Source organism: Streptomyces sp. NPDC111628 (assembly GCF_055635195.1).
Genome location: NZ_JBVKBZ010000004.1, coordinates 566,219 through 679,356, shown reverse-complemented (window position 1 = coordinate 679,356; position 113,138 = coordinate 566,219). Strand labels below are relative to the sequence as shown.

The window sequence follows — 113,138 nt, the reverse complement described above, 5'->3', positions numbered from 1 at the left end:
CGGGGCACGCGTACGGCAAGTCGCTGCGCACGGTGAAGTCCTGCGTGGGCCAGACCTGGTGCCGCTACGGCGTCCAGGACTCGGTGCGGATGGCGATCGACCTGGAACTGCGCTACCGGGGCCTGCGCTCCCCGCACAAGCTGAAGTCGGCGGTCTCCGGGTGCGCCCGCGAGTGCGCCGAGGCCCAGTCGAAGGACTTCGGCGTGATCGCCACCTCCAACGGCTGGAACCTGTACGTCGGCGGCAACGGCGGGGCCACCCCGCGCCACGCGGACCTGCTCGCGCAGGACCTCTCGGACGCCGAACTGGTCCGCCTGATCGACCGGTTCCTGATGTTCTACATCCGCACCGCCGACAAGCTGGAGCGCACCTCCACCTGGCTGGAGCGCATCCCGGGCGGCCTGGACCACGTACGGGACGTCGTCGTGCACGACTCGCTCGGCATCTGCGACGAGCTGGAGTCCCTGATGCGGGCCCACGTCGCGCACTACCGCGACGAGTGGGCCGAGACGATCAACGACCCGGAGAAGCTGGCCCGGTTCGTGTCCTTCGTGAACGCCCCCGACACCCCCGATCCGGTCGTCGGCTTCGTGCCCGAACGCGACCAGATGAAGCCCGACCTGCCGCTGCTGGACATCGGCCGGCGGCCCACCTCCGCGGACGACCTCCTGGAAGGAAGCACCCGGCGATGACCCTGGCACCCGAGACCCTCGCCCCCGACACGACCGGCCTGAAGGTCCGGCTGCGGCTGACCGACGACTGGTTCACCGCCTGCGACCTCGGCGCCCTGCTCCCCGGCCGGGGGGTGGCGGCCCTGCTGCCCGACGGCGGCCAGGTGGCCCTGTTCCGGGACCGGGACGGCGCGCTGTACGCCATCGACAACCGGGACCCCTTCACCGGCGCGGCCGTCCTCTCCCGCGGTCTGACCGGCACCCACCGGGGCCGCCCGTTCGTGGCCTCCCCGCTGCTCAAGCAGCGCTTCGACCTCGCGACCGGGGAGTGCCTGGACGACGAGGCGATGCGGGTGGAGACCTATCAGGTGAAGGCCGTCAAGGCGGCCTGAGCCAGGTTTTCTTGACCGATCGTTTCAGATGGTTCTAGGCTGCGGATCGTGGCCAGGACCAAGGAGTTCGATCCGGACGCCGCGCTGCGGGCAGCCCTGGAGCTGTTCTGGCGGCGCGGCTACGAGGCGACGTCGATGACCGACCTCGTCGAGCACCTCGGCGTCGGGCGCGCCAGCATCTACGCGACCTTCGGCAACAAGCGCGAGCTGTACCTGAAGGCGCTGGCGCGCTACGAGCAGGGGCTGCTCCCGGACCTGTTGGCGGACCTGTCCCGGCCGGGCCCGGCCCTGCCGGGCGTGCGCGCCCTGGTGCGGCGCTATGCCGCCGAGGCGAGTGCCGACGACTCGCGCCTGCACGGCTGTTTCGTCACCAACACCGCCGCCGAGCTGGCCCCGCACGACGCGGTCGCCGCCCGGCGGGTCGAGCGCAACTGGGACCAGCTGGAGACCGTGCTGCACACCTCGCTGGCCCGGGCCCGCGCCGAGGGCGAACTGCCCGCCGGGCGCGATCCGCTGACGCTCGCCCGGATGCTGCTGGTGCTGCTCCAGGGCATGCGGGTGGTCGGCAAGGCGTCGCCGGACCCCGCCAGGGTGCGGGACGCGGCGGAACAGGCGCTCGCGCTGCTCGACTGAGACCGGCACGCCCCCTCTCCGGAGGGGTGTTCCCACGGCCACATACTGAACCGATCGGTCAAGAAAAAGGGGAGATTCATGACCAGCCAGCGCTTCACCGGCAGGACCGCCCTCGTCACCGGCGCGGGCTCCGGCATCGGACGGGCCGTCGCCCTGGCCCTGGCCGCCGAGGGCGCGCACGTCGTCGTCGCCGGGCGCGCACGGGGGCCGCTCGACGAGACGGCGGCCCTGATCGAGGGGGCGGGCGGCAAGGCGCTGGCCGTCGCCGCCGACGTCACCCGGCGCGAGGACGTGGACGCCCTGGTGGCCGCCACCGTGGACCATTTCGGCTCCCTCGACGTGGCCGTGAACAACGCGGGCGTCTTCCGCGGCGGGGTGCCCGTCGCGGACCTGTCCGAGGAGGACTGGCACACGCAGCTCGACATCAACGTCACCGGCGTGTTCCTCGCCCTGCGCGCCGAGGTCCGGCACATGCGCACCCAGCCGGGCGGCGGCACGATCGTGAACATCGCCTCCACCTTCGGGGCGCACAAGCGCAGTCCGGGCGCCACGGCCTACGCGGCGACCAAGGCGGCCGTCTCGGTCCTCACCCGGGGCGCCGCTCTGGACCACATCGGGGACGGTGTCCGCATCAATGCCGTCAGCCCGGGCGCCACGGCGACCTCGATGTCCCTGCGGCCGGGCGAGACGGAGGCGGGGCGGGCCGAGCGGATGCGCGAGGAGACGCCGCTGGGCCGGGTGTCGGCGGTGGCGGAGGTCGCGGCGGCCGTGCTGTACCTGGCCTCCGACGACGCGGCGTCGGTGGTGGGGACCGACCTGGTGGTGGACGGCGGCCAGACGGCCTGAGCGCCTGGGGCCGCCCCGGCGCCCCTCAGGGCAGCAGTGCCTCGTAGATGACGCCCGTCAGCCGTTCGGAGGCCGCCCACAGCCGCTCCCCCGCCGCGTCGTCGGTGGTCCAGGACGCCCGCCAGGACGGTGCGGGCGTCCCGCGCCACATCGCGAAGGACGGGCCGGTGAAGGAGTCGGAGGGGACGCCGGGCGCCGTCGCCGCGTACAGGACGGGCAGCGCGCCGTCCTCGGCGGACTGGGCGACGACCCGGCCCGCGAGCCGCACCATCCGCTCGGCGATCCGGCGCCCCTCGGCGCGCGGGCCGGCCATCGGCAGGCCGGTCTCGGCGTATCCGGGATGGGCGGCGACTGCGCGGACGTCCGAGGCGCCCTCCCGTGCCGCGAGCCGGCGCGCCAGCTCGTGGGTGAAGAGCAGGTTGGCGGACTTCGAGCGGGCGTACGCCGTCCAGCGCCCGTACCGCCGCACGCTGTTCAGGTCCCGCGGGTCGACCCTGGCCAGCGCGTGCAGGAAGCTGGAGACGGTCACGATCCGGGCGCCGGGCGCGGCCAGCAGGGAGGGCAGCAGCAGCCCGGTGAGCGCGAAGTGCCCCAGGTGGTTGACACCGAACTGGGTCTCGAAGCCGTCCGCCGTCGTGCCGTGCGGCAGCGCCATCACCCCGGCGTTGTTGACGAGGAGATCGACCCGCTCGTACGGCAGTCCGTAGGCGAACTCCCGGACCGAGGCCAGGTCCCCGAGGTCCAGCCGCGCCGGTTCCACGACGGCGGCGGGCACCTCGCCCAGGAGGCGCTCCACGGCCGCGCTCCCCCGCTCCTCGCTGCGGCAGGCGAGCACGACGGACGCGCCCTTGCGCGCCAGCTCCCGGGCGATCACGTAGCCGAGGCCGCCGTTGGCCCCGGTGACGACGGCGACGCGCCCGTCCAGGTCGGGGATGTCACCCGTGCTCCAGCCGGTCATCCGCGGCTCCTTCCCCGGTCCTGACCCGTCTCACCGTACGCGCCCGGCGGCCCTGAGCGGAGAGCTACCGTCCGGTCACGTCACGTTCTCATCACGAGTCCTTCATATCCCCACCACATCTTGGTCACCTCAATAGCTTCGTCACCTCATATCCGCTCTTCCACACCATTCCCGGGACTCTCGATGAAGCTGCTCCGCAAGCCCGCCGCCGTCACCGTCGCCGCCCTGGCCCTGGCCGCCCTGCCGGCCGCCGCCGCCCAGGCACACGACGGCACCCACCCGTTCAAGAACTGCTCCGAGGCGTACGAGAACGGCTACTCCAACATCAAGGAGGGTGACGAGCACTACGGCGAGCACCTGGACCGCGACAAGGACGGCGTCGGCTGCGACAAGCCGCCGGCCGGCTTCGTGCCCGCCGACGACAAGGACACCGGCGCCAAGGACACGGACGACGCGGCGGGCGCCGGGAGCGGGGAGAGCGGCGGCACCGAGGCCGCCGGGCAGCAGGGCACCGACCTGGCCGAGACCGGCGGCGACGACAGCACCCCGTACCTGGCGGCGGGCGGCGCGGTCGTCGTGCTCGCGGGCGGCGGACTGCTGCTGGCCGCGCGCCGCCGCCGGAGCGACGGCGCGGCCTGAACCGCCCCGCGCCCCCGGCCGGCCCCACGTCGTGCGCTCCTGGAGCCCCGTCCGTTCAGCGGCGGGGCTCCGGCGCCTTGAGGCTGAACGCGGCGCTGCGCAGCCAGCGCCGTGCGGCCCGGGCCACCGGGCGCTCGACGAACCGCTGCACCACGTAGGACAGCGCGACCAGGGCGGCGACGGTGACGCAGACCACGACCCACGGGTGGGCCCGGTCGCCGAAGTGGTGCATGACGTTGACACCGATGGCGTCGTGCAGCAGGTACAGCGGGAAGGTCAGCGTGCCCGCGACGGTCAGTCCGCGCCAGCGGATGCGGCTGGTCCAGCCGAGCGCCACGGCGGCGACCAGCAGGAAGAACACCGTGATGATCAGAACCAGCCAGCCGCGCCCGGGCTGCCACACGTCCCAGTCCAGACGGCCGCCGCCGGGCGTCAGCAGGTAGTGCAGCGCGAGCAGCCACGACATGGCGACGATGCCCCACAGCAGCGGGGTGGGGCGGTAGCGGTACATCAGGTAGAAGGCCATGCCCGCGATGAAGTAGGGCGCGGACGGCGGGTTCACCAGCAGGGTGAGCAGGTGGATGTCGGCGCCGGGGGCCAGCACGGCGGCGACCGTCCACAGGCCGCAGTAGATCACTACCCGCTGGTACGTCAGGCCCTTCCACACCACGACCGCGAAGGTGAGGTAGAAGCACAGCTCGGGCCAGAGCGTCCAGTAGACGGAGTCCAGGTTCTCCACGCCCAGCGGCGTCTGGAGCATCGTCAGGTTGGCGAAGATCACGCGCGGGTGCGGCTGCCCGAACGGGTCACCGGCGAAGTAGATCACGCAGGCCGTGATCGCGATGGCCACCCAGTACATGGGGTACAGCCGGGTGACGCGGGAGATGAAGAAGTCGCGCGGGGTGCGGCCCCACGCGCTCATGCAGATGACGAACCCGCTGATCAGGAAGAAGAGTTCGACGCCGAGCCGGCCGTAGGCGAAGTAGCTCTGGGCCTCGGGGAAGACGCTGTCGACGGGGCGGCCCCACATGGTCTGCATCGTGGAGGGCACCTGACCGACGAAGTGGAAGAAGACCACGGACAGGGCCGCCAGGAACCGCAGACCGTCCAGGGCGGCGAGCCGGTTCCGGGCCACGGGGGGCCCGGCCTCGGGGACTCTCTCCGCCGCGCCGGTCCGGGGGCTGGGCACCTTCCCCGCCGCTCTGTCCCCGCTCCCGTCCCGGTGGGCCGTACCGGCCGGTTCCCTGTGATCCGTCTGGGTCATCCAACCACCGTTCCGGGTGTCGGCCGCTGTCCGCTGCCAGGGCCCTCCGAGTCTGCTGACAGCTTGCTGCTGCTCAGCGGACAGGAATTCACACCGTTGCACGTGTCACAAAAGGCGGCACCCCCGCACGGGTGCCGCCTTTTCTCGTGGACCGGAGCCGCCGCCGATCGGTGAGGGTGGTCGGGTGACAGACGGCGGCTCCGGGGCCTTCGACCCCTTTCCGGGGTTACCGGTGGTCGCTGCCCTTCGACCGCGACGCCGCCCGGCCGGCCTCCAGGCGGGCCACCGGGATCCGGAACGGGGAGCAGGAGACGTAGTCCAGACCCACCTCGTGGAAGAAGTGGACGGACTCCGGGTCACCGCCGTGCTCGCCGCAGACGCCGAGCTTCAGGTCGGGACGCGTGGCGCGGCCGGCCTTCGCGGCGGCGGCGACCAGGGAGCCGACGCCGTCCCTGTCGATGGTCTCGAAGGGGGAGACGCCGAAGATGCCCTTCTCCAGGTAGGCCGTGAAGAAGCTGGCCTCGACGTCGTCGCGGCTGAAGCCCCACACGGTCTGGGTCAGGTCGTTGGTGCCGAAGGAGAAGAACTCCGCGGCCTCGGCGATCTGCCCGGCGGTCAGCGCGGCGCGCGGCAGCTCGATCATCGTGCCGATCGACAGCTTGAGCTTCGCGCCGGTGGCGGCCTCGACCTCGGCGATGACCTGGTCGGCCTCCTCGCGGACGATCTCCAGCTCCTGGACGGTGCCGACCAGCGGGATCATGATCTCGGCGCGCGGGTCGCCCTTGGCCGCCTTGCGTTCGGCCGCGGCCTCGGCGATGGCGCGGACCTGCATGGTGAACAGGCCGGGGATGACCAGGCCGAGGCGGACACCGCGCAGGCCAAGCATCGGGTTCTGCTCGTGCAGCCGGTGCACGGCCTGGAGCAGGCGCAGCTCGTTCTCGTGCGGCTCCTGCCGGGACTCGGCGAGCGCGACGCGCACCGACAGCTCGGTGATGTCGGGCAGGAACTCGTGCAGCGGCGGGTCCAGGAGGCGGACGGTGACCGGGAGGCCGTCCATCGACTCGAAGAGCTGGACGAAGTCCTGCTTCTGGAGCGGCAGCAGCTCCTTGAGGGACTCCTCGCGCACCGCCTCGGTGTCGGCGAGGATCAGCCGCTCCACCAGCTCGCGCCGGTCGCCGAGGAACATGTGCTCGGTGCGGCACAGGCCGATGCCCTGGGCGCCGAACCGGCGGGCGCGCAGCGCGTCCTCGGCGTTGTCGGCGTTGGCCCGCACCCGCAGCCGGCGCTTGCGGTCGGCGAAGGCCATGATCCGGTGCACGGCCTCGACCAGCTCGTCGGCGTCCTCGGCGCCCGCGTGCATGCGGCCCTCGAAGTACTCGACGACCGGGGAGGGCACGACCGGCACCTCACCGAGGTAGACCTTGCCGGAGGAGCCGTCGATGGAGATCACGTCGCCCTCCTCGACGACGTGCCCGCCCGGCACGGTCATCCGGCGGCGCTTGGTGTCGACCTCCAGCTCCTCCGCGCCGCAGACACAGGTCTTGCCCATGCCGCGCGCGACCACCGCCGCGTGGGAGGTCTTGCCGCCGCGCGAGGTCAGGATGCCCTCGGCGGCGATCATGCCGTCCAGGTCGTCGGGGTTGGTCTCGCGGCGGACCAGGATGACCTTCTCGCCGGACCGGGACCACTTGACGGCGGTGTACGAGTCGAAGACGGCCTTGCCGACCGCCGCGCCCGGCGAGGCGGCGATGCCCCGGCCGACCTTCTCGACCTTCGCCTCGTCGTCGAAGCGGGGGAACATCAGCTGGGCGAGCTGGGCGCCGTTGACCCGCTGGAGGGCCTCGGCCTCGTCGATCAGGCCCTGGTCGACGAGCTGGGTGGCGATGCGGAACGCGGCGCCCGCGGTGCGCTTGCCGACGCGGGTCTGGAGCATCCACAGCTGGCCGCGCTCGATGGTGAACTCGATGTCGCACAGGTCCAGGTAGTGGTTCTCCAGCGTCTCCATGATCTGCATCAGCTGGTCGTACGACTTCTTGTCGATCCGCTCCAGCTCCGCCAGCGCGACGGTGTTGCGGATGCCCGCGACGACATCCTCGCCCTGGGCGTTCTGGAGGTAGTCGCCGTAGACGCCCTGGTGGCCGCTCGCGGGGTCCCTCGTGAACGCGACACCCGTGCCGGAGTCGGGGCCGAGGTTGCCGAAGACCATGGAGCAGACGTTGACGGCGGTGCCGAGGTCGTGCGGGATGCGCTCCTGGCGGCGGTAGAGCTTGGCCCGCTCGCCGTTCCAGGACTCGAAGACCGCCTTGATGGCGAGGTCCATCTGCTCGCGCGGGTCCTGCGGGAAGTCCCGGCCGGCCTCGGTCTTGACGATCTTCTTGAACCTGGTGACGAGCTTCTTGAGGTCGGCGGCCTCCAGCTCGGTGTCGACCGCGACCTTCTTGGCCGCCTTCGCCGCCTCCAGCGCCTCCTCGAAGAGGTCGCCGTCGACGCCGAGGACGGTCTTGCCGAACATCTGGATCAGGCGGCGGTAGGAGTCCCACGCGAAGCGGTCGTCGCCGGCCTGCTTGGCCAGTCCCTGCACGGACTTGTCGGAGAGGCCGATGTTGAGGACGGTGTCCATCATGCCGGGCATGGAGAACTTGGCCCCGGAGCGGACCGACACGAGGAGGGGGTCGTCGGCCTGGCCGAGCTTCTTGCCCATCTTCGCTTCGAGGGCGTCGAGGTGCGCACTCACCTCGTCACGCAGTGCCGCGGGCTCCTCGCCGCTGTCGAGGTAGGTCTTGCAGGCCTCGGTGGTGATCGTGAAGCCGGGAGGAACCGGGAGACCCAGGTTGGTCATCTCGGCGAGGTTGGCGCCCTTGCCGCCGAGGAGGTCCTTGAGGTCCTTGTTGCCCTCGGTGAAGTCGTAAACGAACTTCGCTGCGTTCGCTACCTGGGGATCTTTGTTTTCCGACACGGGTCTCGACTCCTCGAGGACGCGGTGGCTGCCCTGACGGCGAGGAATGTACCCAGATCAAAGGCCTGTGGGTACGTCCACGTGTGCGTCATGCGCCTGTAACCACCCGTCCGCCAGCGGATCGAAAGTCAAGGCTTGGCAAGCGACCGACCGCTTGTGTTTTCACTTCTTGAACGCATGAACTCTCGTACGCCGAACTCTCCGCTCACCTGAGCGCCATTATCCACGTTTGAGTTCGCTCGATGAACGATCAACACATGGCACTCAGTGCCACACCTTGGAGAAGTGGAGCCGCCCAAGATCCGCTCATCTGAGCGCCACTCCTATCAGAGGTGGCGAGAATCACGCTCCCACACGCCGCCGGATTTCACCATGCGGACCCGTGAACGGACCGCCGGCGCCGGACGTACGAGAGTGCGGCGGGTCCCGGCCCCCTCGCCGGGGCCCGCCGTCCACCGGGTTTCGCACGGAAGGACCTTCGGGTGCCCGTCATCACGCCTTTTCGCCGGCTGCCACAGCCCCCCGACGACGCTCCCGACGACCCCGACACCCCTGGCACACCCGGGCCCGCCCCGCTGAAGGCGCTCACGGCCCTCCGGGCCCTCCTCGCCCACCGGCGTGCGTGGCGCACCCGGCACCCGCGCGCCGCCCTCGTCGTCCGCCGGGTCACCACGGCCCTTTCGGCCATTCTGATTCTCGGGGCGCTGCTGCTGCCCAACACCCTCGTCGCCGTGGAGCCCAACCGCTTCGCACGGATTCCGGTGGAGGCGGTCGTCGCGGCGGTGCTGCTGCTCTGCCTGCCCCGGGTGCCACGCCTGGTGGCGGCAGCGCTGTTCGGGACCGCCCTGGGCGCGCTGACCGTGCTGAACCTGCTCGACATGGGCTTCACCGAGTACCTGGGCCGGAACTTCAACCTCGTCCTGGACTGGGGCCTGCTCGACGACGCCCAGTCGTTCGTGGCGGACTCGATGGGCGGGGCGACGGCGGCCTGGGCCGCGGTGGGCGCCGCCGTGCTGGCGGGCTCGCTGCTGGTGCTCATGGCGCTGGCGGCGGTCCGGCTCGGCGAACTGCTCGCCGCGCACCGGGAGCGGGCGGCCCGGGGCGCGCTGATGGCGGCCACCGTGTGGATGACCTGCGCCTCACTGGGCCTGCAGACCTTCGGCGTGCCGGTGGCCACCACCAGTGCCTCCCGGGCGATGGAGGCGCAGGCGCACCGGGTCGTGGACACGCTGCGGGACGAGGCGGCCTTCGCGAAGGAGGCGAAGGCGGACCGCTTCGGCGCCACACCCGGCGCCGAGCTGGTGCCGGACCTGCGCGGCAAGGACATGGTCTTCACGTTCATCGAGAGCTACGGCCGCAGCGCGATCGAGGATCCCGTGATGGCACCGGGTGTCGACCGGACCCTGGACACGAGCACCGAGGCGCTGGCGAAGGCGGGCTTCCACGCCCGCAGCGGCTGGCTGACCTCGGCGACGTACGGCGGCAGCAGCTGGCTCGGCCACTCCACCTTCCTGTCCGGCCTGTGGGTGGACAACCAGCAGCGCTACCGCACCGTCACCGCCGGCGACCACCTCACCCTCACCAAGGCCTTCCGGAAGACCGGCGACTGGGACACGGTCGGGATCATGCCGGGGGTGCAGAAGGCCTGGCCGGAGGCGGACTGGCACGGGCTCGACAAGGTCTACGACGCGTTCGACATGGGCTACCGGGGGCCGAAGTTCAGCTGGTCGACGATGCCCGACCAGTACGCGCTCGAGGCCTTCCAGCGCCTGGAGCACGGCAGGAAGCGCGACAGGCCGCTGATGGCGGAGGTCATCCTCACCTCCAGCCACCAGCCCTGGGCGCCGATCCCGAGGATGGTCGGCTGGGACGAGGTCGGCGACGGGTCGGTGTACGACGGCATCGAGGCGGCGGGCGTGAAGGCGCCCGACATCATCACCGACTCCGCCCGCTCGAAGGAGGAGTACGGCAAGTCGATCCAGTACTCGGTCACCAGCCTCACCCAGTGGCTGGAGCGCTACGGCACCGACGACACCGTCCTCGTCTTCCTCGGCGACCACCAGCCGCTCGCCCGCGTCAGCGGGAACAGGGCCAGCCGGGACGTCCCGGTGTCGATCGTCGCCAAGGACCCGAAGGTGCTCGACGCGATCGACGGCTGGAACTGGACGGAGGGGCTGAAACCGGCGCACGACGCCCCGGTGTGGAAGATGAGTTCCTTCCGCGACCGCTTCCTGACGGCGTACGGCTCGACCCCGCACCCCACGAAGGGCTGACCGGGGCCGGGGGCCGTCAGCCGCCGGAGGTGTCCAGCTCGGCGTCCGCGCCGACGCCCGCGCAGTCGTACGGGTCCTTGAGCCAGCCGTCCGGCAGGACCACCCGGTTGTTGCCGGAGGTGCGGCCGCGGGGGCCGTCGGCTCCGGCGGGCCAGGGCTGGTCGAGGTCGAGTTCGTCGAGCCCGGCGCGCAGTGCCTCCAGGGAGGAGGTGATCGCGAGCCGCTTGCGCATCTCGGAGCCGACGGCGAAGCCCTTGAGGTACCAGGCGACGTGCTTGCGGAAGTCGATGACGCCGCGTGCCTCGTCGCCGATCCACTCCCCCAGCAGGGTCGCGTGCCGCACCATCACGTCGGCGACCTCGCGCAGGGTCGGCCGTACGAAGGCGTCGGTGCGGCCCTCGAAGGCCGCGACCAGGTCGGCGAAGAGCCACGGCCGTCCCAGGCAGCCGCGTCCGACCACCACGCCGTCGCAGCCGGTCTCCCGGACCATGCGCAGCGCGTCCTCGGCGGACCAGATGTCGCCGTTGCCGAGGACGGGGATCTCCGGGACGTGCTCCTTGAGGCGGGCGATGGCGTCCCAGTCGGCGGTGCCGCCGTAGTGCTGGGCGGTGGTGCGGCCGTGCAGGGCGATGGCGGTGACGCCCTCCTCGACGGCGATGCGGCCCGCATCGAGGTAGGTGAGGTGGTCGTCGTCGAGGCCCTTGCGCATCTTCATCGTGACGGGCAGGTCACCGGCGCCGGTGACGGCCTCACGGACGATGGCACGCAGCAGGTTCCGCTTGTACGGCAGCGCCGAGCCGCCGCCCTTGCGGGTCACCTTCGGCACCGGGCAGCCGAAGTTCAGGTCGATGTGGTCGGCGAGGCCCTCCTCCGCGATCATGCGGACGGCCTTGCCGACGGTCACCGGGTCGACGCCGTACAACTGGATCGAGCGCGGGGTCTCGGTCGCGTCGAAGTGGATCAGCTGCATGGTCTTCTCGTTGCGCTCGACCAGCGCCCGGGTGGTGATCATCTCGCTCACGAACAGGCCCTTGCCCCCGCTGAACTCACGGCACAGGGTGCGGAACGGCGCGTTGGTGATCCCGGCCATCGGCGCCAGCACCACGGGCGGCGCGACGGTGTGCGGGCCGATGCGCAACGGCGCGGCGGTGGCGTGGGGGGCGGACGTGGTGAGCGTGGGCATTCCCCCATTGTCACGCACGCGGGGCGGTGCCCGTCGCGCCCTGTGGACGAAGACCGTGCATCGGTCATTAGTTAGACGCACTATCGAAGTAGGCGTAGGCTGGAGTTCATGCCCGAGCTCACCCATCGCCGCCGCATGCTCGTGCTCGCCATCTGCTGCATGAGCCTGCTGATCGTGAGTATCGACAACACGATCCTCAACGTCGCCCTCCCCTCCATGCAGCGCGACCTGCACGCGAGCACGTCGGGCCTGCAGTGGGCCATCGACGCGTACACGCTGGTACTGGCCGCGCTGCTGATGCTGTCCGGCTCCACCGCCGACCGGATCGGCCGCAAGCGGGTCTTCATGACCGGCCTGGTGATCTTCACCCTCGGCTCGCTGCTGTGCTCGCTGGCCCCCGACCTGTCCTCGCTGATCGTCTTCCGGATGATGCAGGCGGTGGGCGGTTCGATGCTCAACCCGGTGGCGATGTCGATCATCACCAACACCTTCACCGACCCGCGCGAACGCGCCCGCGCGATCGGCGTCTGGGGTGCGGTGGTCGGCATCTCCATGGCCGCCGGTCCCCTGGTGGGCGGGGTGCTGGTGGAGTCGGTCGGCTGGCGCTCGATCTTCTGGGTCAATCTGCCGGTGGGCCTGGCTGCCCTCCTGCTCACCCTCCGCTTCGTCCCCGAGTCCCGCGCGCCGAAGGCCCGGCGCCCCGACCCGCTGGGCCAGCTGATGGTGATCGTGCTGTTCGCCTCCCTGACCTACGCGATCATCGAGGCGCCGAACGCCGGGTTCGTCACCGTGCTGCCCTTCGCGGTACTGGCGCTCGCCGCGCTGCTCGGTCTGCTTTTCCACGAGCCGCGTCGCGCCGACCCCCTCATCGAGCTGCGCTTCTTCCGGTCGGCGCCGTTCAGCGGGGCCACCGTCATAGCGATCAGTGCGTTCGCCGCACTGGGCGGCTTCCTGTTCCTGTCCACGCTGTATCTCCAGAACGTGCGCGGACTGAGCGCCCTGGAGGCCGGCCTGTGGATGCTGCCGATGGCCGTCCCGACCTTCCTGTGCGCCCCGCTCGCCGGCCGGCTGGTCGGCAGCCGGGGACCGCGCCTGCCCCTGCTGATCGCGGGCGGCGCGCTGACCGTGAGCGGGACGCTGTTCGCCGCCTTCGAGGCCGAGACCTCCGACGTCACGCTCTTCGTCGGCTACGTCCTGTTCGGCATCGGCTTCGGCTTCGTCAACGCGCCCATCACCAACACCGCGGTCTCCGGCATGCCCCGGGCCCAGGCCGGGGTCGCCGCGGCCGTCGCCTCCACCAGCCGCCAGCTGGGCCAGACCCTCGGCGTGGCGGTGGTCGGCGCGGTGCTGGCGGCGGGCGTGGGCGCGTCCTCGTACCGCGAGACCTTCGTCTCCGCCGCCCGCCCCGGCTGGTGGATCCTGGCCGCCTGCGGCCTCGCGGTCCTCGTCCTCGGCGCCGTCACGAGCGGCCGCTGGGCCCACCGCACGGCGGAGCGGACGGCGGAACGTCTGGAGTCGCCGGAGGTGCGGGAGGCGGTGCGGGCGGGGACGTGAGCGTCCCCCGCGGGCGGAGGCCGGTCTCGGCGCCCCGTCTCAGCGCACCGCCTGCGGCAGCCGTTCCGCCACCTTCGGCCAGTACTTCATCACCGCGTCCTCCATCCCCGGCAGCGCCCGCTGTCCTGCCAGCGCCAGCACGATGGCCGCGGCCACGCCCGTCCAGGCGACCGGGCCCAGCGGGGTGCAGCCGAAGAGGCGGCTGGCGCCCGGCGTCTGGACGAGAGCGACCAGGGCGGCGGCCGAGCCGAGGGACGTGACCTGGACCAGGCGGCTGTCGCGGCGGTCGGCGAGGGTCTGGGCGAGCTGGGTGCCGACGACCGCGCACAGGGCCATGGTCGTCGAGCGGCGCCGCGTACCCGGCGTGAAGCGGCCGAACAGCCAGGCCGCGGTCGCCCCGAGCGCCGTGGTCAGGGCCCGGTGCCGGATCTGCCGGAGCAGGGGCTCGCCCAGCACCGCCGTGCCCAGCGGCGCGCCCGCGTCGGCGGCCTCCTGCTCCGGGTCCCCGGTCTTCGTCACCGCCACGGCCATCGCCGGGAACAGGTCGGTGAACAGGTTGACCAGCAGCATCTGGCGGGTGGACAGCGGGGCGGCGCCGCCCAGCACCGTGCCGAGGATGCCGAAGCCGACCTCGCCCGCGTTGCCGCCGATCAGGATGGCGATGGCGTCGGCGACGCTGTGCCACAGGGCACGTCCCTCGCGCACGGCCTCCACCAGCACGAGCAGGTCGTCGCCCGTGACCACCAGGTCGGCGGCGTTGCGGGCGGCGGCCGAGCCGCGGGCGCTGATGCCGACGCCGATGTCGGCGGCCCGGATCGCGGCGGCGTCGTTGGCGCCGTCGCCGACCATGCCGACGACCCGCCCGGCGTCCCGCAGCGACTCGACGACCTGGAGCTTCTGCTCGGGCGCCACCCGGGCCACGACGTCCGCGTCGCGCAGCATCCGGGAGCGGGCGGTGCGGTCGGCGGCGGCGAGTTCGTCACCGGTGACCACGACCGCGTCCTCGGGCCAGCCCAGGTCGACGGCGATGGCGTGGGCGGTCTGCGGATGGTCGCCGGTCAGCACCACGGGCCGTACGCCCGCCTCGCGCAGCCCGCGCACCAGCGCCGGGGAGGTCTCGCGGGCCACGTCGGCGAGCGCCAGCAGTCCGGCGAACTCCAGCTTCGACGGCGGCTGTTCGAGCACGTCGGCGGCCTTCTCGCCCTGCGTCAGGGTCCGCCGCGCCACCGCGATGATGCGCAGTCCGTGTCCAGCCAGCCGCTGCGCCGTCTCCAGGGCGTGCGCGGGCAGGCCGGCGCAGGCGGGCAGCACCGTCTCCGGCGCGCCCTTGACCACCAGCACGGCGGGGCCGGTCCCGTCCTCACGTCCGACGGCGGCGGCGTAGCCGCGGGAGGTCTCGAAGGGCAGACCCTCCTCCTGCGTCCACCCGGGATCGTCCCCGGCCGCGTCCAGGACGGCCTCGTCGGTGGCGTGCGTGGGCCGGGCGCCGTCGCCGTCCAGCCGGGGGCAGGCGCGCGCGGCGGTCCGTACGGTGTCGGCGGTCTCCGGGTCGCCCGCCCGGCGGACCGTGCCGTCGGTGCCCGCGACCCGGGACAGCCGCAGCCGGTTCTCGGTGAGGGTACCCGTCTTGTCGAAGCAGACGGTGTCCATCCGGCCGAGCGCCTCCAGCGTGCGCGGGGTGCGCACCAGGACGCCCCGGCGGCTCAGCCGGCGGGCCGCCGCGAGCTGGGCCACGGTCGCCACCAGCGGCAGTCCCTCGGGCACGGCGGCCACCGCCACCGACACCCCACCGGCGACGGCCTGCCGGATCGGCGCCCCGCGCAGCAGCGAGAGCCCCGTCACCGCGGCGCCGCCCGCCAGGGTGAGCGGCAGCGCCTTGCGGGTCAGCTCCTGGAGCCTGGCCTGCACTCCGGCCGCCGACGGCGTGCGGGCCGCCAGCGCGACCGCGCGCGCCGCCTCGGTGTGGTCGCCGGTGTCGACGACGACGGCGCGGGCCCGCCCGGCCACCACGGTCGTGCCCTCGAAGACCATGCAGTACCGCTCCGCCACCGGGGCGCGGGGTGCCGGGTCCACGCACTTGTCCACCGGCAGCGACTCACCGGTCAGCGCGGACTCGTCCACCTCCAGACCGTCCTCCCACAGCAACCGCGCGTCGGCGGGCACCACGTCGTCCGCCTTCAGCTCGATCACGTGGCCCGGATGCAGCTTGGCCGCGTCCACGATCCGCGGCTCGCCCTCCGTCGCGAACTCCGCGGTGTCCGGGTCGAGTTGCTCCTCGGTGACCCGGGCCTTCTGCTTCTGCTCCGCCAGCAGCCCGGACAGCGCCCGCTCGGCGCGCAGCCGCTGGAAGCCGCCGACCAGCGCGTTCAGGTCGAGGGCGCCGACCACGAGCAGCGCGTCGACGACCGATCCGAGGATCGCGGAGGCGGCCGAACCGACCGCGAGAACCGGGGTGAGCGGGTCGTCCAGTTCGCCGCGTACGGCCCGGGCCAGCTGCCACGACCAGCGGACCGGGGCCAGCACGGGCACCCGGCCCGCCCGGTCGGCGGCCGCCCGCAGCCGGGCCGTGGCCTGCTCCACGGTCGGCTCGGGTTCGCGCTCCCGCTCCAGCCGGTCCCGTACGTCCTCCGGGTCCAGCGCGTGCCAGGCGACCCGGGCCCGGGGGTGCGGGGCGCGGGCCGTCGCCACGCCGATCGCCGCCCGGGTGCCGGACAGCAGGGCCAGCGCCGCGCTCGCGTCGACCGGCGCGTGCCGCATTCCCAGCAGCGACGACACGCCGCCCCGGCTCCTGCCGCGCGCCTCGCCGACCGCGACCAGCAGTCCGGACAGCGCGGCCCCGGACCGGGCCAGTGTCTGCGACCGGCGCCCGACCGCACGCGCGACCGGCACCGCCCGCAGCACCCGCCACACGTCGGCGAGCCCCTGCGGCGCGAGCACGTCCGCGCCCCACGCCACCGGGCAGTCCCCGTCGGCCAGCGCGACGGCCACGTCCCCGGCGAGCAGCCCGGCCGACACGGACCCGTCGTCGCCGGGCAGCGGCCGTACGACGGTGACGACGCCGCCCTCTTCGCGCAGTCCGGCCACGACGTCCGCGAGCGGGCGTCCGGCGCCGACGACCTGGTCGGCGAGGCCGGTGAAGTCGGCCAGTGCCGGGTCCTCGACCATGACCACCCGCAGCCCCGCGCGCCGCGCCGCGTCCAGCACGTCCTCGGTCCACGGGTCCGCGCCCGCGTCCGGCACCCGCAGCGCGCTGGGGTGCAGGACGACCGTGCGGGCCATCTCCAGCTGCCGCAGCCGCCCGGGATCGCGCACCAGCACACCCGTGCGGGACAGCGCGGCGCTCAGTACGGCGTGGAAGGCGGCGGGCCCGTAGCGGGCGGCCTTGGGCGAACCGGCGAGCACCGCCTCCGCCGCCTCCGCCAGGTCGTGCTTGACCAGCAGGGTCGCGGCGGCGCCCGCCACACTGCCCGCCGAGGCGTGGGCGGCGTAGTCCTGGGCCCGGGAGGTGCGCGGCGGCGGACGCAGGGCCGGGACGGCGGGCAGGCTGTCGCGGCCGGGGACGCACAACCGGTCGTGCACGACCTCGAAGGCGGCCCCCCGCGCCACCGCCTCCGTCAGCTGGCACACGCGCAGCGCCCCGTCGAGCACCAGTGAGGTGGGGCTCTGCCCGGCGCCGTGGACGGCGGCGTTGGCGGCGGCCAGCGCCACGTCCATGCGGTGGTCGCCGAGCCGCTCGCGCAGCCAGGCGCGGAAGGCCGGGTTCTCGCGCAGCAGCGTCGCTACGGCGGTGACCAGGCGGGGTGAGGGCGGCAGCCGCAGCCGCGCGCCGGTCACGGCGGCGGCGATGCCCAGCACGTCGGCGCCGAGCGCGGCCGCGGCGACGCGCACCGGGGCCGGGTCGCCTGGGTGGTCCGGCTCGTCCACCAGATCGTCCGGGACGTTCGAACCCGTGGCGGCGGACTGGTCCGCCCGGGTGAGTCCGTGGCGTTCGGCGAGTTCGGTGGCGTGGTCCACGACGCGGTCGGTGAGCGTGTCCCCGGTCGCGGTCACCACCAGTCTGGCGAGACCGGTGTCCCAGTAGGCGAGCAGCACGTCCGGGTGCTCGGCCAGTGCCGCCGCCACCCGCCGTCCCACCCGCTCCGTACCGCCCGCCCGGCGCACCTCGTCCCCCGCGACCGGCCGCAGCGCGAGGTGCGCCCGGGGTCCGGCCCGCCAGTCCCGCGATCCGCCGGGCAGCGCGGCGCGGGCCACCCGTGCCGCCCGTGCCGCGAAGTCGGCGCCGCGCACACCGGCCCGCGCGGTGCCCGCCGCCGCCCCGGCCGCGGCGCCCACCGCGGGCGCGGTGCCGCGCGCGAGCAGCCGGGGCCCGGCCAGCACGAAGCCCGTGACGGCGTCCTGGGAACGCGTGAGCAGTCCGCCGGCCATCGCTCTCCCTCAGCCGGACGTGCGGGTGCGCGACGCGGCGGCCGTCTTGCGGCTGCGGCTCCCGCTCCGGCTGCCGCCCGAGGAGGAGGGCCGGCTCGAGGACGCCTTGGTCCCCGACTGGCTCTTGGCCCGGGTGGGGGACGCGGTCTTCTTCGCGGCGGACTTCTTGGCGGGCGACTTCCTCGCGGCGGCGGACTTCGCCGCCGTGGACCTGGTGGCCGCGGACTTGGCGGCCGTGGACCTGGTGGTCGTGGACTTGGCGGCCTTCCTGGCGCCGGTGGTCCGCTTCGCCGCGGCCGACTTGGCGGGGGTGGCCGTCCCGGCCGTCTTCGCCGCAGCCGTCTTCCCCGTGGCGGCCTTCGTCGCAGCCGTCTTCGCCGTGGCGGCCTTCGTCGCAGCCGTCTTCGCCGTTGCGGACTTCGCCGTGGCCGCCCTGCTGGTGGTCTTCCTGGCCGACGTCCGGGCAGGCTTGGTGTCGGCGGCACCCCGGGCCCCGGCCGCTCCCGTGTCCCCGCCCTTCGCCGCGCTCCCGTCGCCGCCCCGCCCGTCCTGCCCGCGCGGCTGCGTCAGCCAGGCCACCGCCGCCCCGGTGACCGCGACCGGCCACTCCACCAGTCCGGCGACGCCCAGCGCCCCGGCGCCCGTGTAGACGAGCACGCGCCGCCCGCGCGGCGACACCGCCCCGATCCTGTCCAGCGCGCCCTCGGCGGCCCTGCCCACCGTCCCGGCACCCGGCACCTTCCGCACCGCCGAAGCGGCCGCGTGCAACGGCCGCGGGAGTGTCCGCGCCGACTTCTGCTCAGCCATGACTGTTCGTCCTCGCCCTGTCCGTGCTGTGGGAACCCCGGGCTGTGCAACCCTGGGAAACCCCGGGAACATCACCTTCCGCATTTCCCCGGGTTCCCGCACTTCGGGCGCTCATCCCGACGCGGTCGGCTCCCGCTCCAGGGCGATCGCGTGCAGCTTCTCCAGCCGCTCCCGGGACTTCTCGTCGGCCGGTGCGTAGGTCACCATCCGGGGCCCCGGTTCCGGTCCGAGCCACAGGTCGGTGTGGTCGACGCGGATCCGGCCGACGTGCCGGTTGAGGAACTCCTTGCGCTTGCCGCGGTGCGCGACCACCTCGTGCCGCTCCCAGGCCTCGCGGAAGGCGGGCGACTGGGTGCGCAGCCGCTTGAGCAGCATCTTCCAGGCGGGCTCGGCGAGATGACCGGCCATCGTGGCGCGGAACCGGGCCGCCATCAGCCGCTGGGTCTCCTCCAGATGGACGATGGAGGACCCCCAGTCCTCGTGGGTGAAGCAGAGGACCATGCAGTTGCGGTCCTCGGGCGGCACCGCGGCCAGGTCGCACAGCAGCAATCCGTACGTCCGGTTGTGGGCGAGGATGTCGTACCGGCTGTTCTGCACGCAGGCGGGGTACGGCTCGAACTGCTCCAGCAGGGCCCGCACCCCCGGCGTGATGGCCGGGCAGTCGGTCGCGGGCGTCGGGTCGACGGACCCCGCCAGCTGGAAGAGGTGGGCGCGCTCGGTGGGGTCGAGCAGCAGGGCGCGGGCGAGGGCGTCGAGAACCTGCACGGAGACCTGGATGTCCCGGGCCTGCTCCAGCCAGGTGTACCAGGTGACGCCGACGGCCGAGAGCTGGGCGACCTCCTCGCGCCGCAGCCCCGGGGTCCGGCGGCGGCGTCCGCGGGGCAGCCCGACCTGCTCGGGCGCGATGCGCTCGCGGCGGCTGCGCAGGAAGGCGGCGAGTTCGTGGCGCCGGATCTCCGAGCCGGTGTCCCGGGGCGGGACCTGCGCCACCGTCTCCTGACCCGTCATCATCGTCATGCCTCCAGGGTGCCGCGCCCGGAAGCCTGTTGCCAGGTACTCCTACTACCAGCATAAGAAGACTCTGGTACCACTCTGGAAAGAGTCGCAGCCTCGACCACGTGACCGAAACCATCACTTCACGTCCCGTCCGTCCGGGCACCCCAAAAGCGCCGCCCGCGCTCGGCGGCCTCGGGCTCTTCACGGTGCTGCTGGCCGCGGCACTCCCGCTCGTCGACTTCTTCATCGTCAACGTCGCCCTGCCCACCATCGGCGCGGACCTCTCCGCGAGTGAGGCGGTCCTGGAACTGGTCGTCGCCGGATACGGGGTGGCGTACGCCGTACTGCTGGTCCTCGGCGGCCGGCTCGGCGACCTCTTCGGCCGGCGCCGCCTGTTCCTGGGCGGCATGGCGGCCTTCGGGCTGACCTCACTGGCCTGCGGCCTGGCACCGGACGCCTGGTCGCTGGTGGCGGCACGGGTGGCGCAGGGCGCCTCGGCCGCCGCGATGCTGCCGCAGGTGCTGGCGACCATCCAGGCGACCACGTCCGGTCCCCGGCGCGCGAAGGCCATGGGCCTGTACGGGGCCACGGCCGGCCTGTCGATGGTGGCCGGCCAGATCCTCGGCGGCGTCCTCGTGGCCGCCGACATCGCGGGCACCGGCTGGCGTTCCGTCTTCCTGGTGAACGTCCCGGTCGTCCTCGTGGGCCTCCTCCTCGCCGCCCGCGCGGTCCCGGAGACCCGCTCCGCGCGCCCCGAGCCGGTGGACGTCCCCGGCACCTTCCTGCTGGCCGCCTCGATCCTGACCCTGCTGGTCCCGCTGACCGAGGGCCGGGCGGCGGGCTGGCCGCTGTGGACGTGGCTGTCGCTGGCGGCGTTCCCGTGCGCGGCGGCGGCGTTCTACGCGGTGGAGCGCCGGGCCGACCGGGCCGGCCGTACGCCCCTCGTCCCCCCGAGCCTGTTCGCGATCGTCTCGCTGCGCCGCGGCCTCCTGCTCATCGTGCCGTTCTCGATCGGCTTCAGCGGCTTCATGTTCGTCATCGCGGTGGCGTTGCAGCAGGGCGCGGGCCTGGGCCCGGTGGCCGCGGGCCTGGCCCTGGCACCGCTGGCGGTGGTGTTCTTCCTCTTCTCCCTCGCCGGTCCCCGGCTGGTCGCCCGCTACGGCACCCGCGTCGTGCCCACCGGCGCCGCCCTCCAGGGGGTGGGCCTGGCCCTGATGACGCTGGCCGCGTGGCGCTCCTGGCCCGACCTCGGCCTGGTGGAACTCCTGCCGGGCGCGGCGGTCGCGGGGGCGGGCCAGGCGCTCCAGCTCCCCGTCATCTTCCGGGTCGTCCTGTCGGAGGTCCCGGCGGTACGCGCGGGCGTCGGCAGCGGCGTCATGATCACCACCCAGCAGTCCTCGCTGGCCCTGGGCGTGGCCACCCTGGGCACCCTGTTCCTGTCGTTGACCCCGGACAAGGGCATGCGGGACGCCCTGGTGACGACGCTGCTGGTCCAGCTGGCGGCGGTGGCGCTGACCGGCCTGCTGGCCCTGCGCCTGCCCCGGACGATCGACTGACGCCCCGCTGAGCCGTACCCGCTTCTTGGTCCAGACCTCTTGACGAAAGGTCTGGACCACAGCACTGTCATGCCTACGACATTCGAGCGAGCTCCCTCACCGATCCCCCACCGGGAGGCCCGGCATGATCCGCCGCAAGATCCGTCTACTGGCCGCCGCACTGGCGGCCACCGTTCTGGTCCCGCTGGGAGTCGCCACCGCGTCGGCGGCCCCCGGGGAGGCCGCCCCGGCCGGCGCCGCCGCCGACACCTGCGCCGTGAAGTCGAAGCCCACCGGCAAGGTCCTCCAGGGCTACTGGGAGAACTGGGACGGCGCCGCCAACGGCGTCCACCCGCCCTTCGGCTGGACCCCGATCACCAACCCCCAGATCGGCGCCCACGGCTACAACGTCCTCAACGCGGCCTTCCCGGTGATCCTCTCCGACGGGACGGCCCTGTGGGAGGACGGCATGGACAGCGGCGTGAAGGTGGCGACGCCCGCCGAGATGTGCGCGGCCAAGGCGTCCGGGCAGACGCTCCTGCTCTCCATCGGCGGCGCGACGGCCGGTATCGACCTCAACTCGACCGCGGTCGCGGACCGTTTCGTCGACACGATCGTGCCGATCCTCAAGACGTACAACTTCGACGGCATAGACATCGACATCGAGACCGGCCTGACCGGCAGCGGCAACATCAACCAGCTCTCCGCGTCCCAGTCCAACCTGATCCGCATCATCGACGGCGTGCTGGCCCGCATGCCCTCGAACTTCGGCCTGACGATGGCCCCGGAGACGGCGTACGTCACCGGCGGCAGCATCGTCTACGGCTCGATCTGGGGCGCGTACCTGCCGATCATCAAGAAGTACGCGGACAACGGCCGCCTGTGGTGGCTGAACATGCAGTACTACAACGGCAGCATGTACGGCTGCTCCGGCGACTCCTACTCGGCCGGCACCGTGCAGGGCTTCACCGCCCAGACCGACTGCCTGGACAAGGGCCTGGTCATCCAGGGCACGACGATCCGGGTGCCCTACGACAAGCAGGTCCCGGGCCTGCCCGCCCAGCCCGGCGCGGGCGGCGGCTACATGGCACCGTCGCTGGTCTCCCAGGCCTGGAACCACTACAACGGCTCCCTCAAGGGCCTGATGACCTGGTCCCTGAACTGGGACGGCTCGAAGAACTGGACCTTCGGCAACAACGTGAAGTCCCTACAGGGCCGCTGAGCCGAGAAGACCGAGCGGAGAAGCCCGAACCGAGACCCCGGACCCCCGAAAACCCGGGCCCCCGAAAACCCGAAACGCCCACCCCCCTCCCGACCGAGTCGGGTGGTGGGTGGGCATAGGCCGGGGGTCCAGGGGGCGGAGCCCCCTGGTACCTCAACCGGAACGGACGTTCAGCAGCCAACCAGCCGAGAGGCGAGGTACCCCTCGATCTGGTCCAGCGACACGCGTTCCTGCTTCATCGTGTCCCGCTCCCGCACAGTCACCGCGTTGTCGTCGAGCGTGTCGAAGTCGACGGTCACGCAGAACGGCGTCCCGATCTCGTCCTGACGCCGGTACCGGCGACCAATCGCCCCCGCGTCGTCGAACTCGATGTTCCAGTTCTGCCGCAGCGCCTGCGCGAGCCCCTTCGCCTTCGGCGACAGCTCCGGGTTGCGGGACAGCGGCAGCACGGCGACCTTCACCGGGGACAGCCGCGGGTCGAGCCGCAGCACCGTGCGCTTCTCCAGCTTGCCCTTGGCGTTCGGCGCCTCGTCCTCGATGTACGCGTCGAGCAGGAACGCGAGCATCGCGCGCCCGACACCGGCAGCCGGCTCGATGACGTACGGCGTCCAGCGCTCCTGGGCCTCCTGGTCGTAGTAGGAGAGGTCCTGGCCGGAGGCCTTGGCGTGCGAGGAGAGGTCGTAGTCGGTCCGGTTGGCGACACCCTCCAGCTCGCCCCACTCGCTGCCGCCGAAGGAGAAGCGGTACTCGATGTCGGCGGTGCGCTTGGAGTAGTGGGAGAGCTTCTCGGCCGGGTGCTCGTACCAGCGCATGTTCTCCTCACGGAGACCAAGGCCCGTGTACCAGTTCCAGCGCTGCTCCATCCAGTATTCCTGCCACTTCTCGTCCTCGCCCGGCTTGACGAAGAACTCCATCTCCATCTGCTCGAACTCGCGGGTGCGGAAGATGAAGTTGCCGGGCGTGATCTCGTTGCGGAAGGACTTGCCCATCTGGGCGATGCCGAACGGCGGCTTGCGCCGCGAAGTGGTCTGCACCTGGGCGAAGTTGGTGAAGATGCCCTGGGCGGTCTCGGGCCGCAGGTAGGCGACGGAGCCGCTGTCCTGGGTCGGGCCGAGGTGGGTGGAGAGCAGACCGGAGAACTGCTTGGGCTCGGTGAAGGTGCCCTTGTTGCCGCAGTTGGGGCAGTTGAGGTCGGCGAGGCCGTTCTCCGGAGCCTTGCCCTTCTTCTCCTCGTACGCCTCCTCCAGGTGGTCCGCGCGGAAGCGCTTGTGGCAGGAGGTGCACTCGGTCAGCGGGTCCGTGAAGGTGGCGACGTGACCGGAGGCCACCCAGACCTCGGGGGCCAGGATCACGGAGGAGTCGAGACCGACGACGTCCTCGCGCGAGGTGACCATGTAGCGCCACCACTGGCGCTTGAGGTTCTCCTTGAGCTCGACACCCAGCGGTCCGTAGTCCCAGGCGGCCTTCTGACCGCCGTAGATCTCACTGCAGGGAAATACGAAGCCACGGCGCTTGCTCAGGCTGACGATGGTGTCGATCTTGTCGGCGGCCACGGTGCTCTCTTCATTACGACGACGGGCGACGAAGCGAGATGCTTCCAGAGAATGCTTCAGGTTACCGGCGTGGGCAGCCCCACGGCCAAATCGGGGCCTCCCAGCTGCGGAATCGCCCGCTTGTTGACAACGGTTTCCATATTTGTTGAAAATGGGTGTCATGAACGTACGACGACGCCGCATATCCGGCATAGCAGTCACCGCGGCCACCGCCCTCGGCCTCGGGACCCTCTCCGCCTGCTCCAGCGACAGCTCGGCAGCGGGCAATACCGACAAGTTCGACGTCGTCGCGTCGTTCTACCCCATGGAGTACCTCGCCGAGCAGATCGGCGGGGACCACGTGAACGTCACCACGCTCACCGAGCCCGGCCAGGAGCCGCACGACCTGGAGCTGAGCGCCAAGCAGACCGCGCAGATGGGCGAGGCGGACGCGGTGCTCTACCTCAAGTCCCTCCAGCCCGCCGTGGACGAGGCGATCGCCCAGTCCGACGTGAAGACCAAGATCGACGCGGCCACGCTGACGAAGCTCGAGGACCACGGCAACGTGGAGCACGACCACGGCGGCGAGGAGCACGCGGACGAGCACGCCGAGGAGGAGCACTCCGAGGGCGGCGAGCACGCGCTCGACCCGCACGTCTGGCTGGACCCGGTGAAGTACGCCGAGATCGCCCAGGGCGTCGCCGAGTCCTTCGAGAAGGCCGACCCGGACCACGCCGACGACTACCGCAAGAACGCCGAGGCGCTGGCGAAGAAGCTGAGCGGCCTGGACACGGCGTACAAGGACGGCCTGAAGAACACGGCCACCAAGGTCTTCTTCACCAACCACGCCGCCTTCGGCTACCTCGCCGAGCGCTACGGCCTCACCCAGGAGGCCATCAACGGCCTCGACCCGGAGAGCGAGCCCAGCCCCGCCCGGATCAAGGAGCTCCAGGAGGAGGCCAAGGCCGACGGCGTCACCACCGTCTTCTACGAGACACTGGTGTCCGACAAGACCGCGAAGACCCTCGCCAAGGACGCGGGCCTGAAGACGGACGTCCTCGATCCGCTGGAGGGCATCACCGACAAGTCCAAGGGCGAGGACTACGTCGGGGTCATGGAGGCCAACCTCAAGGCGCTGGAAACCGCCCTCGGCGCCAAGTAAGCAGCCCGGCCGGGCAGCCCGACCGGGCGGCCCGGCCCGTTCGATCGTTACGGAGGACATCGTGAGCGACGAGTCCGTCATATCCCTGCGTGGCGTCCGCGCCGAGCTGGGCTCACGCCCCGTCCTGCGCGGCATCGACCTCACCGTGCGGCGCGGCCAGGTGGTCGCGCTGCTCGGCGCCAACGGCTCGGGCAAGTCCACGGCCGTACGCACGATCATCGGCCAGGTGCCGGTGACGGCCGGCGAGATCGCACTGTTCGGCACCCCCAGGCGCCGCTTCCGCGACTGGGCGCGGGTCGGCTACGTCCCGCAGCGCACCACGGCCGCGGGCGGCGTCCCCGCCACGGTGACCGAGGTGGTCTCCTCGGGCCGGCTCTCCCGGGCCCGCTTCGGCGTCCTGCGCAAGGCCGACCACGAGGCCGTACGCCGCGCCCTCGACCTGGTCGGCATGGCGGACCGCGCCAAGGACTCGGTGAACGCCCTCTCCGGCGGCCAGCACCAGCGCGTGCTGATCGCCCGCGCGCTCGCCGCCGAACCCGAACTGCTGATCATGGACGAGCCGATGGCGGGCGTCGACCTGGCCAGCCAGGAAGTACTGGCCGAGACCCTGCGCGGGCAGGTCGCGGCCGGCACCACCGTCCTCCTCGTCCTGCACGAGCTGGGCCCGCTGGAGCCGCTGATCGACCGGGCCGTGGTGCTCCGCGACGGCTGCGTCCTGCACGACGGCCCGCCGCCCGAGGCGGTCGGCCAGCACGCGCTGCCCGGCCACGACCACGTCCACCCGCACGCACCGGCGGGCGCCGAACCGATCCGCACCGGCCTGCTGAGCTGAGAAGGCGACGACCATGGAAATCCTGAACTACGCCTTCATGCAGCGGGCGCTGCTCGCGGCCGTCCTGGTGGGCATCACCGCCCCGGCCATCGGCATCTACCTGGTCCAGCGCCGCCAGGCCCTCATGGGCGACGGCATCGGCCACGTGGCGATGACCGGCGTCGGTCTCGGCTTCCTGCTCTCCTGGTCCCCGGTGTGGATGGCGACCCTGGTCTCCGTCCTCGGCGCGGTCCTCATGGAGCTGATCCGCTGGTACGGCAAGACCCGCGGCGACATCGCCCTCGCCATGCTCTTCTACGGCGGCATGGCGGGCGGCGTGATGTTCATCAACCTCGCGCCGGGCGGCTCCAACGCCAACCTCACCTCGTACCTCTTCGGCTCCCTGTCGACGGTCTCCGAGTCCGACGTGACCGCGATCTGCCTCCTTGCCGCCTTCGTGGTCCTCGTCACCGTCGGGCTGCGCCGCCAGCTGTTCGCCGTCAGCCAGGACGAGGAGTTCGCCCGGGTCACCGGCCTGCCGGTGCGCGTACTGAACCTGCTGACGGCCGTCACGGCGGCGGTCACGGTGACGGTCGCGATGCGCGTCGTCGGCCTGCTGCTGGTCTCCGCGCTGATGGTGGTCCCGGTGGCCGCCGCGCAGCAGCTCACCCGCAGCTTCGCCGCCACCTTCGCGGTCTCCGTCGCGCTCGGCGTGTGCGTGACGATCGGCGGCACGGTCACGTCGTACTACCAGGACGTGCCGCCCGGCGCGACGATCGTGCTGCTCACCATCGGCGCGTTCATCGCGCTGAGCGTGCTGGCCGCCCCGCTGGCCAGGCGACGCGCGCGGGCACTGGCCGCCGCGCGGCCCGCCGCGGATCCGGCGGAGTGCAAGATTCCGGCCACCAGGGGGGCCGCCGACGAGGTCGGCGTCTGACCGCGGGCGAACCGGGCTGGCACAATGGCCCGGCAAGCCGCGAAGACGTGAGGAGGAATCCAGTGACCACCGCTGGACCGCCCGTGAAGGGCCGCGCCACCCGGCAGCGGGCTGCCGTGTCGGCCGCCCTTCAGGAGGTCGAGGAGTTCCGCAGCGCACAGGAGCTCCACGACATGCTCAAGCACAAGGGCGACGCGGTCGGGCTCACCACGGTCTACCGCACCCTGCAGTCCCTCGCCGACGCCGGCGAGGTCGACGTCCTGCGCACCGCCGAGGGCGAGTCCGTCTACCGGCGCTGCTCCACCGGCGACCATCACCACCACCTGGTCTGCCGCGCCTGCGGCAAGGCCGTCGAGGTGGAGGGCCCGGCGGTGGAGAAGTGGGCCGAGGCCATCGCCGCGGAACACGGCTACGTCAACGTCGCGCACACGGTGGAGATCTTCGGCACCTGCGCCGACTGCGCCGCGGCGGGCGCCTAGGGGGCCTCGGGCCCGGCCGGCTGCGTCCCGGCCGGCCCCGGCCGCTCCCCCCGCTTCCGCGACTCCCGCAGCTCCTTCAGTTCCTTCGGCGGTACGGCCAGGTGTGCCGCCGCGAGGAGCAGCGCCACGGCGGCAATGACGAACAGCGCCCGCCCGGTGCCCAGCGGCACCAGCAGCAGGGTGCCCAGCACACCGCCCGCGAAGATCCCCGCCACGGTGGCCGTCCACCGCGTCCTGGCCAGCCGCTGCCGGGGCGACATGCCGCGCAGCGCCGCGCGCGGCTCCTTCAGTACGTCACTGACCAGCCGGGCGATGGCGGTCTGGCTCAGCAGCGTCGGCATCCCCGGCACGTCCAGGCGCAGCGCGGTGGCGGCGCGCAGCCCCATCGCCAGCGCGACCGCCCCGACGACCAGCAGGTCGGACCCGCCCACCGCGGCGGCTCCGCCACCGTGCCGCACCACCGCCACGGCCCCGCCGAGCGCCAGCAGCAGGCCCTCGCCGGCCAGCCCGACGGCGAACCACGACCGCCCGCGCGCCGCGACCCGCATCAGCACCACGGCCCCCGCACCGGCCCCCACCAGGAACGCCCCGATGGCGGTGGCGGGCCGCGCCACCGGCACGTCGCCCTCGCCGGCCAGCGCGAACGCCAGGAACAGCACGTTGCCGGTGGCGAGCGCGCAGAAGACCTTGCCCATGGTCAGGAAACTGACGGCGTCCACGGCGCCCGCGAGCACCGTGAGCACCGTCATCACCGCGGTACGCCGGGGGTCGCGCGGGGCGGCGGAGGACTCGGACATGCGGTCAGCATGCCCCAGCGGAGGCCACTACGCCTGCTTGCCCTCCATGGCGAGCAGCTCCTCGTTGGGGATGGCCCCGCCGAAGCGGCGGTCCCGGGAGGCGAACTCCAGGCAGGCCCGCCACAGGTCCCGCCGGTCGAAGTCGGGCCACAGGACGTCCTGGAAGACCATCTCCGCGTACGCGCTCTGCCAGAGCAGGTAGTTGGACGTGCGCTGCTCCCCGCTCGGCCGCAGGAAGACGTCCACGTCCGGCATGTCCGGGTAGTACAGGTACTTCGCGAGCGTCTTCTCGTTCACCTTCGACGGGTCGAGCTTCCCGGCCCGCACGTCCTCCGCGAGGGCCTGCGCCGCGTCGGCGATCTCGGCCCGCCCGCCGTAGTTCATGCAGAAGTACAGCGTGAGCCGGTCGTTGTCCTTGGTCTGCTCCTGCGCGACCTGGAGCTCCTTGGCCACCGACTTCCACAGCCTGGGCATCCGCCCCGCCCAGCGCACCCGCACCCCCAGCTCGTCGAGGGTGTCGCGGGACTTGCGGATGAAGTCGCGGTTGAAGTTCATCAGGAAGCGCACCTCTTCCGGCGAGCGCTTCCAGTTCTCGGTGGAGAAGGCGTACAGGGAGATGTTCCCGACGCCCATCTCGATCGCGCCCTGGAGCACGTCCATGACCTGCTCGGCACCGACCTTGTGCCCCTCGGTGCGCGGCAGCCCGCGCTCCTTGGCCCAGCGCCCGTTGCCGTCCATGACGATCGCCACGTGCCCCGGAACCAGGTCACCGAGCTTCGGGGGCCGCGCGCCGGAGGGGTGCGGCTCCGGCGTCCTGTACTCCCGGCGCTGCCGCCCCAGAATCCCGCGTACGGCCATATCGGTTCTCTCCTACTTCTACTTCTCGACGTACCGCAGGGAGCGAAGTCCCCGCTCCAGGTGCCAGTGCAGGTAGGCGGAGACCAGTCCGCTCCCCTCCCGCACGTACCGCGGTTCGGCCGCGTCCGCCGTACCCCAGTCTCCCGCAAGCAGCGCCCCCAGCAGTTCCAGGGCCTGCGGCGAGGGTACGACGCTGCCGGGCACCCGGCAGTCGACGCAGACGGAGCCGCCCGAGCCGACCGAGAAGAACCGGTTGGGACCGGGCAGACCGCACTTCGCGCAGTCCCCGAAGGTCGGGGCGTACCCGTTCACGGCCAGCGAGCGCAGCAGGAACGCGTCCAGCACCAGCGTCGGCGCGTGCTCGCCCCGGGCGAGGGTCCTGAGCGCGCCCACGAGCAGCAGGTACTGCTGCACCGCCGACTCGCCCTCGTGGTCGGTGAACCGCTCGGCCGTCTCCAGCATGGCGGTCCCCGCGGTGTACCGCGCGTAGTCGGTGACGATCCCGCCGCCGTAGGGCGCGATCGTCTCACTCTGCGTGCACAGCGGCAGCCCGCGCCCGACCAGCTCGCTGCCCTTCGAGAAGAACTGCACGTCCACGTGCGAGAACGGCTCCAGCCGCGCGCCGAACTTCGACTTCGTGCGCCGCACCCCGCGCGCCACGGCGCGTACGCGCCCGTGACCGCGCGTGAGCAACGTGATGATCCGGTCCGCCTCACCCAGCTTCTGGGTGCGCAGCACGATGCCGTCGTCGCGGAACAGACTCATGCCGCCCATTCTCGCGCATCCTTCAAGGCACCTCGCCACGGCTTCGGGCGTTGGTGTACGCCGTCGCCGCGCTGAGCCGCTCGGACGCGGTGGCGTGGCGTACGTCACCCGGCTCGGCGTCCCACTCCCGACCTCCGCCGTACGGCCGCATCTGCACGTACGGCCCTTCGTGTCCCATGACGATCCCGACCCGGCCACTGCGGATGTCCACCGCGTAGACCCCGACGGGCGGCGTCGTAGTCACCGCAGCACCGCCGCGAGGCGCTGCGCGGTCTCCACGGAACACCGGCCCAATTCGACAAGCGGGCAGGGTGCCTCCCGCGCAAGACTCACCGGGTCGAGCCCGAGTGAGGGCAGAATAATTCCTGCCTCCGCGAGCGCCGCGCGCAATTCTTTCACCGTGTCCTCCGCTCCTTCGACGCAGAGCGCCGAGTGCCGTGCTTCCACCGCTTTCCCCTCCCTTTACGGTTTCACTCTTCGTGTCCCCAGAATGCCGCGACGTGCCTACACTCGGCAGGAGTACGTGCACTACAAGTGCGGGTCAGCGCATGGGGGTTGGTTATGGCCAATGGTTCACGGCAGGCCGCGTGGGAGTTCTTCGGAACGGAACTGAAACGGCGGCGGGAGGACGCCGGAATCACCCAAGTAGAGCTGGGCGCACGCGTATTCGTCTCCGGCGGCTACATCGGCCAGTTCGAACAGGCAATTCGCAAACCGCAGTTGGACGTGGCCCAACGGATCGACGAGACACTACAAACCGACGGTATTTTCGAGCGGCTGTGGAAGAAGCTCATCAAGGACCAGCCGTATACGGAGTACTTCGCGCACGCGGCGGAGCTGGAACGACTGGCGACGAGTATCTGCGAGTGGGCACCCGCAGTGGTTCCGGGGTTGTTGCAAGCCTCGGGGTACGCCCGAGCGCTCTACCTGGCCAGCAATCCGCTGTCGCCGGACGAATGGATCGAGGAGATGGTCAGCCTCCGCATGGACCGCACCCGGCTCCTCAAGGACGCCACACGCCCCCTGTATTGGGCTCTGCTGCATGAGGCCGTACTGCGCGTCCCGGTCGGCTCCCCCGTCGTGATGGCCCAGCAACTGGAGCATGTCACGGAGCTGGTGCGCGCTCGCAAGATCCTGGCCCAGGTACTGCCGTTCTCCGCCGGAGCCCATCCGCAGATGGGCAAGGCAATGAAGCTCATGGAGTTCGAGGACGCCCCGCCGACCGTCTATACAGAGGGCGTGCTGTCGGGCAGTCTGCTGGACGATCCGGCAGTAGTGAAGCGGGCACAGGCGGATTACGATCTTCTCAGGGTCACGGCTCTGCCACTGGAGGCGTCCCTGGACATGATCGAGGCGGCGGCGGAGGGCTACAGACGATGCGCGGGTACGACCTGACCAACGCTTGCTGGCGCAAGAGCAGCTACAGCGGAGGAAGCGGCGGCGAGGACTGCCTCGAAGTCACCGACACAGTCCCCGGCGTCATACCCGTCCGGGACAGCAAGGTGGCCGACGGCCCAGTCGTCGTCATCGGGTCGGCGGCCTGGACGGAGTTCGTACGCACCGTGGGGGCCGCCCGCTTCCTTGCCGGTGTCGTGCCTCCGCGACCCGAGTAAGCGGCGCCCTGCGGGCCCCCCTTGACCACGATGTTGGAGGCACACCATGTCGTACCCGGAGCCGCGCTACCTCGGTGAGAAGGGCGAAATCAACGCCGTGTTCAGGGCGGCCGACACCCCGCCGGACATCGTCTCCCCCGGCGGCACGACCACCCACTACCTCGCGAGTCACGCCTCCACCGGTGGTGAGTTCGGGCTGTACAAGGTGGACATGGGGCCCAAGGCGCCCGGCGCCAGGACGCACTTCCACCGGGGCATCTCCGAGTCCTTCTACGTCCTGTCGGGAGAGGTGGAGCTCTACAACGGGGAGCGCTGGGTCACCGGCCGCCAGGGCGACTTCCTCTACGTCCCCGTCGGCGGGCTGCACGCCTTCAAGAACGACAGCGACGACCCCCTGTCCATGCTGATGCTCTTCTCGCCGGGCGCCCCGCGCGAGGAGTACTTCGAGCACATCGCCGAGTTCGCGCAGCGGGGCGGCGAGGAACTGCGCGAGTTCCAGGTCCGGCACGACAGCTACTTTGTCGAGGACTGATGGGCGAGTACGCCGTTGTTCAGTCCCGTGGGCCGGGTGGCTGAACAACTCGTCCGGCGCTTGGGTCATGGGTGTAAGCACCCTCGCCGCACCGAGACGGGACCCCATGATCACGCGCCGAGTCGCCATCGCCCTGTCCGCAGCCGTCACGACGATCCTGACGCTGTCCGCCTGCGGCGGCGGTGACGGGAAGGCGGCCGACGACGGGAACCCGGCCCGGGCGTCCTCCGCCACCCCGTCGGACTCGGCACAGCCGTCGGCGGCCGCCTCCTCGGCCAAGCCCGCGACCCCCGCGGAGCTGCTGCCGCCCTTCCGCATCGCCTACGGCATGAGCAGCTCCCCGATGTGCAGCCACGTCGCCTGGGACGACCCGGGGTGCGGAGAGGACCTCACCGCCGCCGGGCAACTCGCCGCCGCCATGGCCAAGAGCATCAAGCGGGACTTCCCCGACGGTCAGTACACCGACGTCGAGGACTCCGCGGGACAGGTGGTGAAGGCGGTGAACACCGTCCGCAAGCTCGGTTGCTACGAGATGGGTTCCACGCCGCCCAAGACCGACGTGGCCAAGCTGCGGGAGCTGTGCCCCTCGCTCAGCACCGTCGCCTCCCTGAGCTGGCTCAACTTCGAGAGCAACGTCGGCTCCTTCTAGCGGCCGCCGCTGCCCGTGCCCGGCGTGACCAGGCCGGACTCGTAGGCCACGATGACCAGTTGGGCCCGGTCCCGGGCCCCCAGCTTGCCCATGATGCGGCTGACGTGGGTCTTCGCGGTGAGCGGGCTCAGGCCCAGGGTGTCCGCGATCTCCGTGTTGTTGAGGCCCCGGGCCACCAGGGCGAGGACCTGGCGTTCCCGGTCCGACAGGCAGTCGGGGCCCGGTCCGGCCGACTGGAGGGCCGACGGGCTGCGCAGGAAGCGTTCGATCAGGCGGGCCGTCGGACCGGGTGAGAGGAGGGCGTCGCCCGCCGTCACCGTGCGGATGGCGTCCAGGAGTTCGGCGGGCTTCGTGTCCTTGACCAGGAATCCGGAGGCGCCCGCGCGGAGCGCCTCCACGATGTTCTCGTCGGTGTCGTAGGTGGTGAGGACCAGTACGCGGACCCCGGCGAGGTCCTCGTCGGCGGCGATCAGCCGGGTCGCCTCGATGCCGTCCAGGTCGGGCATCCGTACGTCCATGACGACCAGGTCGGCGCGTTGGGCGCGGGCCAGCTCCACGGCCTGGCGGCCGGTACCGGCCTCGCCGACCACCTCCATGTCCGGGGCCGACGCCACCAGCAGGGCGAACGCCGCACGGACGAGGTTCTGGTCGTCCGCCAGCAGCACGCGTATCGTCATGCGGTTCTCTCCGAGGTCAAGGGGGCGGTACGGGTCGGGGCGGGGGTCGGCAGTACGGCCGTCACCTCGAAGCCGTCGGCGCCCCGGCGCGGTCCGGCGTCGAGTGTGCCACCCACGCTGCGGGCCCGCTCGCGCATGCCGACGAGGCCGAAGCCCGGGGTGCCCGCCGGGTCGGGTCCGGTGCCGTCGTCGGTGACGGACAGGCGCAGGGCGCCCCGCTCGGCGTGCACCGCGACGCGGACGGACGGTGTGGGCCCCGCGTGCCGTACGGCGTTGGTCAGCGCCTCCTGCGTGATGCGGTAGACGGCGGCTCCGACCGCGGGCGGGACGTCGTCGGCGCGCACCGACAGCTCCACGTCCGCTCCGGCGAGCCGGGCGCTCTCCGCCAGGTCGGGCAACCCGCTCAGGCCGGGCAGCGGGCCGCGGGCGTCGGGGACGCCGGCCGTGTCCTGCGCCCTGAGCACCTCGAGGGTGGTGCGCAGTTCGCCGCGCGCGGAGCGGCAGGTCTCGGCGATGTCGTCGAGGGCCTTGGCGACGGACTCCCGGTCCAGGCGTTCGGGGTCGGCGGTCAGGACGTGGGCGGCGACCGAGGTCTGCACGCCGATGAGGGTGATGCTGTGCGCCAGCAGGTCGTGCAGGTCCCGGGCGACGCGCAGGCGTTCCTCGGCGACGCGCCGCCGGGCCTCCTCCTCGCGGGTGCGTTCGGCGCGTTCGGCGCGCTCGACGATGGAGGCGACGTACTGGCGGTAGACACGGACGTCGATGCCGCAGAACAGGACGGCGACGGCCCAGCCGGTGATCCGGAGCAGCTCGATCATGCCCTCGGGGTTGGTGAGGGCGTTCATGGTCAGCCCGACGCCGATGACCAGGGAGCCGATGACCAGGGTGCGGCGCACGGTGCCGGTCGTCGCGATGCTGTAGAGGGCCACCATGGTCGCGGGCACGGGCGCGGAGTGGTTGTAGTCGAGGGCGTGGAACGCGGCGATCGGAGCGGCCACCAGGCAGAGCGTCAGCAGGGGCCGGTGCCTGCGGCCCACCAGCGGCACATGGCCGGCGAGCAGCAGCACCCAGCCGACCGCGCCCGGGCGGCGGCCGTCGTCGGTGAGCAGCGCCAGACAGGCGGCGCCGGTGAAGAGGGCCGCGGCGAGCACGGCGTCGTTGCGGGTGCCGTGCGGGGCGGCGCGCGGGTCGCGGTTGATCACGGCCATGATCCGCTCGCCGGCACCGGGCCGGGACGCGGTCGGAGTGGTTGCCTGCACGCGTCCATACTCCGCGACGGACGCGCCCCGCCGGGAGGGGAGGGGCGCGCTCCGGTCGCCGGGCACCTCAGACACCGACGGGCTCCCGCAGGTCGTCCGGTGCGGGCCGGCCGGGCTCCCGGGACAGCCGCCCCGGCCACCACACCCGGCGGCGCAGGGCGACGCTCGCGCTGGTGACCAGGTAGGTGCGGACGAGGAAGGTGTCGAGCAGGACGCCGACCGCGATGACGAAGCCCAGCTCGACCAGCTGCACCATCGGCATGCTGGTGAGCACGGCGAAGGTGGCCGCGAGGACCAGCCCGGCCGAGGCGATGACGCCGCCGGTGGTGCGCAGCGCGGACAGGGCGGCCTCGGTGGGTTCGGCGCCGTTCAGGGACTCCTCGCGCATCCGGTGCATCAGGAAGATGCCGTAGTCGACGCCGAGGGCGACCAGGAAGACGAAGGAGAGCAGGCCGAGTCCGGGGTCGGTGCCCTCGAAGCCGAAGAGGGGATCGAAGACGAGGCCGCCGATGCCGAGGGCCGCGCCCCACACGGCGACGACGGCGGCGACCAGGATCAGCGGCGCGACCAGCGAGCGCAGCAGCACCGTGAGGATCAGCAGGACCGACAGGAGCACGATCGGTACGACGATGGCGGTGTCCCGGGCGTTGGTGTCCTCCAGGTCGATCTGCTCGGCGCTGGGGCCGCCGACGTAGGAGCCGTCGAGCTTGTCGCGCAGGGTCTCGATGGTGGCGGTCTCGGCGGCCGACTGGGGCGGCGCGGAGGGCATTACGGTCAGCTCGGTCCAGCCGCCGCCGCTGCGGCCCGCCTCGGCGCTCTCGACGCCCTTGGTGGCGCGGATCTCGGTGAGCGCGGCCTCGGCGCGGTCGGTGGGGCTGATGACACTGATCGGCTGGGTGCCGGACTCCGGGTAGGCGTCGGCGAGGGTCTCCATCGCGGCGATCGCGTCGGGGCGGGTGGTGAAGGAGTCCTCCTGCTTGAGGTTGCCGGGCAGGGCGAAGGCGCCCAGCGCGAGCGCGCCGAGCAGCACGGCGCCGCCCACCAGGACGGTGCGGGGCCTGCGCTCGGCGGAGCTGCCCATCGCGGCGAACAGCGACCGGCGTGCCTTGGGGGTGCTGCCGTAGCGGGGCACCAGCGGCCAGAAGACGCGGCGGCCGAGCAGGACGAGGAGCGCGGGCAGCAGGGTCAGCATGGCGGCCAGCGCGCACAGCACGCCGACGGTGCCGAGGGGACCCATGCCCCGGCTGGAGTTGAGGTCGGCGGCGAGCAGGCACAGGAGTCCGGCGGCGACGGTGCCGGAGGAGGCCAGTACGGCGGGGCCGCAGCCGCGCAGGGCGGCGAGCATGGCGTCGTACGGCCGCTCGATGCGGCGCAGTTCCTCGCGGTAGCGGGAGACCAGCAGCAGCGCGTAGTCGGTGCCGACGCCGAAGACGAGGATGGTCATGATGCCGCTGCTCTGGCCCGAGACGGCGGTGCCGAAGGTCTGGTTGAGGCCGTAGGCGACGCCCATGGAGAGGTAGTCGGCGAGTCCGGCGACGGCGAGCGGGACGAGCCACAGGAAGGGGCTTCGGTAGATGAGGATCAGGAGGAGGGCGACCACCGCGGCGGTGGTGTAGAGCAGCGGGCCGTCGAGGGAGTTGTAGACCTCGGAGGCGTCGGTGGCGAGCGCGCCGGAGCCGCCGACCTCGACGCCGAGCCCGTCGGCCCCTTGGGCGATGTCCCGCACGTCGTTGACGAGGGCGTCGCGCGCCTCCTCGTCCGTGCCGGGCTCGGTGGAGGCGACCGGGTACATGAGGGTGGTGCCGTCCTTGGACGGGATGCCCGCCGGGCGGCCGGTGAGTTCGTGCGCGGCGGCGATCTCGGCGACCTGCCCGGCGGCGGTCTCCCGGTCGGCGGCGGTCAGTCCGGCGTCGCGGTGGTAGACGAGGACCATCTCGGTGGCCTCGCCGCCCGGCAGCCGCTCCTGGATCTTGGCGACCTGCGTCGAGTCGGCGCTCGCCGGCAGGTAGTCGACGGCCCGGTCGCGCTGCACGTCGCCGAGTTTCGCCGCGAACGGCGAGGCGATCGCCAGCACGGCGATCCACAGTCCTAGCACCAGCCAGGGCACGGCCCTTCGCCGCCCCGCGCCTGTCGTTGTGGCCCCCATCTGACGGGCCTCCCTCCGGTGGATGTCTGGGTGGGTCTCCAGACTTCCGGCGGCGGGGCGGCGACGCGTCGGGCGTGAGGGCGAGCCTTCGGCTACTGCCCGGGGAGACGCGGGGCCGTCGTTACTCCCCGGGGAGTACGGCGGCGGTCAAGCCTGGTCGACCACCCATTTCCCGTCCTCCTCGTCGTCGACGCGCACCTCCAGTTCGCGCAGGCCCATGCCCGCGTCCCAGAGTTCCCTGAAGCGTTTGAGCCGGTCCCGTACGTAGTCCTGGCGCGCGGTGAGCCGGGTGCGGATGTTGACGTCCCGCAGGTCCTGCTCGATCTCGAACGACACCTCCTCGTCGTAGAGGATGAAGTCGTTGGTGGTGCCGCGCTGGAGGTGCGGGGGCAGTTCCGGCAGGACCGCCGCGCGGACGTCGATGCGGCGCAGTTCCTGCTCCTCGCACAGTCGCAGCAGCCGGTCGTCGAGTTCGCGGGCGCTCTCCAGCAGGAACAGGCGGCGCACGGCGACGCCCTGTTCGTCGATGGCCGCCTGCTGGGCGTCGAGGTAGCGTCCGGCGGGCTCGCTGTTCCAGAACTGCCGGTCGACGGAGGTGCTGGTGGCGAGGATGGACTGCTCGGCGGCCTTGGTGAGGGTGAGCATCCAGTCGTGGTTCTCGCCGGGGCACTCGGCACTCAGGTTGGTGAGGTCCGCCATGTGGCCGACCACCCGGGACATCTCCATGTGCACGAAGGTGTGCAGGATGGAGGGGCTGGGCAGCAGGACGTCGGCGAAGCCCTTGGCCAGGTCGGGCACGCTGTCGATGCGGACCGTGTCCAGGGTGCGGGCGGCCTCGGCGGGGCCGTGGTCGACCTGGGCGACGTGCGTCTCGACCAGCTGTTTGACGTCCTCGGTGTGCCGGGTCAGGCCCGACTTCAGCTCGGTGTCGTAGCGGCTGAGGCCCTCGCGTACGGCGGTGGTGTTCTCGGCGAGCGCGTCCTCCACCCGCCGGGTGTGCTCCTCCAGCCGGGTGTGTTCCTGCTCCGCCGTCCGGTCCGGTCCCGGGCGTGGGGCCAGGCCGAGGACGTACTGGACGGCCAGTGCGGCGGCGGCGCAGAGCACGGCGGCCACGAACTGCCGCAGGGTGCCGTCGTCCGGGTCGAGGAGGGCCGCGACGCTCCAGAAGAGGCCGCCGACGACCACGGCGACCAGCAGCATGCGGGTCCAGGGGGACTCGCCCCTCGGGTCGATCGGGTTGGTCGTGCGGGGCGTGTCGTCGGGTCGGGGTGACTGTGCCGTGCTCATCTCGCTCTCTCCCCCCGTTGGGATACGCGTCGGATCGTGCGGGGATGTGTGTGCGGTGACGGGCGTGCGGTGGTGCGCGTGCCGGACGGCGGGATCGGTCAGGGTGCCGGTTCCACCTCCCGGTGGGCTGCGGGAATGGCGTGCAGGGTGAGCTGGTCGCGGATGCGCTGCACCAGGGCCTGCCACTGCCGGGTGAAGCCGGGACGTTCCTCCAGCGGGTCCCACAGCGCGGCCAGTTCGCGGCCGACCCGGGCGCCGGGCATCCACAGGTGCAGGAGGTGGTCGACGGCCGGACGCAGGGTCCGTACGACGGCGCCCGCGTCGTGGGCGGCCCCGGCGCCGAGGCGGAGGCCGTCGAGCATGCGGACGACGGTGGTGAGCAGCCAGTCGTGCAGGGCGAGGTCGTCGCAGAGCGCGGCGAGTTCGGCGCCGGTGACGGTCTCGGGCACGCGCAGGCGTACGGTGCGCAGTTCGTCCTCGGCGAGGGTGAACCGTTCCAGCGAGGGGCCTTCGCCGGGGGCCGCGGGCAGGGCCGCCCAGCGCAGCCGGGTGGGGCGGGAGCGGAAGGGCGGGCGCTGGTCGAGCAGGGGGTGGCGCAGCACCCGGGTGAGCAGGCCGTCGGCGATGAGTCCGACGTCGAGGTCGCCGTGGCGGGGGCCGCCGAGGACGCCCTGTGCGACCGCCTCGTGCGGGAGCTTGCCGAGCGGTTCGACGACGCCGGGCCGCACCAGGTACTCGCCCCAGGGCCGCCGCTGGTCGGGGCCGGTGCCGGGCAGGCGGCAGTGCGCGGAGGTCTGCAGGACGCGGCCCTCGGTGAGCGCGGCGTGCGCGGTGACGGTGCCGACGGCGCGGATGCGGGCGCCGTTGGCGCTGGGCAGCGGGCAGTCGACGCCGGTGAGGGTGTCGGGGGAACGCGCGTAGAGGCCGGGGCGTTCGGAGAGCAGCACGCGTTCGTCGGCGCGCAGGCCGAGGAGCTGGGCGGCGGAGCGGATGTCGAGGGCCTGCCGGGCGGGCAGCAGGCAGGTACGGATCTCGCCGCAGGCGAGGACGGCGGGCGGGGTGCTCTGCCGCGGCGCCATGTCAGGGCCCCGAGTAGTACACGTAGGAGATGCGGTCGGCGACCGAGTCGGGGACGGCCATGCGTTCCTTCCCGGAGCGGTCGGCGACCTGCGCCAGTGCTCCCGGGTCGACCTCGATCTGGTCGAGGATCACGCGGACGGCGTGTTCGACGGGGAGGAAGCGGGTGGGCAGGACGGAGCAGGTGCGGTAGGCGGCGAAGGGGTCCGCGCGCTCGTTGAGCTTCAGCAGGGTGGGCAGTTCGTCCCACTTGTCGGGGAAGCCGCCGGCGGTGTGCGGCTGGGGGGCGAGGACGGCCTCGCCCTCGTTGCGCAGGAGTCCGAGGCGGGCGAGCTGCCAGACGGCGGCGAGGAAGGGGCAGGACCACAGGCGCTGCCCGTCGGCGTCGTCGCTCCACAGCTCGACGTCGAGGAAGACGGAGTGGCGGCGGGCGGCGGTCTCGTGCGGGGGCTGCCAGGCCGCGGCGCGTTTCATGGCCTGCGGGGCGCGGGCGACGGGGCTGCGTTCGCCGTTGGCGAGCCAGCCGGTCTGCGCGGCGGGCGGGCGCAGGCCGTAGCTGCCGGGCGGCGGGGACTCGACGATGCGGGCGGCGACGGCTTCGGCGACGGGCACCTTGCCGGTGACGGCGCAGCCGGACTCGCGGGCCAGGTAGTCGACGTTCAGTCCGGCCCGCTCGGCCTCCGCGAGGAGCATGGGGACGACATCGGCGGGGGTGGAGAAGCGGGTGAAGTAGTCGTCGATGAGGAAGCAGGTGCTGATCCGGGCCCGCTTGCCGCCGGCCCGGGCGGTGGCGGCGGTGCGGGCCGCCTCCACCCAGGGCCGTACTTCGGCGAAGTGCGCGCGCAGCCGTTCGGGTCCGGCCTCGAAGTCCTCCATGTAGAGGTGGCCCAGCTCCACGGAGAGGTGGGCCAGCGGCACGGACTGGGTGCGCGGCTCGGCGGCGGTCTCGCGGAACACGGGCTCCGTCACAGCCGCCCCCAGTGGGTGTCGTCCGTCAGGCGCCGGGCGATCTCCTCCAGCGCCTCCAGGGTCTCCTTGTTCGCTATCTGGGTGGAGAGGACGTCTTCCTCGGTGATGAGCTGCTCCTGCCACTGGAGGATGGGTTCCAGCGGCACGATGCCGAGGACGACGCTGTCGCCGATGCGCTGTTCGGCGGCGAGCCGGCGCAGTGCCTCGTCGCAGGCCTGCATCCAGGTGGCCTGGGCGGTGGAGCCCTGGGACCACAGCGGCGACTCGGGGTCGGGCACGGCGGCCCGCACGAAGCGGATCGCGGCGCGCAGGGCGTCCTCGTCGTGACCGCGGTCGACGCCGCCGCCGATGATGCCGTGCTCGGCGTGGACGAGTCCGGAGGCGGCGATCACGTGCTGGCGGGTCCAGCGGTGGAAGACCAGCCAGCGGAAGGGGACGTTGCGCATCCGGGGGTGGGCGGTGGCGTCGAGGACCATGTCGACGGCGTAGCTGCGGCCGGCGCTGAGGTCGACGAAGGTGACGTCGAACTCGTTGTTGAGCTTGAGCAGCAGGTCGACGCAGCGCTCCAGGGCCTCCTCGCCGGTGGCGAACTCGCCGCCGCCGGCGTCGCCGGGGAACAGCACCAGGCGGCCGGACTGGTTGGGGCGGGCGCGCAGCAGGGGGTGCTCGGTCTCCCGCCAGACGTCGATGCGGACCGGTTCCGCGGTGTCGCCCTCCAGGTAGGAGTGCAGGCCGCGCTCCTCGGTGCCGCGCATGGCGCTGGGCACGTCGAAGACGGCGGCGGCGGTGGGCGAGCCGAAGTCGAAGTCGACGTAGGCCACGTGGTCACCGGTGAGGGCGCGCTGGTAGGCCAGGTTGGCGCTGGTCACCGAGCGTCCCGTGCCCCCCTTGTCGGAGGCGGCGAAGACCAGCACGCTCACACCTCCTGGGCGGCGGCGCCCCTGGCCTGGGCCAGGGTGTCGAGTTCCTGGAGCACGGGCAGGGCCAGTGCGAAGGCGGTCGCGGGCCGTTCGTCGACCAGGCCGCGGGCGTGGTCGAGGCGGCTCTCGATGCTCCGCATGGCCCTGGCTCTGGCTCCGTCGGCGGCGGCGGACGCCTCCAGCTGCTCCCGGCCGAACAGGTGGGTGGCCTCACTGAGCAGTTCCCGGGCCAGTTCGGCGAGTTCGGGGCTGCGGATGGGCTCCTGCTCGTACAGGATGCGGGCGGCGACGAGGCATTCGGTGACCCGCTCGGTGATGCTCCAGGACATGCGCAGTCCGGCGTCCTGGGCGTCGGGGTAGACGGCCTGGATGTTGTCCCAGAGGCCGGCGCCCTCCTCCTCGTCGATGCGCCGCTTCCACAGGTGTTCGAAGGACTGCTCGGCGAGGCGGAGCAGGCGGTCCTGGGCGCCGATGTTCCGGGAGAGTTCGGCGAGCTGGATGATCCGCTTGAGGAGCTGGGCGGAGAAGTCGGTCATCCGCCACAGGAGTTGGCCGCCGGCGCGCTCGGAGCCGGCGAGCGGCATGGTGACGCCGGGGGTGTGCAGCAGGAGGGTCGGGTCGTTCTTGGTCATGCGGCTGGTGACCCGGCCCCGGTCGGCGAGGCGCTCCATGATGGCGACGGTGCGGGTGAGGTCGTCGTCGGTCGCCTTGCGGCGGACCAGGTCGTGGACGAGGATCGCCGCGACGGTCAGGGAGAAGTACTCGGACTCCAGGCGCAGGCCGGTGGTCTGCCAGGGCAGGTCCTCCAGGGGCCAGCGCTCGCCGCCGAAGCGGGCGATCGCGGACCAGTACTGCTGGCTCAGCTCCCAGCGCAGGCGCAGCATCTCGGCGAGCTTCTGCTGGTCCTCGTCGAGCAGACCGAGGGTGAGGGTGCGGTCGGAGAACAGGTCCTGGATGCCGTCGAGGGCGACGACGGTGAAGTACACGTAGGGCAGCCGGTCGGCGATGCCGTCGGGCTGGCCGGGGACGTCGACGTTCAGGTCGGTGATCTGGGGGGCGTCCTTGACGATGCCCCAGGCCCAGCCGCACTCGAAGAGCTGGCTCTCGTCGCGGATGCCCTCGTCGACCTGGATGCCTCGGGAGAGGCTCTCGATGATGGTGGCGCGCAGCGGGCGTAACCGGCGGGAGAACTGCTGGAGGACGATCCGGTCGGACTGCCCGCCCTGGCCGATGACCTGGATCAGCCGCTTGCCCTGCTCCGACTCGGCGTCGAAGACGTTCACGGAGAAGGACCGCAGCAGGCTGACCATCGCGGAGGTCAGCCGGGCGTTGGTGGCCTCCCGCAGTTCGGCGATGGCCTTGAGGACCTCGGGCCGGGTGGTGGTGCCCTCGTAGACCTTGAGGAAGCCGAGGGTGGCCAGGCAGAGCGTGACGGACATGGAGTAGGAGTCGACCACGCCCAGCTGGCGCTGTTCGTGGCTGACCGTGCCGCCGGGCTCGGAGGGGCGGAAGTAGTGGCCGCCGGAGAAGACGGGACTGTCGTCCGTGCCGGTGTGGGTGCGCATGAACTGGGTCAGCGCGGCGATCAGGTTGGGCGGGATCTCCAGCCGGCTGCCGACCCGGTCGAGGGCGCGCAGGACGTCACGTTCGGTGGTGTCCGGCTGGTCGAGCCGGAAGGCCGGGACCTCGGTGGCCGGATACAGCAGGCAGAGCAGGCGTTCGGCGTCCGCGACGCTGCTCAGTCCGTCGGTGTCCCCCCGGACCAGCTTCCCGTCGTCGAACGAATGACGGGCCATGGCCTGCCAGATGTCCAGCAGGTGCTGGCGTGGCTTGATCTGCATCCCCGCACCCCTCGTACAGACCTCGTTGCCCTGTGTTCGGCATGTCCCCGTTGCGATGGTCCCCGTTGAGCATGTCCCCGTTCCTACGGGGCGGCAATCGCGGAATTGCGCCGTCCCAGGGCGAGGAGCATTCCCTCGTGCCCCGGCCGCACCGAGTGGTGCAGATCGTGGATCTCCAGCTCCTCGGTGAACGGCTCCAGGCTCTGCCCGACCGTTTCCTCGTTCACCCGGTAGGCCGGGTAGTCGTGGGCGCCGACGCGGTAGCCGACGGACTCCTTCATGAAGGCGGCGGCGAACGGCGCCCCCTCGCCGAGCGCGTTCATGAAGCAGCGCACGCCCCGGTGGAACTCCTCGGGCGCCTCGGACATGGAGTCGGCGACGAAGAACATGGTCCCCAGCGACCAGCGCCGGTCCCCGCCCTCCAGGTCGAACAGGTTGCCGCGCTCCACGTCGACGATCTCGCTGACCCGTGGTCTGGGCTCCACGGCGGCGTAGGCGTCGACCTCGCGCAGCACGTCCCAGAAGGGGTCCCAGGCGATGTCGTACCCGGCCGGGGCGACCTGCTTCTCCAGGTATTCGACGTTCGGGTGGGCGTACTCCAGCAGGAGCAGCTTCTCGCACCAGGGCAGCATGGACAGGGCGGGATACAGGTTCGCCCCGGCGCCGACGTCGATGCCGCGCGCGGAGCGCGGGGGGGCTCCCTCGAAGCAGCGGGTGAAGTAGTCGCGCATCAACCGGACGATCAGCAGGTCCACTTCGAGTGGTGTCCGGTAGTTGTTGTCGACGTACACCTCTGGATCGAACTTCGACCAAGGCGCGTCGGCGTTGCGATCCATAGTCACCCTGCCACGTTCCATTCGAATTTGGACAAATCCCCAGTACTGTTCACGGTAAGTGACAAGACCACTACGGACCAGTACGGGAATACGCCATCCTCATCCGCCCGGCGCACGTCGGGCGCATGGTCGCACACCCGAACTCGCCCTTGCATGAGGGAAGTTGGACGCTCACTCTAGCCAGAAGCAGACACTGGCCGCCACATGAGTCCTTCACTCGTCCGTGTGCGGCGCGGATGCCCAAGAGTTGACGCAGACCAGGGGGTTGCATGACCGCCGAACCGCTGGAACGTTCCCTCGACCACCACGACCCGCTCACCCGGCCCGGACTGCCACCGGACGACCTGCCACTGGACCTGCGCACGGCACGGGAGCCCGACCTGCCGGAACTGCGGCGACTGGACGAGGAGGTCTTCCAGGACTTCGCCTATCCCGGGTTCCTGCTGCGCCAGCTCTTCGACATGTACGAGGAGCACTTCCTGGTTCTGGACGACGGCACGGGCCGGCTGCGCGGTTACGTGCTGGCCGCCACCCGGACGCTGGGTGCGGACAGCTGGATACTCGGGCTGTGCGTGACCCCGGACCGGCGTCGCCACGGGCTGGGCCGGGAGCTGATGCGGGAGGTCCTCGACCGGTTGCGCCGGGACGGCATACAGGTCGTCCGCCTCACGGTGGAGCCCGCCAACCTCGCCGCCATCTTCCTCTACCGTTCGCTGGGCTTCCGCCCCGAGGAGCCCGACGGCGGCCTGCGTCCGGACTACTTCGGCCCGGGCGTGCACCGCCAGATCATGCGGCTGGATCTCGCACCCGGCTAGGAGGGCGTGCCCGCCGAGTCCAGGAGGCGGGTCACGTCGTCGGAGCAGAGGGTCAGGGCCGCGCCGACGGTGGCCAGGGCGTCGCGCTCGGCGGGGGTGTAGGGGCCGTCCGCCAGGGCGATGCGGGCACCCTGCAACAGGATCGACTCGCGGCCGACGGCGGCGAGGTGCGGGGCCAGCGGGTCCAGCGCCTCGTGCAGTTCTATCGCCAGGCCCGGCACGCAGGGTTCGCCGCGGACCCGGCCGGTGTCCGCCTCAAGCGCCTCGACGAGCGCGTTCAGCTGCTCCTCGGTGCAGTCCTCGAAACCGGCCGCGCGCACCGCGACGGTCGCGGTCTCCAGCGAGGTGCGGGAGCAGGTGCCGCCCGCGGTCAGGACCGCGAGGGCGACGGTGTGCACGGCGTCGCGGAGCATCGCGGAGAAGCGGGTGGTGGTCGGGTGGTCGAGGACGTCGGTGCCGTAGTGGCGGCGGCAGGCCGCGCACTCGACGGTCGGCGCGGACTCGCCGCGGGGCAGCACGGGCACGCCGAGCAGGGTGAAGCGGCGGCGGCCGGTGAGCCGCGTGTAGTTGCGGTCGCCGCCGCAGCCGGGGCAGAAGAACTCGCCGTCGCCGACGGACGTCCACGCGGTGCGGGTGCCCAGGATGCGTGGCAGCCGGGCAGCTCGGCTGTTTCGTCCCCGTCCAGGCAGCACGTCGCACCTCCGTAACGGCGCGACAGCATCGTCGCGCTGGCGTGATGTTAGCCACATCACCGACGTGGAGTCAGTACCCAGGACGAGACCTTTCCGTGACCATCACAGATATATGGCCGGTATATGACGGGGTCCCGCCCGCCGTTTTCCGGCGAGCGGGACCTCAAACCACCGATTCGGCTGGTCAGCGGGTTGCGCGGTTGACGGCGGAGACGATCGCCTTCAGCGAGGCGCGCGTGGTGTTCGCGTCGATTCCGATGCCCCACAGCACCTTGTCGCCGATCGCGCACTCGATGTAGGAGGCGGCCTGCGCGGAGGCGCCCTCGCTCATCGTGTGCTCCTGGTAGTCCAGCAGCCGTACGTCGATGCCGACGCCCTGCAGTGCGTGGAAGAACGCCGAGATCGGGCCGTTGCCGGTGCCGACCAGGGTGGTCTCCGCGCCGTCGACCGTGGCGTCGACGGTGAGGGTGTCGACGCCGTCGCGGTCGGTCGTGGTCTGCCCGTTGGCCACCTGGATGCGGCCCCAGGGGTTGTCCGGGTTGGGCAGGTACTCGTCCTGGAAGACGTCCCAGATGGCGGTCGGGGTGATCTCGCCGCCCTCGGCGTCGGTCTTGGCCTGGATCAGCTTCGAGAACTCGATCTGCATCCGGCGCGGCAGGTCCAGGCTGTGGTCGTTCTTCAGGACGTAGGCGATGCCGCCCTTGCCGGACTGCGAGTTGACCCGGATGACCGCCTCGTAGGAGCGGCCGACGTCCTTGGGGTCGATCGGCAGGTAGGGAACCGCCCACTCGATGTCGTCGACGGTGACGCCCTTGGCGGCCGCGTCGGCCTCCATGGCGTCGAAGCCCTTCTTGATGGCGTCCTGGTGGGAGCCGGAGAAGGACGTGTAGACCAGGTCGCCCACGTACGGGTGGCGCGGGTGGACCTCCATCTGGTTGCAGTACTCCCACGTGCGACGGATCTCGTCGATGTCGGAGAAGTCGATCTGCGGGTCGACGCCCTGGGAGAACAGGTTCATGCCCAGGGTGACCAGGTCGACGTTGCCGGTGCGCTCGCCCTGCCCGAACAGGCAGCCCTCGATACGGTCGGCGCCGGCCATCAGCGCCAGCTCGGCCGCGGCCACCGCCGTACCGCGGTCGTTGTGCGGGTGGACGGACAGGCAGACGTGCTCGCGGCGGGACAGGTTGCGGCCCATCCACTCGAAGCGGTCGGCGTGCGTGGACGGCGTCGAACGCTCCACCGTGGCGGGCAGGTTGAGGATGATCTCGCGGCCGGGTCCGGGCTGGTAGGTGTCCATCACCGCCTCGCAGACCTCCAGGGCGAAGTCCAGCTCGGTGTCGGTGAAGATCTCCGGGCTGTACTGGTAGCCGAACTCGGTCTCCGGGCCCAGCAGTTTCTCGGCGTACTCCATGACCAGGCGGGTGCCGTCGACCGCGATCTGCTTGATGTCGTCCTTCGAGCCCCGGAAGACGACCCGGCGGAAGACGGGGGCGGTCGCGTTGTACAGGTGGACGGTGGCCCGCCTGGCGCCCTTCAGGGACTCCACCGTGCGCTCGATCAGGTCCTCGCGGGCCTGGGTCAGTACGGAGATGGTGACGTCGTCCGGGATGGCTTGCGGGTCCTCGATGATGGACCGTACGAAATCGAAGTCGGTCTGGCCGGAGGCCGGGAAGCCGACCTCGATCTCCTTGTAGCCCATCTTGACCAGCAGGTCGAACATGGCGCGCTTGCGGACCGGCGACATGGGGTCGATCAGGGCCTGGTTGCCGTCGCGCAGGTCGGTGGAGAGCCAGCGGGGAGCGGTGGTGACCCGCTGGTTCGGCCAGGTGCGGTCGGCGATGTCGACCTGGTCGTAGCCGCGGTACTTGCCGGTCGGCATGGGGCTGGGCTGCTGGCGGTTGGCCATGATGGCGTGGGCTCCTCGTGATGTCCGCGGATCTCGGCGGTGTCCGCGTCGTCCGCGTGTCCGGAAGGACGGCCGACGGCACCACCAAGCTCCGCGGGGAGGGAGTCGGCCTCTACAGGCCCTCGCCGCGGCAGCTAAGGAGAAGCAGCCCGAATCGCATGATGCCCAGCACCCTAGCCGAGTCACGCGGGTCACGCGGGTCCGTATCAGTATGCGGGACCGGGGTGAGAAAGGGGACAAAAAGTGCCGTATACCACTTCCGATCGAGCCGCGGGGACCCCTTTCCACCCCTGTGCACCGATCGTGGTTGCGGGTAGTGACAGCACGGTCACTCAGTGCGAGAGTGCCGGACATGACGACACACGGGGGCTTCCAGCCCGTCTTCTGCACGATCGTCCCGCCCCACGTCCTCGACCGGCTCGCCCGGAACACGGACCCCGTGCTCGCCGGGCCCGCCCGCCGCACCATCCAGCGCGACGCCGTCGAACGCACCCGCCGCGGACTGACCACGGTCGTCGGCGCCCCCGCCGTGGCCCCGCGCGCGGACGCGGAGCCCGGGAAGCCGCAGCGCACGATCTACGACGCCGGGCACGGCACCGACCTGCCGGGCAGCGAGGTGCGCGCCGAGGGCGAGGAGCCCGGCCAGGACGCCACCGTGAACCGCGCCTACGCGGGCCTGGGCGCCACCTTCGAGCACTACCTCAAGGTCTACCGGCGCGACTCCATCGACGGCGCGGGTCTGCCGCTGGACGCGACCGTGCACTACGACCGCGAGTACAACAACGCCTTCTGGAACGGCGAGCAGATGGTCTTCGGCGACGGGGACGGGGAGATCTTCCTCGACTTCACCGTCGCCCTGGACGTGATCGGCCACGAGCTGACCCACGGCGTCACCCAGCACACCGCCAACCTGACCTACTACGGCCAGCCCGGCGCCCTCAACGAGTCGGTCTCCGACGTCTTCGGCTCCCTCATCAAGCAGTACGCGCAGGGCCAGACCGCCGCCGAGGCCGACTGGCTGATCGGCGCCGGGCTGCTGGCCCCGCGGGTGACGGGCGAGGCGCTGCGCTCCATGAAGGCGCCGGGCACGGCCTACGACGACGACGTGCTGGGCAAGGACCCGCAGCCCGCGACGATGGACGACTTCGTGCGCACCGGCCGCGACAACGGCGGCGTGCACATCAACTCCGGCATCCCCAACCACGCCTTCTACCTGCTCGCCACCGCGCTCGGCGGGCACGCCTGGGAGCGGGCCGGGCAGGTCTGGTACGACGTGCTGACCGGCGGCGAACTGGCCCAGGACGCGCTGTTCGCGGACTTCGCGACCCTGACGGTGAAGGCCGCCCGGGAGCGCTACGGCGACGGGGACGAGCTGGAGGCGGTCGGCAAGGCCTGGGAGCAGGTCGGGGTGCGGACGCCGTAGTTCCGTACTAGACACGGGTCCATGCGGATTCAGGTGAGGCGCACAGGAGGCTTCGCGGGCATCGAACGCCACGCGGAGGTCGAGACCGCGGGACGCCCCGACGCGGACGAGTGGCACGCGCTGGCCGAGCGGGCGGTCGCCGACGGCCGGCGCACCCCGCCGGTCGGGGTGCCGGACGGGTTCAGCTACCAGCTCACCGTGGACGGGCGGACGGTGTACGCCGCCGATCCCCGGCTCACCGACGAGCAGCGATCGCTGATCTCCCGGGTGCTGAAGGAGGGGGCGTAACCCCGCCCGCGTGCACGGGCGTTGACTTCCCTTACCGGGGGTACGGATGATCCGCGCATGGCGACTGACGCGATGCCGGCGATCCCGATGCCGCGGTTCCCTGACGGCTTCCTGTGGGGCGTGTCCACGTCCGCGCACCAGATCGAGGGCGCGGCCGGACTGCGGGGACCGTCCGTGTGGGACGCCTTCACGGCGGAACCGGGCCGGGTGAAGGACGGTTCGACGGCGGCGGTGGCCTGCGACCACTACCACCGCTACCGCGAGGACGTGGCGCTCCTCGCGGGCCTCGGCGTGGACTCGTACCGCTTCTCCGTCTCCTGGCCCCGGGTGGACTCCCCCGGCGGCCTGGACTTCTACGACCGCCTGGTGGACGAGCTGTGCGCGGCGGGCGTGCGGCCGGTGCCGACGCTCTTCCACTGGGACCTGCCCGCGGGCCTGGACTGGCTGGAGCGGGACACGGCGGCCCGGTTCGCCGAGTACGTGTCGGTCGTCGCGGAGCGCCTAGGCGACCGGGTCGGCAAGTGGATCACCCTCAACGAACCCGCCGAGCACACCCTGCTCGGCCACGCCCTGGGCGTCCACGCCCCCGGCCGGGAGCTGCTGTTCGACGCCCTCCCGGTCGCCCACCACCAGCTCCTGGCGCACGGCCTGGCGGTACGGGCCCTGCGCGCGTCCGGTGCCACGGACGTCGGCATCGCCAACTCGCACGGCCCGACGTGGGCCGCCTCCGACGACCCGGCCGACCGGGAGGCGGCGGACTTCTACGACCTCCTGCTGAACCGGATGTTCGCCGACCCGCTCCTGACCGGGCGGTACCCGGAGGGCATCGGCGACCTCATGCCCGGCTCCTCCGGGGAGGTCGAGGCCGACCTGGAGATCATCGCCGAGCCGCTGGACTGGTACGGGGTGAACTACTACGCGCCGACGCGGGTGGGTGCCCCGCAGGGCGCGGAGATCGAGTTCGGCGGGGTGACGCTCCCGGCCGAACTGCCCTTCTCGGTGCGCCGGATCGAGGGGCGTCCGGTGACGGACTTCGGCTGGCCCGTGGTCCCGGAGGGGCTGACGGAGCTGCTCACCGGCTTCCGCGACCGCTACGGCGACCGCCTCCCGCCGGTCGTGATCACGGAGAACGGCTGCTCCTACGAGGGCGTCGACGACCGGGACCGCATCGCCTACCTCGACGGGCACCTGCGCGCCCTGCACCGGGCGGTCACGGCGGGCGTGGACGTGCGCGGCTACTTCGTGTGGTCGCTCCTGGACAACTTCGAGTGGGCCGAGGGGTACGCCCGCCGCTTCGGACTGGTCCACGTGGACTTCACGACGCTCGCGCGCACGCCCAAGGCTTCGTACGGCTGGTTCCGGGATCTGCTCGACGGACAGCGGCGGGTACCGGTCGGATAAACCCCTCGGTGCTGTCGGCGGGGAGTCGTACGCTGGAGTCAGCAGACACACCCGTCACGCGGCGGACGCCGCAGAGGAGGACGAGCAGGCCTAGAGCGCCGGCCCATGACTCAGACACCCTCAGCCCACACCCCCGCACAGGGGCAGGCGAGCGCACGGATCACCGTCCCCGCCCAGCACCCGATGGTGACCGTACTGGGCTCCGGAGACTCCCTCCTGCGCGTGATCGAGAAGGCCTTCCCGGCGGCCGACATCCATGTCCGGGGCAATGAGATCAGCGCCGTCGGCGACACCCATGAGGTCGCCCTCGTACAGCGCGTGTTCGACGAGATGATGCTGGTGCTGCGCACGGGGCAGCCGATGACGGAGGATGCAGTGGAACGCTCGATCGCCATGCTCAAGGCGAGCGAGAACGGGGAGAGCGACGGCCAGGAGACCCCGGCCGAGGTGCTCACGCAGAACATCCTGTCCTCGCGCGGCCGCACGATCCGCCCCAAGACGCTGAACCAGAAGCGGTACGTCGACGCGATCGACAAGCACACCATCGTCTTCGGCATCGGCCCCGCGGGCACCGGCAAGACCTACCTGGCGATGGCCAAGGCGGTGCAGGCCCTGCAGTCCAAGCAGGTCAACCGCATCATCCTGACCCGCCCGGCGGTCGAGGCCGGCGAGCGGCTCGGCTTCCTGCCGGGCACGCTGTACGAGAAGATCGACCCGTATCTGCGCCCGCTGTACGACGCGCTGCACGACATGCTCGACCCGGACTCGATCCCGCGGCTGATGGCGGCGGGGACGATCGAGGTCGCGCCGCTGGCGTACATGCGCGGCCGTACGCTGAACGACGCGTTCATCATCCTGGACGAGGCGCAGAACACCAGCCCCGAGCAGATGAAGATGTTCCTCACCCGGCTCGGCTTCGAGTCGAAGATCGTGATCACGGGTGACGTGACACAGGTCGACCTGCCGGGCGGCACGAAGTCGGGTCTGCGGCAGGTGCAGGAGATCCTGGAGGGCGTCGAGGACGTCCACTTCTCCCGGCTCACGTCCCACGACGTCGTCCGGCACAAGCTGGTGGGCCGTATCGTCGACGCCTACGAGCAGTACGACAGCAGGAACGGCACCGAGAACGGCGGCCACAACGGCGGCCGGACACCGAGACACGGTGCCAAGGCCAAGGGGAAGTAGACCAGCACGACCATGTCGATCGACGTCAACAACGAGTCCGGAACCGAGGTCGACGAGCAGGCGATCCTCGACATCGCCCGCTACGCACTCGCGCGGATGCGCATCCACCCGCTCTCCGAGCTCTCGGTGATCGTCGTGGACGCCGGCGCCATGGAGCAGCTGCACATCCAGTGGATGGACCTGCCGGGTCCCACCGACGTGATGTCCTTCCCGATGGACGAGCTGCGTCCGCCGTCCAAGGACGAGGAGGAGGCGCCGCAGGGGCTGCTCGGCGACATCGTGCTCTGCCCGGAGGTCGCCGCCAAGCAGGGCACCGAGGCGCCGACGGAGCACTCCATGGACGAGGAGCTCCAGCTCCTGACCGTCCACGGGGTGCTGCACCTGCTCGGGTACGACCACGAGGAGCCCGACGAGAAGGCCGAGATGTTCGGTCTGCAGGCCGCGATCGTGGACGGCTGGCGTGCGGAGAGGGGCCTGACCGGCCCGTCCCCGGCCCCGACGGTCTCATGAGCCTCCCGCTCGTCGCCGGTGCCGTCGCCCTGGTGGTGGTCGCCTGGCTGGCCGCGTGCGCGGAGGCGGGGCTCGCGAGGGTCTCCAGCTTCCGCGCCGAGGAGGCGGTACGGTCCGGGCGCCGGGGCGGGGAGAAGCTCGCCCAGGTCGCCGCGGACCCGACGCGCTACCTGAACGTGGCGCTGCTGGTCCGCGTCGCCTGCGAGATGGCGGCCGCCGCGCTGGTCACGTACGGCTGCCTCAGGGAGTTCGACGGCACCGGCGAGGCGCTGATCATCGCCATCGCGGTGATGGTGCTGCTCTCCTACGTCGCCGTCGGGGTGTCCCCGCGCACCATCGGGCGCCAGCACCCGCTGAACACGGCGACCGCGGCGGCGTACGTGCTGCTGCCGCTGGCCCGGATCATGGGCCCGATCCCGTCGCTGCTGATCCTCATCGGCAACGCGCTCACCCCGGGCAAGGGCTTCCGCCGGGGTCCCTTCGCCTCGGAGGCCGAGCTGCGGGCGCTGGTGGACTACGCCGAGGCGGAGTCCCTGATCGAGGCCGAGGAGCGCCGCATGGTGCACTCGGTGTTCGAGCTGGGCGACACGCTCGTGCGGGAGGTCATGGTGCCGCGCACCGACCTCGTGGTCATCGAGCGCTACAAGACCATCCGGCAGGCCCTCACCCTCGCCCTGCGCTCCGGTTTCTCCCGGATACCGGTGACCGGCGACAGCGAGGACGACATCGTCGGCATCGTCTACCTGAAGGACCTGGTCCGCAGGACGCACATCAGCCGGGACGCGGAGAGCGACCTGGTCTCCACCGCGATGCGCCCGGCGTCCTTCGTGCCGGACACCAAGAACGCCGGTGACCTGCTGCGCGAGATGCAGAAGGAACGCAATCACGTCGCCGTCGTCATCGACGAGTACGGCGGCACGGCGGGCATCGTCACCATCGAGGACATCCTGGAGGAGATCGTCGGCGAGATCACCGACGAGTACGACCGGGAGCTGCCGCCGGTGGAGGAGCTGGGCGGGGACCGTTTCCGGGTCACCGCCCGCCTGGACATCGGCGACCTGGGCGAGCTGTACGGCCTGGACGAGTACGACGACGAGGACGTGGAGACGGTCGGCGGTCTGCTGGCGAAGGCGCTGGGCCGGGTCCCGATCGCCGGGGCTTCGTCGATCGTCGAGCTTCCGGACGGCCGTGAGCTGCGGCTGACGGCGGAGGCCGCCGCGGGCCGCCGGAACAAGATCGTGACGGTGCTGGTGGAGCCGGTGGGCGCGGCGAAGCCGGCCGAGGAGGCCAGGTCCGAATGACCCCCGGGGAACTGCGCGACTTCTGTCTGTCCTTCAACGCCGCGGTGGAGGACTTCCCCTTCAATCCGGAGACCTCCGTCTTCAAGGTGCTGGGGAAGATGTTCGCGCTGACCTCGCTGGACGGGCGCCCGCTCACCGTCAACCTCAAGTGCGACCCGGACGACGCGATCCGGCTGCGCGACGACCACCCGGGGCTGATCGTCCCCGGGTGGCACATGAACAAGCGGCACTGGAACACGGTGACGGTGGGCGGCGGACCGGAAGGCCGACCCGAAGGCGGCCCCGGCGGCGGACTCCCGGACCGCGTCGTCCGGGAGCTCGTCGAGGACTCGTACGACCTCGTCGTCGCCGGTCTACCGCGCGCGGAGCGGCTCCGCCTCGACCGTCCCTGAGCCCGCCGCCCGGTTGGCGCGCAGCCCCGCCGCGACCAGTACGGCCGCCGCCAGCACGATGACCGCGTCCAGGACCAGCACCGTGTGGACGCCGGACCCGAGGTCGGTGGCGGTGGTGGCCAGCACGCCGAGCAGCGGGATGCCGACGGTGATGCCGACCTGCTGGGTGGAGGTGACCAGGCCGGTCGCCAGGCCCTGCTCCTCGTCGGGGACGCCGGAGGTGACGGTCAGGCCGTAGGAGATGATCGCGCCCAGGTGGCACATGCTGGCCAGGGACACGGCGGCGGTGGCGAGCACCACCGACCAGCCGCCCTCGCCCAGCGCCAGCAGGGACAGGCCGATCGCGCCCTGTCCGGCGAGCGAGCCGACGAGGGTGCGGCGGGCGCCGAAGCGGCCGATGACGCGGGGGGCGAGGGAACCGGCCACCACCGACAGCACGCCCTGCACCCCGAAGACCAGACCGGTCTCGAAGGCGCTCAGGTGCAGGATCTCCTGGAGGTACAGGGTGAGCACGAAGACGACCGTCGACATCATCGAGAAGGTGACCAGCCCGCCCAGGTTGCCCCACGCCACCGTGCGGCGGCGCAGCATCGGCAGGGAGACCAGGGGCGCCGCGTTGCGGGACTCGACGGCCACGAAGGCGGCCAGGAGCAGCAGGCCCGCGGCGAGGGTGACGAGGACGTCGGTGCGGCCGAAGCCGTCCTCGGCGGCCGTGGTGAGGGCGTAGATCAGGGCGAGCAGGCCGCCGGTGACGGTGACGGCGCCGGGGACGTCGAGACGGGGCCGCTCCGGGGTCCGCGACTCGGGCAGCAGGCGGGGCGCGAGGGGCAGCACGATCAGGGCGAACAGGGCGAGCAGGCCCATCGTGGAGCGCCAGCTCAGCAGGTCGGTCAGGACGCCGCCGGCCACCATGCCGACGGTGAAGCCGAGCGAGAGCAGGGTGCCGGAGATGCCGAGGGCGCGGGCGCGGGCGGGGCCCTCCGGGAAGGTCGTCGTCAGCAGGGACATGCCGGTCGGGACGATGGCCGCGGCGCCGAGGCCCTGGAGGGCGCGTCCGGCGAGGAAGGAGGCCGGGTCCCAGGCGAGGGTGGCCAGCAGGGAGGCGGCGCCGAAGAGCGCGAGCCCGGCGAGGAAGAGCCGGCGGCGGCCGTAGAGGTCGCCCATGCGGCCGAAGAGCAGCAGGAACCCGCCGGACGGCAGCGCGAACGCGGTGACCGCCCACTGGAGGGCGGAGGTGCTCATGCCGAGGTCCGCGCCGAGCACGGGCAGGGCGACGTTCAGGACGGAGAAGTCGAGCGCGACCATGAACTGGGCCGCGCAGAGCACGAACAGGACCAGCCGGTCGCGGGGTGAGAGCCGGGGAGCGGACGGTCCCGCCGGCACGGGGGCCGGGGTGGAAGTCGGGGTGGTGGAGTCGATCGCCATGGACATGAGCCTCGGGCCCCCGGAATAGTTGTGGGGAGACGCCGATTGTTCTGGTGGTGCCACCACCAGGCACCGGCAGGCAGCACAGGCATGGCTACGGGGGGAGTGCGTTCGTGCCGGACGTGATCACGAGGACCGGGACCGCGGGCCGGGACCGGCGCCGCAGTGAGCTGCGGGAGTTCCTGATGAGCCGCCGGGCGCGGGTGTCCCCGGCCGAGGTCGGTCTGCCGGACGGCGGGGCGCGGCGCCGCACGCCGGGGCTGCGCCGCGAGGAGGTGGCCGTACTCGCCGGGGTGGGCGCGTCCTGGTACCAGTGGCTTGAGCAGGGCCGCGACATCTCGGTCTCCCCGCAGGTGCTGGACGCGGTCGGCCGGGTGCTGCGGCTCAGCAACACCGAGCGCCGCCACCTGTACGTCCTTGCGGGGCTGAACCCGCCCGCGGCCGAGGTGGAGCCGTCGAAGCGGGACATGTGCGAGGGGCTGCGGCGCCTGATCGACACGTGGATGCCGTATCCGGCGCACATCATGGACCGGTACTACAACTGCGTGATGTACAACGACGCGGCGGCGATGGTGCTGGGCATGCGGCCCGAGACGACGTGGAACTGCATCGTCGACTACTTCACCGACCCGCTGTACCGCTCCCGGGCCCGCAACTGGGAGCACAACGCGCGCACGGTCGTCGCCCAGTTCCGCGCCACCTGTGCGGCCAATCCGGACGACGAGGGCTTCCAGCAGGTGCTGGCGGACCTGAAGGGGGCCAGCGCCGAGTTCGCCGCGCTGTGGGAGGAGCGGGACATCGAGGACGCGGGGCAGATCCGCAAGGAGCTGGACCACCCGCTGGTCGGCCTCCTCAGCCTGGAGTCCACGGCGCTCCAGGTCCCCGCCCGCCCCGATCTGACCATCGTGCTGCACACGCCGCTGGAGGAGGCGAACACGGCGGCGAAGCTGGAGTGGCTGTCCTCGCCGGAGGGCCGGCGCGGGGCGATGTACCCGGTGGCGGGGTGAGCGGCCCGGCGCCCGGCGGGGCTCCGTATGCTCACTCCATGACCACCGACACCCCCGGCCTCGACCCCGAGGACCGCAAGATCGTCACCCTGGCCCGCTCGGCCCGCGCCCGCAACGGCGTCCCCGAGGGCGCGGCCGTACGCGACGAGACCGGCCGCACGTACGTCGCCGGGACCGTCGCGCTGGACTCCCTTCACCTCAGCGCGCTGCGTACGGCGGTGGCGATGGCGGTGGCCTCCGGCGCGAAGTCCCTGGAGGCGGCGGCCGTGGTGACCGAGTCGGAGGCGGCGTCGGACGAGGACCGGGCGGCGGTCCGGGACCTGGGCGGCCCGGAGACACCGGTGCTGGTGGCTTCGCCGGACGGGACGGTCCGGGCCACGGTGAGCGCGGGCTGACGAGGGCCGCGGGTCAGTCCGCGGTGTCGGGGTCGGTCACGGCCTCCGGCGTGACGAAATGCTGGTAGGTCAGAGCCCACACCCCGGTCTCGCGCCGAACCGCCCTCATGGTGGACAGCGGGTCGTCGTCCCAGCCTTCGATCAGCGAGTCGGTAGCCGCCTGGCACGACCGTTCGAAGGCCACCGCGCCCTCCGCACCGTCCACTCCCGCTTCCAGGAAACCCACCGTCTCGACGGCCCACGCTGACATCTCGTCCCGAGTCACGGCCTCGTGCCGGGCGAGACGGGCGAGCGCGGCGCCGGCAAGGTCCTGGTAGCCCCTGAGGAACTCCTCGGGGAGCCGCAGTGCCCGAGCCCGCGTGCCCAGCACGCGGTTCGCGTCCTCGGCCGCCCGCCCGACCCCGGGATGGATGTCGGAACCGCGCAGACGGCGCCACACGGCACTCAACCCGCCGTCCACGCGGTAGTAGAGGGACCGGAGACCGTCGTCAGGGCAGGCGGCGAAGACCGCGCCGCCGATCCGCAGGGCCACGGAGGCCTGGTGGGCCAGGGCGGCGTCGTGAACCGGACTCTGCACGTACGGCTCCTCTCGGACGCCCCCGGGATGGCGGCAGCGGAAGCATAGACATCGGCTCCGCACCGCCGTGCCACTGGGCTCGGTCACGTGGCCGGTACGGCGGGGCTCTGGGGATCAGGGACAATGGGCGCCATGAGCGTTCGTACCCAGTCATCCGAAGAACCGGCCGAGACTGTTCACCGGGCCGGCTTCGCCTGCTTCGTGGGCCGTCCCAACGCGGGCAAGTCCACCCTGACGAACGCTCTGGTCGGGCAGAAGGTGGCGATCACCTCCAACCGCCCGCAGACCACCCGGCACACCGTGCGCGGCATCGTGCACCGCGAGGACGCCCAGCTGATCCTGGTGGACACCCCGGGGCTGCACAAGCCGCGCACGCTGCTGGGCGAGCGGCTCAACGACGTGGTGCGCACCACGTGGGCCGAGGTGGACGTCATCGGCTTCTGCCTGCCGGCCAACGAGAAGCTGGGCCCGGGTGACCGCTTCATCGCCAAGGAGCTGGCGGGGATCAGGAAGACCCCGAAGGTCGCGATCGTCACCAAGACCGACCTGGTGGACTCCAAGACGCTGGCCGAGCAGCTGATCGCGGTCGACCAGCTGGGCAAGGAGCTGGGGATCACCTGGGCGGAGATCGTCCCGGTGTCCGCCACGGCGAACCAGCAGGTCGACCTGCTCGCCGACCTCCTCACCCCGTTGCTGCCCGAGGGTCCGGCGCTCTATCCCGAGGGCGACCTGACCGACGAGCCCGAGCAGGTCATGGTCGCCGAGCTGATCCGCGAGGCCGCGCTGGAGGGCGTACGGGACGAGCTGCCGCACTCCATCGCGGTGGTCGTCGAGGAAATGCTCCCGCGCGAGGACCGCCCGGCGGACAAGCCGCTCCTCGACATCCACGCCAACGTCTACATCGAGCGCCCCAGCCAGAAGGGCATCATCATCGGCCCCAAGGGCAAGCGTCTGAAAGACGTCGGCATCAAGTCCCGCACCCAGATCGAGGCCCTCCTCGGAACCCCGGTCTTCCTGGACCTGCACGTCAAGGTCGCCAAGGACTGGCAGCGGGACCCGAAGCAACTGCGGCGGCTCGGGTTCTGAGCGCGCCCGGGTCGGGGGCGGTCAGGGGGTCGGGGGGCGGAAGCCGATGGTGGGGACCGCGCGGCGCAGGGGCCACGGTGCGGGTGTCGCCAGGTCGTCGGGGAGCAGGCCGGCCAGGAACGCGTAGCGGCTGAGGGCGGCCGGGTCCTGGTCCTCCAGGGACTGGACCTTGCGCCACCAGGTGGCGATCTCGCACCAGCCCGGCGCCGACAGCGAGCCCCCGAACTCCTGGACGGAGAGGGCGGCGGTCAGCCCGGCGAAGGCCAGCCGGTCGGCGAGCGGCCAGCCGGCCAGGGTGCCGGTGACGAATCCGGCCACGAACACGTCCCCGGCGCCGGTCGGGTCCAGCGCCTCGACCTCGATGGCCGGGACCTCGGCGCTCTCCCCCGTACGCCGGTCCACCGCGTAGGCGCCGTCCGCGCCGAGGGTGACCACGGCGAGCGGCACGTGCTCGGTCAGGGCGTGCGCGGCGGCGCGGGGGCAGGTGGCGCCGGTGTAGCGCATGGCCTCCTCCGCGTTCGGCAGGAAGGCCTCGCAGTGCGCCAGGTCGGGCAGCGCGGCCAGGTCCCAGGCGCCGGTGTCGTCCCAGCCGACGTCGGCGAAGACGCGGGTGCCGCGGGCGGCGGCCCGGGCGATCCAGGGAGCGCTGACGCCGGGGGCGAGGGAGGCGACGGCGGCGCGGGCGCCGGGCGGGCAGTCGGGGGACGGTTCCTCGGGCGGCGGCTCGTGGCCGTGCGAGACCATCGTGCGCTCCCCCTCGTACGCCATGGAGACCGTCACCGGCGAGTGCCAGCCGGGCACGGTGCGCGAGGAGGCCAGGTCGATGCCCTCGCCCCGGGACAGGGCGTCCCAGCAGTAGTCGCCGTAGTGGTCGTCGCCGAACGCGGCGGCCAGCGAGGTGCGCAGGCCGAGGCGGGCCAGCGCGGTCGCCATGTTGGCGATGCCGCCCGGGCTCGACCCCATCCCCCGGGCCCAGGACTCGGTCCCGCGCACCGGGGCGGAGTCGAGCCCGGTGAAGATCACGTCGAGGAAGACGGTGCCGGTCAGGAACACGTCCCAGGGCGGGTCCTGCGGTGTGCGCAGGTCGGCGAGGGGATCGGCCTGGGGGTGGCGGTGCGAACCCTCGGGCGGGACGTGGCGGTGCGTTCTCTCGTCGGCCGGCATGACGGGCACGTCGGTCGCGTCGGGCACGTCGGTGGACACGGTGGACGCTGTCACGGTGCGCTCCCTGGCATGGTGCGGACCCCGCCAGTGTGCACCACGCCACCGACAGTGCGGTGGTGCCGGCCGCGTGGCGTCAGGCCGGGGCCGGTCCCGGGTGCGCGGTCCGGGCGGCGCCCGGAATGGTCTCCGGTGCCGGGGGCCGCCGCCGCCCTGGCCGACGGGCTCGGTTCACCAACGGGGGACGGACGGGGTGACCCATTCCGGGTCGGCGACCCGCATCGCCGCCGCGTCGTCGCGGTCGCGGAGCGTGCCGTCGTCGTCGAGCCAGCGCCGGTGCAGGAACGCCAGCCGCTCGCGGTCGAGTTCGACGCCGAGGCCGGGGGCGTCGGAGACGGCGACCCTTCCGCCGTCGAAGGTGAGCCGTTCGGTGAGCACGTCCTCGGACTGCCAGGGATAGTGGGAGTCGCAGGCGTGGTGGAGGTTCGGCACGGTGGCCGCGACGTGCGTCATGGCGGCGAGGCTGATGCCCAGATGGGTGTTGGAGTGCATGGAGACGCCGACGCCGAAGGTGCGGCAGACGGCGGCCAGTTGCTGGGTGTTGCGCAGCCCGCCCCAGTAGTGGTGGTCGGAGAGCACGACCTGCACGGCGCCCTTGGTGAAGGCCTCCTGGATCTCGGCGAACGTCGTCACGCACATGTTGGTCGCGAGCGGCACCCCGGTCCTCGCGGCGACCTCGGCCATCGCCGGGGTGCCGAGCGCGGGGTCCTCCAGGTACTCCAGGACGTCCCCGAGTTCCGCCGCGACCTTGACGGAGGTCTCCACGGACCAGGCGCCGTTGGGGTCCAGGCGCAGGGGGTGTCCGGGGAACGCCTCGGCGAGGGCCCTGATCGCGGCGATCTCCTCGTCGGGCGGGAAGACGCCGCCCTTGAGCTTGAAGGAGGTGAAGCCGTACCGCTCGGTGAAGGCGCGGGCCTGGGCGACGACTCCGGCCGGGTCGAGGGCGGCGCCCCAGTCGTCCTTCTCGCTCGCCACGCCCCCGGGGTGGTCGGCCCACTTGTAGAAGAGGTACGCGCTGTACTCCACGGCGTCGCGGACCTTGCCGCCGAGCAGGGCGTGCACGGGCAGGCCGAGCGCCTTGCCGAGGGCGTCGAGGCAGGCGACCTCGAAGCCGGAGACGACGGACAGGCGCAGCTTGTCGGCGGTCTGGACGCCGCGCAGCCCACCGACGTCCACCTGCCCAAAGACCCGGGAGGAGTCGACGGCGACCTCGTCGGCGAGGGTGAACAGGCCGTTGAGGTCAGAGACCTGACGGCCGATCAGCGTGTCGGCGAACGGGCGGGCCAGTTCCAGGTACTTGGCGTCGCCGTAGGTCTCGCCGACGCCGGTGACGCCGTCGGCGGTCTCCACCTCGACGATCAGGCGGGGGGTGTACGGCTGGTGCACACCCTGGGTGTTGAGCAGCGGCGGGTCGGCGACCAGGATCGGCGTCAGGTGGACGGCCGTGATGGTGAGGTCGCGGGTCACAGGGCGGCTCCTACGAGGTCGAGTCCGGTGGTGAGCAGGGTCTTGAGCGCGGCGAGGTCGGCGGGCGCGGGGTCGGTGAGGGGGGCGCGGACGGGGCCGACGGGGCAGCCGCGCAGCCGGGCCGCCGCCTTCACGAGGGACACGGCGTATCCGGGTACGCGGTCGCGCAGTTCGACGAGCGGGACGTAGAAGTCGCGCAGCAGCTTGTCGACCGTGCCGGTGTCGCCGCCGTGCAGGGCGGCGAGGAAGGCGTTCGCGATCTCGGGCGCGAAGGCGTGCACGGCCGAGGAGTAGGCGGGGACGCCGACGGCGGCGTAGGCACGGGCCTGGACCTCGGCGGTGGCGGCGCCGTTGAAGAACAGGAAGTCATCGGGGGCGGCGAGGACCGAGCGCTGGAGGCGGTCGAGGTCGCTGTGCCCGTCCTTGAGGCCGATCACGCCGGGGACGCGGGCGAGGCGCCGGACGGACTCGGCGGTGTAGGCGACCTGGCCGCGCTGGTAGGCGATGAGCGGGAGCCGGGTGCCGGCCGCGATCCGCTCCACCTGGGCGACCAGGCCGTCCTGCGGGGCGGCGGTGAGGTAGTGCGGCATGACGAGGAGGGCGTCGGCCCCGGCCTCCTCGGCGATGCGGGCGAACCGCAGGGCCTGCGCCCAGCCGTAGCCCGTCCCGGCGACGACCGGGACCCGGCCCGCGCTCTCCTCGACGGTGATGGCGACGACCTGGCGGTACTCGTCCTCGTCGAGCGAGAAGAACTCGCCGGTGCCGCAGGCGGGGAAGACGGCGCCGGGGGCGGTGGTGAGCCGTTCGGCGACGTAGGCGCGGTAGCCGCCGGGGTCGAGCGAACCGTCGTCGCGGAAGCTGGTCAGCGGGAAGGACAGCACGCTCGCCGCCATGCCTTGGCGCAGCCGCCGGACGACGGCTGCCCGACCGGTGTCGGGGTCGGGGCTCACACTCGTCATCTCCATCACTCCCACTGTCTCCCTATGTAGATGGTGTCTACGTATGGAGATGGAGGTTAGAGAGGTGACCGTTGGGCGTCAATGGGTCGTGGGCATCCGTTTACGATCGGCCCATGTCGGAGACTGGGGACGCGACGCCGGGCGGCGTCCGCGAGGTGAAGTCCGCGGCGCGCACGGTGGAACTGCTGGAGGTGCTGGCCGCCCGCGGGGACCGCCCGGCCCGGCTCCAGGAGCTGGCGGACGGGCTGGGCGTACCGCGCAGCTCCATGTACGCCCTGCTGCAGACGCTGATCTCGCGCGGCTGGGTCCGCACCGACGTCACCGGCTCGCTCTACGGCATCGGCATCCACGCCCTGCTCACCGGCACCGGCTACCTGGACTCCGACCCCCGGGTGCGGGCGGTGCGGCCGTATCTCGACGAGGCGTCCGAGGCGCTGGGCGAGACCATCCACCTGGGGCGGCTGGACGGGCGCGACGTGGCGTACCTGGCGACCCGGGAGTCGCACGAATACCTGCGCACCATCAGCCGGGTGGGGCGCCGGCTGCCGGCCCATGTGGGCGCGCTGGGGAAGGCGCTGCTGGCGGAGCGGCCGGACACGGAACTACCCGAGGGGCCGTACGAGGTCTTCACCCCGAACACCCACACCAGCAGAGAGGCCCTGGCCGCCGATCTCGCCCGGACCAGGGAGCGCGGGTACTCCGTCGACCGCGAGGAGGGCGTGACCGGCATCGTCGGTTTCGGCTTCGCGCTGCGCTACGACGCCCCGGCGCTGGACGCGGTCAGCTGCTCGGTGCCGGTGGCCCGGCTGACGCCGGATCACGAGGCGCGGATCGTGGCGGTGATGCGGGAGATCAGGGCCAAACTGGAGGCGACGGTTCCGGCCGGAGGCGGCTCGGTCCACTGGCGTTAGCGCTCGCTGCTACCCAGCCTCGAAACCCCCAAACAGACATGTGACCTAGATCACATCGACTCGCCTGTTTCGGGACTCCTTCCGCTTGATACAAATTGCCCGCGCGCCCCTCTCGGTCGACGGGTCGTCGCCCCCTCCCTCCCCATCGTCCCTTTCGCATGCCCTGGGAACGCCCGTGTTCGCCCCCCGCACCACCCCCTGGCCCCTCGTCGCCCTGTTCACGGCCGGGTACCTGCCTCCGTACCTGCTGCCCACCACCGTCGGCAGACTCGACACCAGCCTTCCGCTGTCCACCACCCAGGCGGGCGCCGTCGGCAGCGCGCTGCTGCTGAGTTCGGCGACCGCGGGCTTCCTGCTGGCCTCCCGGGTGCAGCGGTTCGGCGCCCGGGCAGCGGCCCGCCTCGGCCTCGTACTGGCCGTCCTCGGCTACGGCGCCGCCGCGCTCACCACCGCCGTCCCGGCCGTCGTCCTGGGCGCGGTCGTGGGCGGTTTCGGATCGGGGACGGCCATGACGGTCGCCGCCACCCGGATCGCCGCCGAGAAGGATCCCCACCGCGCCTCCACGATGGGCCTGCTGAGCGTGTCCGCGCTGGCCGGTGCGGTGTACCTGACGGTGCCCCACCTCGGCCGGGCGCACGGGCTGCCACTGGCCGCGATCGCCCTGACGGCGCTGGCGGTGTGGCCGCTGACCGGCCGCCTGCCGGGTCCGACGGCCGTCTCCCCGGCCGCACCCGGCACCGAAGCCACCGCCCCGCTCCCCCACCGCCGTTCGGGACTCGTCCTCGCCGTCACCGTGCTGTGCTGGTCCCTGGCGCAGAACTCCCTGTGGGGCGTCAGCGGCCGGATCGGGCTGACGCAGGCCGGCCTCGGTGACGCCACGCTCGGCGTCGTCTTCGCCGTCGCGCTGGGCGCCGGCCTGGTGGGCGTGCTGGTGGCGGGTGCGCTCGGGCCGCGGCTGGGGCGGGCGATGCCCGTCGGCGCCGGCACGGTGCTCATCGCGGGCTGCATCGCGGTGAGCGCGTCGGCGACGACCCCGACGGCCTTCGCCACCGGGGAGATCGCCTGGAACACCGTCTACCCGGTCGTCCTGTCGTACCTGATCGGCCTCGCCGCCTCGCTCGACGCGCGCGGCCGGTGGGCGGTGCTCGTCGGCTCGGCGTCCTCGCTGGGCACCGCGGCCGGGCCGCTGGCCGGCAGCGTCCTGTCGGCGCAGGCCGGTTACGCGGGGATGGGGATGATCCTGGCCGCCGGGCTGCTGCTGGTCGCCGCGCCGCTGACCGCCGTCGCGCTGCACACCGCGGGGCGCCCGCTGCTGCCCGGCGCGATCCGCCGCCGGGGCGGCACCCCGGCCGCGCTGGTCGCCGCCGCCACGGGAACGCCGAGCGGTGCGGTGCCCGAGGTCGGTGCCGTGGAGCAGCCGGTCGTGGAGATCGACGTGGAGGTCCCGGCGGTGGCCGTCCAGGGCGCCTACGAGACGGCGGGACCCCGGCAGGCGGCGGCCGCACCGGGGTCCGGGCCGGGCTGAGACCCGCGCGCGGGAACCGCTACGCGGCGGGGAACTCGTACGCGTCGACCTCCGCGAGGTACCGCGCCCGCAGTTCCTCGTCGTCCTCCAGGAAGGAGGCGAGGAACGAGTTGCGGGCCAGTTCCCGCAGCCGCTCCCCGGTCAGGCCGAGGGCCTGGCGCACGGCGTCGAAGTTGTCGCCCGCGTAGCCGCCGAAGTAGGCCGGGTCGTCGGAGTTCACCGTGCACATCAGGCCCGCGTCGAGCATCGCGGGCAGCGGGTGGTCGGCGAGGGTGTCGACCGTGCGCAGCCGCACGTTGGACAGCGGGCACAGGGTGAGCGGGACGCGCTCGCGCACCAGCCGCTCGACCAGCGCCGGGTCCTCCACCGAGCGCAGCCCGTGGTCGATCCGCTCGACGCCGAGGACGTCGAGGGCCTCGACGACGTACGCGGGCGGCCCCTCCTCGCCCGCGTGCGCGACCCGGCGCAGGCCGAGGGCGGCGGCGGCCTCGTACACCTCACGGAACTTGACCGGCGGGTGGCCGACCTCGGCCGAGTCCAGGCCGACCCCGGTGATGCGGTCCAGGTAGGGCTTGGCGGCGTCCAGCGTCCGCATCGCGGACTCGGCGGACTCGTCGCGCAGGAAGCACATGATCAGGCGGGTGGAGATCCCGTGGTTCTCCCGGCTGCTCGCCAGCGCCCGCCACAGCCCCTCCACGACCGTGCCCATCTCCACGCCCCGGGCGAGGTGGGCCTGCGGGTCGAAGAAGATCTCGGCGTGCCGGACGCCCTGAGCCGCGGCACGGGCGAGGTAGGCGTCGGCGAGGTCCTCGAAGTCCCGCTCGGTGCGCAGGACGGCCATCAGTTCGTAGTACAGGTTCAGGAACGACTGGAGGTCCTCGAAGCGGTACGCCTCGCGCAGCGCGTCCTCGTCCGCGTACGGCAGGGACACGCCGTTGCGGGCAGCGAGCGCGAAGGCCAGCTCGGGCTCCAGGGTGCCTTCGATGTGCAGGTGCAGTTCAGCTTTGGGCAGGGGCATCAGAGCATCGTACGACCGTTTTACCGGCGTTTCGGAACCGGTACGCGGGTGAGGTCCCGGGCCACGGTCAGCTCGCCCCCGTAACCGGCCGCGCGCGCCTGCCGCTCGAACTCCTCGGGTTCGGAGTAGCGCTGGCTGAAGTGGGTGAGGACGAGGTGCCGTACGCCCGCGTCCCGGGCGACCCGCGCGGCCTGACCGGCGGTGAGGTGGCCGTGGTCGGTGGCGAGGGTCTCGTCCTCGTCGAGGAAGGTGGACTCGATGACCAGCAGGTCCGAGCCCTCGGCGAGCGCGTACACGCCCGCGCACAGCCGGGTGTCCATGACGAACGCGAACCGCTGGCCGCGGCGGACCTCGCTGACCTCGTCGAGCGCGACGCCGCCCAGCGAGCCCTCGCGCTGGATGCGGCCCACGTCGGGCCCCGTGATGCCGTGCGCGGCCAGGCGTTCGGGCAGCATGCGGCGGCCGTCGGGCTCGGTGAGCCGATAGCCGTACGACTCGACGGGGTGCGACAGCTTGCGGGCGTCCAGGGTGTAGGTGGGGGTGACCGCGAGGGGGCCGTCGGCGGCGACCGGGGCCTCGGTGAGGGCGACGGTCTCGCGGTAGGCGGTGGCGTACCGCAGGCGCTCGAAGAACCGCTGCCCGGAGCGCGGGTAGTGGGCGGTGATCTCGTGCGGGACCCGGTCCAGGTTGATGCGCTGGATCACCCCGGCGAGGCCCAGACTGTGGTCGCCGTGGAAGTGGGTGACGCAGATCCGGTTCAGGTCGTGGGCGGCGACCCCGGCGCGCAGCATCTGGCGCTGGGTGCCCTCGCCGGGGTCGAACAGGATGCCCTCGCCGTCCCAGCGCAGCAGGTAGCCGTTGTGGTTGCGGTGCCGGGTCGGGACCTGGCTGGCGGTGCCGAGGACGACGAGTTCACGTACGGACATGGTGGGTGGTGGTCCGGTCCTGTCCGGGTTATCCGGGGGGCCATTCGAGGCCGCGGCCGCCGAGCACGTGGGCGTGCGCGTGCCAGACGGTCTGTCCGGCGCCGCTGCCGGTGTTGAAGACGGTGCGGTAGCTCTCCAGCTTCTCGTCGTCGGCGACGGCCTGGGTCTCGCGCAGCACGTCGGCGGCGAGCTGCGGGGCCTCGGCGGCGAGGGCGGCGGCGTCCTTGTGGTGGGCCTTGGGGATCACCAGGACGTGGGTGGGGGCCTGGGGGTTGATGTCCCGGAACGCGACGGTGGTGTCCGTCTCGCGCACGATCGTCGCGGGGATCTGCCCTGCGACGATCTTGCAGAACAGACAGTCGTCCTGTGGCTCGCCAGTCACTTGGCTCTCCTCACACCGGTGATCTTCCAAGGGGCATGGTATCCGCGCAGCTGCGGGCAGGCGCCGCAGGTCAGGGCAGCGCCGGCGGCGTCTTCGCCGGGGTTTCCTCCAACGCGGCCAGCGCCAGCGCGATCGCCTCGTCCAGTTGGGGGTCGCGGCCCGCCGCGTGGTCCTGGGGGCGTTGGGGGACCTCGACGTCGGGGTCGACGCCGTGGTTCTCCACGCCCCAGCCGTAGCCCTCCAGCCAGAACGCGTACTTCGGCTGCGTGATCAGCGTGCCGTCGACCAGCCGGTAGCGGCTGTCGATGCCGATGACGCCGCCCCAGGTGCGGACCCCGACGACGGGGCCGATGCCCAGCGCCTTGATCGCCGCGTTGACGATGTCGCCGTCGGAGCCGGAGAACTCGTTGGCGACCGCGACGACCGGCCCGCGGGGCGCGTCCTGCGGGTAGCTGGTCGGCCGCATCCCGCGCGGCAGGTCCCAGCCGACGATGCGCCGCGCCAGCTTCTCCACGACCAGCTGGGAGGTGTGGCCGCCGCGGTTCTCGCGGACGTCGACGACCAGGCCCTCCCGGGCCACCTCGACGCGCAGGTCGCGGTGGATCTGGGCCCAGCCGGGCGCCTGCATGTCGGGGACGTGCAGGTAGCCGAGCCGGCCGCCGGACTTCTCGTGGACGTAGGCGCGGCGGTCGGCGACCCAGGCGTGGTAGCGCAGCGGCTCCTCGTCGGCGAGCGGGACGACGACGGCGTGCCGCACCTCTCCGCCGCCGGACGGGGAGATGGTCAGCTCGACCGGCTTGCCGGCCGTGCCGACGAGCAGCGGGCCCGGACCGGTGACGGGGTCCACGGCCTGTCCCGCCACCGCGACGATCGCGTCCCCGGCGCGCACCGCGACCCCGGGCGCGGCGAGCGGGGAGCGGGCGTCGGGGTCGGAGGTCTCGGACGGCAGGACACGGTCGATGCGCCAGGCGCCGTCCTCGTGGCGGGAGAGGTCGGCGCCGAGCAGGCCCTGCCGGGCGCCGGAGCCGTGGCCGCCGCGCGGGGTGACGTAGGCGTGCGAGGTGCCCAGTTCGCCGTGCACCTCCCACAGGAGGTCGACCAGGTCGTCGTGGGTGGCGACGCGGTCCAGGACGGGCCGGTAGCGGTCCAGGACGCCGTCCCAGTCGACGCCGTTCATGTCGGCCCGCCAGTAGTGGTCGCGCATGATGCGGCCGGTCTCGTCGAACATCTGCCGCCACTCGGCGGCCGGTTCGACCCTCTGCCGGACCCGGCCCAGGTCGACGGTGATGTTGGTGTCGCTGTCCTCGTCGCCGGAGGCCCGCCGGTCGCTGGGTACGACCTTGAGCCGCCCGTCGGTCCACAGCAGCACCCGCTTGCCGTCGCCGCTGACCTCGAAGTGGTCGGCGTCGCCGCCGAGGTGCTCGACGCGCTGCTGGGCGAGGTCGTAGCGCTCCAGCTCGGTGTTCGGGTCGGGGTCCTCGGGGTTGGCGCGGGAGGCGCCGAGGACGCCGGTCAGCGGGTGGCGCAGCCACAGGACGCCGTCCTTGGCGGCGCGCAGCCGGGAGTAGCGGGCGGCCTCGACCGGGAAGGGCACGATGCGGTCGGCGAGGCCCTCGATGTCGATCCGGGTGGTCGGGGTGCCCTCGCTGTCGGGGGTCTCCTCGCGGTCCGGGGTCTCGAAGGGGCGGCCGTGGCGCTGCGGGCCGAACGGCGAGGGCGTGGTCGCGGCGAGGGTGATCAGGTACGGGCGGGCGCCCTCGACGAAGGCCAGGTCGAAGACGTGCTCGTCGTAGACCGGGTCGAAGGAGCGGGTGGAGAGGAAGGCGAGGTGCTTGCCGTCCAGGGTGAAGGCGGGCGAGTAGTCCTTGAAGCGCAGCGGGGTCGCCTCGCTCACCGACAGGTCGGTGGTGTTGGCGAGCTTGAGCTGGCGCAGCGGCTCCGGGCCGGGGTGGGACCAGGCGAGCCAGGAGGAGTCGGGCGAGAAGACCAGGCCGGAGGCGTCGCCGTCCTCGCTGCGGTCGACCTCGCGGACCTCGCCGCTCTCCCGCTCGACGAGCAGCACCCGCCCGTCGTGCGAGGCGACGGCGACGCGGCTGCCGTCGGGGGCCACGGCGAGGTGCAGCACCCGGCCGAGCTGCCCGGCGGCCAGGCGCCGTGCGGTGGCGCCGGGGGCGAGCCCGGTGGCGGGCGCGAACTCCAGGGCGTCGTCGCCCTCGGCGTCCGTCACCCACACCACCCACTCCTCGCCGTCGGCGCGGAAGGTGCGCGGCAGCCGGGTGCGCACGCCGGGCGTGGCCGCGAGCGCGCGTGCCGGTCCGGAGCGGTGGGTGACCCAGTGCACGCCGCCGCGTACGGCGACGGCGCTGCCCCGCCCGGTGTGGTCGGGGGAGGCCGAACCGAACCAGCGGGCGGCGTTGACCGGGTAGGACTGGAGGTCGACGCGGGCACCGCCGAGCCGGATGTCCAGGCGGCGCGGTTCGGCGCCGTCGAGGTCGTCCAGCGTCCACAGTTCACCGGCACAGGCGTAGACGACGCGGCTGCCGTCGGTCGCGGCGTGCCGGGCGTAGAAACCGTCGAGGGGCGTGTGCCGGCGCAGGTCGGAGCCGTCGGCGAGGGAGGAGTAGAGGGCGCCGGTGCCCTCGTGGTCGGAAAGGAAGGCGATCCGGTCGCCGACCCAGAAGGGGTACTCGATGTTGCCGTCGAGGCCGTCGTGCAGGCGGACGAACTCGCCGTCGTCCTCGCGGTCGATCCACAGCTTGCCCGCGGTGCCGCCCCGGTAGCGCTTCCACCAGGCGGCCTCGCGGCCCATCGGCGCGGACAGCAGCACGGTGTGCGGACCCTGGGCGACGTCGCCCACGGGTCCGTACGGCAGGGTGGTCGCCGGTCCGCCGTCGAGCGGGACGGCGCGGGCCCAGCTGCGGCGCAGGCTGGCCTGGCCGTAGGTGCTCAGGGCGAGGACGCGGCCCTCGGCGGTCCAGCCGCGTACCTGGGTCCTGATGCTGCCCCAGTGGGTGAGGCGCTTGGCGGGGCCGCCGTCGACGGGCGCGACGTGCACCTCGGGGGCGCCGTCACGGGTGGAGGTCCAGGCGACCGTGGTGCCGTCGGGCGAGATGCGCGGGTGGTTCACCGGCACGTTGTCGGCGCTGACCCGCCAGGCCCGGCCGCCGTCGAGCGGGGCGAGCCACACGTCGTCCTCGGCGGTGAAGGCGACCAACTCGCCGTGCGGGTGCGGAAAGCGGAGGTAGGCAGGCGCTGCGGGCTGAGTCACCCCCATACCCTATGCAGGGGCGCGGCCCGCCGACAGAGGTTTGGATCACTTCCCGGCCATGGGCCCCGTCCGGCTACTTGCCCTCGACCGGCCGGCAGTGCGGGTCGTCCGGGCACCAGATGGTCCGGGTGACGGTCACGGTGGGCCCCGGCCCGTTCTGGGAGGGCCGGTTCGCGGGCGGGGCGCTCGTGGCGTCGCAGTTGCCCAGCCCCTTCACCCGGAACCACTCCTTGCCGTCCACCTTCGCGGTCAGGTTCCCGCGCACGCAGGCGCCGTTGACGACCCGGGTGACCTTGCCGTCGACGGTGATGTCCTTGCCGTCGTCGGTCCTGCCCTCGCAGTGCACGGAGGCGACCGCGTTCTCGCTCGCCGAGGCGGTGGTGCCCTGGTCGCCGTAGGAGGCGGTGCAGGTGAGCCAGCGCACCTCCGCCTTCTGCCGCTGCAGTTCGCGGGTCACGGTCTGGTCGGTCGTGTAGGCGACCGTCGCGGAGCTGAGTCCGCCCGGCTCGCACGCGACGAGACCGCCGACGGCGACGGCCGAACCGACGGCCAGCGGAGCCATGCGCCAAATCCGTCTCAACGCCCCCATGGAGGGCAGCCTGCCACCGCTCCGGAACCGGCGGTAGGGCGCATACGGCCACTCCTCGCCACTACCGTGGGCGCCATGGGCAACGACCGCAGGCAGCGCAGGCTCGTCATGGACGAACGCACCACTTACCTGTGGAGTCACCGGCAGAAGCGGGGGCGCGACGACGTCTGGCGGGACGCCCTGACGCTCTACCGGGACGGGGTCCGGGTCCGGTTCGTCTTTCTCGCGGGCGCGCCCGACTCGGGCCGGTGGACCACGGAGGGCGGCTACTGGTACGAGGGCTGCGTGGGCGACAACCGCGGCAACCTGCTCAACCTGCGCGAACCCGGGGTCGTACGGGCGCTGGTCGAGGAGGCCGGGCGGCGCGGGCTGCTGCCCTGGGACGGGCCCGGGGGCCGGCCGGTGGAGCTGGACGGCTGGGAGCTGTTCCCCGCCGTGGTCGCCGCCACCGACGGCTGACCGGGGCCGTCGGGACCCGGCAATCCGGCGCCGTCAGGACCAGCGGCCGGTGCGGGCCAGGAGTACGGCGGTCGCGGCGGTGCCCGCGGTGGAGGTGCGCAGGACGCTGCGGCCCAGGCGGTAGGGGTTCGCACCGGCCTCGGCGAACAGGGCCAACTCCTCCGGGGACACCCCGCCTTCGGGGCCGACCACCAGCACGATGTCGCCGGTGGCGGGGAGTTCGGCATCGGACAGGGGGACGTCGCCGCTCTCGTGGAGGACGGCGGCGAAGCCGGCGTCGGCCAGAAGTGAGGCAACCTGCTTGCTGCTCGCCGCGTCCGCGACGTCGGGGAAGCGGACCCGGCGGGACTGCTTGCCCGCCTCCCGGGCCGTCGCCCGCCACTTGCCGAGCGCCTTCAGGCCGCGCTCGCCCTTCCACTGCGTGATGCACCGGGACGCCGCCCAGGGCACGATCGCGTCGACCCCGACCTCGGTCATCGTCTCGACGGCCAGCTCACCGCGGTCGCCCTTGGGCAGGGCCTGGACGACGGTGATGCGGGGCTGCTCGGCCGGCTCCTCGCGCACGCCGCCCGGGACGGTGACGACCAGGCGGTCCTTGCCCTCGGCGGCCTTCACCGAGCCCTCGGCCCAGTGGCCGCGCCCGTCGGTGAGGACGACGTCCTCACCCGCCCGCAGCCGCTTGACGGAGACGGCGTGGCGTCCCTCGGGCCCGTCGAGGACGTACTCCCCCGCGGGCAGGTCCTGCGGCCGCAGGGAGTCGACCACGAACACCGGTGCCGTCATCGGGCGCCGCCTCCCGTCGCATAGCCCGACAACCCCGACAACGCTGTCCCGGCGTCGGCGAGTTCGGCCGTCAGCACCTCCACCAGCTGTCCCGCGGGCAACTCCCGGGCCATCCGGTGGCCCTGTCCCGCCCAGAGCGCCATGCCCTGCGCGTCGCCCGTCTTCGCGGCGGCCTTGCGCACCGGCGAGGTGAGGTGGTGCACCTCGGGGTAGGCGGCGGGGGCGTACCGGCCGTGCTCGCGCAGGAAGCGGTTGACCAGGGCGCGGGCGGGGCGGCCGGAGAAGGCGCGGGTGAGTTCGGTGCGGACGAAGAGCGGGTTGGTCAGCGCCTGCTTGTGCAGGTCGTGCGCGCCGGACTCGGGGGTGGCGAGGAAGGCGGTGCCCAGCTGGGCCGCGCTCGCGCCGGCCGCGAGGACCGCGGCGATCTGGCCGCCGCGCATGATGCCGCCGGCGGCGAGGATCGGCAGACTCACCGCCTCCCGGACCTGGGCGACCAGCGACAGCAGACCGGTTCCGGAGCCGCCGGTCTCCGGGTTGTCCCGGTGGGTGCCCTGGTGGCCGCCTGCCTCGACGCCCTGGGCGATCACCGCGTCGGCCCCGGACTGCTCGACGGCCCGGGCCTCGTCCACGGTGGTCGCGCCGACCAGGGCGAAGGTGCCCACGCGGTGCAGGGAGTCGACGACCTCGCGGCTGGGCACGCCGAAGTGGAAGGAGACCACCGGCACGGGGTTGTCCAGCAGCACGGCGAGCTTGGTGTCGTAGCCGTCGTCCCGGCCGCAGTCGGGGTCGCCCAGCTCGGTCTCGTACCAGGCGGCCTCGCCGGCCAGCTGGTGGGCGTAGACGTCGACGGCGGCGGGATCGGCCGTCTCCGGCTGCGGGAGGAAGAGGTTGACGCCGAAGGGACGGCTCGTGAGCCCCCTCAGCTGTTTGATCTCCTGGTACATCCCGTCCGCGGTCTTGTACCCGGCGGCCAGGAAGCCCAGCCCGCCCGCCTCGGACACCGCGGCCGCGAGCCGTGGCACGGAGACGCCGCCCGCCATGGGCGCCTGCACGATCGGGTAGGGGAAGAGATCGGTCAGTGCGGAGGACATGACGGCATGTTGTCACGTCCTCCACACAAGTCCGAATCCGGGCTTCCGTTGGCATACGCCAGGAGCATCCGCATCCCCGGAGGGGCCCTCAGCGCCCGTTGAAGGCGTCCTTCAGCCGCGAGAACAGCCCTTGCTGCCCCGGCTGACTGTGCCTGCCCGGGGGCGACCCCCGGACCCCCGGCAGACCCCGGCCGCCGGCCGCACCCGCGCAGCAAACCGACGCCCGCCAGGCTCTCCGTCAGCGCCCGTTGAACGCGTCCTTCAAGCGCGAGAACAGCCCCTGCTGCCCCGGCTGGAACTGCCCCGTCGGGCGTTCCTCGCCGCGGAGCTTGGCCAGCTCGCGCAGGAGGCGTTCCTGTTCGGGGTCGAGCTTGCCCGGGGTGGTGACCTCGACGTGCACGATGAGGTCGCCGCGGCCGCCGCCGCGCAGGTGCGTGACGCCCCGGCCGTGCTTCGGGATCGACTGGCCGGACTGGGTGCCCGGGCGGATGTCGACCTCCTCCATGCCGTCGAGGGTCTCCAGCGGCACCTTCGTGCCGAGGGCCGCCGCCGTCATCGGGATGGTGACCGTGCAGTGCAGGTCGTCGCCGCGCCGCTGGAAGGTCGAGTGGGGCAGCTCGTGGATCTCGACGTACAGGTCGCCGGCGGGGCCGCCGCCGGGGCCGACCTCGCCCTCGCCCGCGAGCTGGATCCGGGTGCCGTTGTCGACACCGGCCGGGATCTTCACGGTCAGGGTGCGCCGGGAGCGGACCCGGCCGTCGCCCGCGCACTCGGGGCACGGGGTCGGGACCACGGTGCCGAAGCCCTGGCACTGGGGGCAGGGGCGCGAGGTCATGACCTGGCCCAGGAAGGACCGGGTGACCTGCGAGACCTCACCGCGGCCGCGGCACATGTCACAGGTCTGGGCCGACGTGCCGGGCGCCGCGCCCTCGCCGTTGCAGGTGTTGCAGACGACCGCGGTGTCGACCTGGATGTCCTTGGTCGTACCGAACGCGGCCTCGTCCAGCTCGACCTCGATGCGGATCATCGCGTCCTGGCCGCGGCGGGTGCGCGAGCGCGGCCCGCGCTGCGACGCCGTGCCGAAGAACGCGTCCATGATGTCCGAGAAGTTCCCGAAGCCACCCGCGCCGAAGCCGCCCGCGCCACCGCCGGCGGCCTGCGAGAGGGGGTCGCCGCCGAGGTCGTAGACCTGCTTCTTCTGCGGGTCCGACAACACCTCGTAGGCGGCGTTGATCTCCTTGAACCGCTCCTGGGTCTTCGGATCGGGGTTGACGTCCGGATGCAGCTCGCGGGCGAGCCTCCGGAACGCCTTCTTGATCTCGTCCTGGGAAGCGTCGCGGCGCACGCCGAGTACGGCGTAGTAGTCCGTGGCCACCTACGACTCCGCCAGGATCTGTCCGACGTACCGTGCCACTGCGCGTACCGCTCCCATCGTTCCCGGGTAGTCCATGCGGGTCGGTCCGACCACGCCGAGCTTGGCAACCGCCTCGCCGCCCGAACCGTAGCCGACCGACACGACGGACGTTGAGTTGAGTCCCTCGTGGGCGTTCTCGTGACCGATTCGGACGGTCACGCCCGGATCCTTCGCCTCGCCGAGCAGCTTGAGGAGCACGACCTGCTCCTCCAGCGCCTCCAGCACCGGCCGGATCACCAAGGGGAAGTCGTGCCCGAAGCGGGTCAGATTGGCGGTGCCGCCGATCATCAGCCGCTCCTCGTTCTCCTCGACCAGCGTCTCCAGGAGAGTGGAGAGCACGGTGGAGACCGTACCGCGATCCTCGGCGTCGAAGGGCTCCGCCAGATCTTCCACCAGAGACGGCACATCCGTGAAACGGCGCCCCGCGACCCGGCTGTTGAGCCGCGCCCGCAGATCGGCCAGCGACGCCTCGCCGAACGGCGCCGGGCAGTCGACCATCCGCTGCTCCACCCGCCCGGTGTCCGTGATCAGCACGAGCATCAGGCGCGCGGGCGCGAGCGAGAGCAGCTCCACGTGCCGCACGGTCGAACGCGTCAGCGACGGATACTGCACGACGGCGACCTGCCGGGTGAGCTGCGCCAGCAGCCGCACCGTGCGGGCCACGACGTCGTCGAGGTCGACGGCGCCCTCCAGGAAGTTCTGGATGGCACGCCGCTCGGGCGCGGTCATCGGCTTGACGCCCGCCAGCTTGTCGACGAAGAGCCGGTAGCCCTTGTCGGTCGGGATGCGCCCCGCGCTGGTGTGCGGCTGTGCGATGAACCCCTCGTCCTCCAGGGCCGCCATGTCGTTGCGCACGGTGGCCGGGGAGACGCCGAGGCTGTGCCGCTCGGTGAGGGCCTTGGAGCCGACCGGTTCCTCGGTGCCGACGTAGTCCTGGACGATGGCGCGCAGCACCTTCAGCCTGCGTTCACTGAGCATCGGCGCGCACCTCCACCTGTCGTCCGCCCGTTTCCGGCCTGTCTGTCCTGGCACTCATGGCTCGCGAGTGCCAGACTTCCCCGGCCCAGTGTACGGCCGTGGGGTACACCCCCGGCAAGGCCGGGACCAAGCCGTTAGCGTCGTCGCCGTGACGGTGACTTGGGAAGAGCTGGGCTGGGAGCGGCTGGCGGACGGGGTGGGACGGTGCCGGCTGCCGGGGTGGGACTGCACGGCGGGGCTGGTGCTCGGCGCGGGCGCGGCGCTGATGGTGGACGCGGGGTCGAGCCTGGACGAGGGCGCCCGGTTGCGCGAGGCGGCGCGGCGGCTCGGCGGCCGCCGTGTGACACATCTCGCGCTGACCCACCCGCACTTCGACCACGTCTTCGGCGCGGCGGCGTTCCCGGACGCCGAGGTGTACGGCGCGTACGGGGCGGCGGGCACGGGCGCGCTGTTCGCGCCGGGCGGACATGGGCGGGAGGCGCTGCGCGCGGACGCGGTGGCGGAGGGGCTGGACGCGCGGGCGGCGCGGGAGGCGGCCGAGGCGCTCTCCCCCGTCCGGCACGAGGTCCGGGGCGAGCACCCGCTCGACCTGGGCGGTGGACGGCGGGTCCTGCTGGCCGACGTGGGCCCGGGGCACACCGGGCACGATCTGGCGGTGCTGGTGCCGGGCTCCCCGAACGTCCTGTTCTGCGGGGACCTGGTCGAGGAGTCCGGCGCGCCGCAGGCGGGGCCCGACGCCGTACCGTCGCGCTGGCCGGCCGCACTGGACCGGCTGCTGGCCGTGGGCGGCGACGACGCACTGTACGTCCCCGGTCACGGAGCGGTGGTGGACGCGGCGTTCGTCCGGGCCCAACGGGACGCGCTGGCCGCCCGGTTCGGCGTGTCGCGCTGATCACCGCGCGGGCGTTCCTCGTATCGTCGGCAGAATGCGCCAGTACTCCGCCGACCTGACCCCTCCGTGGAAGAAACCGCAGCCCGTTCCCGAGGTGTCCGCCGATCCCGGCCTGGTGGTCGAGGAGCCCGGCACCGGGTTCTGCGGCGCGGTGATCCGCTGCGAGGCGGGCACGGTGACCCTGGAGGACCGCTTCGGCAAGCACCGCGTCTTCCCGCTGGAACCGCGCGGCTTCCTCCTGGAGGGCCGCGTGGTGACGCTGGTCCGCCCGTCCTCCTCCGGTCCCGCGCGGTCCGCCCCTTCCCGTACGGCGTCCGGTTCGGTCGCCGTCCCCGGCGCCCGCGCACGGGTGGCGCGCGCCGGGCGCATCTACGTCGAGGGACGGCACGACGCCGAGCTGGTCGAGAAGGTCTGGGGCGACGATCTGCGCATCGAGGGCGTCGTCGTGGAGTACCTGGGCGGCGTGGACGACCTCCCGTCGATCGTCGCCGACTTCGCCCCCGGCCCGGACGCACGGCTGGGCGTCCTGGTGGACCACCTGGTGCCGGGTTCGAAGGAGTGGCGCATCGCGGAGGCGGTCACGAGCGAGCACGCGCTGGTCGTGGGCCACCCGTACATCGACATCTGGGAGGCGGTGAAGCCGGCATCGGTAGGCATCGACGCCTGGCCACGCGTCCCCCACGGCCAGGACTGGAAGACCGGCGTGTGCCGGGCCCTGGGCTGGCCGTCGGAGAACACCGGCGCGGTGTGGCAGGCGATCCTGGCACGGGTCGGCTCGTACAAGGACCTGAAGCCGGAGCTGCTGGGGAGGGTGGAGGAGCTGATCGACTTCGTGACGGCGTGACTTTTTCACCCAGCCGGTGATTCCAGCCCCTCCGGCGTTTGAGGAGCGGGGGTCCGGGGGCAGAGCCCCCGGGGTCGGGACGGGAAGGGGCGGCGGGGGCGAGGAGAATCCCGGTCAGTCCACCAGGTCCCGCACCACCGCGTCCGCCAGCAGCCGCCCGCGCAGCGTCAGCACGGCGTTTCCCGCCTCGTACGGTCCCTCCTGGAGCAGCCCGTCGGACAAGGCCCGCCGCGCCGCCGTGAGCCCTGCCTCCCGCAGCAGCGACAGCGGGACGCCCTCCCGCAGGCGCAGCTCCAGCAGGATGCGCTCCACGCGCCGGTCCTCGTCCGTGAGGATCTCGCGCCCCGCGCCCGGCGACTTACCCGCCGCCAGCGCCCCCGCGTACGCCCCGGGGTGCTTCACGTTCCACCACCGCACGCCCCCCACGTGGGAGTGCGCGCCCGGCCCGGCGCCCCACCAGTCGGCGCCCCGCCAGTACAGCTCGTTGTGCAGGCAGCGCCCGGCGTCGGAGGTGGCCCAGTTGGACACCTCGTACCAGTCGTAGCCCGCCGCGGACAGTGCCTCCTCGGCGATCAGGTACCGGTCGGCGTGCACGTCGTCGTCGGTCATCGGGACCTCGCCGCGCCGGATGCGGCGGGCGAGCTGGGTGCCCTCCTCGACGATCAGGGCGTACGCCGAGACGTGGTCGGGTCCGGCGCCGAGCGCGGCGTCCAGGGAGGCCCGCCAGTCGTCGTCGGACTCGCCGGGGGTGCCGTAGATCAGGTCGAGGTTGACGTGGTCGAAGCCGGCCGCGCGGGCCTCGGCGACGCAGGCCTCGGGGCGGCCGGGGGTGTGGGTGCGGTCCAGGATCTTCAGGACGTGCTGCTTCGCGCTCTGCATGCCGAAGGAGATCCGGTTGAAGCCGCCCTCGCGGAGCGCCGCGAGGTACGCCGGGTCGACGGACTCGGGATTGGCCTCCGTCGTGATCTCCGCGTCGGGCGCCAGGCCGAACTCGTCGCGGACCGCGCGCAGCATCCGTACCAGGTCACCGGCGGCCAGCAGGGTGGGCGTACCGCCGCCGACGAAGACCGTGCGGACCTCGCGGGGGTCGTCGCCGAGCACCTTGCGGGCCAGGCGTACCTCGTCGACGAGGGTGTCGGCGTAGTTGTCGCGGGAGGCGAGGACGCCGCCGGTGCCGCGCAGCTCGGTGGCGGTGTAGGTGTTGAAGTCGCAGTAGCCGCAGCGGGTCGCGCAGTACGGCACGTGCAGGTAGAAGCCGAGGGGGCGGTCGGCGGCCCCGGCGAGCGCGGACGCGGGCAGGGCGCCGTCGGCGGGGACGGGCTCGCCGTCGGGGAGTGCGGAGGGCATGCGTTCCATTGTCCCGCACCCGGCCGGATCCCCTGCCCGCCCCGTTCACTGCGCCCGTTCACTCCGCCTGGAGCACCAGCAGGGCCAGGTCGTCCTCCGGGGGCCGCGGCCCGAACTCGTGCACCAGCCGCCTGATGCGCTCGGCGACCAGCTCGGCGTCCAGGCCCGCGCACCCGGCCAGCGCCGCGGCGAGCCCGTCGCCGTCGTCGAACTGGCGGGAGCCGCTGCGCCGCTCCGTGATCCCGTCGGTGACGCACAGCAGGGTGTCGCCGGACCGCAGCTCGAAGGTCTCGCTGACGTACGTGGCGTCCTCGACGACGCCGAGCAGGGTCTGCGGGCACGCGACGGCGGACACCGTGCCGTCGGGCCCGAGGAGCAGCGGCAGCGGGTGTCCGGCGGACGCGAGGGTGCAGCGGACGCCGCCGTCGAAGGGGACCAGCTCGCCGTAGAGCAGGGAGAGGAAACGGGTCTGCGGTCCGTCGCCCGGGGCAACCGGTGGGCCTCCGGCGGCGACCAGCGCGCGGGCGGCGGCGTCGGCGGCCTCGGTGGCGTCGTCGAGGAGGAGCTGGTTGAGGCGGTCGAGGACGTCGGGAACGCCGTACTGCTCGCGGGCCAGCAGGCGCAGCCACGGCCGGGCGAGGCCGATGACGACGGCGGCCTCGGGGCCCTTGCCCTGGACGTCGCCCACGGCGAAGCACCAGCGGCCGTCGCCGGCCGGGAAGAGGTCGTAGAAGTCGCCGCTGGGGCCGCCCTTGTCACGCGGTTCGTAGACGAGGGCGCTGCGCACACCGGGGATCTCCGCGACGGCGCCGGGCAGCAGGCCGCGCTGCAGCACGGCGCTGATGGTGGCCTGCCGGGCGTACTGGCGGGCGGCGCCGATGGCGAGCGCCACCCGGCGGCTGAGATCCTCGACCAGGCCGGTGATCTCGTCGGGGAAACCGGTGGCACCGGGGACGCCCGGGGTGTCGGCCCGTCCGATGACCAGGGTGCCCAGCGGCCTGCCGCCCGCGACCAGGCGGTAGGCGAGCGCGGTGCCGTGCGTGCCGTCCGGGCCGAGCGCGTCGCCGGGCCAGGGGTGGCCGACGGGACCGGAGCGCCACGGGTCGCGCGGGCGGGGCGGGTCCTTCTCCAGGGCGGCGTGCAGCTCGTCGAGGCGGCCCTCGCCCGAGTGCCACACGCGGGCCAGCCGGGCGCCGACGGCCGCTCCGGTGTCGTCGGTCCAGGCGCCGCGGCCCAGGGACTCGTCCTCCAGCCACACCCCGCACCAGTCGGCGAGCCGGGGCACGATCAGCTGGCCGGTGAGGGAGGCGACCAGGTCCTCGTCGAGCTGCCCGGCCAGCAGGTCGGATGCCTCGGCGAGGAAGGACAGGGCGCCGCGGCCCAGCCACTCGCGGTCGCGGATGCCGCGCCGTGCGGTGCCGGTCACGCCGTCCGGCAGGTCCGGCCACCGCGGCGGCCCCGACCGACGGAAGGGTCCGTCCCGTCGACCGGGGCTCGCGTCCACGCCGGCGTCCGGGTCCACGTCGGTATCCGGGGCCGCTTCGGGGCCGGGGTCCGCTTCGGGGCCGGGGTCCGTTTCTAGGCCGGGGGCCGCCGCCCAGTGGTCCGGGCCGGGTGTCGGGGCGTCCAGTGCCCGCGGGCAGCTCTGGGGCCGCCGGTCGTCGTGGCCGTCCGGACCGCCGTACTGGCCGCCCGGGCTTCCGTCCCGGCCGTCCCGTCCCTCCCCCGGCGGCCACGCACCCGGCGCGTCGGTGCGTCGCGCCCCGCGCCCCGCGGCGTACGCCTCGGTCTGCCCGGCGTCGTCCGTGCCCACGGCCGACAACCGCGCCCACACCGTCTTGGTGCCCGGGCGGTAGGTGATCCCCCAGGCCTCCGCGAGCGCGGCGACCAGCCGCAGGCCGCGCCCGTACTCGGCGGAGTCGTGCGGCGTCTCGGGGTCGGCGCTCCTGGGCGCGCGGGACGGGTGCTGGTCCGTGGCCTCGACGACCAGCGTGCCGGTCTCCTCCACCTGGAGACCCACCTCGACGTCGGTGCCGGCGTGCACCACGGCATTGGTGACCAGCTCGCTGACGACGACCAGGGCGTCGGCGGTGAGGTGCTCGGTCAACTGCTCCGTGCCGGGCAGAGCGAGCGCGGACCAGTCGGCGAGCGCGGCCCGCACCATCGCGCGGGCGGCGCCCGGCGCGAGGGAGCTGCCGAGCAGGGTCACGCGCGCCCGCGCGCACTCCTCGAAGCCCTCGGCGGATGCCTCGGCGGCTGCCTCGGCGGTGTGTGCGGGCACCGCGCTGGCGCGGGAGGCGGTCTCCCGCTGCGTCGGAATGGCCCCCATGGACGTCTCCCCGGGCAGTTCGTGCGAATTTCTCGCAGTCGATGCCGACAGAGTGACAGACCGGCCCCGCCCATAAGCACGGAGTTACCGAAGTGGGCCGCCACGGGTGAGATCCGTGCTAGGCGAACGTTCGAAGACGGCCGGAAGCCGATCGGAAACCGGACGTCTTCGAACACCCGCGGTTTCTGAGCGGTAGACGACGGTGGCCCCGGGCCTACGCCTCGCGCGAGCCCTCGTACATCTCCTCGATCAGGTTCTTGTACTCCCGCTCCACCACCGGCCGCTTCAGCTTCAGGCTCGGGGTGATCTCGCCGTGCTCGACGTCGAGGTCGCGGGGCAGCAGGCGGAACTTCTTGATGGTCTGCCAGCGCTGGAGGCCCTCGTTGAGTTCCTTGACGTAGCCGTCGACCATCTCGACGGTGGCGGGCGCCGCGACGATCTCGGCGTACGGCTTGCCGTCCAGGCCGTTCTCCTTGGCCCACTCGGTGATCGCGATCTCGTCGAGGGCGATGAGCGCGGTGCAGAAGTTCCGGTCGGCGCCGTGCACCAGGATGTTGGAGACGTAGGGGCAGACCGCCTTGAACTGGCCCTCGACCTCGGCCGGCGCGATGTACTTGCCGCCGGACGTCTTGATGAGGTCCTTCTTGCGGTCGGTGATGCGCAGGTAGCCGTCGGGCGACAGCTCGCCGATGTCGCCGGTGTGGAACCAGCCGTCGGCCTCCAGGACCTCGGCGGTCTTCTCGGGGAGCTTGTGGTAGCCCTCCATGATGCCGGGGCCGCGCAGCAGGACCTCGCCGTCGTCCGCGATGCGCACCTCGGTGCCGGGCAGCGGCTTGCCGACGGTGCCGGTGCGGTAGGCCTCGCCGGGGTTGACGAAGGAGGCGGCGGAGGACTCGGTGAGGCCGTAGCCCTCCAGGATGTGGATGCCGGCGCCGGCGAAGAAGTAGCCGATCTCGGGCGCGAGGGCGGCCGAGCCCGACACGCAGGCGCGCAGGCGGCCGCCGAAGGCCTCGCGGATCTTGGCGTAGACGAGCCGGTCGGCGACGGCGTGCTTGGTGCGCAGGCCGGTGGGGGCGCTCGCGGTGCCGGTGCGCTTGAAGTTGTCCTGGGTGACCTTGGCGTACTCGCGGGCGGTCCCCGCGGCCCACTGGAAGATCTTGTACTTGGCCCCGCCGCCCGCGCGGGCCTTGGCGGCGACGCCGTTGTAGACCTTCTCGAAGATGCGGGGGACGGCCGCCATGTAGGTCGGCCGGACCACCGGCAGGTTCTCGATGATCTTGTCGACCCGGCCGTCGACGGCGGTGACGTGACCGGCCTCGATCTGGCCGGAGGTCAGCACCTTGCCGAAGACGTGCGCGAGCGGCAGCCACAGGTACTGCACGTCGTCCTTGGTGACCAGGCCGGTCGCGGCGATCGCCTTGGCCATGTACGACCAGCAGTCGTGCGGCAGCCGGACGCCCTTGGGCCGGCCGGTGGTGCCGGAGGTGTAGATGAGGGTGGCGAGCTGGTCCTTGGTGAGCGCGCCGACCCGCTCCTTGATCAGCTGCGGCTCCTGCTCCAGGCGGGCCGCGCCCCGGCGCTCCAGCTCGTCGAGGGTGAGGACCCACTCCTCGGAGGTGTCCGCGCCGGTCGCGTCGACCACGACCACATGGGTGAGGTCGGGCAGCTCCGCCTTCTTCTCCTTCGCCTTGGCGAGCTGCGCGGCGTCCTCCGCGATCAGCACCCGGCTCTCGGAGTCGGAGAGGATGTACGCCGATTCGTCGGCGTTGGTCTGCGGGTAGACGGTGGTCGTCGCCGCGCCCGCGCACATGATGCCGAGGTCGGCGAGGATCCACTCCAGCCGGGTGGCGGAGGCCAGGGCCACCCGCTGCTCGGGCTGCACGCCCAGCTCGATCAGACCGGCCGCGATCGCGTAGACCCGCTCGGCGGCCTGGGTCCAGGTCAGCGACTTCCAGTCGTCGGGGCCCTCGCCCGAGGCGGGCGGCACCGGGTAGCGGTACGCCTCGGCGTCCGGCGTGGCGGCCACCCGCTCCAGGAAGAGTCCCGCCACGGAGGGCGGACGGTTCTCGATCAGTGTCTGTGTGTCGCTCACGACATCCTCCGGGCCCGCGACGGTGCGGCTGGCTCGTTGCGGCTGGCTCAGGTGTGGCTGGTTCACTCTCGGGCGGTGTTCAACGGTGCTGAGGCGGTGACGCGGACCGTTGTCCGATCACTTGTTTAACTCACGAGTAACTACGGGGCAGGCATCAGGGTAAAGGGCGACCGGCCCCCGCGTAAGAGCCCGCGCCCTGTCATTTCCTACAGACGCCTGCCCGTGACATGCGAAGAGACCCGCCGCACTTTCGTACGACGGGCCCCTCGGCGTCCGTTTCGCCCGGACTTGGCATGCGGCGTGGCGGTTACTTCTTGCCCTTGCCCGATCCCGCGCTGTCGTCGCTGGACAGGACGGCGATGAAGGCCTCCTGCGGAACCTCCACCGAACCCACCATCTTCATCCGCTTCTTGCCTTCCTTCTGCTTCTCCAGCAACTTCCGCTTGCGGGAGATGTCACCGCCGTAGCACTTGGCGAGGACGTCCTTGCGGATGGCGCGGATGGTCTCGCGGGCGATCACCCGGGAGCCGATGGCGGCCTGGATGGGCACCTCGAAGGCCTGCCGCGGGATCAGCTCGCGCAGCTTGGCGACGAGCCGTACGCCGTACGCGTACGCCGCGTCCTTGTGGGTGATCGCCGAGAAGGCGTCCACCTTGTCGCCGTGCAGCAGGATGTCGACCTTGACCAGGCTGGAGGTCTGCTCGCCGGTGGGCTCGTAGTCGAGGGAGGCGTAGCCGCGGGTCTTCGACTTCAGCTGGTCGAAGAAGTCGAAGACGATCTCCGCGAGGGGGAGGGTGTAGCGGATCTCCACCCGGTCCTCGGAGAGGTAGTCCATGCCGAGCAGGGTGCCGCGCCGGGTCTGGCACAGCTCCATGATCGAGCCGATGAACTCGGTCGGCGCGAGGATCGTGGCGCGCACGACCGGCTCGTACACCTCGGTGATCTTGCCCTCGGGGAACTCGCTCGGGTTGGTGACGGTGTGCTCGGTGCCGTCCTCCATGATCACGCGGTAGACCACGTTGGGCGCGGTGGCGATGAGGTCGAGGCCGAACTCGCGCTCCAGCCGCTCGCGGATCACATCGAGGTGGAGCAGGCCGAGGAAGCCGACGCGGAAGCCGAAGCCGAGCGCGGCGGAGGTCTCCGGCTCGTAGACCAGGGCGGCGTCGTTGAGCTGGAGCTTGTCCAGCGCCTCGCGCAGCTCGGGGTAGTCGGAGCCGTCCAGCGGATACAGGCCGGAGAAGACCATGGGCCTGGGGTCCTTGTAGCCGCCGAGCGCCTCCTCGGCGCCCTTGTGCTGGCTGGTGACGGTGTCGCCGACCTTGGACTGGCGGACGTCCTTCACGCCGGTGATCAGGTAGCCCACCTCGCCGACGCCGAGGCCGTCGGCGGAGAGCATCTCCGGCGAGTTGGTGCCGATCTCCAGCAGCTCGTGGGTGGCGCCGGTGGACATCATCCGGATCCGCTCGCGCTTGTTGAGCTGGCCGTCGATGACACGGACGTACGTCACGACGCCGCGGTAGGAGTCGTAGACGGAGTCGAAGATCATCGCGCGGGCGGGGGCGTCCTTGACGCCGACCGGGGCCGGGACCTCGGCGACGACCTTGTCGAGCAGCACGTCGACGCCGAGGCCGGTCTTGGCGGAGACCTTGAGCACGTCGTCGGGGTCGCAGCCGACCAGGTTGGCCAGCTCCTCGGCGAACTTCTCGGGCTGCGCGGCCGGCAGGTCGATCTTGTTCAGCACGGGGATGATCGTGAGGTCGTTCTCCATCGCCAGGTACAGGTTGGCGAGGGTCTGGGCCTCGATGCCCTGGGCGGCGTCGACGAGGAGGATGGTGCCCTCGCACGCGGCCAGCGACCGCGACACCTCGTAGGTGAAGTCGACGTGCCCCGGGGTGTCGATCATGTTGAGGATGTGCGTGGCGCCCTTGTCGTGGGTCGGGGCCCACGGCAACCGCACCGCCTGGGACTTGATCGTGATGCCGCGCTCGCGCTCGATGTCCATGCGGTCGAGGTACTGGGCGCGCATCTGCCGCTGCTCGACCACACCGGTCAGCTGGAGCATCCGGTCGGCGAGCGTGGACTTGCCGTGGTCGATGTGCGCGATGATGCAGAAGTTGCGGATCAGCGCCGGGTCGGTACGGCTCGGCTCGGGCACATGGCTGGGGATCGCGGGCACGCAGGGTCCTGATTCTTGAGGCGTCCGCAGTGTCTGCGGTCTCGGGTCTCGGGTCGGATCGATACGTAGCCTCCATGGTCCCACGGGTGGGGAGCCGGTATGGGTTTGGGACCCTCCGCGACCCGCTGGTAGTGTGGGTGGCTGTGTCTCTTGCCCTCTCAGCGCGAGGCACTCCTTCAAGAAATCACCGGCACGGGACCCTCGCGGCCTCGTGCCTGAACCTGCAAAGGCTCATTCGTGGCGAACATCAAGTCCCAGATCAAGCGGAACAAGACCAACGAGAAGGCCCGGCTGCGCAACAAGTCGGTCAAGTCCTCTCTGAAGACCGCGATCCGCAAGGCCCGCGAGGCCGCCGCCGCGGGTGACGTGGAGAAGGCCACCGAGTTCCAGCGCGTCGCTTCGCGCGAGCTCGACAAGGCCGTCTCCAAGGGCGTCATCCACAAGAACCAGGCCGCCAACAAGAAGTCGGCGCTGGCGCAGAAGGTCGGCGCTCTCAAGGGCTGACCCCTTATCTGGATTTATCTGGTGTGACCGCCGGAAGGACCCAGAGCGGGCCCTCTCTCATCCGCTCCCGTCCGGCACCCAGGATCCGTGCGCGGCCTGCGTTCGCCACGCGGGCATGGATCCGCGAGCTTGATCCGAAGGCCCCGGTGGCCGTCCTTCCCCAGGACGGACACCGGGGCCTTCGGTCCGTCCGGGTGAGAAGGCCGAGCGCGTGTGCTTACGAGAGGCCGGGCGAGTGGGCCTGCGAGAGGCCGGGCGAGTGGGCCTGCTACGACCGGCCCCGTGAACGCGCCGCCCGGGCGATGATCACCACGGCCTTCTCCAGGGCGTACTCGGGATCGTCCCCGCCGCCCTTCACGCCCGCGTCGGCCTCGGCCACCGCGCGCAGGGCCACGGAGACGCCGTCCGGGGTCCAGCCGCGCATCTGCTGCCGGACGCGGTCGATCTTCCAGGGCGGCATGCCCAGCTCGCGGGCGAGGTCGGCGGGGCGTCCGCCGCGGGCGGAGGACAGCTTGCCGATGGCCCGCACGCCCTGCGCGAGCGCGCTGGTGATCAGCACCGGCGCCACTCCGGTCGCCAGCGACCAGCGCAGCGCCTCCAGCGCCTCCGCCGCGCGTCCCTCGACCGCCCGGTCGGCGACCGTGAAGCTGGAGGCCTCCGCCCGTCCGGTGTAGTACCGCCCGACGACCGCCTCGTCGATGGTCCCCTCGACGTCGGCGGTCAGCTGGGACACCGCGGAGGCCAGCTCCCTGAGGTCGCTGCCGATCGCGTCGACCAGGGCCTGGCAGGCCTCGGGCGTGGCCGACCGTCCGGCCGTGCGGAACTCCGCGCGCACGAAGGCCAGCCGGTCGGCGGGCTTGGTCATCTTCGGGCAGGCCACCTCGCGCGCCCCGGCCTTGCGGCCGGCGTCGAGCACGCCCTTGCCCTTGGCGCCGCCCGCGTGCAGCAGGACGAGGGTGATCTCCTCGGCGGGGGCGCCGAGGTAGGCCTTGACGTCCTTGACCGTGTCGGCGGACAGGTCCTGCGCATTGCGTACGACCACGACTTTGCGCTCGGCGAAGAGCGAGGGGCTGGTGAGCTCGGCGAGGGTGCCGGGCTGCAGCTGGTCGGGGGTGAGGTCGCGTACGTCCGTGTCGGCGTCGGCGGCCCTGGCGGCGGCCACCACCTCCTGCACGGCACGGTCGAGCAGGAGGTCCTCCTGGCCCACGGCAAGGGTCACCGGGGCGAGAGGGTCGTCGTTCGCAGTCTTCCTGGCCATCGGGACAAGCATCGCACGCACGACTGACAACGCCGGACGGGCCGCTGCCGGCCGGGCTGCCCCCGGACGGGCGCTACGGCTCCTCGCGCCAGCCCTCCCACTCCCCGGCGAACGCGTCCAGTTCACCGGCATCCAGCGCTTCCCGCTCGTCGTGCAGGAGGACGAGCCACTGGGCGTCCTCGGCGTCGTCCTCGCCGGCCAGGGCGTCCCTCAGGATCCGCGGTTCCTCGTCGGTCCCGAACCGCTCCCCGAGTGCCTGGGCGGCCTCCTCCGCGGCGTCCCGGTCGGGCAGCACCAGTACATGTCTCACGTCGCTCACGGGTGCCATTGTCGGTCAGCCCCGGGCGCGGTCAGCCCTTGGGCACCGTCTGCACGTCGAGGTCGATGCGGATGCTGGGGCCGACCACGGCGATGCCGCGGGCCAGCATGGTCTGCCAGCTCACCGTGAAGTCGTCGCGGTGCAGTTCGGTGGTGGCGCGGCAGGCCGCCCGCGTCTCGCCCTCCATGCCGTTGCCGAGTCCGAGGTACTCGGTGTCCAGGGTGACCGTGCGCGTCACGCCGTGCAGGGACAGCGCCCCGGTGACGGCCCAGCGGTTGCCGCCGCGGTGCGTGAACCGGTCGCTGTAGAACTCCAGGGTCGGATAGCGCTGCACGTCCAGGAAGTCGGCCGAGCGCAGGTGATCGTCGCGCATCTTCACGTTGGTGTCGATGGAGGCCGCGTCGATCACGACGTGCATCGCGGACTGCTCCATGTCGTCGGCGATGCGCACCGCGCCGGCGAAGGAGTTGAACCGGCCGTGGATCCGGGCCAGCCCGATGTGCCGCGCGGTGAAGGCGATCGAGGAGTGGGCCGGCTCGATCTCCCAGTCACCCGGCGCGGGCAGCTCCGGCGGCTGGGCCACCTGCAGCGTCACGTCCCCGAGCGAGGCCAGCGTGTCCTCGGCGACGGTCACGGAGGCCCGGTACGGGGTGTAGCCCTCGGCGGACACGGCGAGCCGGTACTCCCCCGCGGGCACCGTCGCCACGAACGACCCGAAGGGATCCGCACCGCCGCCGACCACCTTGCGCCCCATCGCGTCGCTGACCGTGAACTCCGCGTTCGGCACCGGATCGTTGACGGGGTCCAGGACGCGGCAGCTCAGCACCCCCGCGTCCGGCGGGGTGTGCACCGCCGCCAGGGGACCCGTCCGTTGCATCCGCTTCGTTCGGCTTCCCAGCAAGCGGCCGATCATTTGCGACACCCTCTGCACGACATCGAAAACTAGTTGACGGAGAAACATTCGATCACCGATGTGGCTTTCGAGGCAACACGGGACCACATCGCGGGAAACCGTCGCATGTGCTGGGAGTGGGCAGGAGTGGACCTGTGTGCTCCGGTTTCGCCGCACCGGGCGGGATTTCTCACAGCCGGGACACAGGCGGCACCGGTGGCACGGGAGGCAGCTCGTCGAGGCGGATGCCGAAGTGGTCACGGTAGGCCGCGAAGACCTCCTCGTCCGTCTTCAGCTCCTGCTCCTCCCGAACACCGTCGGCGGCCGTCGCCGTGAGCCGGCGTCCGCTGAGCGTGATCCTGCCCCCGTCCTCCGTGAGCCGCGAGCAGACCGGTGACTGGAGGAAGTGCGACCGGGGCGAGGTGCTGTGCCACCAGGCGCCGGACACGAAGTCGTCGAGCACCCTGGGACGCGTTTCCACCCGGTAGACCAGCTTTCCGTCCCGCAGTACGTCGAGGTCGCCCCGCTCCCCGGCCGGGTCCGGCCCCGCCTCGACCACGCGGAACGTCCCCCCGGGATCCACCTGCCCACCCCGCTCCGCGAACGCCAGCGGACCGTGGCTGTGCGCCCCGAACCCGACGTCCGCCAGCCAGTCGCCCCCGTCCGCCGTCCGCGCCAGCAGAGCCATGTGGTCGTACGGGATCCCGAGCCGGCCCCCGTCGCCGTACACCCGCGCCGCCAGCAGCGTGACCTCGTACCCGAGGGCGGTGAGCAACGCCGCGAAGAGCCCGTTGAGTTCGTAGCAGAAACCGCCCCTGTCCCCACCCACGACCTTGTCCCACAGCCGCTTCTCCTCCAGCACGATCTCCTCGCCCAGGTGGACGGAGAGGTTCTCGAAGGGCACCGTCCGCAGATGGCGCAGGTGCAGCGCACGCAGTGCTTCGAGGGTGGGCTCCGCGGGGTACTCGGCTCCCAGCCGGCGGAGGTAGGCATCGACCTGAACTGAATCCATGTCCTCAGTCTCCCGCCACCCGCAACTCCCTCCCCGTACCCGCGACCGCCACCGACCCGTCCCGGTCCGTGCGCAGCACCGTCGCTCCCCGGGCGCGCAGTGCCGCGACCGTGCCGGGTGCCGGGTGGCCGTAGGTGTTGTCCTCGCCGCAGCTGATGAGGGCCAGGCGTGGGGCGACCCGGCGCAGGAACGCGAAGTCCTGGTGGGCCGAGCCGTGGTGGGCCACCTTCAGCACGTCGACGTCTTTCAGCGCCGCTGCCGCCGGGGAGCGGGCCAGCTCCCGCTGGGCCGGGGGCTCCAGGTCGCCGAGCAGGAGCAGGCGTATGCCCGCCGTCCGGACCAGGAGGGTGACGCTGGCGTCGTTGGGGCCGCCCTCCGTGCCCGGCGCGGTGGTGGCCGGTGGGCTCGGCGGGGGCCAGACCACCTGCCAGGACAGCGGGCCGGAGCGTCGCTGCTCACCGGTGGCCGCCTGCCGCACCGGGATGCGCCGGGCCCTCGCCTGGCTGCGGACGAACTCGGCCTGGTCCGCAGGTTCTTCGAGGGCGGTCGTCTCGATCGCGCCCACCGAGCGGCCCCGCAGCACCCCGGGCAGCCCGGCCACGTGGTCGGCGTGGAAGTGGGTCAGCAGGACGAGAGGCACGCGGGTGATGCCGAGGGCGCGCAGGCAGTGGTCGACGAGGGTGGGGTCGGGGCCCGCGTCCACGACCACGCCCGTCCCCTCTCCCGCCGCGAGGACCAGCGCGTCGCCCTGGCCCACGTCGCACATCACCATCCGCCACCCCGGTGGGGGCCAGCCCTTGATCAGTCGGGCCAGCGGCGGCGGCTGGAGCACCGCGAGCAGCAGCATCATCGCGCAGACACCGCACCACCAGGGATGCCTCAGCAATCGCCGGCCGGCGAGCAGCACGCCCACCATGACGAGGGCGAGCAGCGCCGCCCCGGCCCAGCTGCCCGGCCAGTCCACCCCCGCGCCGGGCAGCGCGGCCCCGGTGCGGGCGATCCCCGCGATCCACCCGGCCGGCCAGCCCCCGCACCAGGCCAGGCTCCTGGCCAGGGGCATCGCCGCCGGTGCCGTCGCCAGGGCCGCGAAGCCGAGCACGGTGGCCGGGGCCACCGCGAACTCCGCCAGCAGGTTGCACGGCACCCCCACCAGGCTCACCCGCGCCGACAGCACCGCGACCACCGGCGCGCACAGGGCCTGCGCGGCACCCGCGGCGGCCAGCGCCTCCGCGAGCCGGGGCGGGACCCGGCGCCGGCGCAACGCCGCGCTCCACCGGGGAGCGAGCGTGAGCAGCGCCCCCGTGGCCAGCACCGAGAGCAGGAAGCCGTAACTGCGGGCCAGCCAGGGGTCGTAGAGCACCAGGAGCAGGACCGCCGTCGCCAGGGCCGGCAGGAGTGATCTGCGGCGTCCGGTGGCCAGGGCGAGCAGGGCGAGGGACCCGCAGGCCGCCGCCCGCAGCACGCTCGGGTCGGGCCGGCACACGACGACGAAGGCCGACGCGAGCAGCCCGCCGAGCAGCGCGGTCGTCCTCAGACGCAGGCCGAGGCGGGGGGCCAGTCCTCGGCGCTCACTGCGCTGGGCCAGGCCCGGCGGGCCGAGGAGCAGCGCGAGCACGATCGTGAAGTTGGCGCCCGAAACGGCCAGGGTGTGTGTCAGGTCGGTCTCCTTGAACGCCGCCTCGAGCTCCGGTGTGACGCGTGAGGTGTCCCCGACGACCAGGCCCGGCAGCAGCGCTCTCGCGTCCGTCGGCAGGTCCTCGGTCGCCTCGCGCAGGCCCTCCCGCAACCGTCCCGCCAGGCGCTGCGCCGCCGACGGCTCGGCCAGGACATCGGGTGGCCGTCGACCGGCGCGTACCCGCAGCACCGCGGCGATCCGGTCGCCGCGCTCTCTCGGGGGCGAGAGCCGTGCGGTGACGCGGAGCCGTGTGGTCGGCAGCAGGGTCAGCCAGCGGGCGGGCGCGGGCCGTGTGCGGGACCGCTCGGCTCGCTCGCCGACGTCGACGAGGACGAGCACCGGCGTCCGGGTCGTCACCGTCGTCCCGGACGCCTCGCCCACCCGCCGCACGTCGGCCTCGATGAGCACCGTGGGCGGCACCGCGCGGTTGCCCCGGACTCGCGGCCGGGTGAGGCGGGGGTCGGCCGTGACCTCCACCTCCGCGGTGACGGTGGCGTAGTGCCGGGCCGCCTCGGGGACGGGCCCGCGGCGCAGGTCCGCGCCGTGCAGTGCGGCCGAGGTGGCGGACGCGGCGACGCAGAGGAAGAGGGCGGCGGCCGCCGTTGCGTGGGGCCGTTCACGCACCGGCCCCAGCAGCAGCGCTCCGGCCAGGAGGAGAGCGCCCGTCACCACGCCCACCGCCCAGCCCGCCGGCACGTCCAGCACCAGTGCGGCCGTCGCCCACGCCGCGAGGGCGGGCGGTACCAGGCGCAGGTCGGCGGGGCCCTCCTGCCGGGGGTGGGCCGCGCCCAGCCGGTGGCCGGAGGCGGCGTGCACGGGGGCGCGCGGGGGCCTCGCAGGGGGCTGGTCGGACCCGGCGAGCCCGTCCGGCCGGTCCGCTCCGGTCAGGTGCCTGCTCATGGCCGTACGAGGTCCCGCAGGTCGGCGAAGCGGCGCTCGCCGATGCCGTTGACCTCGCGCAGTTCGTCGACCGAGCGGAAACCGCCGTGCTGGGTGCGGTAGTCGATGATGTGCTGGGCGAGGACCGGGCCGACGCCCGGGAGGGTGTCGAGCTGGTCGGTGGTGGCCGTGCTGAGGGAGACCGGTGCCGCGGGCCCCGCCGCCCCCGCCGGCCCACTCGGGGCGGGACCCGCTCCCGGCCGGGGCGCGGGCACGGGCGCTCCGACGATCACCTGCTCGCCGTCCACCAGGAAGCGGGCACGGTTCAGCCCGTCGGTCTTCGTGCCGGGCCGCACGCCCCCGGCGGCTCGCAGGGCGTCGGCGACGCGGGAACCGGCCGGGAGGCTGTGGATACCCGGTTTGCGGACCTTGCCGCCGACGTCCACCACGATCTCGGGCCCGGCCGTGGCCGTCGGCGCGGCCGTGGAGCCGGACTCGCCCGTCGTCGCGCGGTCCGCGGCCGTCGGCCCCGGATTCCCGGCTCCGTATGCCGCCGCCTCCCGCACCACCTCGGGGGCCGCCACCGACTGGGTGCGGCCGGACCAGAAGTGCTGCACCGCGAAGACCGCCGCGACGAGGAGCAGCACCGTGAGCGCGGCAACGCTGCGCCGCTCCAGGCCGCATCGGGTCTGCAGCCACAGCGGCATCCGCTCCCGCAGTGCCTGCCCGGTCCGCTCCCGCCAGGTCGGCGTGGCACCGCGGGAGTCACCGATGTCCCCGTCGGCGGGGGTCTCGGGGCCTGGCAACGGCGGTCCCTTTCCCGCCTCCCCCTGCACCCCCTCGTGTCCAGCCCGGTCGGATTCCTCGACGCGCTCCCCGAACAGCGTTTCCGCCCTCCGCCGCAACTCCTCCGGCGGCGCGTGCCGGCGGCCGTGGCGGGCGTGGGAGCGGGGGCGGGCGTGGGAGCGGGAGCCGGGTGCGCGACGGTGCACGAGGCGGCCGTCGGAGGCCGGGGCGCGGCCCGGTCCGCTGGTCGCGGACGTGGTGCGTGAGCGTGATCGAAGAGCCATGCGACGAGGATCGGGCACCTGGACGCCCTCGCGATGATCATGGTCAATTCCCGGGGACTACCCCCGGGTTGTGGACAACTCCGGCCCTCACACGCGTTACCGGGCAGCCCTCACCGCGACGAAACCACGACCCCCAGCAGCCCCGGCCCCGTGTGCGCGCCGATCACCGCGCCGACCTCGCTCACATGCAGGTCGGCCAGCCCGGGAACCCGGTCCCGCAGGCGGTCCGCCAGGGCCGACGCCCGGTCCGGGGCGGCGAGATGGTGGACGGCGATGTCGACGGGCGCGCCTGCGGCCCGGTCGGCGGCGATCTCCTCCAGCCGGGCGATGGCCTTGGACGCCGTCCGGACCTTCTCCAGGGGTTCGATGCGGCCGCCCGCCAGCTGCAGCAGGGGCTTCACGGCGAGGGCGGAGCCGAACAGCGCCTGGGCCGCCCCGATCCGGCCGCCGCGGCGCAGATAGTCGAGGGTGTCGACGTAGAAGTAGGCGGAGGTGCCCGCGGCGCGCTTCTCCGCGGCCGTGACGGCCTCGTCCACCGTGCCGCCCGCCTCCGCCGTCTCCGCGGCGGCGAGCGCACAGAACCCCAGGGCCATCGCGATCATCCCGGTGTCCACGACCCTGACCGGGACGGGCGCCTCACGCGCCGCGACGACGGCCGCGTCGTGGGTGCCGGAGAGTTCGGCGGACAGGTGCAGGGAGACGATGCCGTCGGCGCCGGACTCGGCGATCCTGCGGTAGGTCTCGGCGAAGAGCTCGGGGCCGGGGCGGGAGGTGGTGACCGGCCGCCGTTTCTGCAGTGCCTGGGCCAGGGAGCGGGTCGAGATCTCGGTGCCCTCCTCCAGGGCCCGGTCGCCCAGGACGACGGTCAGGGGTACCGCGGTGATGCCGTGCCGCTCCATCGCCCGGGCCGGGAGGTAGGCCGTTGAATCCGTGACGATAGCGACATGGCGGGACATGAGCTGGAGGTTACCTGGCGTAGTGTCCGGGCGGCAGTCCGGCCCCGGCGACCGGGCGTTCACAGGGGCGCGACCGGGTTGGCGGGGTCGTCAGGTCGTGCTCTCCGGGCGGGCCTTCTTCTGCCAGGGGTACACGGGGCTCGCGGCGGGCGGGGTGATGGCGGGACGCGCGGTTTCTTCCTCCGCAGGCCCCTGCGCCGGGGAGTCCGGCCAGGTCTGCCGGGCGGACGCGGCGTCCGCGGGCGGGGCCTCGGGCCAGGACGGCGGCGCGGCGGACGGCCCCTCCCCCGGGCCGGTCCCGGCCGCCGCCTCCGCCTGCGTCTTCGTCTCCGTCCAGTGCCGCAGGGCCCCGGCCTCCACATCGATCTGTGCGCTCAGCGAGTCCAGGTCGTCGTCCGCGAAGCGGTGGGCACGGTCCCGGGCCGCCCAGCGCAGGGCGTCCGCCGACCGGGTGATGCGCTCGGTGCGCTCGCGCAGTCCGGGCAGGCGCTCGGCGAGGGTGGCGCGGTCCGGCTCGGACTCCAGTCGCCGCAGCTCGCCGTCCAGCTCGAAGCCGTGGGCGCTGAGCCGCTCGAAGAGGGCGAGGGACTCCTTGAGGGATTCGTCCTCGGCCACGCGCGCGTGCAGCGCGTCCTGGGTGGCCCGCATGGAGGTGCGCAGCGTCAGCCGCAGCTGTGCCAGCTCGGCCGCCGGGCCCACCTGGACCAGCGACCTGGCCCGCAGGGTGTGGTCCTCGACGGTGCGGCGCGCCTGGGAGATGCCGCGGTCCACGCTGCGCTTGGCGGCGCCGACGGCCTTCACCGTGGCGTAGACACCCAGCACGACGGCGAGCAGGAAGAGCAGGGCGAAGACGGTGAGCGCTGCTTCCACTGGGCTCCTCCTCCGAGCGTCCGGCCCGCGGGCCGGCCGGCCACGGCGCGGCACCCGTCGTGCCGCTCTTCCACGGTAAACGCAACGGGCAGGCCCAGGGTTCCGCAAGAACCCCGAACCTGCCCGCACCCGACCCGTAGGGGGCGCCGGGGCGCCCCGGTCACCGCCTACGCCGGGACGATGTTCACCAGTTTCGGTGCCCGCACGATCACCTTGCGGATCCCGGCCCCGCCCAGCGCGGCCACGACCTTCTCGTCGGCCAGCGCGGCCTTCTCCAGGTCGTCCTCGGAGATGGAGGGGGCGACCTCCAGCCGTGCCTTGACCTTGCCCTTGATCTGGACGACGCAGGTCACGGTCTCGTCGACGACGTAGGCCGGGTCGGCGACCGGGAAGTCCTCGTGGACGACGGAGGACTCGTGCCCCAGCTTGCGCCACAGCTCCTCGGCGACGTGCGGGGCCAGCGGCGCGACCAGCAGCACCAGGCGCTCGGCGACCGATCGCGGTACCGGGCCCCCGGCCTTGGTCAGGTGGTTGTTCAGCTCGGTGACCTTGGCGATGGCGGTGTTGAACCGCATGCCCTCCAGGTCCTGACGTACGCCGTCGACGGCCTTGTGCAGGGCGCGCAGGGTTCCGGCGTCGATGTCGCTCTCCGCGACGTCCGCCACGGACAGCTCACCGGTGTCCTCGTCGACGACGTTGCGCCACAGCCGCTGCAGCAGCCGGAACTGGCCGACCACCGCGCGGGTGTCCCACGGCCGCGACACGTCCAGCGGGCCCATCGCCATCTCGTACAGGCGCAGCGTGTCGGCGCCGTACTCGGCGCAGATCTCGTCCGGGGTGACCGCGTTCTTCAGGGACTTGCCCATCTTGCCCAGCAGCCGGGAGACCTTCTCGCCCTGGTAGTAGTAGGCGCCGTCGCGCTCCTCCACCTCGGCGGCCGGTACGGCGATGCCGCGGCTGTCCCGGTAGACGTAGGCCTGGATCATGCCCTGGTTGAACAGCTTGTGGAACGGCTCGGCCGAGGAGACGTACCCCAGGTCGAACAGCACCTTGGACCAGAAGCGCGCGTACAGCAGGTGCAGTACGGCGTGTTCGGCGCCGCCGACGTACAGGTCGACGCCGCCGTGCGGCAGGCCCTCGCGGGGGCCCATCCAGTACTGCTCGATCTCGGGGTCGACCAGCTGCTCGCTGTTGTGCGGGTCCAGGTAGCGCAGTTGGTACCAGCAGGAGCCGGCCCAGTTGGGCATGGTGTTGGTCTCGCGGCGGTACTTGCGCGGGCCGCGGCCGTCGCCCAGGTCCAGGGTGACGTTCACCCAGTCCTCGTTGCGCGACAGCGGGGTCTCGGGCTTGGTGTCGGCGTCGTCCGGGTCGAAGGTGCGCGGGGAGTAGTCCTCGACCTCGGGCAGCTCCAGCGGCAGCATCGACGCGGGCAGGGGGTGGGCGATGCCGTCCTCGTCGTAGACGATCGGGAAGGGCTCGCCCCAGTAGCGCTGGCGGCTGAACAGCCAGTCGCGCAGGCGGAAGTTGACGGTGCCCGCACCGGCGCCGGTGCGCTCCAGCCACTCGGTGATGCGTTCCTTGGCCTCGACGACGGGCAGGCCGTCCAGGCTGACGCCGTCGCCGGAGGAGCCGGTGCCGGACGCGCCGGTGCTGGACGAATTCATGATCTTCGCGTCGTAGGAGGAGAAGGCGTCCTCCCACGTCGCGGTGTCGGTGCCGCGGCCGTCGGTCGGCTCGACGATGCAGCGGATCGGCAGCTCGAAGGCGCGGGCGAACTCGAAGTCGCGCTGGTCGCCCGCCGGGACGGCCATGATCGCGCCGGTGCCGTAGCCCATCAGCACGTAGTCCGCGATGAAGACCGGGACCTGCTCGCCGTTGACCGGGTTGGCGGCGTAGGCGCCGATGAAGACGCCGGTCTTGTCCTTGGCCTCGGCCTGCCGCTCGACGTCGGACTTGGAGGCGGCCTGCGCGCGGTACGCGGCCACCGCCTCGGTCGGGGTGGCGTGACCGCCGGTCCACGCGTCGCGGGTGCCCTCGGGCCAGGCGGCCGGGGTGAACTTCTCGACCAGCGGGTGCTCGGGCGCCAGCACCATGTAGGTCGCGCCGAACAGGGTGTCGGGGCGGGTGGTGAAGACCGTGATGCGCTCGCCGTCCACGGGGAAGTCGACGCGGGCGCCCTCGGAGCGGCCGATCCAGTTGCGCTGCTGCAGCTTGATCGCCTCGGGCCAGTCCAGCTGGTCCAGGTCGTCCAGCAGCCGGTCCGCGTAGGCGGTGATGCGCATGTTCCACTGGCGCAGCTTGGACTTGAAGACGGGGAAGTTGCCGCGCTCGGAGCGGCCGTCGGCGGTGACCTCCTCGTTGGCCAGCACGGTGCCCAGTCCGGGGCACCAGTTGACCGGCGCGTCGGAGGCGTAGGCCAGGCGGAACTCGCCCAGGACGTCGGCGCGCTCGGCCTCGCTCAGGGCGTCCCAGGCGCGCCCGGGGTGGCCCGGGACGGCCCGCTCACCGGAGGCGAACTGCGCGACCAGCTCGGCGATCGGGCGGGCCTTCCTCGCCTCGTCGTCGTACCAGGAGTTGAAGATCTGCAGGAAGATCCACTGGGTCCACTTGTAGTACTCGGGGTCGATCGTGGCGAACGACCGGCGCTTGTCGTGGCCCAGACCCAGCCGGCGCAGCTGGCTCTGCATGTTCTTCATGTTGGCTTCGGTGGACACGCGCGGGTGCGTGCCGGTCTGCACGGCGTACTGCTCGGCGGGCAGGCCGAAGGCGTCGAAGCCCAGGGTGTGCAGGACGTTGTGGCCGGTCATCCGCTGGAAGCGGGCGTAGACGTCGGTGGCGATGTACCCCAGGGGGTGGCCGACGTGCAGGCCCGCACCCGAGGGGTACGGGAACATGTCCATGATGAACTTCTTGGGCCTGGCGACCAGCTCCGGGTCGCCCGCCAGGTCACCCTTGGGGTTCGGCGCGGCGTACGTCCCCTCGGCGTCCCAGAAGTCCTGCCAGCGTGCCTCGATCTCGGCGGCCATGGCAGCCGTGTAGCGGTGCGGCGCGGCGTCCGCCGACACAGGGGCATTCGCCGCGGGGTTCGTCTCGCTCATGATCCTCAAAGCTCCATCGATCGTCTCTGCCAGCGGCTGCGACCTTCATGACCAGCGGCTGCGAGGGCCGGGAAATGAAAAATCCCCTCGCACAGGAGGGGACGCCGCGCCGATTCCGGCCACCGGACTACGACCGGGGTCGGGACTGATCAGCGCGGCTCGCTAAGCAGAAGGCGTACGGCACGCATGGCGTCAGGGTACCGCAGTCATCGATCGGGCCGCGACGGGCTTCCGCGCCCCGTGCGGCCGACCGGAATCCGGGGCCCGGCAACCGGAAACCGGAAACGAACCTGAACCAAGGTCAAAGGTTACTTCGCGTAACGACCACTAAGGGACACCAGCACGAGCGCGCAGTCATTTGATAACAACGCAATAACTCAAACCTCCTACCCACGGGTATGGCGCCACTTAGAGTGCGGCAGCGGGACCGCTTTCCCGAACCGCTCCGGAGTTGCCCCCATGAACCCTCCCCCGATCCACCCTCGCCACACCAGTCCGCCGCCTTCCCTCACGTCCCTGACGTGGGGAGGCCCGTCGTGGTGACGAACGACAGCACGGTGGACGACACCTTCGCCCAGTTCCTGAACTTCGGCGCCGGTGTCCTCTCCCTCGTCTTCCTCAGCTGCTCGGTGATCTGGGGTCTGCTCGCCCAGGACCGGATCGTCCTCGACACCCGGCAGCGGATCCTGGCCCAGGCGGTGCACCGGGTCACCGCGGTCGCCTCGGTCGTCTTCCTGCTGGTGCACATCGTGGTCAAGCTGGTCCTGGACCACACCACCTGGGTCGCCGCGGTCCTCCCGTTCGGGCTGCTGGCCACGGAGGACGAGGCGTTCGGCGGCCGGGCCGTCCTCATCGGCTTCGGCACCCTGGCCAGCATGCTCATGATCTTCGTGGGGGTCACCGGAGCCCTGCGCAACCGCTTCGCCTCCCCCGCCCCCGTGGCGGCCCGCTGGCGGGCCATGCACATGCTGGCCTATCCGGCGTGGTGCCTGGCCCTGCTGCACGGGCTCTACGCGGGTCGCGCCGCGAAGCCGGTCTTCGTGGTCCTGTACGCCCTGTCCGTGGTCGGCGTCATGGCGGCCCTGGCGCTGCGCGCGGCGCCCCGCCCGGTCAAGCGCAAGGTCGCCGACCGGATCGCCGGTCTCCTCGGGGCCGGGGAGCGGCCCGCCCGCGAGGAGGACGAGGAGGAGGCGGAGAGCCGGCCGAGGGCCGCCGCCGCCCTGCCCGGCTACGAGCGCGCCGGGCGGTCCCGGTCGCGCAGCGCGTCCCCGTCCGCCCCGCTGTACGAACCCGCGGAGCGCCTCAGCTCGCCGGAGCCCCCGAGCGGCTTCGCGGCGGCCTACCGTGCCGTGTCCGGCCCCTCGGGCGCGGGCCGGCCGCCGCTGACGGCCGACCCGGCCGCCTCCGCCCCGCTGCCGTCCGACCTGTGGCCCACCGAGGCGATGCCGGTCGTGGACGGCGGCGGCAGCACCTCGGGCAGCTGGCCGATACCGTCGCCGCCCCCGGTCGGCGAGGCGCCGCCGTCGGTCTACGACCCGCTCAACGACACCGGACACACCATCCCGGTCTACGGCACCACACAGGCGGCGGACCACTCCGCGGCCTACTCCGCGCAGTACTCCGCTCCCCCCGCCTCGGGCTACGGCTCGAGTGACGTGTACGACACCCGTGAGACGAACGCGGTCTACGACACGTACTACCCCAGCGACACGTACAACAGCGGTCCCGCCCCTGAACCAACCCCCGGTGCGCCGTCGCCGTCCCACGACTTCGACGCGCCGGGTTCCGGTGAACCTTGGAACACGCCTTCCGGAGGCTTGAATTGAACGAGGCCCTGCCCGACGTCCCGGAGGTCCGCGTGGTCGGGCTTCCCCAGCTCACGTCGGGCTTCGACCTTGTCGAGCGGCTTGATCTGCCGATGCACCTCAAGGTGCACGGCCCGCTCGAACCGATGGGCGGGGAGCAGCTCGCGCAGCTCTCCGAACGCATCAACCTGAAGGGCCGCGGCGGCGCGGGCTTCCCCTTCCACAAGAAGCTGCGCTCGGTCGCCGAGGCGGCGATCAAACGCGGCGTACGGCCGGTCGTGGTCGTCAACGGAAGCGAGGACGAACCGGCCTGCCGCAAGGACACGGTGCTGATCAACCGCGCCCCGCACCTGATCCTGGACGGCGCGCTGCTGTGTGCCGAGGCGATGGGCGCCCGCACCCTCGTCATCGGGGTCACCCGCGAGTCCACGCAGCGCTCCATGGAGGCCGCCCTCGCCGAGCGCGGACTGAGCAACGGCCGACGGTCCGCCCTCCGCGCGCGCGTGCAGCGCAATCCGGTGCGCATGGTGACCGGTGCGGCGGCCTCGCTGGTCCGCTCCATCGACGGCGGCCCGGCGATCCCGCCCGGCCGCAAGGTGAGCGCCTCCAGGAGCGGCGTCGGCGGCGCGCCGACCCTGCTGTCCAACGCCGAGACCTTCGCCCAGCTGGCGATCGCCGCCCGCATCGGCCCGGAGCGCTACGGCAACACCGGCCTGTACGACGAGCCGGGCACCGTGATGCTCACCGTCTCCGGCGCGGTGGCCCGCCCCATGGTGATCGAGGTGCCGACGGGCGTACCGCTGCGCTACGTCCTCCAGCTGGCCGGCGCTCCGCCGGTGCCGCAGGGCGTGCTGACCGGCGGCTACCACGGCAAGTGGATCGACGCGGCGACCGTGGACGAGGCGATCGTCTCCCGCAACTCCCTTCAGCAGGTGGGCGGCTCGCTCGGCGCGGGCGCGATCCTGCCGATCGGTCAGGACACCTGCCCGCTGGGCGAATCCCTGCGGGTGGCGCAGTGGCTGGCCGAGGAGAGCGCCGGCCAGTGCGGCCCCTGCTACCTGGGCCTGCCGGCCGCCGCGCGGGGACTGGAGGACATCCTGAACGGCGGCGGTCCGGCCGCCCTGGAGGCGGTCAAGCAGGTCGCGCGGAACGTGAAGCGGCGCGGTGCCTGCTCGCACCCGGACGGCTCGGCGATGTTCCTGGAGTCGACCGTCAAGGCGTTCACGGACGACCTGGCCGCCCATGTCCTCGGCAACGGCTGCGGTCGGCCCGTGGAGGGCGTCCTGCCGCTCTTCGAGGGAGGCAGGGCCCCGACCGGCGTCCCCGGCGGCGGGGAGGAGAACGGCCCGAGCCGCCAGAAGATCTTCGTCGACTGGACGCTGTGCCGGGGGCACGGGCTGTGCGCGGACATCCTCCCGGAGGTCTTCCAGCTCGGCGCCGACGGCTTCCCGACGGTCGCGCAGGCCGAGGTGCCGCGTTTCGCGGAGGCCAAGGCGGTGCGTGCGGTGCGTCGCTGCCCGGCGCTGGCCCTGCGTATCGAGGAGGACACCCGCGGGCAGGCGCCGTCCTCGCGCACCAACCTTCCGGTGCTGTCCCAGGGCCGGGGCCGCCGGGCGCTCGGCCGCTGAGACCGCGGACGGCGAAACCCCCCGGATCAGTGATCCGGGGGGTTTCATCGAACTGTGGAGCTAAGGAGAATTGAACTCCTGACCTCCTGCATGCCATGCAGGCGCTCTACCAACTGAGCTATAGCCCCTTGTCCTTCGTCCGCCCGGTCTCCCCGGCGGCGACGCCAACATTACACGGTCCACCGGGGCGAACACCAAATCGTTTCCGTTCCGCCCGCTTCGCCCTACGCCGTCACGAACGAGTAGAACCGTTTGAGCGTGCAGTGCTCCTCCAGCAGCCGGCCGTAGATCGGCTCGCCCTCGAGTTCGCGGTACGTCTCGATGGGGTCGCCCTTTATGATCAGCGCCCGCGCGCATTCCTCGCACCAGTACTGGTAGTCGGGGTTGACCGGCTCCATGTCGCGCACGATGGGCGTGCCGCTGCCGCACCAGTCGCACTTCCGCCTGTGTGCACCCATCGATCAGCTCCAGCTGTGGCCGCAGGCCGTGCACACGTAAGAGATTCCGCCGTTGTCGCCGAGGACTTGGGCCACGTGCCCGGAACCGCAGGAGGGGCAGCTGAGGCGGGTGACCGTGTTCCTTGCCATCGCTCCGCCGAGGAGGTGACCGACCTCCTCGAGGATGCTCCCAGGCATCGCCACTCCCTCCCGTCGGGCCGCGGTCCCCTTCCGGCCGTTTGATTCTGCCACGGCCGGGCCGACCCGGTCAGCGACGCCTCAGTACCGTTCCGGACACGGAGTCCCACCGACGTATACGCCCGTGGGACGCGTGTTGCTCAAGCGGGCGGAGACGAAAAATCCCGCCCCCCGAAGGGGACGGGATTCGTCCGTGGGTTGTGGAGCTAAGGAGAATTGAACTCCTGACCTCCTGCATGCCATGCAGGCGCTCTACCAACTGAGCTATAGCCCCTGGTGCCACGCGACCCGAGCCGCATGGTCCTGCTCTTCGTCCGCTCCGCTCGGCGGGGCGAACAAGAAGAACTTTAGCCTGCGACCTGCCGGAAAGTGAAATCGCCGTTCAGACGTCGTCACCGATCACCGGTTCCGGCAGGGTGCCGGCGTTGTGCTCCAGCAGGCGCCAGCCGCGGGCGCCCTCGCCCAGCACGGACCAGCAGCAGTTGGTCAGGCCGCCGAGGCTCTCCCAGCTGTGCGGTTCCAGGCCGAGCAGGCGGCCGATGGTGGTGCGGATCGTGCCGCCGTGGCTGACCACCACGAGGGTGCCGTCCTCGGGGAGCTTCTCGGCGTGCCGGAGCACCACGGGGGCGGCGCGGTCGGCGACCTCGGTCTCCAGCTCGCCGCCGCCGCGGCGCACGGGCTCGCCGCGCTTCCAGGCCGCGTACTCGTCGCCGTGCCGGGCGATGATCTCGTCGTGGGTCAGGCCCTGCCAGACGCCCGCGTAGGTCTCCCGCAGGCCCTCCTCCAGGGTCACCTCGAGGCCGGTGAGCACCGACAGCTCGGCGGCCGTGTCCGCGGCGCGTGCGAGGTCGGAGGCGACGATCGCGTCGGGCCTCAGGTGCAGGAGCAGCCCGGCCGCGCGGCGGGCCTGCTTCACGCCGGTCTCGGTCAGCTCGACGTCCGTGCTGCCCTGGAACCGGCGCTCCACGTTCCACGCGGTCTGGCCGTGCCGCCACAGGATGACGCGGCGGCCGCGGCCCGGCCTGCCCGCCGTCACCTCACCGGTGGCGCTCACCGCCAGTCCTCGTCGGTGCGCGTCGCCTCCTCGGCGGCCTGGAGCTTCGCGTGCTCCTCCGCCTTGCCGCGGGTCTCCTTGGCGTCGGTGGGCAGCTCCAGCTCGGGGCAGTCCTTCCACAGCCGCTCCAGGGCGTAGAAGACGCGCTCCTCGCTGTGCTGGACGTGGACGACGATGTCGACGTAGTCGAGCAGGACCCAGCGGGCCTCGCGGTCGCCCTCACGGCGCACCGGCTTGGCGCCCAGCTCCTTGTTCAGCCGCTCCTCGATCTCGTCGACGATCGACTTGACCTGGCGGTCGTTGGGCGCGGAGGCCAGCAGGAAGGCGTCCGTGATCGACAGCACGTCGCTGACGTCGTAGGCGATGATGTCGTGCGCGAGCTTGTCGGCCGCCGCCTGGGCGGCGGCGTTGATGAGTTCGATGGAGCGGTCGGTCGCGGTCACTGCCTGGCTTTCGGGTCGGCGGTCGGTTGACCTCAAGGGTCTCACGACCGCCGACACGGACCCACGCGGAAAACCGTCCGCCGCGCTCCGCCCCCTACGACGCCGGCTTGTAGTCCTGCCCGAGCACCACCGAGACCCGCGCGTTCGCGGAGACCTTCCCCTGGGAGACGGAGTCGGTGGGCAGGCCCAGGGTCTTGGCGACCTGGACGGCGTTCTCCTTGTCGGCGGCCTCGGCGTAGACGACCTCCGAGGTGGCCTCGGTGCCGGAGGCGGTGCCGCCGGACACGAAGGTGAAGCCGCCGTTGAGGAGGACGACGCGGGCCTTGCCGGTGCGGTCCTCCTGACCGGTGGCGTTGCGGACGGAGACGCTGACGGCGGCGTCCTTGTCGGGGCTCTTGGCGGTGCCGCCGAGGACGTCCTTGACGACGCTGTCACTGGCCTCGGCGCTGAGCCCGCCGCCGTCCTGGACGGGCAGCAGCGCGGTCTTGAAGTCGCCGCCCTTGGCACGGTCGGAGAGCCCGGCGAGGAAGGTGCCGAGGTCCTTCTCGGTCAGCGGCGGGTCGAGGATCATGCCCAGGGTCTGGACGGTGGTCGTCGCCGCCTGCGGGTCGGAGGACAGCTTGCGCAGCACCCCCTGCATGACCTGCCCGAAGCGCTGGAGCTGGGCGTTGGCCTCCTCGCCCTTGGCGCTGTACGTGGCGTAGGCGACGGCCATCTTGCCGCTGAGGGTCTGGCCCTCGCCCTTGTGCACGAGGGGGGCCGCGCCCTTGTCCTTGGACTCCGGGTCGGGGACGTCGGCGTCGGTGTCGACGTCGACGTTGCCGACCAGGTCGACGAGGATCTGGAGGTAGGGCGTGTCCAGCCGCCAGGTGCCCTCGATGTCGGTGCCGAGGGCGGAGTCGAGGGCGGTACGGGTGGCGTCGGGGCCCTGGTCGTCGACGGACTTGGCGAGGGTGGTGGTGCTGCCGTCGTCGCCGGTCAGGGCGAGCGCGTTGGGCACCAGCACGGCGGTTCCCTGCTTGGTGGTGGTGTTGTTCACGAGCAGCGCCGTGGAGGTGCCGCCGCCCTTGGTGTCGTGCAGGTGGACGGCGATCACGTCGCGCTTCTGGGCACCGGCCGTCGTCGCGCTGCCGGTCTTGTCGTCGGAGGAGGAGAGGCCGGGCAGCTTCCCGGCGTACCAGAGGTAGCCGACGCCGCCGACCGCGACCAGCGCCAGGACGACGACCAGGGCGACGATGCGCGAGCGGGCGCGCCTGCGGGCCTCCTCGCGGCGCTCGGTGCGGTTCTCCGTGAACTTCATCCAGTCGATGACGTCCTCGGAGTCGCCGGCCGGCTCCTCGACGAAGGCGAACTGCTCGGTGCGGTAGTCCCCGCCGGGTTCGGCCGCCTCGGGGTGATCCGTGCGCTCCCGCTCCCCGGGCGGGCCCGCCTGCTGCGGGATGTGGGCGGTCTGCTCGGCGACCCGGGGCTGCGGGCCGCTGGTCGCGGCCCGGCCGTACGGGTCGTACGGCGGCTGGACCGGCTGCTGACCGGTGTCGTAGCCGCCCTGGGAGCCGTAGGGGTCGTAGGGCTGCTGGACGGGCTGCTGGGTGCCGGTGGCGTACGGATCGTAGCCGTAGCCCTGCCGGCCGTACTGCTGCTGCCCCGGCTGCCCGTACTGCTGCCCCTGTTGTCCGTACTGCTGCCCCTGCTGCTGCCCGTACGGGTCGTACTGCTGCTGCTGGCCGGGCTGGGCGTGGGCCTGTCCCTGCCCCGGGGCATGTCCCTGGGCCTGGCGGTACACGGGGCGGCCGTACTCGTCGTAGCCGACGAGTTCGTACTGGTCGTCGCCGTATCCCGCGTCGTATCCGTCGTTCACCGGTGCCCCTCTCGGCTCACTCGCCGCGGTACAGGTGGCGTTTGTCGATATAGCGCACGACTCCGTCGGGCACCAGGTACCAGACGGGATCGCCCTTGGCGACTCTCGCACGGCAGTCCGTGGAGGAGATGGCGAGGGCGGGGACCTCGACGAGCGAGACGCCGCCCTTGGGTAGTCCGGCGTCCGTGAGGGTGTGGCCGGGCCGGGTGACGCCGATGAAGTGGGCGAGGGAGAACAGTTCCTCGCTGTCGCGCCAGGTGAGGATCTGGGCGAGGGCGTCGGCCCCGGTGATGAAGAACAGGTCCGCGTCCGGGTTGAGGGCGCGCAGGTCGCGCAGGGTGTCGACGGTGTAGGTGGGGCCGCCGCGGTCGATGTCGATGCGGCTGACGGAGAACTGCGGGTTCTCGACGGTCGCGACGACCGTCATCAGATAGCGGTCCTCGGCCGCGGAGACCGCGCGGTGGCTCTTCTGCCACGGCTGCCCGGTCGGCACGAACACCACCTCGTCGAGCTGGAACTGCGCGGCGACCTCGCTGGCGGCCACGAGGTGGCCGTGGTGGATCGGGTCGAAGGTGCCGCCCATGACGCCCAGGCGTCGCTTGCCGGCCGACGGGCCGTCGGCAGGGCCGTTCACCGGGCCCTGGACCGGGCCGGTGGCGCGGGCGGGCACCGCGTTCTGCGTGCCGCGCGCCGGCGCGTGCGCCGGGCCGGTAGGCGTGTCGTGCTCTCCCATGCGAGCAGACCCTACCGGCCCGCCCGGAGTGACCCGGTCGCGCCCACGGAACCCCGGGCTCAGCGGTCGCGGTTGAACCGGGTGGTGATCCACAGCAGGAGCAGCAGGATGACGAACGCGCCGATGCCGGTGACGTAGGGGCTGAGGCTCTCGTGGTTGCCGCCGTGCTCCTCGCCGCCCTCGGCGGCGAGGGTGACGAACTGGGCGGCGCTGAGGGGAAGGCTCATCTTCGGCAGGACCTATCCGGTGTGGGCGGGACTGGACGTCCGCTCATCGTATGCGGGCGCGCGAGGACCGGGGCGACCGGGGAACCTTCGGATCTTCTCAGTCGTCCTTCTGCTTGTACCCCCGCAGCAGGAACCACGCGGTCAGCACACAGCCCACCACCATGACGATCAGGACGATCCGGAGCAGATTCCCCGGCCCCTGCTGCTCGGCGGCGGTCGCGGCCCCGGCGAGCCAGTCGGCGTGGGGGATGTGCTGCATGGCGTGGACTCCTTCGACGTACTGCCCGTCCACGGTATCTCCGCCTAGGCTGGGCCCGGCTCCGGGGGCGCAAAGGGCCGCACAAGGGTTCGCAAAAACCATACGTACGTCCAGGTCACACATACGCGCATGGGGGAAGAGATGTCCGACGGCCACCACAACGGGCACGAGAACGTGCCGAGCAGGCAGCGCAGGCGCTTCCCCGGGATCTCCTCGCGGGCGTACGAGCATCCGGCCGACCGCAGTGCCCTGGTGGCGCTGCGCAAGCTGAGCGGTTTCGACACGGTCTTCAAGGCGCTGAGCGGTCTGCTGCCCGAGCGGAGCCTGAGGCTGCTGTTCCTGTCCGACTCGGTGCGCGTCTCGGACCGGCAGTTCGCCCATCTGAACGTCATGCTGCGCGACGCCTGCTACATCCTGGACCTGGAGAAGGTCCCGCCGATGTACGTCAACCAGGACCCGACTCCGAACGCGATGTGCATCGGTCTGGACGAGCCGATCATCGTCGTGACCACGGGCCTGGTCGAGCTGCTCGACGAGGAGGAGATGCGGGCGGTCGTCGGGCACGAGGTCGGGCACGCCCTGTCCGGGCACGCGGTCTACCGGACCATCCTGCTCTTCCTGACCTCGCTGGCCGTCCGGGTGGCCTGGATCCCGCTGGGGAACGTGGCGATCATGGCGATCGTGACCGCGCTGCGCGAGTGGTTCCGCAAGTCGGAGCTGTCCGCCGACCGCGCGGGACTGCTGGTCGGCCAGGACCTCCAGGCCTCCATGCGGGGCCTGATGAAGATCGCGGGCGGCAACCACCTGCACGAGATGAACGTGGACGCGTTCCTGGAGCAGGCCGAGGAGTACGAGGCGGGCGGCGACCTGCGCGACTCGGTGCTGAAGATCCTGAACGTGCTGCCCCGCTCGCACCCCTTCACCACGGTGCGGGCCGCCGAGCTGAAGAAGTGGGCGGCCTCCCGCGACTACCAGCGGGTCATGGACGGCCACTACCCGCGGCGCGACGAGGACAAGGACACCTCGGTGCGGGACTCCTTCCGGGAGTCGGCGTCGCACTACGCCACGCATGTGCGCAGCTCCAAGGACCCGCTGATGAAGCTGGTCAACGACATCGCGGGCGGTGCCGGCGACCTCGGTGACCGGATGCGCCGGGGCTTCGGCGGCTTCACGGGCTCCCAGCCGAGGCCCCCCAAGGACGGGGACGGCTCGGCGAACGGGCAGGCAGGCCCTGAGGGGCCCGAGGCGCCCGAGGCGCCCGAGGGGTCCGGTGGCGACGGCCCGGAGTCTCCGCGAGACCGCTCCCCGCGCGACGGCGCCTGACCCCGGCGCGCCCCCGCTCACACCTTCGGCCGGGCGTTCTCCGCGAGGCTGCCGCACAGCGCCGTGGCGTTGTCCGAGGTGTACGGGTCGGTGCCGGCGGGGACGCCGGGCCCGGCCTCCTGGCCGGCCAGCAGCGGACGGAGGTGGTTCGCCGCGTCCTCGGCGCAGGAGAGCGGCCCGGCCTGGACGTAGGAGGCGACGAGCTGGGTCTGGTGCAGCCGCAGGTCGTCCCGGTCGAAGCGGAAGTGCAGCTCGCGCCGGAGGGTGAACAGCGACACCTCGCCCCGGGCGTCGTCGGCCGGCCGCAGCGCGTAGACCATGGTGTGGTCGGCGGTGACCTCCAGGGTGGACGCGTCGCTCTCCACGACCCGCAGGTTCCCGTCCACCCGGATCTCGGGGTCGGCCAGCTCGGCCCGGGCCGGGTCGAAGCGGACCAGCCACCCCGTGGGGGCGTGCCGGCCGTCCGAGGCGGGTTTCTCGAAGCTCTGGTCGAACTGGTGGAGCTGGTCCGGGTCCAGCAGCACCCGCACCGAGCGCACCTCCTCGCCGCCGAGCACCTCCGGGTCGAGCGCCGAGCGGACGATGTAGTTCTTCGCGGTGGTGAGCGCGTTGAACACCTGGTCCTCGGAGAAGTGCGCCGTGCGCCGGGCCCCCGGCAGCGGGATGCCCTGGGCCGCGGTCCTGAAGTGAGCGGCGGGGCTGTGCGCGTACAGGAACGCGGCGTCGTCGGCGCCGGGCACCCTCTCCCGCGGGGCGAGCGGGACGACGGTCATCCGCACCGGCTCGGCGGCCCGCTGCCCGGCGGGACTCTGGTAGGGGTGCCGTACGCCCATGTAGACGGCGGTGCCGAAGGCGACGGCGATGAGCAGGACGAGGATCAACGCCTGCCGGGACAGTCCGGCCCGGCGCAGGGGCGGGCGGCGGCGTACGGCGGGCGCGTGGTCGGTGATGCGCTCCTGGGCGGAGAACTCCTGGAGCCGGGCAGCGCGCACGAACGACTCGTCGAAGACGACGGATCGGTACTCGTCCTCTCCGCCTCCGGGGGCGCCCTCGGGCGTTCCTCCGGGCGGATCGCCAGGCCCTGCCATACCTTCAGAGTGGGTCTGCGGAAGGTCGCGTAAACGCGCTGCCACAGGTCAAGTTGGGACAGCCTGCCGCCACCCCCGGAGGCAGCTCAGGGGCTGCGCGGGATCACCGACACGGCCGGCTGGGAGTAGTCGGCGGAGGCCGAGGGGGTCACGGTGCCGCCCTGCTCCGGGCCGGTGGAGGCGGGGGGCGGCACCTGCTGCGGGCCGCCGCCGGAGGACGCGCCGCGGTAGACGGCCACGAAGGCCAGCGCGACCATGCCGATGCCCATCGCGAGGGCGAGCAGCCAGGCGACGGGGCGGTGCCAGCGGACCTGCTTGCCGTAGGCCGGGGGAGCGCCGTAGGGGCGGTCGAGGAGGTCGCGGTCGTCGTCCGGGTCGTCGAGGTCGGGATCATGGCCGAAATCGCCGTACCCGTCGTCGTAGCGATCGGTCCCACGGCGGCCGCGGCGGGCGGCCTCGGCCTCGGTGGCCTCGGCTCTGGCCTGCGCGGCGGCCAGGAGGCGCTCGACGGCGGTCGGCTCGTGCACCGCGGCCGCCGCCACGAAGGCCTCGTCGAAGACCACGGAGGCGAACTCTTCGTCCGACACCCCGCGGTCGTGGTCGTCGTCGGGCTCCCAGCCGTCCGGGAACGGCGTGCCCCCCACGTCCTCCGGCACGGCTCCAGAGTAGACCTGGGAGGTCGTTTTGGGCAGACGGCGGGGAAATTCATCCGGTGGGTGAGATGCCCCGATCGGTACTCCCGCGGGCCGCGCGCGGGCGGCCCGCGGCGCGCCCGCGTCAGCGCCGTACGTGCCCGTCGCCGGTGACGATGTACTTCGTGCTGGTCAGCTCCGGCAGCCCCATGGGGCCCCGGGCGTGCAGCTTCTGCGTGGAGATGCCGATCTCGGCGCCGAAGCCGAACTGGCCGCCGTCGGTGAAGCGGGTGGAGGTGTTCACCGCGACAGTGGTGGAGTCGACCAGCTGGGTGAAGCGCCGGGCGGCCTGCTGCGAGGTGGTCACGATGGCCTCGGTGTGGCCGGAGGTCCACAGCCGGATGTGCTCGACGGCCCGGTCCAGGGAGTCCACGACGGCGGCCGCGATGTCGTACGACAGGTACTCCGTCTCCCAGTCCTCGGGGGTCGCCTCGACGACGTTCGCGCCGGAGTCCTTGGCGTGGGCCATCACCCGCTCGTCGGCGTGCACGGTGACTCCGGCCTCGGCGAGCGCGGCCAGCGCGCGGGGCAGGAACTCGGCGGCGACGTCCTGGTGGACCAGGAGGGTCTCGGCGGCGTTGCAGACGCTGACCCGCTGGGCCTTGGAGTTGATCAGGATGTCGACGGCCATGTCCAGGTCGGCGTGGGCGTCGACGTAGACGTGGCAGTTGCCGGTGCCGGTCTCGATGACGGGGACGGTGGACTCCTGGACGACCGTGTTGATCAGCGAGGCGCCGCCGCGCGGGATGAGCACGTCGACCAGGCCGCGGGCCCGCATCAGCTCGCGCACGCTCTCCCGGCTCTCGCCGGGCACCAGCTGCACGGCGTCGGCGGGCAGCCCGGCCCCGCCCACGGCGTCGCGGACCACCCGGACCAGGGCGGTGTTCGACTGGTAGGCGGAGGAGGAGCCGCGCAGCAGCACCGCGTTGCCGGACTTCAGGCACAGGGCGGCGGCGTCGACCGTCACGTTGGGCCGGCCCTCGTAGATGATGCCGACCACGCCGAGCGGGACCCGGACCTGGCGCAGGTCGATGCCGTTGGGGAGGGTGGAGCCGCGCACGACCTCGCCGACCGGGTCGGGCAGCGCGACCACGTCGCGCACGTCGGAGGCGATGGCGCGGACCCGCTCCGGGGTCAGGGTCAGCCGGTCGACGATGGCCTCGCTGGTCCCGGCGGCGCGGGCCTTGGCCACGTCCTGGGCGTTGGCCTCGACGATCTCGCTCGTACGGACCTCCAGCGCGTCCGCGACGGCGAGCAGCGCGTCGTCCTTGGCGGCCCGCGGCAGCGGCGCGAGGTCGGCCGCGGCGGACTTGGCCCGGTAGGCGGCCCGGGTGACGGGTGACATCGAGTCGTACGGCGAGAGCGTGGTCATGGGGGGAAGCGTAATGGGCCGGGTGGGAGCGTCCATGACTCGTCCCGAACCCCGAGACACGAGCCTTCCGTGCCCGCACCGGCGCCTCACCTCAAGCATGCGCTACTCAGAGTGACGGCGCCGCTCTGCCCCGCCCGGCCCGTGCACTCCCCCTTCCTACAGCCATCCCATCTGCGCCGCCTTCAAACCGGCCTCGAACCGGCTTCTGGCGTTGAGCCTCTCCATCAGTGAGGACATCTGCCGTCGCACCGTACGCAGCGAGACACCCAGCCTCTTGGCGGCGGCGTCGTCCGTCAGGCCGCTGGCCAGCAACTTCAGCAGCAGCTTCTCACTCGTGGTGAGTCCGCACGCGGTTCGTCCGTTCCCCAGCGGGACGGCGGTCTCCCAGGCCTGGAAGAACAGCGCGCACAACGTCGCGACGACCGCCGGCTCACGCGTGCACAGGGCTCCGCGGCGGGTGTTCTCTGGATCCAGCGGCACCACGGCGGTCTGGCGGTCGAAGACCAGGAAGCGAGGCGGCAGGAGAGGCGCGGTCCGCACCTGGCCGCCCGCCTCGGACGTCCAGCGCGCGTAGTCCAGTGTCGCCGGATCATTGCGGACACTGTCCTGGTACAGCGTCAGCAGTTCGACACCGCGGTTCATCGCCTCCTCGTCCAGGGGACGCGAGGCGTCGAGACTCGCCTGCGACTGGGCACCGCCGGGCATCACGGCCAGACACTCGCCGCGCAGGTCCTTGGCGAGCAGTTCCAGGCGCTCCTGGATGGCGTCGAGTCCGAGCAGCACGTCGGCGCCAGGTGTGCCGTCGTCCCGGGGGCGGCGTTCGGCCCGATCGGCTATCACACGGGCGGCTTCGAGCTTCGCAGCCGTCAGACGCTGCTGCTGCCTCAGCACGTCCTGCTCCTGTCTTCGGAGCATCACGTCGAGGGCGACTTCCAGACTGAGGACGCGCAGCCGGCCGGGCTGCTCCCGGGACTCCCGCAGCAGCGTGAGCTCCGCCAACCGGTCGAGGCAGGCGCGCACTTCCGGCTCGGGCAGCTCCAGTTCCCGGCACAGGTCCCGGACTCCCAGTCCAGGCTTGGAGAGCATGAGCTGGTAAACCGTTTCCGCTTCTGAGTCCAACCCCAGCATTTCGAGCATCTGTCCCCCCAAGTGCAGCTGAACGCCCCCGAGTTCCTCGCCACAGACACATGATCTTCGCATTGGCTTCACATCCTCGCAACCGTGGGGTGGCGGTCGAGGAGGGGCCTGAGCGGCCGAAGTTGCACCAAGATGCAAGGCCAGATGGTGACAGCCCGTACCTCTGCCCCTGGCCACACGAGCCGGGCAGAGTGATGTTCGCCGGAGCAGCGAGGGGCGCCACGAGACCGCTGCGGACGGCATCCTCATCCATGCCGACAGGAGTAGTCATGTCTCGCACCGCTCAGGTCTCCCGCGCTGGAGTGTTCAGCGTGGCCGCCGCCGCTCTGCTGATGGGCGGCTTCTCAGCAATCGCGGTGCCCGACGGCCACGGAACAACGGGAACAGCCGTTGCCACCCTGTCGTCCGGGTCCCTCGCCGGTGTCAACATCGGCTGGGACGCCATGCCGCTGGACAACATCGGCTGGGACAGCCCCGGAATCGACCGGGCCGCCGCGGGAACGCCGACGCAGGCCGACATGCCATGTTCCTCGTTCACCTGCACGTAACCACGACAACGGGCCTGCCTCCGGGCCACGGTGACGACCATGCCCTCCAGGACCTGCTGTGGGCCCATGCCGTTCCGTGGCACCAGCTCGAACACATCACGGTGTGCCGCATGTTCGACGGCTTCGCCATCGTGTTGTTCATCGCGGCTCCCTCGTCCGACCGAGCCGCCGCCCAGGCCGCTGCGCTGATCGCGGACGTGGGCGACTCCGCTCTGCTCAAGCGATACGGCATCTCGGGGGTCAACTGACTCCCGCCGGCTCGGCGCTACGGATCACCACCATCCATCACCCTTTCCAAGGATTCGCCATGCCCGCACACCGTTCCCTCCGCTCCGTCTCCCTCTCTCTCGCCATCACAGCGTCCCTCTCCTGCGGTCTGCTCTCCGTCGGTACGGGCTTCGCCAACGCCGCACCGGTGCCGCCCGGGGCCGGCGCCTCGGCCGAACACCAGGCCAGCCCCGGCCAGGGCCCCGTGACACCGGTACCGGGCATGAAGTCCTCCTTCTCGGCCGCCGCGGCCGGCCCCACCATCACCCGCAGCGAGGTCATAGACCGGGCCAAGACCTGGGTGGGCATCGGCCTCGACTACAGCTGGACCGGCAGCCACAACGGATACCGCACCGACTGCTCGGGTTACGTGTCGATGGCGTGGCACCTCAGCAGCTCGCTGACCACCGACACGTTCGCCGGCGCGGGCGTCATCAAGTCCATCTCCAAGGGAGAACTGAAGGCCGGCGACGCGCTGCTCAACGACAACAGCGGGGCCAACGGACACGTCGTCCTCTTCGAGAAGTGGGCGAACAGCTCCCACACCAGCTACATCGGCTACGAGTTCTCGTCGAGCGGTGTGCACCACCGCGAGATCCCCTACCCCTACTTCTCGGGTTACGGCACCTTCCTGCCGGTGCGCAACAAGTCCGTGATCGACGATGTCGTCGTGCCCGCGGATCCGGGGATGACGTCGTTGACGGCGGGTGAGTTCACCGGTGACAGCAAGGGTGATCTGGTCGCCGTCGAGGTCTCGACCGGGAAGCTGTGGCTCTACCACGGACCCAACGTCGGCTCGAAGAGTTCCCGTACCGAGATCGGCACCGGCGGCTGGAACGGCATGAGCAACCTCGCCGCCGGCGACCTCAACCACGACGGCAAGGACGACCTCGTCGCCACCGAAAAGTCCACCGGCAAGCTCTACCTCTACAAGGGCACCGGCAACGGCCTCGCCTCCCGC

At 72.3% G+C, this 113,138-nt stretch carries 102 protein-coding genes and 2 tRNA genes (1 of these 104 cut by a window edge); 41 read left to right on the top strand and 63 right to left on the bottom strand.

What is annotated here, in order from left to right; all coding sequences use genetic code 11:
• From nirB to ACZ7MF_RS24990, 4 genes are all read left to right on the top strand, one after another.
• Positions 1–692, top strand: the final stretch of a protein-coding gene (gene nirB / locus ACZ7MF_RS25005) for a nitrite reductase large subunit NirB (protein WP_471479880.1). Its footprint begins 1,921 nt before the window's first position; only the last 692 of its 2,613 coding nucleotides appear in the window; its start codon lies beyond the left edge, outside the window; the stop codon is at positions 690–692.
• Positions 689–1,063, top strand: a complete 375-nt coding sequence (gene nirD, locus ACZ7MF_RS25000) for a nitrite reductase small subunit NirD (protein ID WP_471479878.1) — start codon at positions 689–691, stop codon at positions 1,061–1,063. Before nirB ends, nirD begins: the two co-directional genes overlap by 4 nt.
• A 48-nt stretch (positions 1,064–1,111) precedes the next feature.
• Positions 1,112–1,696 carry a TetR/AcrR family transcriptional regulator gene (locus ACZ7MF_RS24995; protein WP_471479876.1) on the top strand — a complete coding sequence of 195 codons (585 nt, stop codon included), beginning with the start codon at positions 1,112–1,114 and terminating at the stop codon, positions 1,694–1,696.
• 78 nt (positions 1,697–1,774) lie between these two features.
• On the top strand, positions 1,775–2,542 hold the full coding sequence (locus ACZ7MF_RS24990) for an SDR family NAD(P)-dependent oxidoreductase (RefSeq protein ID WP_471479874.1): 768 nt from the start codon (positions 1,775–1,777) through the stop codon (positions 2,540–2,542).
• A 25-nt stretch (positions 2,543–2,567) separates the two neighbouring features.
• Here the strand turns inward: ACZ7MF_RS24990 and ACZ7MF_RS24985 are convergent, their stop codons facing one another.
• Positions 2,568–3,500, bottom strand: coding sequence for an oxidoreductase (locus ACZ7MF_RS24985; protein WP_471479872.1), 933 nt, complete (start codon positions 3,498–3,500; stop codon positions 2,568–2,570).
• A gap of 183 nt (positions 3,501–3,683) precedes the next feature.
• Between ACZ7MF_RS24985 and ACZ7MF_RS24980 the strand changes: the two genes are divergently transcribed.
• The gene (locus tag ACZ7MF_RS24980) at positions 3,684–4,139 is read left to right on the top strand and encodes an excalibur calcium-binding domain-containing protein (protein WP_471479870.1); all 456 of its coding nucleotides are present in this window, start codon (positions 3,684–3,686) and stop codon (positions 4,137–4,139) included.
• A 55-nt stretch (positions 4,140–4,194) separates the two neighbouring features.
• Here the strand turns inward: ACZ7MF_RS24980 and ACZ7MF_RS24975 are convergent, their stop codons facing one another.
• Complete coding sequence (locus tag ACZ7MF_RS24975; RefSeq protein WP_471479868.1) at positions 4,195–5,403, bottom strand: acyltransferase family protein; 1,209 nt, start codon at positions 5,401–5,403, stop codon at positions 4,195–4,197.
• Between the two features lie 226 nt (positions 5,404–5,629).
• Positions 5,630–8,359: a pyruvate, phosphate dikinase gene (gene ppdK, locus ACZ7MF_RS24970; protein WP_471479866.1), complete on the bottom strand. Its 2,730-nt coding sequence runs from the start codon at positions 8,357–8,359 to the stop codon at positions 5,630–5,632.
• 482 nt (positions 8,360–8,841) lie between these two features.
• On the opposite strand from ppdK, the gene ACZ7MF_RS24965 reads away from it, so the two are divergent.
• Complete coding sequence (locus ACZ7MF_RS24965) at positions 8,842–10,632, top strand: alkaline phosphatase family protein (RefSeq protein ID WP_471479864.1); 1,791 nt, start codon at positions 8,842–8,844, stop codon at positions 10,630–10,632.
• Between the two features lie 16 nt (positions 10,633–10,648).
• Here the strand turns inward: ACZ7MF_RS24965 and dusB are convergent, their stop codons facing one another.
• Positions 10,649–11,815 (bottom strand): tRNA dihydrouridine synthase DusB, encoded by a 1,167-nt coding sequence (gene dusB / locus ACZ7MF_RS24960; RefSeq protein ID WP_471479862.1) that lies wholly within the window; start codon positions 11,813–11,815, stop codon positions 10,649–10,651.
• 108 nt (positions 11,816–11,923) lie between these two features.
• On the opposite strand from dusB, the gene ACZ7MF_RS24955 reads away from it, so the two are divergent.
• Positions 11,924–13,369, top strand: a complete 1,446-nt coding sequence (locus ACZ7MF_RS24955; protein WP_471479860.1) for an MFS transporter — start codon at positions 11,924–11,926, stop codon at positions 13,367–13,369.
• A gap of 39 nt (positions 13,370–13,408) precedes the next feature.
• Here the strand turns inward: ACZ7MF_RS24955 and ACZ7MF_RS24950 are convergent, their stop codons facing one another.
• The gene (locus ACZ7MF_RS24950) at positions 13,409–17,794 is read right to left on the bottom strand and encodes a cation-translocating P-type ATPase (RefSeq protein ID WP_471479859.1); all 4,386 of its coding nucleotides are present in this window, start codon (positions 17,792–17,794) and stop codon (positions 13,409–13,411) included.
• Between ACZ7MF_RS24950 and ACZ7MF_RS24945 the strand changes: the two genes are divergently transcribed.
• Positions 17,775–18,443: a hypothetical protein gene (locus tag ACZ7MF_RS24945; protein ID WP_471479858.1), complete on the top strand. Its 669-nt coding sequence runs from the start codon at positions 17,775–17,777 to the stop codon at positions 18,441–18,443. The two genes, ACZ7MF_RS24950 and ACZ7MF_RS24945, sit on opposite strands and share 20 nt — an antisense overlap.
• Before the next feature lie 269 nt (positions 18,444–18,712).
• Here ACZ7MF_RS24945 and ACZ7MF_RS24940 read toward each other — a convergent pair whose 3' ends face one another.
• Positions 18,713–19,609: an MmyB family transcriptional regulator gene (locus ACZ7MF_RS24940; RefSeq protein ID WP_471480122.1), complete on the bottom strand. Its 897-nt coding sequence runs from the start codon at positions 19,607–19,609 to the stop codon at positions 18,713–18,715.
• Positions 19,610–19,719: 110 nt separating this feature from the next.
• Between ACZ7MF_RS24940 and ACZ7MF_RS24935 the strand changes: the two genes are divergently transcribed.
• Both ACZ7MF_RS24935 and ACZ7MF_RS24930 read left to right on the top strand, forming a co-directional pair.
• Positions 19,720–21,153, top strand: coding sequence for an MFS transporter (locus tag ACZ7MF_RS24935; RefSeq protein WP_471479856.1), 1,434 nt, complete (start codon positions 19,720–19,722; stop codon positions 21,151–21,153).
• Positions 21,154–21,277: 124 nt separating this feature from the next.
• Positions 21,278–22,354: a chitinase gene (locus ACZ7MF_RS24930; protein WP_471479854.1), complete on the top strand. Its 1,077-nt coding sequence runs from the start codon at positions 21,278–21,280 to the stop codon at positions 22,352–22,354.
• A 170-nt stretch (positions 22,355–22,524) separates the two neighbouring features.
• Here the strand turns inward: ACZ7MF_RS24930 and ACZ7MF_RS24925 are convergent, their stop codons facing one another.
• Positions 22,525–23,907 (bottom strand): glycine--tRNA ligase, encoded by a 1,383-nt coding sequence (locus tag ACZ7MF_RS24925; protein WP_471479853.1) that lies wholly within the window; start codon positions 23,905–23,907, stop codon positions 22,525–22,527.
• A 160-nt stretch (positions 23,908–24,067) separates the two neighbouring features.
• Here ACZ7MF_RS24925 and ACZ7MF_RS24920 point away from each other — a divergent pair, with 160 nt between their 5' ends.
• The 4 genes from ACZ7MF_RS24920 (at position 24,068) to ACZ7MF_RS24905 (ending at position 27,275) form a co-directional block, all read left to right on the top strand.
• Positions 24,068–25,048 (top strand): zinc ABC transporter substrate-binding protein, encoded by a 981-nt coding sequence (locus ACZ7MF_RS24920; protein WP_471479851.1) that lies wholly within the window; start codon positions 24,068–24,070, stop codon positions 25,046–25,048.
• A gap of 61 nt (positions 25,049–25,109) precedes the next feature.
• Complete coding sequence (locus ACZ7MF_RS24915) at positions 25,110–25,880, top strand: metal ABC transporter ATP-binding protein (RefSeq protein WP_471479850.1); 771 nt, start codon at positions 25,110–25,112, stop codon at positions 25,878–25,880.
• A 13-nt stretch (positions 25,881–25,893) separates the two neighbouring features.
• Positions 25,894–26,796 carry a metal ABC transporter permease gene (locus ACZ7MF_RS24910; RefSeq protein ID WP_471479848.1) on the top strand — a complete coding sequence of 301 codons (903 nt, stop codon included), beginning with the start codon at positions 25,894–25,896 and terminating at the stop codon, positions 26,794–26,796.
• 62 nt (positions 26,797–26,858) lie between these two features.
• Positions 26,859–27,275, top strand: coding sequence for a Fur family transcriptional regulator (locus ACZ7MF_RS24905; protein ID WP_328560358.1), 417 nt, complete (start codon positions 26,859–26,861; stop codon positions 27,273–27,275).
• Here the strand turns inward: ACZ7MF_RS24905 and ACZ7MF_RS24900 are convergent.
• The 5 genes from ACZ7MF_RS24900 to ACZ7MF_RS24880 are packed head-to-tail and all read right to left on the bottom strand — an operon-like array spanning position 27,272 to position 30,142.
• Positions 27,272–28,072, bottom strand: a complete 801-nt coding sequence (locus tag ACZ7MF_RS24900; RefSeq protein ID WP_471479846.1) for a YoaK family protein — start codon at positions 28,070–28,072, stop codon at positions 27,272–27,274. The genes ACZ7MF_RS24905 and ACZ7MF_RS24900 overlap by 4 nt on opposite strands.
• Before the next feature lie 27 nt (positions 28,073–28,099).
• On the bottom strand, positions 28,100–28,930 hold the full coding sequence (locus ACZ7MF_RS24895) for an isoprenyl transferase (protein ID WP_471479844.1): 831 nt from the start codon (positions 28,928–28,930) through the stop codon (positions 28,100–28,102).
• A gap of 18 nt (positions 28,931–28,948) precedes the next feature.
• The gene (recO, locus tag ACZ7MF_RS24890; RefSeq protein ID WP_471479843.1) at positions 28,949–29,695 is read right to left on the bottom strand and encodes a DNA repair protein RecO; all 747 of its coding nucleotides are present in this window, start codon (positions 29,693–29,695) and stop codon (positions 28,949–28,951) included.
• A 22-nt stretch (positions 29,696–29,717) separates the two neighbouring features.
• Positions 29,718–29,939, bottom strand: coding sequence for a hypothetical protein (locus ACZ7MF_RS24885; RefSeq protein WP_356860651.1), 222 nt, complete (start codon positions 29,937–29,939; stop codon positions 29,718–29,720).
• Positions 29,936–30,142 carry a hypothetical protein gene (locus ACZ7MF_RS24880; protein WP_361000689.1) on the bottom strand — a complete coding sequence of 69 codons (207 nt, stop codon included), beginning with the start codon at positions 30,140–30,142 and terminating at the stop codon, positions 29,936–29,938. Before ACZ7MF_RS24880 ends, ACZ7MF_RS24885 begins: the two co-directional genes overlap by 4 nt.
• A gap of 114 nt (positions 30,143–30,256) precedes the next feature.
• On the opposite strand from ACZ7MF_RS24880, the gene ACZ7MF_RS24875 reads away from it, so the two are divergent.
• From ACZ7MF_RS24875 to ACZ7MF_RS24860, 4 genes are all read left to right on the top strand, one after another.
• Positions 30,257–31,090 carry a helix-turn-helix domain-containing protein gene (locus ACZ7MF_RS24875; RefSeq protein WP_471479841.1) on the top strand — a complete coding sequence of 278 codons (834 nt, stop codon included), beginning with the start codon at positions 30,257–30,259 and terminating at the stop codon, positions 31,088–31,090.
• On the top strand, positions 31,072–31,308 hold the full coding sequence (locus ACZ7MF_RS24870) for a DUF397 domain-containing protein (protein ID WP_471479839.1): 237 nt from the start codon (positions 31,072–31,074) through the stop codon (positions 31,306–31,308). Before ACZ7MF_RS24875 ends, ACZ7MF_RS24870 begins: the two co-directional genes overlap by 19 nt.
• Positions 31,309–31,354: 46 nt before the next feature.
• Entirely contained in the window at positions 31,355–31,840 is a 486-nt protein-coding gene (locus ACZ7MF_RS24865; RefSeq protein ID WP_471479837.1) for a cupin domain-containing protein, read from the top strand.
• A 106-nt stretch (positions 31,841–31,946) separates the two neighbouring features.
• A complete protein-coding gene (locus tag ACZ7MF_RS24860; protein ID WP_471479836.1) occupies positions 31,947–32,489 on the top strand; it encodes a hypothetical protein in 543 nt (180 codons plus the stop codon).
• On the opposite strand, the gene ACZ7MF_RS24855 is transcribed toward ACZ7MF_RS24860, so the two are convergent.
• The 9 genes from ACZ7MF_RS24855 to ACZ7MF_RS24815 all read right to left on the bottom strand — a co-directional run bounded on the left by ACZ7MF_RS24855 (position 32,486) and on the right by ACZ7MF_RS24815 (position 43,522).
• A complete protein-coding gene (locus tag ACZ7MF_RS24855) occupies positions 32,486–33,166 on the bottom strand; it encodes a response regulator (RefSeq protein WP_471479834.1) in 681 nt (226 codons plus the stop codon). The genes ACZ7MF_RS24860 and ACZ7MF_RS24855 overlap by 4 nt on opposite strands.
• Positions 33,163–34,425, bottom strand: coding sequence for a sensor histidine kinase (locus tag ACZ7MF_RS24850; RefSeq protein ID WP_471479833.1), 1,263 nt, complete (start codon positions 34,423–34,425; stop codon positions 33,163–33,165). The genes ACZ7MF_RS24855 and ACZ7MF_RS24850 overlap by 4 nt, the downstream gene beginning before the upstream one ends.
• A gap of 67 nt (positions 34,426–34,492) precedes the next feature.
• Positions 34,493–36,571, bottom strand: coding sequence for an MMPL family transporter (locus ACZ7MF_RS24845; protein WP_471479831.1), 2,079 nt, complete (start codon positions 36,569–36,571; stop codon positions 34,493–34,495).
• A 147-nt stretch (positions 36,572–36,718) separates the two neighbouring features.
• A complete protein-coding gene (locus tag ACZ7MF_RS24840; RefSeq protein WP_471479830.1) occupies positions 36,719–37,858 on the bottom strand; it encodes a hypothetical protein in 1,140 nt (379 codons plus the stop codon).
• A 98-nt stretch (positions 37,859–37,956) separates the two neighbouring features.
• Positions 37,957–38,937, bottom strand: a complete 981-nt coding sequence (locus tag ACZ7MF_RS24835; protein ID WP_115742017.1) for an SCO2521 family protein — start codon at positions 38,935–38,937, stop codon at positions 37,957–37,959.
• Between the two features lies 1 nt (position 38,938).
• Entirely contained in the window at positions 38,939–39,904 is a 966-nt protein-coding gene (locus ACZ7MF_RS24830) for an SCO2522 family protein (RefSeq protein ID WP_471479829.1), read from the bottom strand.
• Entirely contained in the window at positions 39,901–40,818 is a 918-nt protein-coding gene (locus tag ACZ7MF_RS24825; RefSeq protein WP_471480120.1) for an SCO2523 family variant P-loop protein, read from the bottom strand. Before ACZ7MF_RS24825 ends, ACZ7MF_RS24830 begins: the two co-directional genes overlap by 4 nt.
• 2 nt (positions 40,819–40,820) lie before the next feature.
• Positions 40,821–42,665, bottom strand: coding sequence for an SCO2524 family protein (locus ACZ7MF_RS24820; protein WP_356860673.1), 1,845 nt, complete (start codon positions 42,663–42,665; stop codon positions 40,821–40,823).
• A gap of 83 nt (positions 42,666–42,748) precedes the next feature.
• Positions 42,749–43,522 carry an SCO2525 family SAM-dependent methyltransferase gene (locus ACZ7MF_RS24815; RefSeq protein WP_471479828.1) on the bottom strand — a complete coding sequence of 258 codons (774 nt, stop codon included), beginning with the start codon at positions 43,520–43,522 and terminating at the stop codon, positions 42,749–42,751.
• Between the two features lie 248 nt (positions 43,523–43,770).
• Between ACZ7MF_RS24815 and ACZ7MF_RS24810 the strand changes: the two genes are divergently transcribed.
• Positions 43,771–44,316 (top strand): GNAT family N-acetyltransferase, encoded by a 546-nt coding sequence (locus ACZ7MF_RS24810; RefSeq protein ID WP_471479827.1) that lies wholly within the window; start codon positions 43,771–43,773, stop codon positions 44,314–44,316.
• Here the strand turns inward: ACZ7MF_RS24810 and ACZ7MF_RS24805 are convergent.
• Together ACZ7MF_RS24805 and leuA are read right to left on the bottom strand one after the other, a co-directional pair.
• Positions 44,313–45,008 carry a TerB family tellurite resistance protein gene (locus ACZ7MF_RS24805; protein WP_471479826.1) on the bottom strand — a complete coding sequence of 232 codons (696 nt, stop codon included), beginning with the start codon at positions 45,006–45,008 and terminating at the stop codon, positions 44,313–44,315. The two genes, ACZ7MF_RS24810 and ACZ7MF_RS24805, sit on opposite strands and share 4 nt — an antisense overlap.
• A 184-nt stretch (positions 45,009–45,192) precedes the next feature.
• Positions 45,193–46,914 (bottom strand): 2-isopropylmalate synthase, encoded by a 1,722-nt coding sequence (gene leuA, locus ACZ7MF_RS24800; RefSeq protein ID WP_471479825.1) that lies wholly within the window; start codon positions 46,912–46,914, stop codon positions 45,193–45,195.
• A 352-nt stretch (positions 46,915–47,266) separates the two neighbouring features.
• Here leuA and ACZ7MF_RS24795 point away from each other — a divergent pair, with 352 nt between their 5' ends.
• The 7 genes from ACZ7MF_RS24795 to ACZ7MF_RS24765 all read left to right on the top strand — a co-directional run bounded on the left by ACZ7MF_RS24795 (position 47,267) and on the right by ACZ7MF_RS24765 (position 53,414).
• Positions 47,267–48,337 (top strand): M4 family metallopeptidase, encoded by a 1,071-nt coding sequence (locus tag ACZ7MF_RS24795; RefSeq protein ID WP_471479823.1) that lies wholly within the window; start codon positions 47,267–47,269, stop codon positions 48,335–48,337.
• A gap of 21 nt (positions 48,338–48,358) precedes the next feature.
• Entirely contained in the window at positions 48,359–48,625 is a 267-nt protein-coding gene (locus ACZ7MF_RS24790; protein WP_471479820.1) for a protealysin inhibitor emfourin, read from the top strand.
• A gap of 57 nt (positions 48,626–48,682) precedes the next feature.
• Positions 48,683–50,026, top strand: a complete 1,344-nt coding sequence (locus tag ACZ7MF_RS24785) for a GH1 family beta-glucosidase (RefSeq protein WP_471479818.1) — start codon at positions 48,683–48,685, stop codon at positions 50,024–50,026.
• Between the two features lie 105 nt (positions 50,027–50,131).
• Complete coding sequence (locus tag ACZ7MF_RS24780) at positions 50,132–51,211, top strand: PhoH family protein (protein WP_003976271.1); 1,080 nt, start codon at positions 50,132–50,134, stop codon at positions 51,209–51,211.
• A gap of 12 nt (positions 51,212–51,223) precedes the next feature.
• On the top strand, positions 51,224–51,721 hold the full coding sequence (gene ybeY / locus ACZ7MF_RS24775) for an rRNA maturation RNase YbeY (protein ID WP_109032989.1): 498 nt from the start codon (positions 51,224–51,226) through the stop codon (positions 51,719–51,721).
• Positions 51,718–53,022 (top strand): hemolysin family protein, encoded by a 1,305-nt coding sequence (locus tag ACZ7MF_RS24770; protein WP_471479815.1) that lies wholly within the window; start codon positions 51,718–51,720, stop codon positions 53,020–53,022. Before ybeY ends, ACZ7MF_RS24770 begins: the two co-directional genes overlap by 4 nt.
• Positions 53,019–53,414, top strand: a complete 396-nt coding sequence (locus tag ACZ7MF_RS24765) for an MmcQ/YjbR family DNA-binding protein (RefSeq protein ID WP_356860692.1) — start codon at positions 53,019–53,021, stop codon at positions 53,412–53,414. Before ACZ7MF_RS24770 ends, ACZ7MF_RS24765 begins: the two co-directional genes overlap by 4 nt.
• Here ACZ7MF_RS24765 and ACZ7MF_RS24760 read toward each other — a convergent pair.
• Positions 53,376–54,839, bottom strand: a complete 1,464-nt coding sequence (locus ACZ7MF_RS24760) for an MFS transporter (RefSeq protein WP_471479814.1) — start codon at positions 54,837–54,839, stop codon at positions 53,376–53,378. The genes ACZ7MF_RS24765 and ACZ7MF_RS24760 overlap by 39 nt on opposite strands.
• A gap of 113 nt (positions 54,840–54,952) precedes the next feature.
• Here ACZ7MF_RS24760 and ACZ7MF_RS24755 point away from each other — a divergent pair, with 113 nt between their 5' ends.
• A complete protein-coding gene (locus tag ACZ7MF_RS24755; RefSeq protein WP_471479812.1) occupies positions 54,953–55,846 on the top strand; it encodes a helix-turn-helix transcriptional regulator in 894 nt (297 codons plus the stop codon).
• Positions 55,847–55,884: 38 nt separating this feature from the next.
• Positions 55,885–56,241, top strand: a complete 357-nt coding sequence (locus tag ACZ7MF_RS24750) for a cytidine deaminase (protein ID WP_471479810.1) — start codon at positions 55,885–55,887, stop codon at positions 56,239–56,241.
• Between the two features lie 13 nt (positions 56,242–56,254).
• On the opposite strand, the gene ACZ7MF_RS24745 is transcribed toward ACZ7MF_RS24750, so the two are convergent.
• On the bottom strand, positions 56,255–56,818 hold the full coding sequence (locus ACZ7MF_RS24745) for a hypothetical protein (RefSeq protein WP_471479808.1): 564 nt from the start codon (positions 56,816–56,818) through the stop codon (positions 56,255–56,257).
• Between the two features lie 132 nt (positions 56,819–56,950).
• On the opposite strand from ACZ7MF_RS24745, the gene era reads away from it, so the two are divergent.
• The gene (gene era, locus ACZ7MF_RS24740; protein WP_356860700.1) at positions 56,951–57,904 is read left to right on the top strand and encodes a GTPase Era; all 954 of its coding nucleotides are present in this window, start codon (positions 56,951–56,953) and stop codon (positions 57,902–57,904) included.
• A gap of 21 nt (positions 57,905–57,925) precedes the next feature.
• On the opposite strand, the gene ACZ7MF_RS24735 is transcribed toward era, so the two are convergent.
• The 3 genes from ACZ7MF_RS24735 to ACZ7MF_RS24725 form a co-directional block, all read right to left on the bottom strand.
• Positions 57,926–59,068 (bottom strand): carbohydrate kinase family protein, encoded by a 1,143-nt coding sequence (locus tag ACZ7MF_RS24735; RefSeq protein WP_471480118.1) that lies wholly within the window; start codon positions 59,066–59,068, stop codon positions 57,926–57,928.
• A 228-nt stretch (positions 59,069–59,296) separates the two neighbouring features.
• Positions 59,297–60,592, bottom strand: coding sequence for a glucarate dehydratase family protein (locus tag ACZ7MF_RS24730; RefSeq protein ID WP_471479806.1), 1,296 nt, complete (start codon positions 60,590–60,592; stop codon positions 59,297–59,299).
• On the bottom strand, positions 60,589–61,551 hold the full coding sequence (locus tag ACZ7MF_RS24725; RefSeq protein ID WP_471479805.1) for a 5-dehydro-4-deoxyglucarate dehydratase: 963 nt from the start codon (positions 61,549–61,551) through the stop codon (positions 60,589–60,591). The genes ACZ7MF_RS24730 and ACZ7MF_RS24725 overlap by 4 nt, the downstream gene beginning before the upstream one ends.
• A 113-nt stretch (positions 61,552–61,664) precedes the next feature.
• Here ACZ7MF_RS24725 and ACZ7MF_RS24720 point away from each other — a divergent pair, with 113 nt between their 5' ends.
• Both ACZ7MF_RS24720 and ACZ7MF_RS24715 read left to right on the top strand, forming a co-directional pair.
• Entirely contained in the window at positions 61,665–62,462 is a 798-nt protein-coding gene (locus tag ACZ7MF_RS24720; protein ID WP_471479804.1) for an IclR family transcriptional regulator, read from the top strand.
• Positions 62,463–62,637: 175 nt separating this feature from the next.
• The gene (locus ACZ7MF_RS24715) at positions 62,638–63,987 is read left to right on the top strand and encodes an MFS transporter (RefSeq protein ID WP_471479802.1); all 1,350 of its coding nucleotides are present in this window, start codon (positions 62,638–62,640) and stop codon (positions 63,985–63,987) included.
• Between the two features lie 19 nt (positions 63,988–64,006).
• On the opposite strand, the gene ACZ7MF_RS24710 is transcribed toward ACZ7MF_RS24715, so the two are convergent.
• The 5 genes from ACZ7MF_RS24710 to ACZ7MF_RS24690 form a co-directional block, all read right to left on the bottom strand.
• A complete protein-coding gene (locus tag ACZ7MF_RS24710) occupies positions 64,007–65,005 on the bottom strand; it encodes an adenosine deaminase (RefSeq protein WP_471479800.1) in 999 nt (332 codons plus the stop codon).
• Between the two features lie 20 nt (positions 65,006–65,025).
• The gene (locus ACZ7MF_RS24705) at positions 65,026–65,931 is read right to left on the bottom strand and encodes a ribonuclease Z (RefSeq protein WP_471479798.1); all 906 of its coding nucleotides are present in this window, start codon (positions 65,929–65,931) and stop codon (positions 65,026–65,028) included.
• A 28-nt stretch (positions 65,932–65,959) separates the two neighbouring features.
• A complete protein-coding gene (locus tag ACZ7MF_RS24700) occupies positions 65,960–66,313 on the bottom strand; it encodes a histidine triad nucleotide-binding protein (protein WP_356860710.1) in 354 nt (117 codons plus the stop codon).
• Between the two features lie 70 nt (positions 66,314–66,383).
• Positions 66,384–69,587: a S41 family peptidase gene (locus ACZ7MF_RS24695; RefSeq protein ID WP_471479797.1), complete on the bottom strand. Its 3,204-nt coding sequence runs from the start codon at positions 69,585–69,587 to the stop codon at positions 66,384–66,386.
• A 67-nt stretch (positions 69,588–69,654) separates the two neighbouring features.
• The gene (locus tag ACZ7MF_RS24690) at positions 69,655–70,143 is read right to left on the bottom strand and encodes a hypothetical protein (RefSeq protein WP_471479795.1); all 489 of its coding nucleotides are present in this window, start codon (positions 70,141–70,143) and stop codon (positions 69,655–69,657) included.
• 102 nt (positions 70,144–70,245) lie between these two features.
• On the opposite strand from ACZ7MF_RS24690, the gene ACZ7MF_RS24685 reads away from it, so the two are divergent.
• Positions 70,246–70,629 carry a hypothetical protein gene (locus ACZ7MF_RS24685; RefSeq protein WP_471479793.1) on the top strand — a complete coding sequence of 128 codons (384 nt, stop codon included), beginning with the start codon at positions 70,246–70,248 and terminating at the stop codon, positions 70,627–70,629.
• A gap of 33 nt (positions 70,630–70,662) precedes the next feature.
• Here the strand turns inward: ACZ7MF_RS24685 and ACZ7MF_RS24680 are convergent, their stop codons facing one another.
• The 4 genes from ACZ7MF_RS24680 to hrcA form a co-directional block, all read right to left on the bottom strand.
• On the bottom strand, positions 70,663–71,412 hold the full coding sequence (locus tag ACZ7MF_RS24680) for a 16S rRNA (uracil(1498)-N(3))-methyltransferase (RefSeq protein ID WP_471479792.1): 750 nt from the start codon (positions 71,410–71,412) through the stop codon (positions 70,663–70,665).
• Positions 71,409–72,503, bottom strand: a complete 1,095-nt coding sequence (locus ACZ7MF_RS24675) for a nitronate monooxygenase (RefSeq protein ID WP_471479790.1) — start codon at positions 72,501–72,503, stop codon at positions 71,409–71,411. The genes ACZ7MF_RS24680 and ACZ7MF_RS24675 overlap by 4 nt, the downstream gene beginning before the upstream one ends.
• A gap of 238 nt (positions 72,504–72,741) precedes the next feature.
• A complete protein-coding gene (gene dnaJ, locus ACZ7MF_RS24670) occupies positions 72,742–73,878 on the bottom strand; it encodes a molecular chaperone DnaJ (RefSeq protein ID WP_003976250.1) in 1,137 nt (378 codons plus the stop codon).
• Complete coding sequence (hrcA, locus tag ACZ7MF_RS24665) at positions 73,879–74,895, bottom strand: heat-inducible transcriptional repressor HrcA (RefSeq protein ID WP_356860722.1); 1,017 nt, start codon at positions 74,893–74,895, stop codon at positions 73,879–73,881.
• A 148-nt stretch (positions 74,896–75,043) separates the two neighbouring features.
• Between hrcA and ACZ7MF_RS24660 the strand changes: the two genes are divergently transcribed.
• Positions 75,044–75,787, top strand: a complete 744-nt coding sequence (locus ACZ7MF_RS24660) for an MBL fold metallo-hydrolase (RefSeq protein WP_471479788.1) — start codon at positions 75,044–75,046, stop codon at positions 75,785–75,787.
• Positions 75,788–75,821: 34 nt separating this feature from the next.
• On the top strand, positions 75,822–76,631 hold the full coding sequence (locus ACZ7MF_RS24655; protein WP_471479786.1) for a DUF3097 domain-containing protein: 810 nt from the start codon (positions 75,822–75,824) through the stop codon (positions 76,629–76,631).
• 114 nt (positions 76,632–76,745) lie between these two features.
• Here ACZ7MF_RS24655 and hemW read toward each other — a convergent pair whose 3' ends face one another.
• The 4 genes from hemW to lepA form a co-directional block, all read right to left on the bottom strand.
• Positions 76,746–77,978: a radical SAM family heme chaperone HemW gene (gene hemW / locus ACZ7MF_RS24650; RefSeq protein WP_471479784.1), complete on the bottom strand. Its 1,233-nt coding sequence runs from the start codon at positions 77,976–77,978 to the stop codon at positions 76,746–76,748.
• Between the two features lie 58 nt (positions 77,979–78,036).
• Positions 78,037–80,307, bottom strand: a complete 2,271-nt coding sequence (locus ACZ7MF_RS24645; protein ID WP_471479782.1) for a SpoIIE family protein phosphatase — start codon at positions 80,305–80,307, stop codon at positions 78,037–78,039.
• Between the two features lie 214 nt (positions 80,308–80,521).
• Positions 80,522–82,399 carry an AMP-dependent synthetase/ligase gene (locus ACZ7MF_RS24640; RefSeq protein WP_471479780.1) on the bottom strand — a complete coding sequence of 626 codons (1,878 nt, stop codon included), beginning with the start codon at positions 82,397–82,399 and terminating at the stop codon, positions 80,522–80,524.
• Between the two features lie 307 nt (positions 82,400–82,706).
• Positions 82,707–84,575: a translation elongation factor 4 gene (gene lepA / locus ACZ7MF_RS24635; protein ID WP_471479779.1), complete on the bottom strand. Its 1,869-nt coding sequence runs from the start codon at positions 84,573–84,575 to the stop codon at positions 82,707–82,709.
• A gap of 237 nt (positions 84,576–84,812) precedes the next feature.
• Here lepA and rpsT point away from each other — a divergent pair, with 237 nt between their 5' ends.
• On the top strand, positions 84,813–85,079 hold the full coding sequence (gene rpsT / locus ACZ7MF_RS24630) for a 30S ribosomal protein S20 (RefSeq protein ID WP_003976241.1): 267 nt from the start codon (positions 84,813–84,815) through the stop codon (positions 85,077–85,079).
• Positions 85,080–85,347: 268 nt separating this feature from the next.
• On the opposite strand, the gene holA is transcribed toward rpsT, so the two are convergent.
• From holA to leuS, 9 genes are all read right to left on the bottom strand, one after another.
• Positions 85,348–86,337 carry a DNA polymerase III subunit delta gene (holA, locus tag ACZ7MF_RS24625; protein ID WP_471479777.1) on the bottom strand — a complete coding sequence of 330 codons (990 nt, stop codon included), beginning with the start codon at positions 86,335–86,337 and terminating at the stop codon, positions 85,348–85,350.
• Positions 86,338–86,410: 73 nt separating this feature from the next.
• On the bottom strand, positions 86,411–86,656 hold the full coding sequence (locus ACZ7MF_RS24620) for a hypothetical protein (protein ID WP_471479775.1): 246 nt from the start codon (positions 86,654–86,656) through the stop codon (positions 86,411–86,413).
• 31 nt (positions 86,657–86,687) lie between these two features.
• Positions 86,688–87,569 (bottom strand): YceI family protein, encoded by an 882-nt coding sequence (locus ACZ7MF_RS24615; RefSeq protein WP_471479773.1) that lies wholly within the window; start codon positions 87,567–87,569, stop codon positions 86,688–86,690.
• Between the two features lie 169 nt (positions 87,570–87,738).
• Positions 87,739–88,560: an arylamine N-acetyltransferase family protein gene (locus tag ACZ7MF_RS24610; RefSeq protein WP_471479772.1), complete on the bottom strand. Its 822-nt coding sequence runs from the start codon at positions 88,558–88,560 to the stop codon at positions 87,739–87,741.
• Between the two features lie 4 nt (positions 88,561–88,564).
• Positions 88,565–91,135 carry a ComEC/Rec2 family competence protein gene (locus ACZ7MF_RS24605; protein WP_471479770.1) on the bottom strand — a complete coding sequence of 857 codons (2,571 nt, stop codon included), beginning with the start codon at positions 91,133–91,135 and terminating at the stop codon, positions 88,565–88,567.
• Positions 91,132–92,184 (bottom strand): ComEA family DNA-binding protein, encoded by a 1,053-nt coding sequence (locus ACZ7MF_RS24600; protein WP_471479768.1) that lies wholly within the window; start codon positions 92,182–92,184, stop codon positions 91,132–91,134. Before ACZ7MF_RS24600 ends, ACZ7MF_RS24605 begins: the two co-directional genes overlap by 4 nt.
• A 110-nt stretch (positions 92,185–92,294) precedes the next feature.
• Complete coding sequence (locus tag ACZ7MF_RS24595) at positions 92,295–93,140, bottom strand: DegV family protein (RefSeq protein WP_356860761.1); 846 nt, start codon at positions 93,138–93,140, stop codon at positions 92,295–92,297.
• 90 nt (positions 93,141–93,230) lie between these two features.
• Positions 93,231–94,010, bottom strand: a complete 780-nt coding sequence (locus ACZ7MF_RS24590) for a hypothetical protein (protein ID WP_471479766.1) — start codon at positions 94,008–94,010, stop codon at positions 93,231–93,233.
• 167 nt (positions 94,011–94,177) lie between these two features.
• Positions 94,178–97,108 (bottom strand): leucine--tRNA ligase, encoded by a 2,931-nt coding sequence (gene leuS / locus ACZ7MF_RS24585; RefSeq protein ID WP_471479764.1) that lies wholly within the window; start codon positions 97,106–97,108, stop codon positions 94,178–94,180.
• Between the two features lie 536 nt (positions 97,109–97,644).
• On the opposite strand from leuS, the gene ACZ7MF_RS24580 reads away from it, so the two are divergent.
• The gene (locus ACZ7MF_RS24580; protein WP_471479762.1) at positions 97,645–98,934 is read left to right on the top strand and encodes a cytochrome b/b6 domain-containing protein; all 1,290 of its coding nucleotides are present in this window, start codon (positions 97,645–97,647) and stop codon (positions 98,932–98,934) included.
• On the top strand, positions 98,931–100,541 hold the full coding sequence (locus ACZ7MF_RS24575; RefSeq protein ID WP_471479760.1) for an NADH-ubiquinone oxidoreductase-F iron-sulfur binding region domain-containing protein: 1,611 nt from the start codon (positions 98,931–98,933) through the stop codon (positions 100,539–100,541). The genes ACZ7MF_RS24580 and ACZ7MF_RS24575 overlap by 4 nt, the downstream gene beginning before the upstream one ends.
• 55 nt (positions 100,542–100,596) lie before the next feature.
• Here ACZ7MF_RS24575 and ACZ7MF_RS24570 read toward each other — a convergent pair.
• The 9 genes from ACZ7MF_RS24570 to ACZ7MF_RS24530 form a co-directional block, all read right to left on the bottom strand.
• A tRNA-Ala gene (locus tag ACZ7MF_RS24570) sits at positions 100,597–100,669 on the bottom strand.
• Between the two features lie 96 nt (positions 100,670–100,765).
• Positions 100,766–100,999 carry a hypothetical protein gene (locus ACZ7MF_RS24565; protein ID WP_003976229.1) on the bottom strand — a complete coding sequence of 78 codons (234 nt, stop codon included), beginning with the start codon at positions 100,997–100,999 and terminating at the stop codon, positions 100,766–100,768.
• A gap of 378 nt (positions 101,000–101,377) precedes the next feature.
• Positions 101,378–101,450 (bottom strand) — tRNA-Ala (locus ACZ7MF_RS24560).
• Positions 101,451–101,558: 108 nt separating this feature from the next.
• On the bottom strand, positions 101,559–102,230 hold the full coding sequence (locus ACZ7MF_RS24555) for a histidine phosphatase family protein (protein ID WP_471479758.1): 672 nt from the start codon (positions 102,228–102,230) through the stop codon (positions 101,559–101,561).
• Positions 102,227–102,673, bottom strand: a complete 447-nt coding sequence (rsfS, locus tag ACZ7MF_RS24550; protein ID WP_271415872.1) for a ribosome silencing factor — start codon at positions 102,671–102,673, stop codon at positions 102,227–102,229. Before rsfS ends, ACZ7MF_RS24555 begins: the two co-directional genes overlap by 4 nt.
• A gap of 94 nt (positions 102,674–102,767) precedes the next feature.
• Positions 102,768–104,531 (bottom strand): polydiglycosylphosphate transferase PdtA, encoded by a 1,764-nt coding sequence (gene pdtA / locus ACZ7MF_RS24545; RefSeq protein WP_471479756.1) that lies wholly within the window; start codon positions 104,529–104,531, stop codon positions 102,768–102,770.
• 16 nt (positions 104,532–104,547) lie between these two features.
• Positions 104,548–105,264 carry a nicotinate-nucleotide adenylyltransferase gene (nadD, locus tag ACZ7MF_RS24540; protein ID WP_003976224.1) on the bottom strand — a complete coding sequence of 239 codons (717 nt, stop codon included), beginning with the start codon at positions 105,262–105,264 and terminating at the stop codon, positions 104,548–104,550.
• A gap of 59 nt (positions 105,265–105,323) precedes the next feature.
• Positions 105,324–105,491, bottom strand: coding sequence for a hypothetical protein (locus tag ACZ7MF_RS24535; protein WP_003976223.1), 168 nt, complete (start codon positions 105,489–105,491; stop codon positions 105,324–105,326).
• 97 nt (positions 105,492–105,588) lie between these two features.
• The gene (locus tag ACZ7MF_RS24530; protein WP_205350983.1) at positions 105,589–105,750 is read right to left on the bottom strand and encodes a hypothetical protein; all 162 of its coding nucleotides are present in this window, start codon (positions 105,748–105,750) and stop codon (positions 105,589–105,591) included.
• Positions 105,751–105,891: 141 nt separating this feature from the next.
• Here ACZ7MF_RS24530 and ACZ7MF_RS24525 point away from each other — a divergent pair, with 141 nt between their 5' ends.
• Positions 105,892–107,073, top strand: coding sequence for a M48 family metallopeptidase (locus ACZ7MF_RS24525; RefSeq protein ID WP_471480116.1), 1,182 nt, complete (start codon positions 105,892–105,894; stop codon positions 107,071–107,073).
• A 17-nt stretch (positions 107,074–107,090) separates the two neighbouring features.
• Here ACZ7MF_RS24525 and ACZ7MF_RS24520 read toward each other — a convergent pair whose 3' ends face one another.
• From ACZ7MF_RS24520 to ACZ7MF_RS24505, 4 genes are all read right to left on the bottom strand, one after another.
• Complete coding sequence (locus ACZ7MF_RS24520) at positions 107,091–108,161, bottom strand: SCO2583 family membrane protein (protein WP_471479754.1); 1,071 nt, start codon at positions 108,159–108,161, stop codon at positions 107,091–107,093.
• A gap of 86 nt (positions 108,162–108,247) precedes the next feature.
• Positions 108,248–108,817 (bottom strand): SCO2584 family spore wall biosynthesis protein, encoded by a 570-nt coding sequence (locus ACZ7MF_RS24515; RefSeq protein ID WP_471479752.1) that lies wholly within the window; start codon positions 108,815–108,817, stop codon positions 108,248–108,250.
• 121 nt (positions 108,818–108,938) lie between these two features.
• Positions 108,939–110,225, bottom strand: coding sequence for a glutamate-5-semialdehyde dehydrogenase (locus ACZ7MF_RS24510; RefSeq protein ID WP_361000526.1), 1,287 nt, complete (start codon positions 110,223–110,225; stop codon positions 108,939–108,941).
• A 156-nt stretch (positions 110,226–110,381) separates the two neighbouring features.
• A complete protein-coding gene (locus tag ACZ7MF_RS24505) occupies positions 110,382–111,311 on the bottom strand; it encodes a LuxR C-terminal-related transcriptional regulator (protein ID WP_471479750.1) in 930 nt (309 codons plus the stop codon).
• 320 nt (positions 111,312–111,631) lie between these two features.
• Between ACZ7MF_RS24505 and ACZ7MF_RS24500 the strand changes: the two genes are divergently transcribed.
• The 3 genes from ACZ7MF_RS24500 to ACZ7MF_RS24490 all read left to right on the top strand — a co-directional run.
• Entirely contained in the window at positions 111,632–111,910 is a 279-nt protein-coding gene (locus tag ACZ7MF_RS24500) for a hypothetical protein (RefSeq protein ID WP_471479748.1), read from the top strand.
• Positions 111,886–112,158 (top strand): hypothetical protein, encoded by a 273-nt coding sequence (locus ACZ7MF_RS24495; protein ID WP_471479746.1) that lies wholly within the window; start codon positions 111,886–111,888, stop codon positions 112,156–112,158. Before ACZ7MF_RS24500 ends, ACZ7MF_RS24495 begins: the two co-directional genes overlap by 25 nt.
• Positions 112,159–112,217: 59 nt before the next feature.
• Positions 112,218–113,138 (top strand): C40 family peptidase (locus ACZ7MF_RS24490; protein WP_471479745.1); only part of this gene is annotated, 921 nt, incomplete at its 3' end.

Excerpts from the sequence above, each read along its gene's own strand:
- nirD (WP_471479878.1), top strand. The coding sequence starts at position 689 with ATGACCCTGGCACCCGAGACCCTCGCCCCCGACACGACCGGCCTGAAG.
- ACZ7MF_RS24990 (WP_471479874.1), top strand. The coding sequence starts at position 1,775 with ATGACCAGCCAGCGCTTCACCGGCAGGACCGCCCTCGTCACCGGCGCG.
- ACZ7MF_RS24985 (WP_471479872.1), bottom strand. The coding sequence starts at position 3,500 with ATGACCGGCTGGAGCACGGGTGACATCCCCGACCTGGACGGGCGCGTC.
- ACZ7MF_RS24980 (WP_471479870.1), top strand. The coding sequence starts at position 3,684 with ATGAAGCTGCTCCGCAAGCCCGCCGCCGTCACCGTCGCCGCCCTGGCC.
- ACZ7MF_RS24975 (WP_471479868.1), bottom strand. The coding sequence starts at position 5,403 with ATGACCCAGACGGATCACAGGGAACCGGCCGGTACGGCCCACCGGGAC.
- dusB (WP_471479862.1), bottom strand. The coding sequence starts at position 11,815 with ATGCCCACGCTCACCACGTCCGCCCCCCACGCCACCGCCGCGCCGTTG.
- ACZ7MF_RS24955 (WP_471479860.1), top strand. The coding sequence starts at position 11,924 with ATGCCCGAGCTCACCCATCGCCGCCGCATGCTCGTGCTCGCCATCTGC.
- ACZ7MF_RS24950 (WP_471479859.1), bottom strand. The coding sequence starts at position 17,794 with ATGGCCGGCGGACTGCTCACGCGTTCCCAGGACGCCGTCACGGGCTTC.
- ACZ7MF_RS24940 (WP_471480122.1), bottom strand. The coding sequence starts at position 19,609 with ATGACGGGTCAGGAGACGGTGGCGCAGGTCCCGCCCCGGGACACCGGC.
- ACZ7MF_RS24930 (WP_471479854.1), top strand. The coding sequence starts at position 21,278 with ATGATCCGCCGCAAGATCCGTCTACTGGCCGCCGCACTGGCGGCCACC.
- ACZ7MF_RS24920 (WP_471479851.1), top strand. The coding sequence starts at position 24,068 with ATGAACGTACGACGACGCCGCATATCCGGCATAGCAGTCACCGCGGCC.
- ACZ7MF_RS24910 (WP_471479848.1), top strand. The coding sequence starts at position 25,894 with ATGGAAATCCTGAACTACGCCTTCATGCAGCGGGCGCTGCTCGCGGCC.
- ACZ7MF_RS24900 (WP_471479846.1), bottom strand. The coding sequence starts at position 28,072 with ATGTCCGAGTCCTCCGCCGCCCCGCGCGACCCCCGGCGTACCGCGGTG.
- ACZ7MF_RS24895 (WP_471479844.1), bottom strand. The coding sequence starts at position 28,930 with ATGGCCGTACGCGGGATTCTGGGGCGGCAGCGCCGGGAGTACAGGACG.
- recO (WP_471479843.1), bottom strand. The coding sequence starts at position 29,695 with ATGAGTCTGTTCCGCGACGACGGCATCGTGCTGCGCACCCAGAAGCTG.
- ACZ7MF_RS24875 (WP_471479841.1), top strand. The coding sequence starts at position 30,257 with ATGGCCAATGGTTCACGGCAGGCCGCGTGGGAGTTCTTCGGAACGGAA.
- ACZ7MF_RS24870 (WP_471479839.1), top strand. The coding sequence starts at position 31,072 with ATGCGCGGGTACGACCTGACCAACGCTTGCTGGCGCAAGAGCAGCTAC.
- ACZ7MF_RS24865 (WP_471479837.1), top strand. The coding sequence starts at position 31,355 with ATGTCGTACCCGGAGCCGCGCTACCTCGGTGAGAAGGGCGAAATCAAC.
- ACZ7MF_RS24860 (WP_471479836.1), top strand. The coding sequence starts at position 31,947 with ATGATCACGCGCCGAGTCGCCATCGCCCTGTCCGCAGCCGTCACGACG.
- ACZ7MF_RS24855 (WP_471479834.1), bottom strand. The coding sequence starts at position 33,166 with ATGACGATACGCGTGCTGCTGGCGGACGACCAGAACCTCGTCCGTGCG.
- ACZ7MF_RS24845 (WP_471479831.1), bottom strand. The coding sequence starts at position 36,571 with ATGGGGGCCACAACGACAGGCGCGGGGCGGCGAAGGGCCGTGCCCTGG.
- ACZ7MF_RS24840 (WP_471479830.1), bottom strand. The coding sequence starts at position 37,858 with ATGAGCACGGCACAGTCACCCCGACCCGACGACACGCCCCGCACGACC.
- ACZ7MF_RS24835 (WP_115742017.1), bottom strand. The coding sequence starts at position 38,937 with ATGGCGCCGCGGCAGAGCACCCCGCCCGCCGTCCTCGCCTGCGGCGAG.
- ACZ7MF_RS24820 (WP_356860673.1), bottom strand. The coding sequence starts at position 42,665 with ATGCAGATCAAGCCACGCCAGCACCTGCTGGACATCTGGCAGGCCATG.
- ACZ7MF_RS24815 (WP_471479828.1), bottom strand. The coding sequence starts at position 43,522 with ATGGAACGTGGCAGGGTGACTATGGATCGCAACGCCGACGCGCCTTGG.
- ACZ7MF_RS24810 (WP_471479827.1), top strand. The coding sequence starts at position 43,771 with ATGACCGCCGAACCGCTGGAACGTTCCCTCGACCACCACGACCCGCTC.
- leuA (WP_471479825.1), bottom strand. The coding sequence starts at position 46,914 with ATGGCCAACCGCCAGCAGCCCAGCCCCATGCCGACCGGCAAGTACCGC.
- ACZ7MF_RS24795 (WP_471479823.1), top strand. The coding sequence starts at position 47,267 with ATGACGACACACGGGGGCTTCCAGCCCGTCTTCTGCACGATCGTCCCG.
- ACZ7MF_RS24790 (WP_471479820.1), top strand. The coding sequence starts at position 48,359 with ATGCGGATTCAGGTGAGGCGCACAGGAGGCTTCGCGGGCATCGAACGC.
- ACZ7MF_RS24785 (WP_471479818.1), top strand. The coding sequence starts at position 48,683 with ATGGCGACTGACGCGATGCCGGCGATCCCGATGCCGCGGTTCCCTGAC.
- ACZ7MF_RS24780 (WP_003976271.1), top strand. The coding sequence starts at position 50,132 with ATGACTCAGACACCCTCAGCCCACACCCCCGCACAGGGGCAGGCGAGC.
- ybeY (WP_109032989.1), top strand. The coding sequence starts at position 51,224 with ATGTCGATCGACGTCAACAACGAGTCCGGAACCGAGGTCGACGAGCAG.
- ACZ7MF_RS24770 (WP_471479815.1), top strand. The coding sequence starts at position 51,718 with ATGAGCCTCCCGCTCGTCGCCGGTGCCGTCGCCCTGGTGGTGGTCGCC.
- ACZ7MF_RS24765 (WP_356860692.1), top strand. The coding sequence starts at position 53,019 with ATGACCCCCGGGGAACTGCGCGACTTCTGTCTGTCCTTCAACGCCGCG.
- ACZ7MF_RS24760 (WP_471479814.1), bottom strand. The coding sequence starts at position 54,839 with ATGGCGATCGACTCCACCACCCCGACTTCCACCCCGGCCCCCGTGCCG.
- ACZ7MF_RS24750 (WP_471479810.1), top strand. The coding sequence starts at position 55,885 with ATGACCACCGACACCCCCGGCCTCGACCCCGAGGACCGCAAGATCGTC.
- era (WP_356860700.1), top strand. The coding sequence starts at position 56,951 with ATGAGCGTTCGTACCCAGTCATCCGAAGAACCGGCCGAGACTGTTCAC.
- ACZ7MF_RS24735 (WP_471480118.1), bottom strand. The coding sequence starts at position 59,068 with ATGCCGGCCGACGAGAGAACGCACCGCCACGTCCCGCCCGAGGGTTCG.
- ACZ7MF_RS24725 (WP_471479805.1), bottom strand. The coding sequence starts at position 61,551 with ATGACGAGTGTGAGCCCCGACCCCGACACCGGTCGGGCAGCCGTCGTC.
- ACZ7MF_RS24720 (WP_471479804.1), top strand. The coding sequence starts at position 61,665 with ATGTCGGAGACTGGGGACGCGACGCCGGGCGGCGTCCGCGAGGTGAAG.
- ACZ7MF_RS24710 (WP_471479800.1), bottom strand. The coding sequence starts at position 65,005 with ATGCCCCTGCCCAAAGCTGAACTGCACCTGCACATCGAAGGCACCCTG.
- ACZ7MF_RS24705 (WP_471479798.1), bottom strand. The coding sequence starts at position 65,931 with ATGTCCGTACGTGAACTCGTCGTCCTCGGCACCGCCAGCCAGGTCCCG.
- ACZ7MF_RS24695 (WP_471479797.1), bottom strand. The coding sequence starts at position 69,587 with ATGGGGGTGACTCAGCCCGCAGCGCCTGCCTACCTCCGCTTTCCGCAC.
- ACZ7MF_RS24690 (WP_471479795.1), bottom strand. The coding sequence starts at position 70,143 with ATGGCTCCGCTGGCCGTCGGTTCGGCCGTCGCCGTCGGCGGTCTCGTC.
- ACZ7MF_RS24685 (WP_471479793.1), top strand. The coding sequence starts at position 70,246 with ATGGGCAACGACCGCAGGCAGCGCAGGCTCGTCATGGACGAACGCACC.
- ACZ7MF_RS24680 (WP_471479792.1), bottom strand. The coding sequence starts at position 71,412 with ATGACGGCACCGGTGTTCGTGGTCGACTCCCTGCGGCCGCAGGACCTG.
- ACZ7MF_RS24675 (WP_471479790.1), bottom strand. The coding sequence starts at position 72,503 with ATGTCCTCCGCACTGACCGATCTCTTCCCCTACCCGATCGTGCAGGCG.
- hrcA (WP_356860722.1), bottom strand. The coding sequence starts at position 74,895 with ATGCTCAGTGAACGCAGGCTGAAGGTGCTGCGCGCCATCGTCCAGGAC.
- ACZ7MF_RS24655 (WP_471479786.1), top strand. The coding sequence starts at position 75,822 with ATGCGCCAGTACTCCGCCGACCTGACCCCTCCGTGGAAGAAACCGCAG.
- hemW (WP_471479784.1), bottom strand. The coding sequence starts at position 77,978 with ATGCCCTCCGCACTCCCCGACGGCGAGCCCGTCCCCGCCGACGGCGCC.
- ACZ7MF_RS24645 (WP_471479782.1), bottom strand. The coding sequence starts at position 80,307 with ATGGGGGCCATTCCGACGCAGCGGGAGACCGCCTCCCGCGCCAGCGCG.
- holA (WP_471479777.1), bottom strand. The coding sequence starts at position 86,337 with ATGGCCAGGAAGACTGCGAACGACGACCCTCTCGCCCCGGTGACCCTT.
- ACZ7MF_RS24615 (WP_471479773.1), bottom strand. The coding sequence starts at position 87,569 with ATGATCGGCCGCTTGCTGGGAAGCCGAACGAAGCGGATGCAACGGACG.
- ACZ7MF_RS24610 (WP_471479772.1), bottom strand. The coding sequence starts at position 88,560 with ATGGATTCAGTTCAGGTCGATGCCTACCTCCGCCGGCTGGGAGCCGAG.
- ACZ7MF_RS24605 (WP_471479770.1), bottom strand. The coding sequence starts at position 91,135 with ATGAGCAGGCACCTGACCGGAGCGGACCGGCCGGACGGGCTCGCCGGG.
- ACZ7MF_RS24600 (WP_471479768.1), bottom strand. The coding sequence starts at position 92,184 with ATGGCTCTTCGATCACGCTCACGCACCACGTCCGCGACCAGCGGACCG.
- ACZ7MF_RS24595 (WP_356860761.1), bottom strand. The coding sequence starts at position 93,140 with ATGTCCCGCCATGTCGCTATCGTCACGGATTCAACGGCCTACCTCCCG.
- leuS (WP_471479764.1), bottom strand. The coding sequence starts at position 97,108 with ATGAGCGAGACGAACCCCGCGGCGAATGCCCCTGTGTCGGCGGACGCC.
- ACZ7MF_RS24565 (WP_003976229.1), bottom strand. The coding sequence starts at position 100,999 with ATGGGTGCACACAGGCGGAAGTGCGACTGGTGCGGCAGCGGCACGCCC.
- nadD (WP_003976224.1), bottom strand. The coding sequence starts at position 105,264 with ATGGGAGAGCACGACACGCCTACCGGCCCGGCGCACGCGCCGGCGCGC.
- ACZ7MF_RS24535 (WP_003976223.1), bottom strand. The coding sequence starts at position 105,491 with ATGAGCCTTCCCCTCAGCGCCGCCCAGTTCGTCACCCTCGCCGCCGAG.
- ACZ7MF_RS24530 (WP_205350983.1), bottom strand. The coding sequence starts at position 105,750 with ATGCAGCACATCCCCCACGCCGACTGGCTCGCCGGGGCCGCGACCGCC.
- ACZ7MF_RS24525 (WP_471480116.1), top strand. The coding sequence starts at position 105,892 with ATGTCCGACGGCCACCACAACGGGCACGAGAACGTGCCGAGCAGGCAG.
- ACZ7MF_RS24520 (WP_471479754.1), bottom strand. The coding sequence starts at position 108,161 with ATGGCAGGGCCTGGCGATCCGCCCGGAGGAACGCCCGAGGGCGCCCCC.
- ACZ7MF_RS24510 (WP_361000526.1), bottom strand. The coding sequence starts at position 110,225 with ATGACCACGCTCTCGCCGTACGACTCGATGTCACCCGTCACCCGGGCC.
- ACZ7MF_RS24505 (WP_471479750.1), bottom strand. The coding sequence starts at position 111,311 with ATGCTCTCCAAGCCTGGACTGGGAGTCCGGGACCTGTGCCGGGAACTG.
- ACZ7MF_RS24500 (WP_471479748.1), top strand. The coding sequence starts at position 111,632 with ATGTCTCGCACCGCTCAGGTCTCCCGCGCTGGAGTGTTCAGCGTGGCC.
- ACZ7MF_RS24495 (WP_471479746.1), top strand. The coding sequence starts at position 111,886 with ATGTTCCTCGTTCACCTGCACGTAACCACGACAACGGGCCTGCCTCCG.